Below are 112030 nucleotides of genomic sequence, written 5' to 3'. Positions count from 1 at the left end.
CAGGCCAGCGGCCTGTTGATGCTGGTGTCGATCCTGGGGCTGGTGTTCGCTCATCACGCCAACACCGGCGAGTATTCCTTCGAATACGCGACACTGATGCAGACGCCGCTGTCCGACAACGTGGCGATGTGGCTGATGCTGGGCTTCTTCGTCGCCTTCGCCGTCAAGCTGCCGGTGGTGCCGGTGCATGGCTGGCTGCCCGATGCCCACGCCCAGGCGCCCACCGCGGGCAGCGTCGATCTGGCGGGGATCCTGCTCAAGACCGCGGCCTACGGCATGCTGCGCTTCGCCCTGCCGCTGTTTCCCGAGGCATCCCAGGCGTTCGCCCCGGTGGCGATGACCCTGGGGTTGATCGGCATCTTCTACGGCGCGGTGCTGGCCTGCGGTCAGCAGGACGTCAAGCGGCTGATCGCCTATACCAGTATCGCCCACATGGGCTTCGTGCTGATCGGCATCTACGCCGGTACCGAACTGGCACTGCAGGGCGTGGTGCTGATGATGGTGGCGCACGCCTTCTCGGCGGCCGGGCTGTTCATTCTCAGCGGCCAGCTCTACGAGCGCCTGTTCACCCGCGACATGCGCGAGATGGGCGGCCTGTGGGGGCGCACGGGCAGCCTGCCCGGTTTCTCGCTGTGCTTCGTCGCCGCCTCGCTGGGCATGCCGGGCACCGCCAATTTCCTCGGCGAGTTCCTGATCCTGTTCGGCAGCTTCCCGGTGGCGCCCTGGACCGTGGCGATCGCCAGCTTCGGCTTCCTGCTGGCGGCGGTCTATGCCCTGCTGTTGATGCAGCGCGTGTATTTCGGCCCGCCGAAGGCAGAGGGGCTGTTCGCCGATCTCGACCGCCGCGAGTACCTGATGATGCTGTCGCTGCTGGGGCTGGTGCTGCTCTTCGGGCTCTATCCCCAGCCACTGCTGGATACCACCAGTGCGGCCATGGGTGAAGTCGAGCGTCTGTTCACGGCGGTATCACAGTCGTCCACTCTGCTGACGGGGGCACCATGACCTTGACCGCGACGCATTTGCTGGCGCTTGCGCCGCTGATTCTGGTCTGCGCCACGGCCATCGTGGTGATGCTGGGTATCGCCTGGCGGCGTCACCACACCGGAAGCGCCATCGTCACCGTGGTGGGGCTCAACCTGGCGTTGCTGTCGCTGTTCGGCGTGTGGCAACTGGCGCCGCTCGAGACGCCGATGCTGGCGATCGACGGTCTGGCGATCCTCGCCGCGGCGCTGATCCTGATCGCTGCGCTGGCCTGCGCGACACTGGCGCACGCCTACCTGGAGCAGTTCGACGACCAGCGCGAGGAGTTCTACCTGCTGCTGCTGTGTTCCACGGCGGGCGGCCTGGTGCTGTCGGCGAGCACCCATCTGGCGACGCTGTTCTTCGGTCTGGAGCTGGTCTCGATGCCGCTATACGGGATGCTCGCCTACACCTACCGGGCGCGCCGCTCGCTGGAGGCGGGGATCAAGTACCTGGTGCTGTCGGCGGCGGCGACCACCTTCCTGCTGTTCGGCATGGCGCTGCTCTACGCCGAGACCGGACACCTGGACATCGCCGGCCTGGCCGACAGCGCCGCCGGCGGTATCGGTGCCTGGGGCCTGGCGGGGGCGGCGATGGTGATCGTGGGGCTGGGCTTCAAGCTCTCGGTGGTGCCTTTCCACCTGTGGACGCCCGACGTCTACGAGGGCGGTCCCGGGCCGGCGACCACCTTCCTGGCCTCGGCCAGCAAGGTGGCGGTGTTCGCGGTACTGTTGCGTCTGGTGATGAGTGCGCCGGCCTTCCAGAGCGACTGGCTGCACGGCGTGCTGGCGGTGCTGGCGGTCGTCACCATGCTGGTCGGCAACCTGCTGGCGGTGACCCAGTCCAACCTCAAGCGTCTGCTGGGCTATTCATCGATCGCCCACTTCGGCTATCTGCTCACCGCGCTGGTGATCGGTGAAGGACTGTCCATCGAGGCGACCGGGGTCTACCTGGTGACCTACATGCTCACCACGCTGGGCGCCTTCGGGGTGGTCACGCTGATCTCGAGTCCCTACAGCGGTGAGGATGCTGCCGCGCTGCACCACTACCGTGGGCTGTTCTGGCGGCGCCCCTACCTGACGGCGGTGCTGACGATCACCATGCTGTCGATGGCGGGCATTCCCTTCACCGCCGGCTTCATCGGCAAGTTCTACATCATCGCCCTGGGCGTCGAGGCGGGGCGCTGGTGGCTGGTCGGCGCGGTGATCGTCGGCAGCGCCATCGGGCTCTACTACTATCTGCGCGTGATGGTCACCCTGTACCTGGCGGAAGCCGGCATGCAGCGCCGCGATGCGCCCGAAAACTGGGCGATCCAGGCCGGCGGCCTGATGGTGCTGGGCGCGGCGGTGCTGGTGATCCTGCTGGGGATCTACCCGGCGCCGATGATCGACTGGGTGCGCGTGATGAGTTCAGCGATGCTCGGGGTGGGCTGAGTATCGCCGGTGGTGTGGCAAGCGTGCCGCGAGAGATAGCCTGAACAAAACACCCCGCGTCCCATGGGCGCGGGGTGTTTTGTGGTTGCCGGTCAGTCCTGCGTGGTGTCGCCCTCGGGGTTGCGGGCGTTGTAGTAGGCCTGTTCGGAAATCGCGTGGTAGTTCTCCACCTTGTCCTGGAAGGTGCTGTAGGAGTCGTAGATCTTCTCGGCCATGGGATCGGAGGCGGCGAGTTCCGAGACCACCTGTGCCGAGAGTTCCTTGGCCTTGGCGAGCACGTCGTCCGGGAAACGCTTGAGCACCACGTCGTGCTCCTCGACCAGCGTCTTGAGCGCGTCGTTGTTGCGAGCGGTGTACTCGTCGAGCACCGACTGGTTGACGTCGGCGACGGCACTGCGCAGGATCGCCTGCAGGTCGGCGGGCAGTGATTCCATGGCCTGCTGATTGACGATCGCCTCGAACATCACCGTGGGCTCGTGCCAGCCCGGATAGTAGTAGTAATCCGCCGCCTGATAGAGGCCGAAGGCCAGGTCGTTGTAGGGCCCGATCCACTCGGTGGCATCGATGGCGCCGGATTGCAGGGAGGTGAAGATCTCGCCGCCGGGCATGTTGACGATCGCCACGCCCATGCGGTTCATCACCTCGCCGCCGAGCCCCGGCATGCGCATCTTGAGGCCCTCGAGGTCGGCGACCGAATTGATCTCCTTGTTGTACCAGCCGCCCATCTGCACGCCGGACGCGCCGGCGACCATGACCTCCACGCCGAACGGCTCGTAGACCTCGTTCCAGAGATCCATGCCGCCGCCGTACTGCAGCCAGGCGTTCATTTCCTGGGCGTTCATGCCGAACGGCACCGCGGCGAAGAACTGCGCCGCCGGCACCTTGCCTTTCCAGTAGTAGGAGGCCGAGTGGCCCATTTCGGCGGTACCCTCGGAAACCGCGTCGAAGACCTCGAAGCCCGGCACCAGCTGGCCGGCGCCGTAGACGTCGATGGTCAGGCGGCCGTCGGACATCTCGTCGACCAGCTTGGCGAGGCGCTCCGGCCCCTGCCCCACGCCGGGGAAGTTCTTGGGCCACGAGGTGACCATCTTCCAGTGATAGCTGTCCTGGGCCTGGGCGGTACCGGTGAGGCTCATCAGCCCGGTGACGGCCGACGCCAGGGCCACGGCGGAGACTAGCGCGTTACGTTGCATGGTGTCGTTCCCCTTTGTTGTTGCGTGCGCGCCGGGGGGCGCGCGGTTTGTGGCGGACGGGGGCCGCCCGTCCGGAAAACACCGATGAATCGTGACTCCTACTTGAACTGGTCGGGCAACCAGGTGGCCAGTTCGGGGATGAAGGACAGGGCGACGAGCATGGCGAGCTGCAGCACGATGAACGGCACCACTCCGCGATAGATGGCGGTGGTGGGCACCGACGCCGGCGCCACGCCGCGCAGGTAGAACAGGGCGAAGCCGAACGGCGGGGTCAGGAAGGAGGTCTGCAGGTTGATGGCGATCATGATCCCCAGCCACACCGGGTCGAGCCCCATGGCCAGCAGTACCGGCCCGACGATGGGCACCACCACGAAGGTGATCTCGATGAAGTCGAGGATGAAGCCCAGGAAGAAGATCACCAGCATGACGATGATCGTCGCGCCGACCACGCCGCCGGGCATGTGGTCGAACAGGTCCTTGACCAGCTCCTCGCCGCCGTAGGCGCGGAACACCAGCGAGAACAGCGCCGCACCGATCAGGATCAGGAACACCATGGTGGTGACGTGGGTGGTCGAGCGCACCACGTCGGTGAGGGTGGCGAGATCCAGCTTGCGGTAGGCGATGGCCAGCACCAGGGCGCCGAAGGCACCGACCGCCGAGGCCTCGGTGGGCGTGGCGAAGCCGCCGAGAATCGAACCGAGCACGGCGACGATCAGCGCCAGCGGGGGCACCAGCCCCTTGAGCAGCAGCGTGGTCAGCCCGCCCTGATGGCCGAGTTCGTCCATCAGTTCGCGGCGATCGGCCGGCGGCGCGGACTCGGGTTTCAGCCAGGCGATGAACGCCACGTAGGCGATGTACAGCACCACCAGGATCATCCCCGGCACCAGGGCGCCGATGAACAGATCGCCCACCGAGACGGTCTTGGGGCTCCAGATACCCATCGACAGCTGGGCCTGCTGGTAGGCCGAGGAAAGCACGTCGCCCAGCAGCACCAGGGCGATCGACGGCGGGATGATCTGGCCCAGGGTGCCGGTGGCGCAGATCGTGCCGGTGGCCAGCGACTGGCTGTAGCCGCGCTTGAGCATGGTCGGCAGCGACAACAGTCCCATGGTCACCACGGTGGCGCCGACGATGCCGGTCGAGGCGGCCAGCAGCATGCCGACGATGGTCACCGATATGCCCAGCCCGCCGCGCAGCGAGCCGAACAGCAGCGCCATGGCGTCGAGCAGGGTCTCGGCGACCTTGGACTTTTCCAGCAGCACGCCCATCAGCACGAACAGCGGTACCGCCAGCAGCGTCTGGTTGGTCATGATGCCGTAGAGGCGGTTGGGGAAGGCCGACAGGAAACTGGCATCGAAGTTGGCATCGATACCCAGCGACTCGAGGCCCATCCCGAGGCCGGCGAAGGCCAGCGAGGTACCGGCGAGCGTCAGCGCCACCGGATAGCCGAGCATCAGCACGGCGCAGATCAGTGCGAAGAGCACCAGCGGCATGAACTCCAGCATCAGACGCGCTCCTCGGTATGGTCGTGCTCGGGTTGCGGCGGGATGCGCCCGGCGATGACCAGCGCCTTGCGGATGATCTCGGCGATGCCCTGGACGATCATCAACCCGGCGAACAGCGGGATCAGCGTCTTGAGCAGGAAGACCGCGGGGATGCCGCCGGTGTCCGGCGAGCCCTCGAGGATCGACCAGGACTTGCCGACGTAACCCAGGCTGGTGAGGATCACGAAACTCATGAAGGGAATCAGCAGCAGCAGGGTGCCGAGCAGGTCGATCCAGGCCTGCTTTCGTGGCGAGAAGTTGCGATAGAAGATGTCCACGCGCACGTGGCCGTCATGCTTGAGCGTGAAGGACGCGGCGAGCATGAACACCACGGCGTGCATGTACATCACCGATTCCTGCACGGGGATGCTGTTGAAGTTGAAGACATAGCGCAGCACGACCACCAGGAACTGGATCAGCATCATCGCCATGACCAGCCAGGCGAGCGCCTTGCCCAGCCGTTCGGTGATGGCGTCGATCCAGGCCAGGGGGGCTGGCAGGTGCGAACCTCGATTCATGGAACCCTCGCTTTACGTGGCGTTGTTGCCGAGTTTTCTTCGTATCGTCACGGCGGCCGCCGGCTTTAACGGCGACGCGTGACGAAGCCACGCCGGAATGGCGTCAGGTTGCCGTGTGGCGGGGGCGACGACAATGGATCATTGGTCTGACAGGATCCCCATCGCCTGCCGGCAACGTGCCGGCGGATGGATGTCGACGGCCAGGGGGAGGTGATCGGAAAACAGCTGGTCGAGGACCTGCAGGTTGTCCGCCTTCAGGGACGACGACACGAGAATGTGATCCAGGGCCCGGCGTGGCTGCCAGGAAGGATAACTCAACAGCGGGCGTACCGGGTCGAGCGGCAACGAGGTTCGAAAGCGGGTGTGCCCGTGGAGCTGCTCCGGCGAGCAGTTGAGATCGCCCATCACCACCACGTGCTCGAGCGGCGCGATCAACTCGCTCAGGTAGTCGAGCTGACGGACGCGACCGCGATGACTGAGCGCCAGGTGGGCGATGAACACGTGCAGGGCTTCGGGGCCGTCGCCGTAGCGCACGTGAAGGGCGCCGCGGCCGGGCAGGGTACCCGGCAGGCGGTGCTCCTCGATGCGCGAGGGCGTGAAACGGGACAGCAGCCCGTTGCTGTGCTGGGCGACCCGGCCCAGGTTGCGGTTGAGCTGCTTGTAGTGATGGGGAAAGCCGGCGTGCTGGGCCAGGTAGGCGACCTGGTCGACGTTGCCCGAGCGGAAGCTGCCGCCATCGACCTCCTGGAGGCCGATGATGTCGTAGCCCTTGAGCACCTCGCCGATCAGGTCCAGGCGACGCTGGCGGCTGGGGTGCGGCAACAGGTGCTGCCAACTGCGGGTGAGATAGTGGTGATAGGCCGAGGTCTGGATACCGACCTGCAGGTTGAACGTCACCAGCCGCAGCCTGTCTGCGCGATCCGTACGGGCAGCGCGCGCCGACTCCATGCTTACTGCCCCCGTTCGTCGCGAACCTTGTCGATCAGCTCGCCGGCGATCTTGGGCATGTTCTCGAGGCTGCCGGCGGTCTGCGGGGTGACCACGTAGTGGCCGTCGACCACCAGCGCCGGGACCCCCATCAACTGGTAGGCCCGCATCTTGGCGTGGGCCTGGTTGATCTCGCTCTTCACGCCGAAGGACTCGATCGCGTCGAGGGCGGCCTGCTTGGTGACACCGTACTGGCTGAAGAACTCGGCGACATCGTCGGGATCGGTCAGGTGCTTGCCCTGCTGATGGATGGCGTCGAAGAAGTCCTCGTGGACCTTGTCGAGGATGCCCAACTGCTTGGCGGCATAGAAGGCGCGGGCATGGGCCGTCCAGGTATCGCCCATGGTCGCCGGGATGCGCTGGAAGGTGACGTCGTCGGGGAGCTGGGCGACCCAGTCGTTGAGCGGACCCTCGAGCTTGTAGCAGTGCGGGCAGCCGTACCAGAAGACCTCGTTGACCTCGATCTGGCCGGCGGGCACCGAGGTTTCCACCGGGGTGTCGAGTACCTTGTAGTCCTCGCCGGCGACCGGCGCCGCCATGACCAGGGTGGAAAAGCCGAGTCCGGCGATCGCCGCGATCCACTGTTTCAACATGCGCCCACTCTCCTTGCCAATCATCGTCTTGCCGTTAAAGGTAACAGATATCCGCGGCGAGCGTGATGCCGCCGCCACGCCTTTGAGTCGACGCCGGCGATGAGGTTCCCGGGCTCAGTGCAGCCCGGAGAGGTAGTCGGCGAGCGCCTCGATCTGGGCGTCGCTAAGGCGGGCGGCGATGTCGCGCATGATCGCGTTGGGGTCGTTGTCGCGGGTGCCGCTGGCGAAGGCCTCGAGCGTGGCGCGAGTATAAGGGGGGTGCTGCCCCGACAGTGCCGGGAAGCCGGCGGCGCCCAGCCCCTGCCCGGTCGGGGTGTGGCAGGCCGCGCACGCCGGCAGGCCGGCCTCGGGATCGCCGCCCTTGTAGAGGCGGCGTCCCCGTTCGGCGAGGGCCGGGTCGGCCTGGCCGAGATGGGATGGCAGGCTCGCGTAGTAGGCGGCCAGATCGGCGATGTCCCGGTCGTCGAGCCCGGCGACCACCCCCGCCATCTGCGGCACGGAACGCCGGCCGTCGCGGATGTCGGCCAGCTGCTTGGCCAGGTAGCTGGCCTGCTGTCCGGCGAGGTTGGGGAAGGCGGGCACCTGGCTGACGCCCTCGGCACCATGGCAGGCGCTGCAGATCTGGGCCTTGTCGCGGCCGGCCTCGGCCGAGCCGGGCGTCGCGATCGGTGTCTGGGCCCATGCGCCGCCGGCCCCGCCCAGTACGGTGACCAGTGCGGCGGCCAGGCCCATCAGAATCCGTTTCATCGCCTGCGTCATCCTGCCGGCCGTGTACATGAACACCCGCTGAGGGGCCGTGGCACGTGCGGCGAGGGTTCGCCGCCGTCGAGAGCGGGATGCTACACTAGCCCGCTTCGCGTCGTCCGCTGCTCGCGAGTATAGCCAATCGCCCTACCGGGGTGAACGTGACCGGCGGTCGCCCACGTCGCTTCCGGCCGGGCCGCCCGCCGGGCCCGTCGTCAACGTCAGAACGAGATCCATCGTGACCCGCTTCAACTATCACTCCGCGCGTTTCATGACCAGCGCGCCGACCCTGGCCCAATGCCCCGACGACAGGGGTCGCGAGGTCGCCTTCGCCGGGCGCTCCAACGCCGGCAAGTCGAGCGCGATCAATACCCTCTGCCAGCAGAAGGCGCTGGCCCGCACCTCCAAGACGCCGGGACGCACGCAACTGATCAACTTCTTCGGCCTGGGCAGCGATACGACCCGTCGCCTGGTGGACCTGCCCGGCTACGGCTACGCCAAGGTGCCCGAGTCGGTCAAGCTCGAGTGGCAGCGTCACCTGGCGGACTACCTGCAGCGCCGTCAGTCGCTGCAGGGGCTGGTGCTGCTGATGGACGTGCGCCACCCGCTCAGCGAATTCGACGAGATGATGCTGGGCTGGGCCGACGAGCAGGAGATGCCGGTACACATCCTGCTCACCAAGGCCGACAAGCTCAAGCCGGGGGCGGCGAAGAACATGCACCAGAAGGTCCGCAGCCAGCTCCGCGAATGGGAGGACCTGGTCAGCATCCAGCTGTTCTCGGCGCTCAAGCGCCAGGGGCTGGAGACGCTCACCGCGCGGCTCGACGGCTGGCTGGGCGACGCCGAGGCGTGACCGCGGTCACAACGACCAGGTCACGGGTCGCCCGCTCTCGGGGACCCGGTAGGGTGTGCCCGGGTAAGGCATGGAGCGGCTCCCGGGCTGGCTGACTGTTTCCTGACGGGCCGCCGGCGCGACCGCCTGGGGCGTGTCGTGCGTGGCCAGCGGCAGGGCGACGAGTGTGAGCAGCGGCACGGCCGCCACCACCAGCCAGGTGGTCAGTCGATCGCAGACGTGCATGGCGGCCTCCGCATTGTACAAATCCTGTACGCAGTATCGTTGCTGGTAACGGTTTGCACAAGCCGGGACGGCCGCTCGCTCAGCCCTTGGTCTCGAGGTGGCCCAGCAGCGCCGGCAGATCGCGTATGTGGGCCAGACGGTGGACGCCGTCGGGCAACGTCGCCGGTCGCGCGTCGTCCTTGTCGATCCACGCCACGCGCATCCCCAGCCGCAGCGCCGGCAGCACGTCCTCCCGCCAGGAATCGCCGACGTGCAGCGCCCGCGAGGGCGGCACCGGCCCGAGCCGCGCCAGCGCCGCCAGGAAGGCGCGCGCGTCGGGCTTGGGCGCCAGGCTCTCGCCGGCGTTGATGATCACCGGAAAGTGCTCGCCGATCGCCAGCCGCGTCAGGTCGACGTTGCCATTGGTGATCGCGGCGAGGCGGTAGCGGCCCGCCAGTGCGTCGAGCATCTCGGGCACTTCCTCGAATACCGTGATGTCATGGCGCAGCTCGAGCATGTGCTCGATCGTCGCCTCGGCCCAGCGGGCCGCCTCGTCGGCGCCCAGGCCGAACTCGAGGAGCATCTCGCGCAGCGTCTCGCGACGCACCCAGGTGAAGTCGCCGCGTCTGACCGGGTGGCGGGTGGCGAATTCGAGGCGCCGGCGCTGGTACTCCTCCAGCGGAAAGCGCTCGGCATGGCCGACGCGTTCGTGCAGCCAGTCGTAGTGGCCCGCTTCGGTACGGGCCATCACCGGCTGGTTGTCCCAGAAGGTGTCGTCGAGATCGAAGGTCAGTGCCTCGATGCGGGTGGGATGGGGAGCTGTCATGGGCTTACTCGTTGGCGTCGTCGGGATCGCGGCGGCGGGCCCGCGGGTGGGCGGCGTCGTAGGCGCCGGCCAGATGCTGCCAGTCCAGCCGGGTGTAGACCTGGGTCGTCGACAGCTGGGCGTGGCCGAGCAGTTCCTGGACGGCGCGCAGGTCCTGGCTGGATTCCAGCAGGTGGCTGGCGAAGGAGTGACGCAGGCGGTGCGGATGCAGATGCTCGGGCAGACCGCGCTCGATGGCGAGCCGCGACAGCCGCTGCTGAATGGCACGGTGGCCGAGCCGCGTGCCGCGTCGACCGACGAACAGTGCCGTTTCACCGGCCACGGCGATGCTCGGGCGGATCGCCAGCCAGGCGTCGAGCGCGGCTCGGGCGCGGCGTCCCACCGGCACCTGGCGGGGCTTGCTGCCCTTGCCGATCACCCGCACGCGACTGCCATCGAGCTGGGCGAGATCGAGTGCGGCGAGCTCCGCCAGACGCAGGCCGCTGGAATAGAGCAGCTCGCAGATCGCCTGGTCGCGAACCGCCAGCGGCGAGCCGTCGTGAGGGGTGTCGAGAAAGCGCGCCAGCTGGTCGACGTCCACCGGGTGGGGCAGGTGGCCCGGCAGGCGCGGCGCGCGCGACAGCCGCACCGGGTTGTGGGCGAGAATGCCGCACTCGACCAGATACTCGGCGAAGCTCGACACCGCGGCGCGGCGTCGGGCCAGGCTGCGCGGCGCCAGGCCGCGGGTCCGCTCGCCGCCCAGGAAGCGCCGCAGCCGGGCGGCGTCGAGAGCCGTCCAGTCCGTCAGGCCGGCATCTTGGGCGAAGCGCGTCAACGCCGTGAGGTCGCGGCGGTAGGCATCGACGGTCGCCGGGCTGGCGCGTCGGGCCAGCTCGGCGAGGAAGGCGTCGCGGCGCGCCTCGAGACGGTCAGCGGCGCTGGACATGCCCCACCATCAGGCGGGTGACCACCTCGCCCAGGTACTCGGTGAACAGGGTGTCGAGACTGGCACGGAAATGGTCGCTGTCGTGGCTGGCGAGAATCAGGTAGCCCTGGGGTTCGCCGAGCGTCAGCCGGGTCAGGGCGCAGGAACCGGCCTGCTTGGGTGGATCGAGGTGCGGCAGCAGGCGCTGCCAGTCCTTGCGCGACAGCCGCCGGCAGCGGCTGGTACGGCCGTCGAGCAGCGCGCCCAGCCGCGCGCCGCTGGCCTCGTCGAGGACGAAGCGCGGCGGCTGCGGCGGGCTGGGCTCGGCGTCGGTGAGCTGCGGCGCGCACCACAGCGCCACCGCGTGGGTCCGGAAACGCTCGGCCAGTTGGGTGGCCAGCGCCTCGCCCAGGGCGTCGTTGTCCTCGGCCTCGAGCAGCGCCAGGATCAACTCGCGGGTGCGGCGGTACTGGGACTCGTTGTGGCGCGCCGATTCCAGCAGCTGCTCCAGCCGCCACTCCGCGCTCTCGGCGCGTTCGCGCAGGTCGTGGACCAGTCGCTCGAGCAGCGACACGGCGCCGCGTGCCTCGGGGTGAGGGACCTTGAGCTGCTGCAGCAGGCCCTCGCGACCGATGAAGAAGTCGGGATGTCGGGCCAGCCACTGGGCGACCATCTCGGGGTCGAGTGTCTGGCGGGGCTCGGGCGCTTTCGCAGGGGGCATGTTGGCGTCCTCGTCGATTCGCTCAGCTCAGTTGAACCCGGCCGTCGAAGACCCGCACGGCGGGACCGGTCATGAACAGCGGGGCGTCGTCGCCGTCCCATTCGATGGTCAGGCGCCCGCCGGGCAGGTGGACGTCCACCGGGCTGTCGAGCAGGCCCTGGCGGATACCGCTGGCGACCGCGGCGCAGGCGCCGGTGCCGCAGGCCAGGGTCTCGCCGGCGCCGCGCTCGAAGACGCGCAGGCGGATCTCGTGGCGCGAGACGACCTGCATGAAGCCGGCATTGACCTGACGCGGGAAGCGCGGGTGGCGCTCGATCAGCGGCCCCAGCCGTGCCACCGGGGCGCTGGCGACGTCGACGACCTGCAGCACCGCGTGGGGGTTGCCCATCGACACCGCGCCGATCTCCAGGCGCTCGTCCTCGACCACGAGGACGTGCAGCGTGCGGTCCTCGTCGGCCTCGAAGGGCAGCGACGCGGGGGCGAAGCGCGGCGCGCCCATGTCGACGCGCACCCGTTCGTCGTCGTCGACGACCAGGGTCAGCGGCCCGCCCAGTGTCTCGACGTGGATCTCGCGCTTGTGGGTCAACTGCTGGTCGCGCACGAAGCGGGCGAAGCAGCGTGCGCCGTTGCCGCAGTTCTCGACCTCGCTGCCGTCGGCGTTGTAGATCCGGTAGCGGAAATCCATCTCCGGGTCGCGTGGCGGCTCGACCAGCAGCAACTGGTCGAAGCCGACCCCGAGGTGGCGGTCGGCGAGCTGACGGATCTGCTGGGTGTCGAAGCGCGCGCGCTGGGTGACCAGATCGACGACCATGAAGTCGTTGCCCAGCCCGTGCATCTTGGTGAAATAGACCCGCATCAGCGCTTCTCCGGCAGCAGCGCCTCGCCGGCCCACAGGTCCTCGAGGGGCTCGCGGCGCCGGACCAGGTGGGCCCGGTCGCCGTCGACCATCACTTCCGGCGGGCGCGGGCGGCTGTTGTAGTTCGAGGCCATGACGAAGCCGTAGGCGCCGGCGGAGCGCACCGCCAGCAGGTCGCCCTGGGCCACCGCCAGGTCGCGGTCCTTGCCCAGGAAGTCGCCGGTCTCGCAGACCGGGCCGACCACGTCGTAGATGGCCGTCTCGCGCGGCTGCCGGGTGTCCACCGGCAGGATCGCCTGCCAGGCCTGATAGAGCGACGGGCGGATCAGGTCGTTCATGCCGGCGTCGACGATCGCGAAGTGCTTGGTCTCGCCGGGCTTGAGGTATTCGATGCGGGTCAGCAGCACGCCGGCGTTGGCGGCGATCGAGCGACCGGGCTCGAACAGCAGCGTCAGTCCCTCGCCGCCGTCCCACTCGGCGAGCCGTTCGAGCAGCGCGCGGGCGTAGTCGAACGGGGCCGGCGGGCGCTCGTCCTGATAGGGCACGCCCAGGCCGCCGCCGAGATCGAGATGCTCGATGGCGATGCCGCGTGCCTTGAGCCGGTCGAGCAGCACCAGCAGCCGGTCGAGGGCGTCGAGGAAGGGTGCGGTGTCGGTGAGCTGCGAGCCGATGTGGCAATCGAGGCCGACGATCTCGATGTGGGGCAGGGCGGCGGCGCGCTCGTAGACGGCGAGCGCCTCGTCGACGGGGATGCCGAACTTGTTGGCCTTGAGCCCGGTGGAGATGTAGGGGTGGGTGCGGGCGTCGACATCGGGGTTGACGCGCAGCGACACCCGGGCGATCTCGCGGCATTCGCCGGCCACGTCGTCGAGGCGCTCCAGCTCGGGCAGCGACTCGACGTTGAAGCACTTGATGCCGACTTCCAGGGCGCGGGCCATCTCGTGGCGTTCCTTGGCGACGCCGGAGAACACCACCCGGGCGGGGTCGCCGCCGGCGGCCAGTACCCGCTCGAGCTCGCCCACCGAGACGATGTCGAAGCCGGCCCCCAGGCGTGCCAGCAGATTGAGCACCGCCAGGTTGGAGTTGGCCTTGACCGCGTAGCAGATCAGGTGCGGATGGCCGGCGAGCGCCTCGCTGTAGGCGCGGTAGTGGCGCTCCAGCGTGGCCCGCGAGTAGACGTAGCAGGGCGTGCCGTAGCGTGCGGCGATGGTCGCCAGCGAGACGTCCTCGCCGTGAAGTACCCCGTCGCGATAGTCGAAATGATCCATGCTTACTCCGTGCCCCCCGCGTCGGGCCGGCCGTCGTCGGCCGACTCGCTGGACGGCTGTGGGTCGTCGCCGGCCGCGCGGTCGTCGTCGTAGGCGCCGGCCGGATCGTATGCCTCGGCGGCCTGCTCGTCGCCGGGGTGGTAGAGCGGGCCCTTCTGGCCGCAGCCGCCGAGCCCGGTGCCGACCAGCAGCCCCAGGACGAGCAGTGCCGGTACGCGCCGATGGATCGTCCGGCTCATTCGACGACCTCCGTCAACGTGGCGAGGGCCTCGCGGGCCCGCTGGGCGGCGGCGCGGACCTGATCCGGCGCGGTGCCGCCGATGTGGTTGCGGGCGGCCACCGAGCCCTCGAGCGTGAGTACCTCGAAGACGTCGCTCTCGATGGTCGCGGAGAACTGACACAGCTCGTCGAGGGTCATCTCGGAGAGATCCTTGGCGTTGTCGAGGCCGTAGGCCACCGACTGGCCGACGATCTCGTGGGCATCGCGGAAGGCCACGCCCTTGCGCACCAGGTAGTCGGCGAGGTCGGTGGCGGTGGAGAAGCCCTTGCGCGCGGCCTCGTACATGTTGCCGGCCTTGGCCTCGATCGCCGGAATCATGTCGGCGAAGGCGCGCAGGCAGCCCTTGACGGTGTCGAGGGTATCGAACAGCGGCTCCTTGTCCTCCTGGTTGTCCTTGTTGTAGGCCAGCGGCTGGGACTTCATCAGCGTCAAAAGGCCCATCAGGTGGCCATAGACGCGCCCGGTCTTGCCGCGCACCAGCTCGGGCACGTCGGGGTTCTTCTTCTGCGGCATGATCGAGCTGCCGGTGCAGAAGCGATCGGGCAGGTCGATGAAGTCGAACTGGGCGCTGGTCCACAGCACCAGCTCCTCGCTCATCCGCGACAGGTGCATCAGCAGCAGGCTGGCCAGGGCGGTGAACTCGATGGCGAAGTCACGATCGCTGACCGCGTCCAGCGAGTTCTCGGCGGGGCGCTCGAAGCCCAGCAGTTCGGCGGTGACGTGGCGGTCGATGGGGTAGGTGGTGCCGGCCAGCGCGGCGGCGCCCAGCGGCATGACATTGACCCGCTTGCGGCAGTCGAGCAGGCGCTCGTGATCGCGGGCGAGCATCTCCTGCCAGGCCAGCAGGTGATGGCCGAAGGTCACCGGCTGGGCGGTCTGCAGGTGGGTGAAGCCGGGCATGATGGTGTCGGCCTCGCGCTCGGCGAGTTCGATCAGGCCCGTGCGCAGCCGCGCCAGTTCCGCCTCGACGACGTCGATCTCGTCGCGCAGGTAGAGGCGGATGTCGGTGGCGATCTGATCGTTGCGCGAGCGTCCGGTGTGCAGCTTCTTGCCGGTGATGCCGATCTTCTCGGTGAGCCGCGCCTCGATGTTCATGTGCACGTCCTCGAGGGCGACCGACCAGGGGAACTGCCCGGCCTCGATCTCGCGCTCGATCTCGCCGAGCCCGGCGATGATCGCGTCGCGTTCGTCGAGGGTCAGCACGTCGACCCGCGCGAGCATGGTGGCGTGGGCGATCGAGCCGCGAATGTCGTGATGGTAGAGGCGGCGATCGAAGTTCACCGAGGCGGTGAACTGCTCGACGAAGGCATCGGTGGGTTCGCTGAAGCGTCCCCCCCAGGATTGATTGGTCTGCTGGCTCATCGGGGATGCGGGTCCTGCCGGGTGATTTGGAAATCTGTCCCGAGTGTACCAGAGTCGGCGCGTCAGGCGAGCGGCCCGGCATGCCGGCCACGGGCGATTTTTCCTCGCCTCGCGACTGTTTTATCATGGTCGTCATTGCCGCCGTCGTCGTCACTGGCGACGGCCGATCGCCGCACCCGTGCCGCCCATCGAGATCGACGCTTTCAGGAGACCGCCGTGTCCGCCAATCAGACCCTCCGAATCGCCACGCGCAAGAGCCGCCTGGCCCTGTGGCAGGCCGAGCACGTGCGCGAGCGTCTCGAAGCGCTGCATCCCGGCCTGGCCGTGGAGCTGGTGGCGATGTCCACCAAGGGCGACAAGATCCTCGATGCGCCGCTGGCCAAGGTCGGTGGCAAGGGGCTGTTCGTCAAGGAACTGGAAGACGCCATGCTCGACGGCCGGGCCGACATCGCCGTGCACTCGATGAAGGACGTGCCCATGCACTTTCCCGAGGGGCTGGGGCTGTCGGTGATCCTCGAGGGCGCCGAGCCCACCGACGCCTTCGTTTCCAACCAGTACGCCGGGCCGGATGCGCTGCCCGAGGGCGCCCGGGTGGGCACCTCCAGCCTGCGCCGCGGCCTGCAGATCAGCGAGGCGCGGCCCGATCTCGAGGTGCTCAACCTGCGCGGCAGCGTCCAGACCCGGCTGGCCAAGCTGGATGACGGCGAGTTCGACGCGATCATCCTCGCCACTTCGGGGCTGCGCCGGCTGGGTCTCGGCGAGCGGGTCACCCGGGAACTGCCGCCCGAGGTCAGCCTGCCGGCCTGCGGCCAGGGCGCGCTGGGCATCGAGTGCCGGACCAACGATCCCGAACTGCTGGCGTTGCTCGCCCCCCTCGACCATGCCGAGACCGCCACCCGGGTGCGCGCCGAGCGGGCCATGAACACCCGGCTCGAAGGGGGCTGCCAGGTGCCCATCGCCGGCCACGCGGTGCTCGAGGAGGGCGGTCGCACGCTGTGGCTGCGCGCCCTGGTGGGTATGCCGGATGGCTCGCAGGTGCTGCGTGCCGAGGGGCGTGGATCGGCCAGCGAGCCCGAGACACTGGGTATTCGGGTCGCCGAGGACCTGCTCGACCAGGGTGCCGGGGAGATTCTCGCCCGGGTCTACGGCGAGGCCTGAGGGTGAGCCGGCCGCGGGTGCTGATCTCGCGTCCCGGCGAGCGTGCGCGGCCGCTTCGCGAGGCGCTGGCGGCCGGCGGCGCCGAGGTCGAGACGCTCGACGCGATGCGTCTCGAACCGCTGACCGAGACCCCGGCCGTGCGCCAGGCCTGGCTCGATTTCGACAACTTCCACCGGGTGGTGGTGGTCAGTCCCTTCGCCGCGCGCTGCCTGGCCGCCGGGGTCGACCGCTACTGGCCGCAATTGCCGCTGGGGCCGCGCTTCTACGCGGTGGGTGCGGCGACCGCCGAGACCCTGCATCGCGAGCTCGGTGTTCGGGTTCATCACCCACCGTTCGCGGCCGGTACCACCAGCGAAGCGCTGCTGGCCCTGCCGTCGTTGTGCCGGCTCGACGCACAGCGGGTGTTGCTGGCGGCCGGCGAGGGGGGGCGTGCCACCCTGGGCGAGACGCTCGCCGCACGTGGCGCGCGCATCACCCGGCTGGCGCTCTACCGCCGCGTTCTCCAGCCGCTGGATGAGGCGGCGACGGCCCGCCTGGCGAGTGGCGATTTCGCCGCACTGGTTGTGACCAGCGGCGAACTGCTCGAACATCTGGCAGGATGGTGTGGCAAGGCAGCGTTGAACCAACCGCTAATCGTTTCCAGTCGGCGCTTGGCTACACTGGCCCACACACTGGGTTTCCTGCGTCCCGTGACGGCGCAGGGCGCCTCGCCGGCCGCACTGGCAGCCGCCGTGGCCGAGGTTTGCGACCTGGATGGCGCCGATCATGAAGATCTCGAAAAGGGCTAGCGACAGATGAGCAAGCAAGAGCACGATCAGGACGACTCCCGGGCGCCGTCCGGCGCAGGCAAGGCCAAGGCGGGCGGTGACGCCAAGCCGGCCGGCGAGACCCCTGCGACGACGGCCGAGGACGGCTCTCGGCGGGCGTCGTCCGAGCGTGGTCGTGACAAGGCCGCCGCATCCGACGGCGAGAAGGCGGGCAGCCGCCCGCAAAAGACCGGGGGTGAGGCCGCCGCCAAGGCGGACGATGCCGCGAAGCGCGACAACCCCAAGGGCAGCGATGCCCAGGGTGGCAAGGCATCCCCGTCCGGTCAGTCCAACGCACAGTCGGGGGGCAATGCCGGCAGGTCGGGCGGCAAGCCCGCCGAGTCCCCACGCTCCGCGAGTGGCACCACGCCGCCGGCGGGGGGCAAGAGTGCGGCCTCCGGCGGCGATTCGCGGGGTGGCGGCGGCAAGCTCGGCGGTATCGCCCTGGTGCTGGTGATCCTGCTGGCGCTGGTCGTGGTGGCCGGCGGCTGGTGGGGCTGGCAGCGGCTCGAGTCCCAGCAGCAGCGGCTCGCTCAGAGCGAACAGAACGCCCAGGCCATCGATGAACTCAAGTCGCAGTTCGGTCAGCGTGACCAGCAGCGCGAGCAGGCGCTGCAGTCGATTCGCAGCGATTTCCAGCAGTATCGCCAGCAGATGAACGATACCCTCGACAAGGTGCTCGATCAGCTCGCCAGCAAGCAGCAGACCGATACCAGCGAGTGGCGCTATGCCGAGGTCGAGTATCTGTTGCGCCTGGCCAACCAGCGTCTGCAGCTCGAGCGCGACGTGAAGGGCGCGATCTCGCTGCTGCAGACCGCCGACAAGCGTCTGGCACAGATCGACAATCCGGCCCTGACGCCGGTGCGCCGCAGCATCCAGTCGGAGCTCGGCGAACTGCAGTCGGTGCCGCAGGTCGACCGCACCGGGCTGTATCTCGAACTGATGGCACAGCAGGAGCAACTGGCCAAGCTGCCGCTGCAGCAGGATATCCAGCAGCAGGCCGCCGAGGCCGGCGATACCTCGCCGGTGAGTGGCGGCTGGAAGCAGCAGCTGTCGCGCTTCGGCCAGGAACTCAAGGATCTGGTGGTAATCCGCAAGCACGACCAGGCGCTGGAGGCGCTGATCACCCCCGAACAGGAGTCCTACCTGCGTCAGAACGTGCGCCTGCAGCTCGAGCAGGCCCAGCTGGCGCTGCTGCAGAGCGATCCCAAGCTCTACCGGGCGAGCCTGGACAAGGCGCGTTCGCTGATTCAGGGCTACTACGACACCGACAGTCAGGGCGTGACGCGCTCGCTCGACACCCTGGCCTCGCTGAAGGGCAAGACCATCCGCCCCGAGCTGCCGGACATCAGCGATTCCCTGCAGCAACTGCGTGACTTCATGGAGCGTCGCCATGACGCCGGGAGCGGCGCGGCATGAGAAAGTTCATTCTCGTCGTCGTCTTCGGCCTGGCGATCGGCGCGCTGTTCGGCCAGTTGATGCAGTCGCTGCCCGGCTACTGGCTGGTGCGGGTCGGCGACACCTCCTTCCAGACCTCGTTCTGGTTCGGCCTGATCCTGCTGTTCGCGCTGTTCGTGGTCCTGCACTTCGTGCTGCGCCTGCTGACCCGGCTGCGCCGCCCGATGAGCCGCCTCAAGGTGTGGAACAGCCGCACCCGCCATCGCAACGCCATGCGGCGTACCGTGCGCGGCCTGGTGGCGCTGGCCGAAGGCCGCTGGAAGCGTGCCGAGAAGGCGCTGACCAGGGCCGCCGACGACTCCAGCACACCGCTGGTCAACTACCTCTCGGCGGCGCTGGCGGCCCATTACCAGGGGCGCTATGACCAGGCCGACACCCTGCTCAAGCGGGCCCACTACAGTACTGAGGGCTCGGAAGCGGCCGTGGGACTGGTGCAGGCGCAACTGATGCTCGATCGCCAGCAGTTCGAAGAGGCGCTGGCGACCCTGACCCGGCTCGAGAAGCAGTTGCCCGATCACCCCCAGGTTCTCAAGCTGCTCAAGCAGGCCTACCTGAGCGTCAACGACTGGGACGGCCTGCGCCGGCTGATGCCGCGCCTGGCGCGTCAGCAGTTGATCGGCGACGACGAGCGCCGCGAGATGGAACAGCGCGCCTATCGCGAGCTGATCGTCCAGGCAGCGCGCAACCCCGGCGACGTCGAACGGGTGCGCAACCTCTGGGCCGAAATGCCGGATTACCTGCGCGGTGACGTGGAGCTGGTCGGTTTGTATACCGAGGCGCTGGTGCGCGGCAAGGAAGAGGGCATCGCCGAGCGCCTGCTGCGCCACACACTCAAGGAGCACTGGGACAGCCGGCTGGTGCTGCGCTACGGTCTGCTCAACGTCGATGCCGGGCGTCAGCTCGCCTATGCCGAGAAGTGGCTGCAGGAGCGTCCCAACGACCCCGATCTGCTGCTGACCCTGGGCCGGCTGTCGCTGCGCAACGCCTTCTGGGGCAAGGCGCAGGAGTACTTCGAAGCCAGCCAGCGCCAGCGCCCCAGCGGGGTGGTGTGTGCCGAGCTGGCGAGGCTGTTCGCCAATCTCGGCGAACACAACAAGAGTCAGCTCTACTACCGTCAGAGTGTCGAACTGCTCGACAAGTCACTGCCTGCCCTGCCGCAGCCCAGCGACCAGAACCCCTGACGCCACGCGTTTGCTCTCCTGGGCGCCGATCGGCGCCCTTTTTTGTATCCGGGTCAGCGTGGCGGGCGATTGACCGCGGGTCGCGGTGTGGCGCTCATGGCGTCCGGGTCTCTCCGGCGATGGGCGAGGTATTCGGCGAAGGCTGTCGGCGAAGTGGCGGCCAGGCGGTCCGTCGGCTGAGCGATACCACCGAGCCGGCGTATGACCCCGCAACCCGGCAGGCGACGCACCGCAGCAGGCCGATGGTATCCGCCAGGTGTGGCATGGCAGCAGGCAGGCGTGATGCGCCCACGAAAAAGGGCTGCCCCCTGGGCAGCCCTTGACGTGGCTCGGCGCGCTCGCTCAACGCTCCTGCGGCGAGTCGACGTCGTCCTCGTCCGGCTTGCGGTGCGAGGGGTCGTTGACCTGATAGACCGGCGCCTCGTCGCTGTCGGCTGCCGGCTCGGTGCGGGTGGTATCCGCCGCTCGCCGACGCTCCTCGACCAGGCGGATGTTGGCCGCGGGGGCGCTGCCATCCTTGCCCTCGCCGAAGTAGAGCGTGGTGTGCGGGAAGGGGATCTCGATACCGGCGGCGTCGAAGCGCAGCTTGACCAGCCGGTTGTAGGCGCGGCCCACGCCCCACTGGTCGCCCGGCGTGGTCTTGATCACCACGCGGATGTTCACCGAGCTGTCGGCCAGGGCGGTCACGCCGGCCACGGTGAGCGGTGCCAGCAGCTTGTTGCCGTGCTCGCTCTCCTTGAGATCCTCGAAGGCCTGTTCCAGTTGGGCGATGGCCTCGTCGATGCTCTCGCGGTAGGCGATGCCGTACTCACCGACGTGGTTGCCGAACTCGCGCATGTAGTTGGAGACGGTGTCGACGCTGGAGAAGGGCACGATGTGATAGGTGCCCGCCAGGTCGCGGATGGCCACCGAGCGGATGCTCAGGCGTTCGGCGGTGCCGGTGACACCACCCACGGTGACCACGTCGCCGGTGTTCATGGCGTTCTCGACCTGGATGAAGACCCCGGTGATGATGTCCTGGACCAGCTTCTGCGCCCCGAAGCCGATCGCCAGGCCGATGACCCCGGCGCCGGCGATCAGCGGGCCGATGTTGATGCCGATCTCGGCGAGCACGATCATCGCGGTCATGGTGATCAGGGTGATCGCCAGGGCATTGCGGAACAGGCTGAGCAGGGTCCTGGCGCGTGCCGAGGGTTCGCCGCTGCCGGTTTCCGGGTTGAGGCGATGCTCGATCAGGCTGGCCAGGGCGATCCACAGCGCTGCTGCGACGACGAGGATGACGATCACGTCGATCAGCTTGCCGACCAGGCTGCGTCCGGCCTCGGTGGCGTACCAGGCGGCCAGGTCGAAGGCGCCCCAGGCGTTGAGCACCAGCATTACCACGACGACCAGGATGATCGTGCGGATCACCTTGAGGAAGGTGGGGATGTAGGCATTGAGACGCTTCTCGAGCTTGGGCAGCTTGCGCCGCAAGTCCTCGGAGAGCGTGATGCGCCGGCCGATCAGTTGCGTCAGTACGCTCGAGAGCAGCAGACCCAGGCCGATGACGATCAACGACTGCAGCGTCGCCGCGGCGACATCGGGCAGGGCGCGTTCCGGGCGCACGATGCTGACCAGCAGCACCATCAGGCAGTAGGCGATGGCCAGCAGGTGCCAGACCTTGCCGAGCAGGCGCAGACCCACCCGGGCGGGGCTCATGGTGGCCTGCTCGGCCTTGGCTTCCAGCCCGCGGCGTACCGTGAGACGGTTCTTGAGCACCATGGTGGTGGCGTAGATGAAGGCCAGCACCATGATCAGCAGGCCGATGCCCTGACCCAGCGCCGGCGACAGGTTGAAGCCGACAATCGGCACCACGACCAGCATGCCGTAACCGACGAAACCGGTCAGGGCGGCCAGCCAGCGGTTCCAGTGTGCCGCTGCGGCGGCGTCGACGGCGACCAGGCGCAGCCCTTCGTAGCGCGACGCGAGCAACATGCGCAGCGCGGCCTTGATCAGCTCGATGACCAGGAAGGCGTTGAGGAACAGCGAGGCCTGGGTCGTCAGGCTGCCGGTCTCGCCGATCGCGAAGGTGGCGATCAGGTTGCCGCCGACATAGGACAGCGCGATCACCACCACGTCGATCAGCGCGGCGATCGCCACGGCCACGATCAGGCGCAGCAGGGCGCTGCGCCCTTCGGCGTGCCGGGACCAATGGCTGATCCGCGTGAACAGCGGGTGCGCCACGCGGCGCAGCACGAAGAACACCACGAAGGTGGCGACGATCACCAGGGCCAGATTGATCGCGGCGTTGGTCAGGGCGGCGGTGTCGATGCCCGGCCCGGCGCTGGCCTGAGGCGCGAAGATACCGCCCAGCGCGGCGGTCAGGGCCTTGAACTGATGGCCGATGTCGCCGGCCACCTGGCTGGTCATCACCGCCAGACGCCGGGCCAGGCTGGCCTGTTCGGGCTTCTGGCCGCTGGGCGCGCTCTGCGCGGCGCTCTCCGCCGACGACGCCTCGGCCGGCGTGGATTGCTCGGCGTTCGTCGAGGCGGCCAGCGAGCGCAGCTCCTCGATCAGGCGCTGGCGCGAGGCGTCGTTTTCCAGCAGGTCGGCGAGCGTGGCGTAGCCCGGGTCCTGGGCCTGATCTGCCGAGGACTGCTCCGCTGAAGAAGAGGGGGGCGCACTATCGCCTTGTTGAGCCAGTGTCGGCAGCGCGAATAGCATCAAGGCCAGCCAGAGACAGCATCCCAGCCAGGATTGAGTACGTGTTTTCGGCACGTTGGACCTCCATGTGAGGCGGCATCGACCCGCCGTTTTTGGCTGTGAGTTTTTCGAGACGGTGATCGGCGATCATACCATCGGCGTGGGCCTATCCAGAATCGCCTGTGGGGCTCGGCCGAACTCTTCGAAGGCGCGTGCCTGCTCGCGAGGGAGTGATGGCGGCATCGCGGTCGCCAAGCCTTGTACAGGTATTGTATATGGTAGCCAATCAAGGCAGACTAGCCTACCGTGCAGTCGTGACGGCGCACGACAAAGACTCCTATAAAAGGGAAGGGATCCCCATGCTGAAGGTAACGCTGGAACTGAATTGCAACGTCTGCGGCGGCGAACGTTTCATGCTGCCGACACCCAGGGATACGGAGCAGGACATCCGGTGTGCCGAATGCCGTGCCTACAAGTGTCACAGTGACGACCTGGAGAAGGTCATGGCGATGACCGGCGGCCGTGATACACGTCGCCCGTTACCGGCCGGACAACTGGCCTCTTGAGTGTCTGACGAACCGCCGCCCGGCGGTTCGAGAGTCTGAAACGCCCCTGGCGCCCATCCTCCCGAGGGGTGTCCGGGCAGCGGTGGTCCTGACGGCTCGGTCAGCCATCGCCCGGGTCGGCGTCCTGCTTGCGACGGTTTTCGTCGAGCCCCTCCACGTCGGACCGGTTCATCGACTCGACCTCGTTCTCGGCGGCCTGCTGGGTGTCGAAAACGCCGATCACGCTGCCGGTATCGCTGTCATAGACTTCGTAGCGCCTCTGCGAGGCCTCGCTGGCCGGCACCGTCCGCCAGGTGATGGTCTTCTTGAGCATGCGTCGACTCCCTGTGGGCATGGGCTGGCAGTGTGGCACATCGGCGGGAGGGGGTTAAAACCCGTATCCACACCACGCCCCCGTTGCGTAACGTCATTCACTTGATTATTTTTTTGCGGCGCACATGACGGCGCTACCGCCTGCCCGGCTGAGAAGCATTAGCCACCGCGGCGGCAGGTTTTTCATCTCGACGCCTTGGCGAGTGCCTGACAAGCTTGAGCGTAACGAACCGTTTCCGCGGTTCGGGTCGGGGGACTTTCCAGGGGGGGGGAAGCGGTCATGTTCGAGACTCACCGGGCGCTGTATCTTTGCCGCCACTGTCAGACGCTGATCTACCGGACCAAGGCCGAGGCCGTTACCTCGCCGCCGTGTCCGCGTTGCCACTCCATCGATTTCGAGGGCGTCGTGGTGCCGCCGTTGATGCCCAGCCCCCTGGCCCTGGGGCAGATGCTGGCGCAGGGCTTGCCACGTTGAAACCGGCTTTGGCTTTGTACGAAAATTGCCTGCGCTCGCCGACTTTTCGTAGAAAACCTAGTATGTTGAATCCTGAATGAAACCGGGCTCGCCGCCCCGGCGGGCCCTTCGCTCAGGAGCCCTTCATGACCGCTCGTCCGGCCGCTCTGGTCACCGGCGGCGCCACTCGCGTCGGTCGCTTCTTCGCCAGTCATCTCGCCGCTCGCGGCTACGCTATCGCCCTGCACTACAACCGTTCCCGTGACGAGGCGGAGCGCGCCGCCGAGGCCATCCGCCAGGCCGGGGGCGCGTGCGAGTGCTTTGCCTGCGACTTTCACGGCGATGATGTCGAGGCGCTGATTCCGCGTGTCGTCGAACGCTTCCCGGGCCTGGCATTGCTGGTCAACAGTGCCTCGGCCTATGCGCCCGGCGAGCTGCGCGAAACGAGCCGCGAAACGCTCGAGGAACAGTTCTCGGTCAACCTGTTCGCGCCGTTTCTGCTCGGCAAGCGCTTTTCACTCGCCGTGGAGGCGGGGGCGATCGTCAACATCGTCGACAACAAGATCGCCTTCGCTCAGTACCCCTACGCCGCCTATCTGCTGGCCAAGAAGTCGCTCGACGAATTGACGCGGATGATGGCGCTCGAGCTGGCGCCGGCCATCCGCGTTAATGCGATCGCCCCCGGGGTGATTCTGCCGGCCCAAACGCGGACCGACGATTACCTGGCGTGGCGCCATGCCGGCATCCCGCTGGCCCGGCAGGGGGCGGTGGAAGAACTGGGCCAGGCGCTCGATTATCTGCTCGACAACCGCTTCGTGACCGGGCAGACGCTGTTCGTCGATGGCGGCGAATCGGTCAATCAGGTGGGCCGCCATTCGGAGAACTACCCCGGCGAAAAGCGCTGAGCCCGCCAACGAAACGGCCCGGCAGGCGTGGTGCCTGCCGGGCCGAAGCGCTGTCGGGAAAGACGCTCAGGGGCGTTTGACGCCTTCCTGTCGGGTCGCCTTGGAGCCCTTGGGGCGCACGTAGAGAACCAGGGCGTGATCGACGAGTTCGTAGCCGTGTTCCTCGGCGATCTCCTGTTGGCGCTGCTCGATGGCGTCGTCGAAGAATTCGACGATCTTGCCGCTTTCCAGGCAGACCATGTGGTCGTGGTGCTCGTCCTGAGAGACCTCGAACAGGGCATGCCCGCCGTCGAAGTGATGGCGGATCACCAAGCCGGCGGCCTCGAACTGGGTCAGTACGCGATAGACGGTAGCCAGACCAACGTCTTCTCCGGCGTCGAGCAGTGCCTTGTAGACGTCTTCGGCACTGAGGTGGGTCTCCATGTCCTTCGATTTTTCGAGAATCTGCAGGATCTTGACACGTGGCAAGGTGACCTTGAGCCCCGCCCGGCGCAATTCATGGTTCTGGTCGGCCATGGTTACTCTTCGCAGTATCGTGGTGGGTCGGTTATGATCGACCAAAGCAACGATAGTGAAGAACGGGCCCAAATGCAAAACCTGATCAAAACAGTCATCTTTTCACTCGCTCTCGGCCTGGTCGGCGGTTGCAGCTACTTCGGTGTCTACAAGCGCGACCTGCCCCAGGGCAACCTGATCACCCAGGACATGCTGGCCCAGCTTGAGCCGGGAATGACCCGCAAGCAGGTACAATATGTCATGGGGAGCCCGCTGCTCGAGGCACCCTTCGAGGCCAACCAGTGGGACTACGTCTTCATGCTCGACAAGGCCTATGGCGGGACGGTCTACAAGCGCCTGACCCTGACCTTCGCCAATGATCGGCTGGTCGACATGGAAACCGCCGGCGACATCGACAAGGATGTCGACCTGAAAGCCGAGAGCGGCCCGGGCCCGGCCGTCGAGAGCAACACCATGACCGGCAACCTGCTCGATACCACGCCGAACCGGGGGCCCCAGGGCGGTGAGCCGGCCACCCGCACCATCGAAGGCGATACCGCTCCGTAAGGCAGGGTCAGCGGTGTTCGTCGCCCCTGGCGGCCCGCTGACGGCGGGCCTGCTTGGGGTCGATGAGCAGTGGGCGGTAGACCTCGACGCGATCCCCGGCATGCAGCACGTGCCGCTCCGGGTCGCGCAACATCTTGCCGAAGATGCCCAGGTCGGCTTGCAGGAAGGTCGTGTGCGGCAGATCGGGGAAGTGACGTTCCAGGCATGCCTGACGCACCGCGTCGCGCGCCGTGGTGCCGGGCGGCACCGATAGCGACACGACGGCCTGCTGCTGGGGAAGGGCGAAGGCGACCTCGACGCTCAGCGTCGAGGTGTCAGTGGCGTCCATAGATATCGTCGGCGCGTCGGGTGAAGGCATCCACCAGCTGGCCGGCGACCTGGCTGAACAGCTTGCCGAAGGCGACGCCCAGCAGGCGGTTGGAAAACTCGAAGTTCATCTCCAGCGCCACCTTGCAGGCATCCTCGCCCATGGGGGTGAACAGCCACTGGCCCTGCAGACGCTTGAAAGGCCCGCTGACCAGCGACAGTTCGATGCGTTCCGGCGCGTAGAGGTCGTTGCGTGTGGTGAAGCTCTGCTCCACGCCGGCCTTGGCCAGGGTCAGTTCACCGATCAAGTGGTCGCTGTCGCTTTCCAGCAGACGAGCGCGCCGACAACCCGGCAGGAACTCGGGGTAGCTCTCGAAATCGTTGACCAGATCGAACATGGTCTGGGCGGAATGCCGCACCAGTGCGGACCGATTGACCGTGGGCATGCACCTCTCCGCTGACTTGACTGGGGCTTGGGCGTATCATGGTCGTTCTTTGCGCCAAGCCCTTGAATGGTAACACGCCTGTCCCCATCTTGGAGGGGTCAGCGACACCCGACATCGATACAGAGGTTCCATGGCCAAGAAGAAAGCCAACAAGGCGGGCAGCAATGTCATCGCCCTCAACAAGAAGGCACGCTTCGAGTATCACATCGAAGAGACCTTCGAGGCTGGCCTGTCGCTGGCGGGCTGGGAGGTCAAGAGCATGCGTGCCGGCAAGGCTCAGCTGACCGACACCTACATCCTGATCAAGGATGGCGAGGCGTGGCTGCTGGGTAGCCACATCACGCCGCTCAACACGGCCAGTACCCACGTGCTCGCCGACCCCACGCGGACTCGCAAGCTGTTGCTGCATCGCAAGGAGATCGCCAGGATCTTCTCGCGGACTCAGGACAAGGGCCATACCTGTGTGCCGCTCAAGCTGTACTGGAAGAAGAACCTGATCAAGTGCGAACTGGCCCTGGTGCAGGGCAAGAAGATGCACGACAAGCGTGCCACCGAGAAGCAGCGCGACTGGGACCGCCAGAAGGCGCGGATCATGCGCGAAAATAATTGATTTCGCTCCTTGATCTGGCCTCGCGGGATCCCCACCTGTTAGAATGACAGCGTTCCACGGGGGCGACATGGCTTCGACGCCGGTGACAACCCCTAAGGTGCATGCCGAGAGCGTAGCGTATCTCGTAAATCCAACGCTGCGAAAAAATAGTCGCAAACGACGACAACTACGCTCAGGGCGCTCTGGCAGCTTAAAACCTGCCGGTAGTTAGCCTGGCCCCAACGCGATGTGCCTGTTCATCGCCGAGGGGATACGAGCTAAAGCTAACAGGATCGCGGTTGGTGGCGTCTTCACGCCAACCGTTAAACTCTCTGAGGAATCGCGGTGATGGATCCTGTTCGTCGGAGCCATCATCGTTAAATCAAACGACGAAACTAAGCATGTAGAGCCGAAGGGCGAGTGCCGGCGGACGCGGGTTCGATTCCCGCCGCCTCCACCAACACCCATGAAAAAAGCGCCTCAGGGCGCTTTTTTCGTATCTGACGCATACCTCCGCCGCCAGGCCTTGTTCGCCGACGAGGCCCCGTGGTGAAGACCTCAGGTAGTGGCGTTTTCCGGAGCAGGCGAGAATTCCGACCCGGATTCACTCACGGTGGGGCCCCGGCGCGTGCCGGGGCAAGAGGCGTTGACGGGCAAGGCGCCCGCCCAAGGGCGGGCGTTCGAGTGCTGGCTTGCCGGATGCGATTCGTCAGGCGCTGGGATGGTGGCAGGCGGCCTGCGGCTCATCGTCGGTCGTGGAGGGCTGGCTGGCACCTTCGAGGCTTTCCACCGGGTCTTGCCAGTCGTCCGGGGTGGGCTGAGAAACCATGGTGGATGCCAGCGTCTCGCCGAGTTCGTTGTCGCCGCACAGGGTGAAGCGCGACAGGTGCTTGCGCGCCGCCTTCTGTACCTGGTGTTCGACGCGACCGTACAGCGGGGCGCTCTCGTCGACGTCGATGTGGCACACGCCACTGTCGGAATCGAACAGCACCTGCTTGAGGTGGGCGGCTGCACCCTGGGTGGCGACGTCCTGCACGAAGCGCAGCATCTCGCAGAGCTCATTGGCGCGGGCATGACGGCTGCAGATCGGCACGCCGAAAGCCCGCATTTCGCCGGGCTCCACCTGGTGTGCCTGGGGTTCGAAATAGCCGTTTTCTTCGCTCATCCTGATCTCCTTATCACTGGCGGAAAGCTCCTCGGCGCGCCATCCCCGGCCCGCCATTCCGGGAGCATCGCGGGCAGAATACGCCTCCCCGGTCAGCGGGTTCCTGAACCTGTGTTATGTGAGCCCGTCTGAAAATGCCTGTTTTCGGTAAGTGAATGCTGACACCGAGTGAGTCCGAGTGTCGGCTTGGTATCATCGGCGTTTCAGTAGCCGCCCCGCGCCGAGGGCATCATGCCCGATATCCCGTTCGATGTGTCGATAGAGACACTTGTCGCGCACGGTGAAGTGCACGATGTCGCCTCGTGCCCTGTCGGCTCAGGGCCGATAGGCGCACGGCGCCAGCCCCTGCACCCCGGGGCGGACGGCGAACAGCGCGCCGGCGAGTTGCTGATCGTCGCAGCCCACGGCGGCGGTGGTAATATACAGCGTGGCGAGGTCGTCGCCGCCAAAGGTACAGCAAGTGACCCGGGAGACGGGCAGGACGATCTCCCGGTCGCGGCGGCCGTCGGGCAGAAAGCGCGTGACGCGGCCGCCGTCCCAGTGCGCGACCCACAGTCCGCCTTCGGCATCGAGCGTCATGCCGTCGGGAAAGCCGTCCGCCTCGCCGAAGCGCAGGTGAACGCGCTTGTCGACGAGATCGCCTTCGGCATCGATGTCGAAGGCGTAGAGCGTGCGGGCCGGACTGTCGGTGTGATAGAGCGTGGTGCCGTCGGCGCTGATCGCCGGGCCGTTGGTCACGGTGTAGGGCGTGTCGACGCTGGCTAGGCCGCGTGCGTCGTAGCGCAGCAGGCAGCCGCTGGCCTCCTGCTCGCGCACGTCCATGATGCCGAACCACAGTCGCCCCCGCGGGTCGGCCTTGCCGTCGTTGAGCCGGTGACCCGGTGTCGCGGCGACCGGGGTGGCGAGCGTTTCCAGGATCCGCGGGCCCTGCGGCTCGAGTGTCAGGTGAACCAGTCGCGAGCGCAGGCCGGCGACGAAGCCGCCGTCGGCGTGGGGCACGAGCCAGCAGCAGGCCTCGTCGAGGTCCCAGGCCCGGGTCTCGCCCGTATCCGGATCGTGGCTCATCAGGCGGCTGCCGAGGATGTCGACGAACAGCAGGCAACGGAGCTCGGTGGACCACATTGGGCCTTCGCCGAGCCGGGCGCGACCTTGCCAGAGACATTGAGCGGGCTGTTGCGGGGAGCGATCCGGGGCAGACATGGCATCTCCTGGGAGTGTCGAGAGGGTGGCGGTTGTGCGTAGCGTGCCGCAATGCGCCGTCGATGAAAACGCCGCCAAATATGGCAGCATGAGGCCAACGTCACGCACGAGCCCGCCGTCCATGAACGGTGGAAGCCGAGTCAAACGAAAAGGAAGCGCCGTGAAGTTGTTGATTCTGGATGCCGGCCATTGCCTGAGTCTGGCGCTGGCCCGCGAGGCCAACCGGCGCGGGGATACCGAGCTGGTCATCGAGGAGGGGGTCGCGCTGGACCCCGAGCGGCTGGCCGACGTGGCTCCGGATGCCGTGTTGATTCCGCCGCTGGTGCGGCCGAGTCAGGTCGCGCCGGCCTCGGTGACGTCACATGCCGAGGCCGTCGAAGCGTGTCTGGAGTTCTGCCAGCAGGCCCGGGTGCCGCTGGTCTGGTGTGTCGCCGACGAACTCTACGAGGATGGCGCCGACGCGCCCATCGACGAGCCTGTGATCCCCGAGCCCCGCGATGAAAGCTTGCGTCGGCTGGTCAAGACCGGCGACCGGATTCGTGCCGGCCTGCCCCATTATCTGATCGTGCGTCTGGGGCCGTTGTTCGCCCTCGACGGGCGTGGCGCCTGGCTGACGGAGCTGATCGACACCCTGATGGCCGGCCAGGAGGTGCGGGCCGCCGAGGACGTCATCTTCTGTCCCACCTCGGCGGACGCCGCCGCGCTGGCGCTGATCGGCATGCTCCAGCAGCTCGACTGCGGCGCCGATGCCTGGGGCGCCTACCACCTGGCGGGGACCGAGCCGGTGAGCGCCTACACTTTCACCTCGGTGGTGCGCACCCAACTGGCGACGCGACTCGAGGGGCTGGGCCGCCCCGCCGAGCTCGGCACGCTCAAGGCGCTCAACCATCACCACGACCAGCCGCTGCGCCGGGTGCTCAACTGTCGGCGGGTGCTGGACGCCTTCGGCGTGCACCAGAAGCCCTGGCGGCTGGAGCTGGGACGCATGCTGGATTCCTGGTGTCAGGCCTACCAGGCCCAGGAGGCGTCATGAACGCCCTGCGCAGTGTCGTCTTCTATATCGGTTACTTCCTGGCGATCCTGGTCTTCGGCGTGATCGCGCTGCCCATCGCCCCGCTGCTGCCACTGGCGGGGCGCTATCGCTTTCTCAATCTCTACAATCATTTCATCGTCGTCTGGTTCGCCTGGACCTGCGGGGTGCGCTACACGGTGGAAGGGCGCGAGAACGTCCCGGAGGGGCCGGTGGTGGTCCTCGCCAACCATCAGTGCGAATGGGAGACCCTGTTCCTGCAGATTCTCAAGCCGCCGGTGTGCACCGTGCTCAAGCAGGAGCTGCTGCGCCTGCCGCTGTTCGGCTGGGCGCTGCGCCTGCTGCATCCCATCGCCCTGGACCGTTCGCGGCCGGCACGCGCCATGAAGCAGGTGCTGACGCAGGGGACGCAGCGCCTGCGCGACGGCTTGTCGGTGCTGATCTTCCCCGAGGGTACGCGGGTCGACCCCGGGCAGCGGCGGCGCTACAACAAGAGCGGGGCAGTGATCGCCTGCCGTGCCGGGGTGCCGGTGCTGCCGGTGGCGCACAATGCCGGCGAGCGCTGGCCGGGGCGCCACTGGGTCAAGAACCCGGGCCGGCTGTCGGTGATCGTGGGGCCGCCGATCGCCACCGAGGGCCGCACGCCCGAGGCGGTGCTCGTCGACGTCGAGCAGTGGATCGAGGCGCGGCTGGCCGAGATATCCGAGGTGCCGCGACCGGCCTCCGCCGCCGAGCAGAAGGCGGTGTCGGTGTGATCGACCGATGAGATTTTGGCGGATGCGTCGCTAATGACGCCGTCATCACAATGCAAAACACCCGGCTCTACGGCCGGGTGTTTCAGTCTGGCGGGTGTGTCGTCGCTCAGTCGCGATACTTCTGCAGCACCAGGCAGGCGTTGGTGCCGCCGAAGCCGAAGCTGTTGGACAGCACCCGCTCCAGGTTCACGCCGTCGCGACGCTGGGTGACGATGTCGAAGCCTTCCGCCTGATCGTCCAGCGCCTCGATATTGGCGGAGGCGGTGACGAAGCCGTTCTCCATCATCAGCAGCGAGTAGATCGCCTCCTGCACGCCGGTGGCGCCCAGCGAGTGGCCGGTGAGCGACTTGGTCGAGCTCATCGCCGGCGTGGCATCGCCGAACACCTCACGGATCGCCTTGAGCTCGGCGACGTCGCCGACCGGCGTCGACGTGCCGTGGGTGTTGATGTAGTCGATGTCGCCGTCGACGGTGGCCATGGCCTGACGCATGCAGCGCGCCGCGCCCTCGCCGGACGGGGCGACCATGTCGTATCCGTCCGAGGTCGCCCCGTAACCGACCACCTCGGCATAGATCCTCGCGCCACGCGCCTTGGCGTGCTCGAGTTCCTCGAGCACCACCATGCCGCCGCCGCCGGCGATGACGAAGCCGTCGCGGCCCTTGTCGTAGGGGCGCGAGGCCTTGTCGGGGGCCTCGTTGTAGCCGGTGGACAGCGCGCCCATGGCATCGAACAGGCACGACAGGGTCCAGTGCTCCTCTTCGCCACCACCGGCGAACACCACGTCCTGCTTGCCGAGCTGGATCTGCTCGACGGCGTTGCCGATACAGTGCGCCGAGGTCGCGCAGGCCGAGGAGATCGAGTAGTTGACGCCCTTGATCTTGAACGGCGTGGCCAGGCAGGCGGAGACGGTGCTGCCCATGGTGCGGGTGACGCGGTAGGGGCCGACGCGGCGCAGGCCCTTCTCGCGCAGGATGTCGGCGGCTTCCACCTGGTTGGCGCTGGAGGCGCCGCCGGAACCGGCGATCAGCCCGGTCCGTTCGTTGGAGACCTGGGCCGCTTCCAGGCCGGCATCGGCGATCGCCTGATCCATGGCCACGTAGGCGTAGGCCGCGGCGTCACCCATGAAACGGCGTTGCTTGCGATCGACCAGGGCGTCGAGGTCGATGTCGACCACGCCGGCCACGTGGCTGCGGAAACCGCGTTCGGCGTAGTCGTCCTTGAAGCGAATGCCGGAGCGTCCGGCCTTGAGCGCGTCCAGAACCTGGTGCTGGTCATTGCCCAGGCAGGAAACGATGCCCAGGCCGGTGACTACCACTCGTCTCATGGAAGCCTCCTGATCAGAAATTCGCGGTGGAGGTGAACAGACCGACACGCAGGTCGTTGGCCTGATAGATGTCGCGGCCATCGACCGACACGGTTCCGTCAGCGATACCCAGAATCAGCCGCCGGGTGATCACCCGCTTGATGTTGATGCGGTAGGTGACCTGGCCGGCGTCCGGCAGGATCTGGCCGGAGAACTTGACCTCGCCGCAGCCCAGTGCGCGTCCCCGCCCGGGATGGCCCAGCCAGCCCAGGTAGAAGCCGACCAGCTGCCACATGGCGTCGAGTCCCAGACAGCCGGGCATGACCGGGTCGCCGGGGAAGTGGCAGGCGAAGAACCACAGGTCCGGATGGATGTCGAGCTCGGCGATCAGCTCGCCCTTGCCGTGTTCGCCGCCGGTCTCCTGAATGTTGGCGATGCGATCGAGCATCAGCATGTTGGGAGCCGGTAGCTGGGCATTGCCCGGACCGAAGAGTTCACCGCGGCTGCACGCCAGCAGTTCTTCGTAGCTAAAGGAGTGTTGCTTGGTCACTGAGTCGTTCCGAGAGTCAGAATTGTTGTGTCCCGCAGCCTGCGCGACGCGCCTAGTCTACTGGCAGCGTGAAGTGAATGCACGCCGGGCCCCTAGGCTAGTGGGCGCGAAACCACGGCGCAACGCGCCTTTGGACGCGTCCGGCTTGCGCAGCGCTTCCCGGGCGGGGCATGATGCCTTTGGTTTTTCGCACGCGACTGTGAATCGAACATGACGAGACGACATGTGGCCCCCCTTTTCGCTTAACCGGCCGACGACGTGGATGGGACTGGCGGCGCTGGCGGCCATGCTCTGGCTGCCGCTGGCGTCGTTGCGCCTGGCGGCGCTGGCCGTCATCGTGGTCGCGCTGGTCGACGGCTGGCGCCAGATCAAGCGCGAGCATCGTCGCCGCCTGCTCAGCGAGGAGGCGCTCAAGCTCTCCGGCGACGGCGTGGTGATCTCCGATCGTCGCAACCGCATCGTCAGCGTCAACCCCGCCTTCACCCAGATCACCGGCTACACCCGCGAGGAGGTCCTCGGCCTCGATGCCTCGACACTGTCCTCCGGGCGTCACGACAAGGCCTTCTACGAGCGTTACTGGCAGACCCTGCAGGCCACCGGGCGCTGGGAAGGCGAGATCTGGAACCAGCGCAAGCACGGCGATCAATACCCCGAATGGCTGCGCGTCCAGGCCTGTCCCGACAGGAAGGGGCGCGTGGGTCACTACGTCGGCCTGTTCACCGACATCTCGCGTCACAAGGCCCGCGAGCAGGATCTGCGCCGGGTCGGTTTCGAGGACCCGCTGACCGGGCTGCCCAACCGCCGCCGGCTGCACGACCTGTTGACCTCGCGACTGAACCGCCTGCGTGCCGGCGAGGGGCTCGATCTGGCACTGGTCGACATCGACGGCTTCAAGTCGATCAACGATGCCCTCGGGGTCGACTGCGGCGACCGGCTGCTGGCACGTTTCGGCCAGCGGCTGGCGGCGTTCGTCGCCGGTGGCGTGGTCGGCCGGCTGGGCGGCGACGAGTTCATGGTCATCCGCACCACCACCTTCGACGATCACGAGGCGTGGATCGCCGGGTTGCGCGACCATCTCAGCGAGCCCTTCGAGATCAGCGACAATTCGCTGCGCCTGGGGCTGACCATCGGCAGTTGCCGGGCCCCCGACGACGGCAACGACTCGGGCGTGCTGTTCCAGCGCCTCGAGTCGGCGCTGTACTCCGCCAAGCGTCACGGCCGCAACCACGACCGGCGCTTTCGGCCGTCACTGGAAGTCGAGGGCGACCGACAACTGGCGCTGGTCAACGAACTGCGCCGCGCGCTGGCCCAGGGCGATCAGCTCGAGTTGCACTACCAGACCCAGCACCGCTTGAACGACGGCACGCTGGTCGGCATGGAAGCGCTGCTGCGCTGGCGCCACCCCGAACAGGGCATGATCTCGCCGGGCGATTTCATCCCGCTCGCCGAGCGTCACGGGCTGATGTCGGCGCTGGGCAACTGGGTCATCGAGCGCGCCGTGGCCCAGCTTGCCAGTTGGCGGGCCAACGGCATGCCCAGGGTCCCGGTGTGGGTCAACATCTCGGCACTGCAGTTGATCCAGGGGGATCTCGAATCGCGCCTGGCCGCGTCGCTGGCGCGTCATCGGGTGCCGGCACAGCAGCTGGGCCTCGAGCTCACCGAATCGGTGCTGCTCGACGAACGCGCCGGCGACGTCTCGCCGCGTCTCGAGGCGCTGCGCCGCCAGGGCCACGAGATCGCCATCGACGACTTCGGCACCGGCTATTCGTCGCTGGCCTATCTCAAGCGGCTGCCGGTGGACAAGCTCAAGCTCGACCGCGCCTTCATCCGCGCGCTGCCCGACGACGTCGCCGATGCGGCGATCGTCTCGGCGGTGCTGGCGATGGCGCGCGGCCTCAACCTCGATGTCGTCGCCGAGGGCGTCGAGACCATCGCACAGCGTGACTTCCTGCTCGAATACGGCTGCCCCTACACGCAAGGCTTCCTGTTCGCCCGACCCGAGCCGGTGGAGGCGATCGAAGCCCGTTACCTCAACGCCTCGCAGACCGTCTGACCCCCCCGCTTGCCGGCGCAACCCCGGCAGATCAGCCCCCAGACGATCGCCTCCGCGGGCAGCAGCCACGGCGCCAGCTCGACCCCCGCCAGGCGTGCGCCGCCCCAGTACGACAGGGCGCCGCCGCTCGCCCCGCAGGCCGTCGCCAGCCAGGGGTGCCGCCACAGCCAGGCCAGCGAATGGTTCACCAGGGTCGCGAACAGCGGCCACAGCAGCCATAGCCACAGCGGAATCGGCCACGCGGGGCCGGCGAAGACGAACCCGCCGGCCAGCGTCAGGCCGCCGTCGACGACCAGCCCCACAAGGGCGAAGCCGGCCAGCAGCCGCCACTCGCCGGGGCGTGCCAGCCAGCGCAGATGCCCGGCCAGCACGGCCGCCGTCACCGCCGCTCCCGCCAGGCTGCCGCCGAGCACACAGGTCAACCAGCCGAGCTGGAAGGCGGCGACGTTGCAGAGCGTTGCGGCGGGGGTCACGGGGCGCCGGTCAGTGGCGCGCGGCGCGCCCCGGGCTTGGCGAGCAGCATCTGGCAGGTGCCGATGGTGCGCTCGCGAAAGCCGCCCTCGCAGTAGCTCAGGTAGTAGCGCCACATGCGGATGAAGCGCTCGTCGTAGCCGAGCCGGCGGACGGTGTCGAGATTCGCCTCGAAGCGGCTGCGCCATTCGCGCAGAGTCCGGGCGTAGTGCGGGCCGATCTCCTCGAAGGCGAGCACGTTGAGCGAGGTGCGCCGGGTCAGGCCGGCGAGAATCGCCGTCGGCGATGGCAGGAAACCGCCGGGAAAGATATAGCGCTTGATGAAGTCGCGCTCGCGCTTGGCGGCCTCGAAGCGCTGGTCGCGGATGGTGATCGCCTGCAGCGCCGCCAGGCCGTCGTCGGTGAGCAGGCGGTCGAGGGTCGTCAGGTAGGCATCCAGGTACTGGTGTCCCACCGCCTCGATCATCTCCACCGAGACCAGGCGATCGAAGCGCCCGGCGAGTTCGCGATAGTCCTGCTTGAGCAGGGTGACGCGGTCCTCGAGACCGGCCTCGGCGATACGCGCGGCGACGAAGGTGTACTGTTCGGCGGAGATCGTCGTGGTGGTCACCCGGCAGCCGCGGGTGCGGGCGGCGTGCAACGCCAGCCCGCCCCAGCCGGTGCCGATCTCCAGCAGATGATTGTCGGGCCCCACGTCGAGCAGGTCGAGCAGACGCTCGATCTTGTGGGTCGAGGCGGTCTCCAGGCTGGCTTCGGGGTCGGGGAAGAGCGCGCTGGAATACATGCGATGCTCGCGATCGAGAAAGGTCGCGAACAGTGCGTTGCCGATGTCGTAGTGGGCGCTGACGTTGCGCCGCGCCCCGCCCAGGGTATTGCGCTGCAGGGCGTAGACGGCGCTCGCCAGCCAGAGGGCGAAACGCGCGCTGCCGCGCTCCACCTCGCCGTTGACCCGTTCGAGGTTGAGCGCGAACAGCCGGGTCAGCGTCACCAGGTCGTCGCTGTCCCAGTCGCCGTCCATGTAGGCCTCGGCGGCGCCCACGGTGCCGCCCAGGGCCAGCCGCCGCCAGGCACGTTCGCGGTGCAGCGTCACGCTGACCTCGAGGGTCCCGCCACGGCCCAGTCGGCGATACTCGCCGTTGTCGACGAGATGGATGAAGCCGCCCTCGAGGCGGTCGAGCTGGGCGATCAGGCGCGGCTTGAGCCAGCGCATCAGCCGGCCGCCGGTACACGGGCACCGCTGGGGTGCAAAACGAAGCGATGTCACGACGAGCTCTCCTCGGGGCGTTTCCCGGGCGGTTGGCGGCCCCCGGGATGGTCATGGATCGGCACGCGCTTGAGCCACAGGCGCAGCGCCTGCCAGTGGATGGCGGCGAGCGTGGCCAGGCTCTGCCAGGGCTGGCGGGCCAGGGCGGCGAGCAGCGCGCCGCGGGTCGCCGGCCGGGCGTCCAGCGTCAGGGTGGCGTCGAAGTGTCGCCGCTCGTCGCGCCAGGCCTCCATGTGCATCATCAGCCGCGCGTCCGGGGTGTTGAAGCGCCAGCGGTAGCGCATGTCCATGGGATTGAACGGCGAGACGTGCAGCGTCTTGTCGAAGCACGCCGCGTGCAGGTGGCGTTCGGGGGTCACGTCGCAGGCGTAGCTCTCGCGCTCGCCCCAGGGCGTGTTGGTGACCTCGCCGAGCAGGGCGCGCAGCCGGCCGGCGCGGTCGTAGGCGTAGTAGAGGGTGATCGGGTTGAAGCTCACGCCGCCGATCCTCAACTGGGTGAGCATGCAGATCCGGCCGTCGGCGCGGCTGGCCACCGTCTCGCCGAGCCGTTCGGCCAGCCGCCGGCGCACGGCCGTGGCCAGCGGCAGGTCGTGGGGCGCCAGGTAGTCCGCGCGGCGAAAGCGCGCCAGGGCGGGGCGTCGGGCGCTGTAACCGGGCACGCCGTCGAACAGCTCGGGCAGCTCGTCGAGGTCGAGCCAGGCCATCCACAGCCGGTAGCGGAAGGCGTGTGCCCGCGGCAGGAAACGGCGATGGCGCAGTTCGCCCCGGTAGATGCGGCTGTGCGGGGCGGCGATCATGCCGGTATCTCCGTGCGACCCGGCGCAGCATGGACGCGGTCGTCCTCGTCGCAGCCCAGGGCCCGGGCGACGCGCAGCGCGCTCCACACGCCATCCTCGTGGAAGCCGTAACGCCAGTAGGCGCCGCAGTAGTGGGTGCGCAGCGCCGGTGCCGAGATCATCGCGTGGCGCGCCTGGGCGGTCAGCCCGGCGAGGGTGAACTGCGGGTGGGCGTACCGATAGCGGCCGAGGACGCGCGCCGGGTCGATGGCGTCGTCGGCGTTGAGGGTCACGCACAAGGTCTCGGGCGCGTCGAGGCGCTGCAGCCGGTTCATGTCGTAGGTGACGGCGGCGCGGGCCTGGTCACCACGACCGTCGAGGCGATAGTTCCAGCTCGCCCAGGCGCGCCGCCGACGCGGCAGCAGCCGGGTGTCGGTGTGCAGGACGACGTCGTTGTCGCGGTAGGGCAGCGCGCCGAGGATCTCGCGCTCGGCGGGGCTCGAATCGGCGAGCAGCGCCAGCGCCTGATCAGCGTGGCAGGCCAGCACCACCTGATCGAAACGCGAGGCGCCCAGCGGCGTGGCGAGCGTCACGCCTTCCGGGTCGCGGCGCACGGCGGTGACCGGGCAGTCGAGGTGAATGCGCTCGCGGTAGGGCCGGGTCAGTGCCGGGATGTAGCGCCGCGAGCCGCCGCGCAGGGTATACCACTGCGGTCGGCGGCCGAGCGACAGCAGGCCGTGGTTGCGGAAGAAGCGCACGAAGAAGGTCAGCGGGAAGGCCGCCAGATCGGCGCTGCTCGCCGACCAGATCGCCGCGCCCATGGCCAGCAGGTACCGGTCGCGGAAGTCGTCGCCGTAGCCACCGCGGGCGAGATAGTCGCCGAGCGTGGTGGCGGCGTCGAGGCGGCCTTCTGCCAGGTCGCGCTGGGCCTGACGGTTGAAGCGCAGGATGTCGGCGAGCAGGCGATAGAAGCGCGGGCTCACCAGGTTGCGGCGCTGGGCGAACAGCGAGGCCAGGGTATGCCCGTTGTATTCGAAGTCACGGTCCGTCTCGTGGACCGAGAAGCTCATCTCGGTGGGTTGCGCCTCGACGTCGAGCGCGCCGAGCAGGCGCTGGAAATGGGGATAGGTCCAGTCGTTGAAGACGATGAAGCCGGTATCCACGGCGAACGGCCGGCCGCCGAGCTCGACGTCCACGGTCGCGGTATGCCCGCCGAGACGCGGGCCGGCCTCGAACAGCGAGACCCGGTGACGCTGCGACAGGTAGTGGGCGGCGGCCATGCCGCTGATGCCGCTGCCGATGACAGCGATGCGCTGCGCCGCACTCATCGAGACGCCTCCTGGCGGGAGTCGCCGGCGCGCGTCAGGCGCCGCCCCAGGCGAAAGCGCAGCGCCGGCGGCAGGATGCCGGCGAGCTTCACCAGGGCCGTGAAGCGCTTGGGAAAGTGGATGTCCCGGGAGCGGCGCTCGAGGCCGTCGAGAATCGCCCGGGCGGCGCTGACGGCGTCGATGCGCATCGGCATGGGAAAGTCGTTGCGCTCGGTCAGCGGTGTCGCGACGAAGCCGGGGTGGATGACGCTGACGTCGATCCCCTCGTCGGCGAGGTCGAGGCGCAGCGATTCCAGGAAGTGGCTGAGGGCCGACTTGGAGGCACCGTAGGCCTCGGCGCGGGGCAGCGGCAGGTAGGCCGCGGCGCTGGAGACCGCCGCCAGCAACGGCGGCTCGGCGTCCTTGTCGCGACCCCGGCGCAGCAGCGGCAGGGTGGCATCGATGGTGCGCAGGGCGCCGTTCAGGTTGACGTCGAGGACCCGCTCGACCAGGTCCAGGTCGAAACGACGGGCGTCGAGGTATTCACAGGTGCCGGCGACGTGCAGCAGCACGTCGAGGCCCCCGAAGGCCTCGTCGATGCCCTGTGCCGCCTGGCGCAGCGAATCGCGGTCGCTGATGTCGCAGGGCAGCACCAGGGCCCGGGCCTGGCCCTCGGCCAGCGCCTCCAACGGTTCGCGCCGGCGCGCACTCAGGGCCACCCGGTGCCCCTGCTCGAGCAGGCGTCGGGCCAGCGCTTCGCCGATTCCCGAGCTGGCGCCGGTCAGCCAGATGCGTCGTTGGCCGGAAAGTCCCTGCATGGTGTTTTTCCTCGTCGCCGTGAGTATCGCGGTGTCAGGCCAGGCGGCGCTTGATCTGGCGAATTGCGCCGCCGAGCAGCGGGACGTGTTCGTAGAGCAGTGCGCCGGCATCGAAGTAGTCGCGGTGCTCGCAGACCCGCTCGCCGTCGGCGGTCGCCCGGAAGCGCAATCGCGAACAGCCCTCCACCGTCACGGTACGACCGCGTTCCAGGGCCGGATGCACGAGATGCAGCGTCCAGGCGACGAAGGCCAGATCGCCATCGCGCAGTCGGTCACCGAACGTGAAACGGCATTCCTCGACCCGTTCGTAGAGGGCGGCGAAGTAGCGCTCCAGCGCATCGCGACCCCGGATGTGGTGTAGCGGATCACAAAAGTCCACGTCCTCAGTGTAGGCCCTGTACAAATATTTTGTATAGGATTTGTCGAGTTTTTCGAAAAAGGCGCAGAACGCCTCCAGCGCCGGGTCGTCGCGCATGATGGTCCTCCGGGGCGGGGCTGGGGTCAGTCGCGGCTGAGCGCCTTGAAGGCGTCCAGCGCGCGCGCGCGGGCGGCCTTGTGGTCGACGATGGGTGCCGGGTAGTCATGCCCGTTCAAGGCGTCCCGTGGCGGGGCATGGCGCGCCTTGGCCGGCAGGTCAGCGAGCTCGGGCAGGTAATCGGCGATGAATCGGCCGTCCGGATCGAAGCGCCTGGCCTGGGTGGTGGGATTGAAGATCCGGAAGTAGGGCGCGGCGTCGGTGCCGGTCGAGGCGGCCCACTGCCAGCCGCCGTTGTTGGCGGCGAACTCGCCGTCGACCAGATGGCGCAGGAAGAAGGCCTCGCCCTGGCGCCAGTCGATCAGCAGGTGCTTGGTCAAGAACATCGCCACCAGCATGCGCAGGCGGTTGTGCATCCAGCCGGTCTGCACCAGCTGGCGCATCGCGGCGTCGACCAGCGGGTAGCCGGTGCGCCCTTCGCACCAGGCGGCGAAGGCCGTCTCGTCGTCGCGCCAGGCGAGCTGCTCGGTGTGCTGCTGGAAGGGGCGGTGGCGGCACACGTCCGGGTAGCCGACGACGATGTGCCGGTAGAACTCGCGCCAGACGAGTTCGTTGACCCAGCTGGTCAGGCCGCGGTCGCCGTCGGCGAGGTGCCCGCCGTTCTCGGCCATCGCCGCCTGCAGGCACTGGCGATGCGAGATCATGCCCAGGGCCAGATAGGGCGAGAGTTCGCTGGTGCCGCGGGTTTCCGGAAAGTTGCGCTGTTCGTCGTAGTGGCGGACGCGGTAGCGCAGGAAGCGTTCGAGACGATCGGCGGCGGCCTCCTGGCCGGCCGGCCACAGCGTGGCGTCGACCGCGGTGTCGTCGCAGGCGGGGGCCTCGGGGAGCGGCTCGCGCTCGAGCGACAGGCGCGTCTGGGCATCGGGGGTGTCGCGCAGCGCCAGGCGCTGGGCATCGATCTGGCGATGCCAGGCCTTGGCGAACGGGGTGAACACGCTGTAGTAGTGGCCCTGGCCGGTGAGCAGCTCGCCGGGCTCGAAGGCCACGGCGTCGGTATAGCCGTGCACCGCGATATCGGCCTCGCCCAGGGTGCGCGCGACCGCCTCGTCGCGGTGGCGCTCGTCGAGCGGATACTCGCGATTGAAGTGGAGGGCGTCGATGTCGTGTTCGCGGGCCAGGGCGAGCAGGGTCTCGGGCGCGGCATCGAACCGCCCGATGTCACGCTGCAGCAGGGGAATGTCGAACCCGGCCAGCGCCTCGGCCAGCGCTTCGACGCCGCGGCGCAGGAAGTCGATCTTGTTGGCGCCGTGGCCATGTTCCCGCCACTGATCGCCGCAGTGCAGGAACACCGCGATCACCGGTCCGCGTCGGGCGGCGGCGGCCAGGGCGGTGTTGTCCAGGGTGCGCAGGTCGCTGCGGAACCACATCAGTTGCCGGGCCATGGCGGCGCTCCTTGCCGGCGAGAGGGACGGTGTCAGGTAACCAGGGGGCGCAACCGTTCGATCGCCACGGTCGGCAGCTCGCCGAGCGCCTCCAGGGCGCTCGATTCGACCTCGCTGGCGCGGATCCGCGTCACCGGCCCGACCAGACACACCGGCACCGAGAGCTGCTCGGCGAGGCGCGGCAACTGGCGCCGGATCAACTCGTTGCGCTCGGCCTGCCCACTGACCAGCACCAGCGCGCCGGCCTTGAGGCGTTCCACCGCCAGCGGCCACTCGCCGAGCGGCAGCGGTGTGTCGAAGAGCTGAACGCGAAAGCCGGCATCGGCGGCGAGCAGCGCGAACAGCAATGACCACAGGGCGCCGGGGTCGTCGGGCAGGCGCGAGACGAGCAGCACCGGCCCGGCGCTGGCGAGGTTGGCGTGATAGAGCCGGGTTCCGATCCGCGTACGCAGGAAACTTTCCAGGGTGCGGCGCTGCAGGGTGGCGCCGAGCTGGTCGCTCCAGTGTTCCTCGAGTTCGCCGATCGCCGGCTCCCAGAGCTCGGCCAGGCAGGTGGCGACGGGATAGAGCGCCAGGCTCTGGTTGTACAGGGCCTCGAGGCGTACCAGATCCAGGGCCTCGATACTCGCCATCAGTTGCCGACGCTGGGCTGCCCAGTCGCCACTGTCGTCGATGGGGGCCTCGGGCGCTTCGGGCTGTTCGAGCAGGTCCCGCACCTGGCTGACCGGCACGCCGCGATTGAGCCACTGCAGGATGCGTTCGACGCGCTGGATGTCGTTGCGCGCATAGAGGCGATGCCCCTTGGGAGTGCGCTGAGGGCGGATCAGACCGTAGCGTCGCTCCCAGGCCCGCAGGGTCACGGAATTGACGCCGGTCAGGCGTGACACCTCCCGGATCGGGTACAGCGGAGCGCCGCTCGGGTCCATCGGCTTGTCGGTCATGCGCACTCGGCCTCTTCAATAGCGTGACGCCGTCGCTCGCTCGGGGCGTCGGCAGCGGGAAAGCGTGCAGCACCCCGCTGGTTTCGATGATCAGGATGGGTCAGATGCCTGTACAAGGCAACCTCAATGTACAATTTTTGTCCAGTCAAAAGTCGTCCGTCTCCGTTGCGGCGCGTCCTTCGATGATCCCCGCCAGGGCATCGACGAAGGCCGGATGCTCGCCCACCGGCGCCAGCAGCTCCAGGGCCAGCGAGGGGTGCTGGCCGTGCAGTGCCGCGATCTGCCCGGGCACGTCCTCGCGCAGGTGGCGACCGGCGGCGAAGAACAGCGGCAGCACCTCGGCGCGTCGGCAGCCCGACGCGTCCAGCTCGGCGGCGACGCTTTCCAGCGAGGGCTCGCAGAGCTCCATGTAGGCCAGTCGCAGCGGGCGCTCGAGGTGTTCGGCCAGTGCCGCGGCCAGGTTGTCGAAGGGGGCCCGCCAGCGCGGGTCGCGGGACCCGTGGGCGAGCAGGATCAGGGCATCGTTCATGAGAGTCTCCTTGACGGCGTCTCGGGCCTTGTCGGTAGTAGGGCATCGGGACGCTGGGCAGGGCCGCATCGCTGCATCTAGACTATCAAAGACGTATAACGTCTGTATAACCCGGTAACGCAGCGAGCAGGGAGGTGGCATGCGCATTCTGATCACGGGCGGCAGCGGTTTCGTGGGGCGCCGGCTGTGCGCGAGGCTCGCTCGCCAGGGCCACGAGTTGCGGGTGGTATCGCGCCAGCCCGAGGCGGCGCGTCGCGTGCTGCCGGATACGGCCGAGGTGCGTCGCAACGTGCTCGACTTCGTCGACGCCGCTCCCGAGGCGATCGTCAACCTGGCCGGCGAGCCGATCGCCGCGCGGCGCTGGAGCGAGGCCCAGAAACGCCGGCTGGTCGACTCGCGGGTGGCCATTACCCGCGAGCTGGTCGACCTGTGCGGGCGCCTCGAGACACCGCCGCGGGTCATGGTCTCGGGCTCGGCGATGGGCTACTACGGCGACCAGGGCCAGCGGACGGTGGACGAGCAGACCTCGCCCAACGAAGAGTTCGCTCATCGCTTGTGTGCCGAGTGGGAGCGCCAGGCCCTCGAGGCCGAACCGCTGGGCGTGCGGGTGGCGTTGCTGCGTACCGGACTGGTGCTGGACGCCGAGGGTGGCACCCTGGCCAAGATGCTGCCGGCGTTCAAGCTGGGGCTGGGCGGGCGCCTCGGCAACGGCCGTCAGTTCATGCCCTGGATCCACCGCGAGGATCACGTACGCAGTATCGAGTTCCTGCTCGAACACGACACCCTGAGCGGGCCGTTCAACGCCTCGGCCCCGCAGCCGGTGACCAACGCCGAATTCACGCGCAGCCTGGCCCGGCATCTGCACCGGCCGGCGCTGATGACGGTGCCGGCGCCGCTGCTCGAGCTGGCGCTGGGCGAGATGTCGCGGCTGCTGCTCACCGGCGCCGACATGCGCCCGCGCCGGCTGCTCGACGCCGGCTTCCGCTTCGAGTACGAGACCCTCGATGCCGTGCTCGACGCGATCCTGTCGCGCGGCAAACGTCGCGAATAACTTCGCTCCCCCAGCAAGGCTCCCGAAAGCCTGAGCAGAATGACCGTGGGAGGGAACTTGTTCCCGACGTCGCCGGCACCGAGCCGTCAGCATCGCAAATGAATTCGCTTATATGGACCCGTCCCGTTGTGCAAGCCAGCAGCGACGAGACATGAGGTGAGACTGCACGCTTATATCCGGCCTCTTGTGGCGCCTGCGGCGCCGGGCCCTGATGGAATGCGCGCTCTCTGGCCTCTTATCTCCCACACGGCCTCCAACGGGCCTAGCGAATTATCAGTGTGCCAGAGAGCCGGTCTTGCCGACCATGTCATCGAGGCAACTTGCCCGCGCAACCTCGGAAAACGCTTTTCTGTATCCGCTTGCGCTTCTTGCCTTTCTTCCCGTCCGGCCCTCAGATCACCTGGCCCTGAGGCTGATAAGGCCGGCTATGAGCCAGCACGGACCAACAGATACGGGCCAGCTTGTTGGCCAGCGCCACGATCGCCTTGCGTTGGCCCACGCGTGCCGCCAGCTCACAGACCCAACGGGCCAGCCGGTCGGGAGCCGCCTGGCGCTGGAACTGGCGTAAGGCCGCCCGGGCCCCATGCACCAACTGGCGTCGCACCTCGCCGTTGCCCCGTTTGGTGATGCCCTTCAACCGCGCCTTGCCACCACTGGAGAACTGCCGCGGTACCAGACCGATCGAGGCACTGAACTGGCGGCCGTTGGGGAAGCGCCGGGGATCGCCCAGATGGCTCAGCAACAGCGTGGCATTGACCGGACCGATGCCGGGCACGCTCATCAGCCGTTCGGCATCCGACGAGGCCTTGGCCAGTGCCATCAGCTGCTTGTCATAACCCTTGAGCCGCTCGTCCACGTCACGCCATTGGGCGATCAGGTCTTCCAGCAGCAGGCACAGGGCGCTACCCAGTCGCTCGCGGTGTCGCTCGATCAACTCTCGGGCGACGCCCTGGCGAAGCACCGCGTGGCCCTGGGCCACCACGAGTCCGAACTCGCCCATCAGACCGCGCAACTCATTGCCGATCGCCGTGCGCTCGCGAACCAGACGTGTGCGTACCCGATGTATGGCCTGAAGCGCCTGTTGCGCCTCGGTCTTGATGGCCACGTGGGGCGTGGCGGGACGCGCCGCCGCCTCGGCGATCCCCGCCGCATCGCGGGCGTCGTTCTTGTGGCCCTGGACGAAGGGCTTCACGGCCTGGGGCGGCAACAGGAGCGCGTCATGCCCCATCGCGCGGATCTCACGCGCCCAATAATGGGCCGAACCACAGGCTTCCATCGCGACCCGGCACGGCGGCATCTGGCTCAGTGTCAGGCGCAGTTGCTGGCGGCTCACCGACTTGCCGAAGACCTTGCGGCCGTGTGCATCGATGGCGTGCAGTTGGAAGACGTGCTTGGCGAGATCGATACCCACAATGCTAATCTTGTTCATGAATGGACCCTCCTCTCGGGATGCCGTGGGTGCCCCATGCACCGATAGATGGCGTTACAAGCTCATCTTGGCACAAGGGGGGACGGGTCCATTCCATTTCCCACAGGAAGGTGCCCTCGAAGCCGCACAGGAGCGCCGTAGGAGGGAACTCGTTCCCGACGATGGCATCAGCGCGGCACCGAGCCGGCCGCATCGCGAATCAATTCGCTCCCCCGAGGCGATCGCTGCGTCGACTCGGGCCCGGTGTTCAGCGCCGGGTCTCCTTGTCGACGGTGACGATCACCCGCACCGCATCGAGCCGCAGGCGGGTGCCCTCGATCGCCGCATCCAGCGCCTGACGCTCGTCGCGCAGGGCCTGGAGTTCGTCGTCGCGCACCGAGGGGTTGTGCCGGGCGAGCGCCTGCAGCCGGGTGAGTTCGCCGTCGAGGGTGTCGCGCATGCGCCGCTGGGCGGCCTCGACGATGCTCGGCAGTTCGCGCTCGGCCTCGCCCTCGCCGCTGGTGAGCAGTTCGCGGAGCTGATCGTGGCGTGACTTGATCAGGTCGCGGGCCACTGCCTTCTTGACCTTCTGCAGGTTCTTGGCCAGCCCGGTGAACGAGACCTTGGCGGCGAGGTTGGCGCCCGACTCGTCGAGCAGCACGCGGACCGCGGTGGGCGGCAGGAAGCGATCGACATGCAGCCGCGCCGGCGCCGGACAGTGGGTGCAGAACACCAGTTCGGCCATCAGCCGTCCGGCGGGGATCGCCGGGTGATCGAGCAGCGCCAGCGCGGTGTTGCCCAGGGTGCCGGTGAGGATGCGCTCCATGATCTCGCGGGTCAGCGGGTGCTCCCAGGAGAGGTGCTGGACGTCGTCGCGGGCCAGGGCGCGCTCCCGCGAGCGGGTGGCGGTGAAGCCCTCCTCGCCCTTCACCAGCCCGGGCAGGCCGTCGAGCATCTGCGGGCCGGCGCGCAGGTGGACGAGTTCGCCGCCCAGGTCCTGGTTGTCGACGCCGAAGATGTCGAGTGCCTGATCGAGATAGCGGGGCAGGGCGCGATCCTCGTCGAGCTCGCGGATCGCCGTGGCCACCGTCTCGGCGCGCTCGCTCCGGCAGGCGTTGAGCTCGAGCAGGCGGTTGCGCCCGGCGTTGCGCTCGGCCAGCTTGGCGTCGAACAGCGCGCGGGTCTCGGTGACGACCTCGTCGAGGGCCTCGTCGTCGAGCAGCGCCTCGGCCAGCTCGTCGCCGAAGGCCGCGAAGAGTTCGCTGCCCACGCCGTGAGGGGCGCTGAAGGCGTCCATGCCGTCCCGGTACCAGCGCAGCAGGCGCTCGGCGGGGCTGTCGGCGAATACCGGCACGTGGATTTCGATGGCATGGCGCTGGCCGATGCGATCGAGCCGGCCGATGCGCTGTTCGAGCTGGTCGGGGTGCTGAGGCAGGTCGAACATCACCAGGTGACGGCAGAACTGGAAGTTGCGCCCCTCGGAACCGATTTCCGAGCAGATCATCACCTGGCTGCCGTCCTCCTCGTCGGCGAAGGCCGCCGCCGCGCGGTCGCGCTCGACCAGCGTCAGCCCTTCGTGGAACACCGGCGCGTGCATGCCGCCGAGCACGCGCAGCGCCTCGGCGAGATCGGTGGCGGTCTGGCGGTCGTGGGCGATCACCAGCGCCTTGTCACGGCCCATCTCGGTGAGGCGTTCGAGCAGCCAGGTGACGCGCGGATCGATCTGCCACCAGGGCTCACTGTTGAGCGGGTCGTCCTCCAGGGCGCGATAGGTGGCGTCGAGATAGAGCATCACGTCGGGGTGGTCGAGCCCGGTCTCGATCAGCAGCTCGTCGAGATAGTCCTCGTCGCGGGCGAGCTTGCGCAGCACGCGGCGGTAGGCCGAGGGCGGATCGAGTCGGGCGACGTGGAGGTGGCGTTCGGGGAAGCCGCCGACATGACGGCGGCTGTTGCGGAACATCACCCGGCCGGTGCCATGGCGGTCGAGCAACTGATCGCGCAACTGGGTCCGTGCGGCGTCGCGCTGGGCGCTGTCGCTCTCGGCATCGGCCAGGGTATCGAGCAGCGCCTGGCTGTCGGCGTCGTCGATGACCGCGGCGGCGGTGGCCAGTGCCTCGGCGTCGCCGGGCAGCGCGTCGAGGGCGTCGATCGCCGCGGCGACGCGGACATAGCCGGCCTCCTCGGCGCGGAAGCGCTCGAGGTCGTGGTAGCGGTCGGGGTCGAGCAGGCGCAGCCGGGCGAAATGGCTCTCCAGGCCCATCTGCTCGGGGGTGGCGGTGAGCAATAACAAGCCCGGTGCCACGGCGGCCAGGCGTTCGACGCAGGCGTAGCCGGGGCCGCTTTCCTGCGGCGTCCAGTCGAGGTGGTGGGCCTCGTCGACGATCAGCAGATCCCAGTCGCAGGCCTCGGCCTGATGCTGGCGGTGCGGGTTGGCGAACAGCCACTGCTGGCTGGCGAGAACCAGCTGGCCGGCCTCGAAGGGGTTGGTATCGCCGTGGGCCTGGCTCTGGGTCTCGTCGAGCAGCGTGACCTCGATGGCGAAGCGGCGCAGCAGCTCGACCAGCCACTGGTGGGTGAGGCTGTCGGGAACCAGGATCAGCGCCCGCTCGGCGCGGCCGGTGAGCAGCAGGCGGTGCAGGATCAGGCCCGCCTCGATGGTCTTGCCCAGTCCCACCTCGTCGGCGAGCAGCACGCGCGGCGCGTGGCGGCGCGAGACCTCGTCGGCGATGTAGAGCTGATGGTCGATCAGGTCGATCTTGGGGCCGGCCAGGCCCAGCGCCGGGTTCTGGCTGATGCGGTGGTAGTGGTGCAGGGTGCGGTAGCGCAGGTCGAACCAGTCGTTGCGGTCGACCTGGCCGGTGAGCAGGCGGTCGCGGGCCTGGTTGAACTGCATGCGGTCGGAGAGCTTGGTCTCGGAGAGTTCGTGCCACTCGCCGGCCGCGTCGACGCCGATATAGACCACCAGGCCGTCGAGCGTCTTGGTGTCGTCGACGGTCAGCACGTGCCCGTCGGCGGACTCGATGCGATCGCCGCTGCCGAACACCACGCGGGTCAGCGGTGCCTGGCGCACGCTGTAGGTGCGGGTTTCCTGGCTGGCAGGGAAGAGCACGGTGACGCTGCGAAAATCGACGTTGAGGATGGTGCCCAGGCCGAGTTCGGCCTCGCCGTCGCTGATCCAGCGCTGACCGGGAGAAAAGTCGCTCATGATGCCTCGAAAGCTCGTGGAAATCGGTGCCTGCCGCGGGGCGTTCCGGTACGGCGGCGTGCCGCATCGAACCGCCCCGAGAATCGGGGCGCCGTATATTACAGGAAAGCCGATGGCCGCTTAAGCCATTCCGATGAGGTTCAGGGCTATCGCAGTTGGGGTTATCGTTCGGAGCTGACCCGTCGACAGGTCTGCAAGGGGGCGCTGTAAACCCTTCCATGGGCGCTACCGACGCCATCCGTGGCGCCGGACCCCCTCTCCGACCTGTCCCCGGCTCCCTCGTAGACCCCGCTGCGATTGCCCTGGACGAGATTGCCGGTACGCTCGCTCCGGTGGATGCGCCGCCGATATCGCCTCAGCGCGCCAGCCAGGCCTCGAGCTGGCTGCGGCCGAGTTCGCCGACGTGGCGCTCGACGAGCCGGCCCTCGGCGTCGAAGACCAGGGTGGTGGGCAGGCCGGGCGTGGCGCTCAGCGCCAGCAGCTGCTGGTGCGGGTCGAGCAGCGCATGCTCGAAGTCCAGGCCCTGCTGGTCCAGGTAACGGGCCACGGCGAGCAGGCTCTCGCCCTGGTTGATCGGTACCACGGTGACGCCCGGCGTCGCGGCGGCGTCGGCGAGCAGCGGCATCTCGCGACGGCAGGGGCCGCACCAGGTCGCCCACAGGTTGACGATCAGCGGCTCGCCGTGGAGCTCGGCCAGTGCGACTGGATTCCCGCCGAGGTCCTCCAGCGTCAGCTCGGGCTGGCGCGACAGGCCGGACGTGCCGCCCAACGGATTCCAGGCCATCAGCGCCAGCCACAGTGCGGCGGCGCCGGCGAGCAGCGCCTCGGCGGCGACCAGCCGTGGCCAGCGGTCACGCAGCGACCAGGCGGTCCAGGCCGCCGCCGCGATGAGGCCGGCGACCGGCAGGTAGCCGGGCTGCCAGAGCTTGAAGGCATCCAGCGGGGCCTGGGCGTAGCTGTCGAGGTGGGCGAGTACGTCGCCCAGGCGAGCGCCGAGCAGGGCCGCCAGGAGGGCGCCGTTGAACCAGCGGGCGCGGCGCGCCACGGGCAGGCGCAGGGCCAGCATCCCGGCGAGCAGCAGGGCCAGCGCGGCGATTGCGGCATACAGGCGGGGCAGGGCGATGAGCAAGGGGCCGAGGGCGAGAGCGTCCATGGTGAGCGTAGTGGCGGGTGGATGGCGCCGGGCGTCGTCAGGGGTGGGCCGGCGGGCTACAATGGCCAGCCTACTGACCCCCCTCGTCACCCGCAATACGGCGCGCCGCGTCGCTGGAGTCTCCGATGGCAAAGCGAGTCGATACCCTGCGCGTCCTGGCGATCGCCAGCCAGGCCGTGGGCTTCATCCTGATCCTGACCCTCGAGACCGTGCTCGGCGATGCCGCGCGTCCCTGGCAGGGCGTCACCCTGGCGCTGATGCTGGCGGCGGCGCTGATCATCGCCGTGCTGCGCCAGTATCGCCGCAACCGGGCGCGCAAGGCAGCCGCCGAGCGCGAGATGGCCGACGACTGAAGGCGCCGCCGGGCTCCGCCTCCGACCCCTGTCACCCTCCCACGCCGCCGCAGGCTGTTACCTATCGTCCTGTCGACGCGCGGCGATCGAAGCGCGCGAAGAGCTGCCCCGCCTCGCCGGCCACCTCGTCCTGATAGTAGAGGCTGGCCAGCTCGAAGTCGGCGGGCTCGGGCAGCGCCTTGCCCGCCACCAGCCCCTGATAGCGTTCGCCGCCGATCAGGCGCAGGCGCAGGGTCAGAAACAGGCTGTCGACGATCGCCTCGCGCAGCATTACCCCGAACGACCAGGGGCCGGCCACCGAGTAGAGGCGCCGGTAGCCCAGCCGACCGAGGTGCCGCACCACCTCGCGACCGTCCAGCTCGCGCGGCGCGCTGTCGGCGTGGGGCTCCGCCTGCAGGGCGACGATCTCGCCGCCCTGGTCGGCGAGGCGCGCGCGGGCTTCGGGCGTGACCCGGCTCGCCGGGGCGAACAGCCATACACGCCGGCCCTGGGCACGCAGCGTTTCCGGCAGGGTGACATCGAGGGTGTTGCTGAGGATCGCCACGTCGGGCTGTGCGCGCATCCCCTGTTCGCGTCGCCAGGCGTGGAGATCGGCAAAGGCGGGGTCGTCGGCGAGCGGCAGTGGCGCCTGGGCGTGCCCCGCGGCGAGTTGACGGAAGTAGCGTCCGCCGATCAGCAGCACGTCGGCGCGGGCGGCGAGTTCCTGGTAGAGCCGCCAGTCGTCGGCATTGGCGACGGTCGCCGGCACCCGGTCGTGACCGGCGTCGTCTTCCACGGCCACCCGGCCGTCGAGGCTGGTGACGAAGTTGCTGTAGACGAAGGGCGTGTCGGACGCCGCGTCGCCCAGCGGGACGTCGAGATAGAGGCCCTGCAGGTCGTGGGCCGCGGCAGTCTGGGGGTAGAGCTGGAGCAGGGGCATGGTCGCGCCTCGATCGGCCTCGCGCCGGTCACGGTGGCAATGTCCGGCGTGTCACGGTTTTGCCCCCGCCTTCGGCGAGAGCGGCTATTCTGAGAGCAGCGTTTGTGAATAACGTGGCTTCAACGTTGTACGGCGGCAAGCGGCCGGTCGACGAGGCGAGCGTCGGCCGGCACCCGCTGCCGGCGATGGTCTGCCCCTTCCTCACCCGCTCGCCAGCGTGGCAGGCCCGATGGGCCGCCAGGGAGGCTGCCATGGGCCAGCGCAACATCTTCGTCGTCGGACTCAACGACTTCAACCGCCTGCGCCTGGAAAAGCTGCGCGGCGCGCAGGACTACCGCTTCCACGGGGTCATCGAGCCCGCCGAGGTCTACGATACCGAGGTCTTCCCCATCGAGGACATGCTGGCGCGTGCCGAGGCCGCGCTGCGCGACTTCGATGGCTCGGTCGATGCCATCGTCGGCTACATGGACTTCCCGGTGTCGACCATGCTGCCGCTGCTCTGCGGGCGATTCGGCACCCGCACGCCGAGCCTCGAGAGCCTGCTCAAGTGCGAGCACAAGTACTGGAGCCGGCTGGCCCAGCGCGAGGTGATCGGCAACTACATTCCACGCTTCACCGCCTTCGATCCCTTCGATGACGAGGCGCTGTCGAAGATCGGCCAGGCGGGGCTCTACTTCCCGTTCTTCGTCAAGCCGATCAAGTCGTCGGGGTCGCGGCTGGGCTTTCGCATCGACAGCCCCGAGGACTTCATCATGGCGACCGGACGCCTGCGCGACGAGATCGGGCTGATTTCCGAGCCCTTCAACTTCGTCCTCGATCAGGCCGACCTGCCCGAGGCGGTACGCGCCGTGGACGGCGGTCACTGCATGGCGGAGGAGATCATCGGCGGCTGGCAGTGCACCGTGGAGGGCTACGTCTTCGAGGGCGAGGTGGTGCCCTACGGCATCGTCGACTCGATCCGTTACCCGCAGGTGCTGAGCTTCTTCTACTACCGCTATCCCTCGCGGCTGCCGGCGCCCATCCAGGCCAGGATGGAGGCGCTGACGCGCACGGTCATGACCCACATCGGCTACGACAACGCCGCCTTCAACGTCGAGTTCTTCTGGGACGAGATCCAGAACCGGGTATGGTTGCTGGAGATCAATACGCGCATCTCGCAATCGCACTGCGACCTGTTCGAGAAGGTCGACGGTGTCAGCCACCAGCAGGTCACCGTCGATCTGGCGCTGGGCCAGCGCCCCGACATGCCCCACCGCCAGGGCGAGTACGCGGTGGCCGGCAAGTTCTTCTACCGGGTGTTCTTCGTCGACGCCACGGTGGTGCGCGTCCCCGATCCCGACGAGATCGCCGCCCTCGAGGCGCGCTTCCCCGGCACGCATATCGAGTTGCAGGTCACGCCGGGCATGCGCCTGTCGGACATGCCCGAGCAGGACAGCTACAGCTTCGCGCTGGCGCTGATCTGGATGGGCGCGGACAGCGACGAGGCGCTGGAAGCCAACTACACCCGGCTCGCCGAGGGGCTGGTCTTCGCGTTCGAGGAGATCATCGGCTGAGGCCCGAGACGGATGACAATGACACCACGCAGAGAAAGGGGTAGGCCATGCGCATCGTCGAGACGTTCCCGCGTCCGGTCCACGAGGAGGAGACCTGGATCACCCTGCAGGATGGTTGCCGGCTGGCGGTGCGTATCTGGCGACCGATGGACGCCGAGCGCCACCCGGTGCCGGCGATTCTCGAGTACCTGCCCTATCGCAAGCGCGACCTGACCGCGACCCGCGACGCCCAGACCCATCCTTACTGGGCGGGTCACGGCTACGCCGGGGTGCGGGTGGACATCCGCGGCAGCGGGGAGTCGGATGGCGTGCTCACCGACGAATACCTGCAGCAGGAGCTCGACGATGGCGTCGAGGTGCTGCGCTGGATCGGCGAGCAGCCGTGGTGCACGGGCGATATCGGCATGGTGGGCATCTCCTGGGGCGGCTTCAACGGCCTGCAGATCGCCGCCCTGCAGCCCCCCGAGCTCAAGGCGGTGATCACCCTGTGCTCGACCGACGACCGCTATGCCGACGATGTCCATCACATGGGCGGCTGTCTGCTCGGCGACAACCTGTCCTGGGCCTCGACGATGTTCGACGGCAACGCCTGTCCGCCGGATCCGGCGCTGGTCGGCGAGCGCTGGCGCGAGATGTGGCGGGAACGCCTCGAGGGCAGCGGGCTGTGGCTGGCCACCTGGCTGGCTCATCAGCGTCGCGACGACTACTGGAAGCATGGCTCGGTGTGCGAGGATTTCTCGCGCATCCAGTGCCCGGTCTACGCCATCAGCGGCTGGGCCGACGGTTACTGCAACGCGGTGTTCCGGCTGCTCGACGGCCTCTCGGTGCCGCGCAAGGGGCTGGTAGGGCCCTGGGCGCACAAGTACCCGCACCTCGGCGTGCCCGGGCCGGCGATCGGCTTCCTGCAGGAGGCGCTGCGCTGGTGGGATCACTGGCTGAAGGGCGAGGACACCGGGATCATGGACGAGCCGATGCTGCGCGTGTGGATGCAGGAGTCGGTACCGCCGTCGGCGCGCTACGACGTGCGCCCCGGGCGCTGGGTCAGCGAGCCCGTGTGGCCCTCGCCGCGCATCGTGCCGACGCCGTTTCGCCTGACCAGCGGCCACGACCTGGTGCCCGAGGTGGCGTGGATCGGCGCCGACAGCGCCCTCGGCGACGTGCCCTTGTCCATCCGCTCGCCGCTGTTCGTCGGCCTGTATGCCGGCAAGTGGTGCTCCTACAATGCGCCGCCCGACCTGCCCCATGACCAGCGCGACGAGGATGGCGGTGCCTTGATCTTCCAGACCGCGCCGCTCGAGAAACCGCTGGAGATCTGCGGCCAGCCGGTGGTGGAGCTCGACCTGGAGGCCGATCAGCCGGTGGCGATGGTCGCGCTGCGGCTGATCGACGTCGGCGAGGACGACAAGGCGACGCGGGTGTCCTACGGCCTGCTCAACCTGACGCACCGCGACAGCGACGAGTTCCCCGAGGCGCTGGAGCCGGGGCGGCGCTACCGGGTGCGCGTGCCGCTCAAGCACATCGCCCAGCAGTTCCCCGTGGGGCATGCGATCCGCCTGTCGCTGTCGACGAGTTACTGGCCGCTGGCCTGGCCGGCACCGACTCCGGCCAGGGTGACCCTGCATCCCGCCGAATGCCGGCTGGTTCTGCCGTGTCGCGAGCCGCAACCCGCGGAGGAGGCGGCTCTGCCCGCCTTCGCCGAGCCCGAGGGGGCGCCGCCGCTACCCCGCACGCTGATCCAGCCCAGCCAGGAAGCCTGGCGCGTGACCCGCGACCTGGGCAACGACCGCACCACCCTGGAAGTGGTCAACGACGAGGGCGTCTACCGGCTCGACGACATCGACCTCGAACTCGCGGTGCGCGTCACCGAGCGTTACAGCTACGCCTACGGCAACTACGACAGCCTCAGCGGCTGGACCGAGTGGCAGCGCAGCTTCGCGCGCGGCGACTGGCAGGTGAGGACCGTGGCCCGCACGCTGATGACCGCCGATCGCGACGGCTTTCGCCTGCGCGCCACCCTGGATGCCTACGAGGGCGAGAGCCGGGTGTTCGCCAAGACCTGGGACGAGACCATCCCGCGCGATCTGGTGTGAGCCTCAGGCGAGGGCGGTGCGTTGTGCGACACGGCGGCGCCACAGGGCGTCGACGAGGGCCATGATCACCAGCGAGGCGCCCACCAGCGGAAAGATCACGCCGCCGATCGCCAGCAGGACGAGCACGCCGCGCAGCCGGCGTGGGTCACGCGGTTCGGGGGGCACGCCGAGACGCCCGGTGGGGCGTCGCTTCCACCACATCACCGCCGACGACACGCAGAGCAGGACGATGCCGGCGCAGGCCAGCGCCAGGATCAGCTTGTTGGCCAGGCCGTATTGCTGGCCCAGGTGGACGTTGATGCCCCACTCCAGGCCGCGCCCCACCGGGCCGTAGTCGGCATAGCCCATGTCGAGCAGCGGTCGGCCGCTGTACTGGTCGAGATGCACCACGCGCTGGCGGCTGAGGTCGTCGGGATACGCCGAGCCGGTATACACGCCGCCGGACCCGTCGGGCAGGTTGACGGCGAAACCCGGCGCCAGGCCCCGCTCGCGGAAGGTCGCCACGGCGGCGTCGAGGCCGATCGGCGCTGCGCCGCGGGCGTCCCCCGCGGATTCCGGCAGGCGCGCCTGCTCCAGTGACCAGTTGGTGGTCTCGCGGTCGGCGAGACGCGCATCGGACATCGGTACGTCGACGCGCACACCATCGGGATAGCCGTAGTTGTGCCCGTTGGCGAGTTCGTTGACCTTGGTCCCCCAGAGCGTCGACCAGGGCATGCCGGTGATCGCCAGGAACAGGATGAACCCGCCGACGAAGAGCCCGGTGACGGCGTGCAGGTCGCGCCAGAAGACGCGCTTGGCCGGGCGGGCGCGCACCGTCACCACGCCGTCGCGCCGGCCGCGTGGCCACCATAGGTAGAGGCCGGTGAGCACCAGCAGGATCGCCCAGCCGGCGGCCAGCTCGATGAGCAGGCTGGCGGCGCTGCCGAAATAGCTGAGGCTGTGCAGGTGGCGGATGGTCCACATCAGGCTGCCGCGGTAGGGCAGGCTGCCGGTGACCTCGCCGCTGTACGGATCGACGTACACCGCGTGGCGGGTGCCGTCGGCGGCTCGCACGTCCACCTCGCTGGCCAGGTCCGAGCGCGGCGCGGGCACGAAGCGCAGCGCCTCGCCGGGCCGGCTGGCCAGTGCCGCCGCCACCTGGCGGTGCGGTGCCAGGGTCGGGCCGGACTGCGCGGTGACCGTGAGCGTATCGGCGTGCCACCAGCGGTCGATGTCGTCGTGGAACAGATACAGCGCGCCGGTGATGGCCAGCGAGATCAGCCAGGGAATGACCAGCAGGCCGGCGTAGAAATGCCAGCGCCAGACGGCGCGGTACCAGTCATTGGCCGCGCGGCGGGCGCGGGTGTTTGCACTCTCGGTCATGGGTGTCCTGAAAGGTCGAGCGATGGGGCGTGTCACACGTCATCGGCGCCACCGGTCCGCGGGTAGGCGGGCCGGGCGGCGTCGAGCGTGCGGCGATGCGGACGAGGGTCAGGCGAGAGCGATCGGTGGGGCACGGGGTGGCGCGTGAGCGGCAAGCGCGGGTGTGGCGTGGGCAACACGCGGTGCCCCGGCCGGCTGGTCGAGCGGCGCCAAGGACGCCGTGGCGGCGGGTGGCAGGGCGACATCGAGCACCGGGCAGTGCTGGAACAGCGTGCAGTAGCCGCACGCATCGTGCCAAGCGAACACGCCGGCCGGGTGGTCGGCGATCCGCGCTTCGTGGGCCGTGGCGATGCCTCTCGGCGCGTCCCCATGCGTGGCGTGGGCCGCGCCACTGAGCTGGCCGATCAAGGGCCCGAACACGACCAGCAGCATCGCCAGCAGCGCGCAGCTGGCGGCCTGGCGCAGGGCATGGGGCGGGCGGGATACAGCCATGGCGGCGCGGCTCTACGGGTTCGTGACGCGCCAAGCATGCCTGAACCGGCCCCGCTGGCCAGTGACGTCTTGTCGCAGCGACCCCGTGCGAGGCGAGGGCGTCACCGCGGCGGGTGATGGCGCCGCGATCGTCAGTGCAGTCGGTCGCACAGGGCGCGATTGGCCTGCAGGGCCTCCGGGTAGGTCGGATAGCGGTCGAGTTCCCGGACCTTGCCGCCGGTGGTTTCCAGCAGCAGCCAGTAGTCGGGTTGCTTGAGCTGCTTGCCCGGGCCGAGGTTGGCCGGAGCGATCTTGAAGCTGCGAAGCGCCATGACTGCCTCCATCGGTTACATAAAAACACAAAACAAGCATGGAAGAGTGACATGCCGCGGGAAACGCGGTTTTCGTCGTGAATTCGACCGTCAACCGCCTGAGGTGGATGCGCGAAGGCGGGGTGGGAACGCCATGCCGTGGGGTATGACGAATGTTCCTGGCGAGCGTCTCCCGACAGGGCGTGACGGGTTCGTCGGGTACCTCCTGCGAATGACGGGCGGGATAGATTGCCGTGACCCCGGGAGGATGGCATACAGACAGGACGGATCCGGAAAGGGAAGCGTCATGATCGAACGCTGGTTATGCCGCAGTCGCCTGATGATCCATGTCACCGTGGTGCTGGCCATGCTGGCGGCACTGATTCTCTATGTACTGGCCTGCCTTAGCCTGCTGCAGACCCTCTGGGCGTTGATCGCGGGGGGGCGCCTGGCAGGCCGAGGCGATCAAGGCCAGCGCGGTGGGATTGCTCAAGATGATGGATCTGCTGCTGATCGCGGCGAGCTTCCAGATCATGGCCCACGGCATGTACCGGCTGTTTCTGCGCACCGACTTCGAGAGCGAGGGCCCGCTGCAGGTGGCCAGTTTCAAGGAGCTCAAGCACTCGCTGGTCGCCGTCGCCGCCATCGTGCTGGTGATCCTGTTCGTCGAGAATGCCGTGAAACTGGGCCCGGGGCGGCCGATTCTGGAACTGGGCGCGGCCATCGCCCTGGTCATCGCCGCCGTGGGCTGGGCGTTTCGCGAGCGCCGTTAAGCCCGATGCGTGCTGATGGGAGAGGCGCCGGGTACTGCGGCGAAATACCGCGCCCCTGGCCGACGCCGGCCGCTTGTCCGGGCGCGCCGACCGACATAGGCTTTCGCCTCATGACGACCTCTCGTTCCTTCATGCTGATGCTCGGTATCCCGGTGGCCTTCCTGTCGGTCCTGGCCGCGGCAATTTTCGGTGGCCAGGTCATCGCCGACCACAACCGGGACAGCACGATCCAGCAGGCCATCGCCAGCCGGCTCGATACCGCGAGCCCGGTCGAGCTGCTGAAGCTACAGGAAGTGCAGTACGGCTATGGCGTCTGCGGCCTTTACCGCACGGCCGATGCGGACCAGGGTGTCGCGTCCTTCTTTTACAACACCGTCAACGACCGCCTCACGCTGGACGTCAAGTCGGACGACTTTCAGTCGTACTGCAATCTGGCCAATCTCTGCTCCTGATGACCGCCGCGGCGCGACTCGAGCCAATGGCCAGGCACCGAACGCCCGGGGCGTGAGTCCGTCGCATCTCGCGTGGAGAGTATCAGGATGCTGAATCGACATCATCGGGGGCGATCGCGACGCATCCCGCTTCGCCTGGCGTGGGGGCTGCTGGCCGTGTGGATCCTGGCGGGCATCGCCCAGGCCGACGACCTGACGGTCACCCAGGCCCGACTGAGCCTGCTGCCCGGCGACATGCCCGGGGCCGGTTACTTCGAGCTGCACAATGGCGGTGACGTGCCCGTGACGCTGGTGGGTGCCTCCAGCGATGCCTTCAAGAGTGTCGCGTTGCATCGCAGCATGAGCCGGGACGGCATGGCCAGCATGCACGCGGTGCCGCGTATCGAGATCGCGCCCGGCGAGACGCTCGAGTTCGCGCCCAAGGGCTACCATCTCATGTTCATGAAGCGTTCCCGGTCGCTCTCTGTGGGCGATAAAGTCGAGGTGACGCTCGAGTTTGCTGGAGAAAAGGCGCTTCCCGTCATGTTTGACGTGGTCTCACCCGTGTCGATGTAGCCAGACTTTCCGGAATCCTGTCATGTACAAGTGCTTTCTTCCACTGCTGGCCTCGCTGTGGCTGGCCGGATGCAGTGACACCAACTGGCGCACCACGGACGTTTCCGAGGTCATGCCGGAACTCGATTTCGACCTCGTCGACGAGAACGGCCACGAGGTGAGCGCCGAGGATTATCGCGGCAAGACCACGGTCCTCTACTTCGGCTACACCCACTGCCCCGATGTCTGCCCGATAACCCTGGCGGGACTCGCGGCGGCGCTCAGGAAATTCGATGAGCCACTGCGCGACGACATCCAGGTACTGTTCGTCTCGGTCGACCCGGCGCGCGACACCCCCGCCATCCTGAAGCGTTACACGGACGTCTTCGGTCCGCAGTTCATCGGCCTGACGGGCGACATCGCCCAGATCGATGCACTGACCAACCGCTACCGCATCGCCTACGAGTACGGCGACAAGGATTCGGCGGGCAACTACGACGTCAGCCATTCCAGCGCCGTCTTCGCCTTCGACCCGCGGGGCGAGGCGCGCCTGCTGATTCGCGACAGCGACCCCCAGGCCAATGTCGTCGCCGACCTACGCCGGCTGACCGAAAAGGGCTAAGCTCCAGGAACGTCCGGCGGCCATCGCGGCTCCGGACCCCGTTCTCGACGATCGCGTGATCGTCAGGCTTCAGGAGCGTTGGCATGTCCCACGACGAAAGCGCGGCCCGCGAGATTCTCGCCCCCGACGGCGTACTGCGCGCGGCGATCAATTACGGCAATCCCGTACTCGCCCAACGTGGCGACGACGGTCGTCCACAGGGGGTGTCGGCGGCATTGGCCGCCGCCCTGGCCGAACGGCTGGGCGTGCCGGTCGACTACGTCACCTTCGATGCCGCCGGCAAGGTGGTCGCCTCGGTCGACGACGCCCAGTGGTGCGTCGCCTTCCTGGCCCGCGACCCGCGGCGTGCCGAAGCGCTGCGTTTCACCGAGCCCTACGTGGTCATCGAGGGAACCTACCTGGTGCCCGAGGAATCGGCGTTCCACCATGTCGAGGAACTCGACCGCGACGGCGTGCGGATCGCCGTCGGCGAAGGCGCGGCCTACGATCTGTACCTGACGCGCACCCTGACGCATGCCGAATTGGTGCGCGCGCCGACCTCGGCCGACGCGATCGATGCCTTCGTCGAGCAGGGCCTGGCGGCCGCGGCGGGGGTACGGCAGCCCCTCGAGCGCTTCGCGGCGACGCACCCGGGATACCGCGTGCTGGCGGGGCGCTTCACGGCGATCGAGCAATGCATGGCGCTGCCCAAGCGCTGTGCCGGGGCCGGGCCTTACGTCGACGCCTTCATCCAGGAAATGATCGACGAGGGCTTCGTCGCGAGGCAACTGGATTGAGATAGATGCTTTGCCAGCCACCTCATGAGGATAAGGTGTGCAGCAATGATAAGGCCTGGGCTGCCGTGACGCGATGTTCCACGCGAGGCTGCCATCTTTTGGTATTGCGTTTGTCCCTCGCTTCTATGGGGGAATTCCTACATCTTTGCCAGTGATCTCTTACATTTCCCGACGTGTGTCTTGGATATAGTCTGGTGTACCGCAGCCTATGGGGCGAGCGCGGTCTCGCCACTGCATGGCAAGGGAAGCGGAATGTGTGCATCCGAACGGGATGCCAAACCACCCCGATCTTCTTTCAGTAGCGTTGTGTCCGGGACCCGAGAAAGTCGGCTCATCAAGCGGGAACTGGTCGTGCATGGTATCCGGCTTCAGGCGGGAGAGCAGGGCGTCGAGGCGTCAGATAGGACTGCCTTCGTCCAGATTTGACGATAACTCGAACGATATCGAGAGCGTTTATGTTCAAGACACTCCAGTCTCTATTCGGGCGATTTCAGAACCCGTTGAACGATATTTGCGATGCACCAAGCGGCCTTTCCGAAACCGACAGGGCGGCCCTCGTCGAGGACCTGGGTCATGCCAACTCGCTCGAGCCCGGGCTGGGCGATGATCTCGCGCGATATGTCGTCATCGGCGCTCCGGAAACGGCGCTTCTGCGCCTGACGGATCATGTGAAGGCCAACGCCAAAGCCGTCTCCGAGACGCTGCTGGTCAAGAACACACCAGCCATTCATTGGCAGGACACCGATGCCGCGAAACAAACGGCCCAGGAAGTCTGGAATCGGCGAGCCCCCTCTCGAGCCCATCTTCTCGTCCGCCTGGAAGGTTGGGATGCGCCTGCCGTGCAGCGCTTTGCGAGCGTGCTTGCTGTGATAGCACCTGTCTGCCGTTACCACTCCCATGGGGAGGACATCGAGAGCCTGCCAGGCTGGTTGAATGTCTACCTGCAGGAAGCCCGGCGTTTCATCCTCTCTAGACCGGTCCACGACATCCTGGGGTCGAGGCAGCGAGAGGTCTTTGCCCCTGCGGCCGAGGACTTTGCTGCGTCGACTCATTCCGTCGCGCGACTCCTGGCGCTCTTCGCGCTCGCCGACCTGCCGGAAGAGCTACTTTATCGGCTCATCTATCCGCATGGCGCGCGGCGAACCGAATGGCAATTCCTGACGGGGCTGGATGATTTCATGCGCGCCAAGCCGGAGCATTTCGCCGCGGCGATCGATTGCCTCGACGCCGATTCGCGCCAGGACATCCTCCGCTTGGCGCTCGAACGCGATCTCATGAGCGACGAGCGTGCCGGACCGGCCTATCAGGCGATTGCCTTGCGTGCCGCCGGCGACACCTCGGCCGGTGTGCGCAATGCCGCCATCGCTCTGTTCCGGGTAAGCGGTATCAAGCCGGCCCCCGATCTCATCGAAGCCACACTACGGAAGACGTCGGCGGGGGAGCGCAAGCCGGCGATCCTGGTTCTTGCCGCGCTGGGTGACCCGGCGTCGCTGCGCATGCTCGCCGAACATGCGCTACACGAGACGTCGCCGGCATTGAAGAGGGACATCGACGCGGCCTTGCTCGTTCGGGAGACACTCGACGCTACCGCGCCCGGCGCCTCCCGTGAAGGGCGCGCCGAGGACGGGCCGGATGGCTATCATACCCATGACGGACGCCTGATCGCTCCGCCGCCGCCACAGCCGCGGGATGCTACGCGGGTTGCCGACGATGTGCGTGACGAACTGACGGCCTTGATCGAGGCGGTGCGGGACCAGGCGAAAGCCGACCATGCGCAACGGGCCGAACTCAAAAAACGGCAGTCCAAGCCGTTCGACGAGCCTTTCGAGACTGATGCCGTCGATCTGATGGTCGCTCTCCTCCGCGATGAGCTTCGCGAGAAAAGTGATCGGCAAGAGGCGGGGCATTATTTCTTCGCGCCCTTGAGATTCGAATACGGAAAGGCTCGCGAGCTTTACCGGGCCCGAATGAAACGTATTCTGGCCCGACAGGATATCTCGCTAGAAGCCTTGACACGCATCGGCCTTGCGGCACGCGAGAGCCGACGTTTCTTTTCCGAATTCCTCGACTTGGCCTTTAACGACAGATACCACTCGGGCACTGTCGCCGATGCGCTTCTCGAGCGTTTGCGCAAGGGCGACGATCTACGTCGGGTGATCGCCGAGATCGAGCGCGCGGATATCGATTTTCGCGAGTACCTGGCAAACGCCATCGACAACGCCCACATCTCCGGTCGGGAGACGCCGGAACCGGTGAACGAGACCGTCTGGGCGGCGCTGCTTCCCTATCTCGACCTCCTCGACCAGCAGTTCCTGCGCAGGCACAACCAGAGCGACGACGAGCGCGCCCTGGGGCTTATGAGGCTCTTTCCCGAGTTGCCGGGGCGTTTCCTCGAAGCGGTTCTCTCGCGGGCCGGCGATTCCGACCCCGGTATCAAGACGAGTAGCCGGGCATTGCTTGCGCCAATCGGCGGTCTGACGCCGATCATCGCCCAGGGGCTGACGGACGGGAAGGCGAAGAGTCGCGCCGACGCTGCGCAATGGCTTGCCGAACGCGGCTACGAGGACGCGCTCCCGCCGCTCCTGGCAGCGGCGGAGAAGGAAAAGGACGTTGCCGCCAAGGCCGCGATACTGAAGGCACTGGTCCGGCTTGGCCACGATGTCTCGACCTTCTTCTCGCGCGAGGCGCTGCAGGAAGAAGCCGAGAAGGGGCTGGCCAAGACCCGGGTCGACTATTCCGAACTCTTCGATCCCGACGATCTGCCGGTCCTCCACTGGGCGGGCGGCGAGAGGGTCGATGCGACCCTGGTCAAGTGGTGGTTTGCCCGGGCCCACAAGCTCAAGGCACCGGGCGGCGACCCGTTGCTCAGGATGGCCCTGGAGCGGCTTGAGCGAACCGACGCCCAACGGCTGGGCCAGACGGTCTTCAACGCCTGGATCGCCTTTGACACCGTGCATCCGTCGAGCGAGGCGGCGGACGCCGAGGCCTCGGAGCAGGCGGCCGAGTACGCCGCCTGGCGGCAACGGTCAGATCCGACCTATACGGAGGCCATGGCCCATGCCGAGATCCGGCGGGAGGTCCTGGCGCGCATGCCCAACTCGGCGCATCCTCATCGCGGCCTCCTGGCGCTCTGCTGTCTCATGCCGGCGGCGGAGATGGCGCGGATCGGCCGCCGCTATCTCAAGAACCATGGCAAGCGCGCACCGCAGTGTCGGGCCATTCTCGAGGCCATGGCGGCCAATCCCGACCCGGTCGTCGTTCAGGCGCTCCTCGACGTCGCCAAACGCCACAAGCAACCGGGCGGGCGCAGGCTAGCGGGCGAGCTCGTCGACCGGATCGCCGAGGAGCAGGACTGGACGCGCGAGGAGATGGCCGATCGCGTCGTGCCGACGGCCGGGGTCGACGAATCCGGCGTTCTCGACCTGACGATCGGTGACAAGGCCTATGCCGCACGTCTCGTCGAGGATGACAAGCTGACACTGAAGCTCCAGATTCTCAACCCGCAGGGCAGGCCGGTCGGCTCACTCCCCACCATCAAGCCGGATCCCGACGCGCCGGCTCCCGTGGGCGGCGGCGAGGACGAAGCGACCCAGGCCAAATCCGCAAAGAAGCTGCTCTCGGACGCCCGCAAGGAACTTAAGCAGACGGTGGAGAACCAGAAGGCACGCCTGTTCGAGTCCATGTGTACCGAGCGGCGCTGGACGAAGGCGGATTTCGAGGCCTTCATCCTCGAGCATCCGATCATGAGCCGTCTCGCACAGCGCCTGGTCTTCGAGGGTCGCGACGCGCAGGGCGACATCCTCTGCCTCTTCCGCCCGATGGACGATGGCACGCTGACCGATGCCGAGGACGAGCCGGTCGATCTCGATACGCTCAGCCATGTCTCCATCGCGCACCGCATGACCGCAGGCGACGCGATGGCGGCCGCCTGGGATGCGCATCTCGACGACTACGAGGTCACCCCGCTCTTCGAGCAGTTCACGAGCCAGGTCGAGATCGACGACCCGAACGCGACCGAGATTCGGGATCGCGAAGGCTGGCTGATTTCACTCTCTGCCATGCGCTCGAACGCGGACAAGCTTGGCTGGCGGCGGGGCCCGGTGGAGGATGGTGGTGTCTTCTCCACCTATGAGCGGCATTTTCCGGGCGTTGCCCTCGCCGCCGTCATCACGTTCAAGGGTGATCTGGTCGGTGACGCCGTGACCTTGTCGAGCCTCACGGCACTCGAGAGTCTGTGTTTCGTGCGGATGCGTGGCAACGATGCGCTCGCCTATGCCAGGCCCCTCGCGCTGGTTGGCGTACCGGCGGTCATGCTCGCGGAGGCGCTTGGCGACTATCATGCCTTGGCAGCGGCGGGCATCGGCCATGATCCCGACTGGCAGAACAAGACCTGGTGCTGACGATGCGTGAGGAAGCTTGCAAGACCTATCTCCGCCGTCCCGCTGAAAGTCGCTACGAGGACGAGCTGCAGCGTCTTGCCGAGACCGACGAGGGGCCGCGGCCGCCGGGCTGGCGGTTGTCGCCAAAAGCGGTGCGTCGCTTCGTCCTTGGGGATGAAAAACGGGGGCTATCCCGCAAGTTCTATGGCGACGACGCGTTGGTGGAGCGGGCGATCGTCTCCTTGATGGGCGAGCAGGGCCTGATGCTGGTCGGCGAGCCGGGAACGGCGAAGTCCATGCTCGGCGAACTCTTTTCCGCCGCGATCTCGGGCGCCTCCGATCTGCTGATTCAGGGATCGGCCTCGACCTCGGAGGATGCGATCCGTTACGGCTGGAACTACGCGATGCTGATTGCCGAGGGGCCGAGCCGCCGGGCACTCGTCCCGTCGCCGGTCATGCAGGCGATGGAGGCCGGTCAGATCGTGCGGATGGAGGAGATCACACGCTGCCCGCCGGAAATCCAGGACAGCCTCATCTCCATTCTTTCCGAGAAGACGATCACCATCCCGGAACTCGGCCGCGCAACGGCGGTCCGCGCCGCTCCCGGCTTCAACGTCATCGGCACGGCCAATCTGCGCGATCGCGGAGTCAACGAGATGTCGAGCGCGATCAAGCGCCGCTTCAATTTCGAGACCGTGTCGCCGATCGCCGACCGAACCTTCGAGCGTGAATTGATCGAAGCGCGCGTCGCCTCGCGGCTGGCCGGCCAGACCATCGAACCCACGCTGCCCGCCGACGTTCTCGATGTTCTGGTGTCCGCCTTCTCGGATCTGCGATCGGGCAGGACCGCCGAGGGCGTCGCGCTGGACAAGCCGACGGCCGTCATGTCCACGGCCGAGGCCGTCAATGTCGCTCATTCGGCGAGTCTGGAGGCGGCCTACCTGGCCGACGGGGTGGTCACCGGCGCCCATATGGCACGGCAGATGGCCGGTGTCGTATTGAAGGATGACGAGGCCGATATTCGCAAGTTCCAGGCCTATGTGGATCACGTCGCCAAGGATCGGGCCCGGTCCAGCAAGGCATGGCGCGACTTTTACGATGTCGCCCGCAGTGTCGGACGACAGGGCGAAGGCCGGTGAGCCCGGCGCGGCAGAAGACGGGCGAGGACGGGCCGGAGAGCGGCGCCGCGCTGCGCGAGCGCTTGCGAGTCTATGGCGAACGGCTGGTCGGCGGTACCGACGGGGTATTCCACTTTCCCATTCGCCATCACAGCCCCGCCTGTGCATTGCATCTCAAGCGTGCACTGGCCGAGCTGAGGCCGGCGGCGATCGTCCTCGAGATGCCCGCCGACTTCGAGCCGCTGGTACCGCTACTCGCCCACCAAGAGACCGAGCCACCGATTGCGATCGTTTCGGTCATCGATCGTGACTCCCGGGACCGGTTTGCTCCAGCGGTCCTCGGCTATTGGCCGATCTCGGACAGCGCTCCGGAATGGGTGGCCCTGAAGGCGGCGGGCGCGATCGGTGCCTCGCTGCATTTCGCGGATCTGCCGAGCGGCGTGCGACTCTCCCTGCATGACGAGGGCGAGCAGGAGACGTCGGCGGCGCGCCTGACGCCGCAGGTACTCACCGACGAGGACGCGATCACCTATTCGAACTATGCACAGGCGCTCATCCGTCGGGTCGGTGCGCGGGATTTCAACGAGGTCTGGGATCGGCTCTTCGAGTCACGGGTGGGCGACAGTGATTGGCGTCAGTTCTTCGCCGATGTCGGGCGCGACTGCCTCCTCTGCCGCGAGACGACGAGCGAGCGCCAGATGGCCGAGGATGGCATGCTTGCCCGTGAGGCCATGATGCGTGACGTACTGGCAGAGGCCAAGGCGGCCGCCGGCGGGCGCCCCGTCGCCGCGATCTTCGGCGGCATCCACACGCCCGCCTTGCTCGATCCGCCAAGCGACCCGCAAAGGCGGCCTGAGAACGGTCAGGTGGCCCCGTCCCACGCCGCCGACCGCGCCTATCTGGTGCGCTACACCGAAGCCGATCTCGACCTGCTGAACGGCTATGCCAGCGGCATGCCGAGCCCGCGTCACTATGCTCGGCTCCTGGCGATGGCCGAGACGGGAGATCACGCCGCCTCGCGCCTGGCGACCGAGACCTTCCTCGACCTGGCGGAGGCCTTGCGCCGGCGAGAGGGTAGCCTGCCGCCGGCCCTGCCCACGCTTACGGAGGCGGTGCGTCATGCCGAGGCCTTGGCCCGGCTCCGTGAGTTGCCGGGGCCGGGGCGTTCGGAGATCCTCGATGCGGCCCGCTCCTGTCTCCTGAAGGACGAAGATCTGTTCTACGGTTCGGACATCCTCGAGACGTTGCACGAATTGATGACCGGCGCCGGGATTGGAAAAGTGCCGAAGGAAGCCGGCACCCCGCCGCTTCTCGATGCCGCGCGCCGCCGGGCCGAGGCGCTGCGTTTCTCGATCGACGAGCCGTCGGTGAAGACGCGTCAACTCGATATTCATCGCAAGGCGCGGCATCGGGCGGCGAGCCGCTTCGCTCATGCGATGGCGCTGCTTGAGACGGACTTTGCCACGCTGAAGCGTGGGCCGAACCTGGCTACTGCCAAAGGGATGAAGCCCGTCCTTTTCGAGGTCTGGACCTATGCCTGGCTCCCCTCGGTAGAGGCGCGGCTGACAGCCCTGGCTGCGACCGGAGACACGCTGGAAGCGGCTTGTGTCTTCGTTCTGCGCGAAGCGATCGTCGCGCTGGAGAACGCCGGGCGCAGCGATGATTCCGAGGCCGCCGTCGCCCTGCTCGGCGACGCGGCCAAGGCCGGCGTGCTTGCTCATGCCCACGACATCTTCCCGCATCTTGACCAGGCGCTGGCGGCCGACGCGGATTTCTCCCGGCTGGTCCGGGCGCTGGCGCGTCTCGAGGGCCTCTGGCGCGGTCGCCGTGTGCTCGGGTTGTCGCGGACGGCGGCGCTCGCGCCGCTTGTCGAAACCGCTTATCGGCGCACGCTCGATCTCATTCCCACCTTGATTGACGCGCCCGCGGCGGCGATGCCCGCTGACGCACGCGCGCTCGCCGATCTCTATCATCTGACCCAGCGGCTCACGACGATGGGGGGAGCCGACGAGACGGTTCCAGTCCAGGGGCAAGAGGGGGCTGCGCCGGCTTCTGCCCCGCGCGTCGATCGGGCCGTCTTCGAGGACCGGCTGCGCGGTCTGATAGCCGCGATGCCGCAAGGCGCCCTGGCGGGCGTCCTGGCAACCATCGGCTTTCTCTCCGGTTGGCGGTCCGAGGGTGATGTCGCCCAGGTGGTGCGTAGTGGCCTGGAAGCGGCCAGCCTGTCTCCGCAGGAACGTTGCGGCCCGCTCGACGGTGCACTTGCCGTTTCCGCCGTACTGCTGCGAAGGTCCGAGGAGGTGCTGGGCGTGGTCGATGCCTTTCTCGCGCGTATCGACGAGGACAGCTTCCTCTCCCTTCTCCCGGCCTTGCGCAAGACCTTGAGTGTCCTCGACCCGGACGAGGTGGACGCGCTCGCCGCACGGATCGGCTCGTTGCAGTCGCTCCCCGCGCCGCTCGATCTCGACATGCCCCATGTTGGCGAGAGCGAGGTACGCGACAATCTCGCGCGTTCGCGTGCCCTCACCGGCCTCATCGAGGCCCGTGGTCTCGACCACTGGCTACGTGACGAGCGGGAAGAGGAGGCGCAGCGATGAGCGAGACATCGGAAGCCGCGCAGGAGAGTGTACGTCGTTGGCGCCTCGCCCTCGGCCGCTTCGCGGAAAGTCAATTGAGTGCCAGCATGGGAGGCGGACCCTGCCTGTCGGGGCTCGACGCGCGCAGGGATCATGCCCTCGACCATGTCTATGGCCGCGCTTATCGCCGGCGTGGTCTGACGCTCGACCTCGAAGCGGGGCGTCGGCGTGGCCAGAAGCGCTCCGCCGGCCTCGATCCGACGCAGATGACCCTTCCCGACTGGCTCGGCGAGATGCGCGAGCTTTTTCCGAAATCCGTCCGCGAGGACGTCCAGGGGCACGCTCTCACCGATTTCGGCATGACCGATATCCTCTCCGACCCCACCGCCCTCGAGGAGATCGAGCCACGTCCCGACCTTCTGGCGGCAATGCTCTCCTTGAGGCACCGTGCCGATCCGGCGGTGGCGTCACTGCTGAGAGCGATCGCCCAGCGCGTGGTCGAGGAGTTGCTCGAGCGCTTGAAGACGCAAACGCTTCCGGTGCTGACCGGCGCGCGAATGCGGGCAGCAACGACGGAGCGCAAGGGCTCGGCGCGCGATATCGCCTGGGACCGGACGATTCGGGCCAATCTCAGGAATTACGACCCTGAGCGGGGCAAGCTGATCGTCGACAAGGTGCGATTTTACGAGCGTCGGCGTCGGGGCATTCCCTGGGAGGTGGTCCTGTGTGTCGACCAGTCGGGGTCGATGGCACCCTCGCTGATCCATGCGGCCGTCATGGGGGCGATCTTTGCCCGTCTGCCCGGTCTCAGCGTGCGTTTCGTCGCCTTCGATACGTCGGTCGTCGATCTGTCTGACCATGTCGGCGATCCGGTCGAGCTACTCCTGTCCGTTCAACTGGGTGGCGGCACGAATATTGGCAAAGCGATCGCCTATTGCGAGAACCGGCTGATCAGGAATCCAGCACGCACCCTCTTCATTCTGGTCAGTGACTTCCACGAAGGCGCCTCGCCGGGCCCGCTCATCGCCGCGATTCGTCGGATGGCCAGCGCGCGGATACGCCTTCTCGGCGTTGCCGCACTCGATGAGAGCGGGCGTGCCGATTTCGATCGGGCAATGGCCGGGCGGCTCGCCGATGCCGGCATGCCCGTCTCGGCACTGACCCCCGACCGGCTGGCCGAATGGGTGGCCGAGCAGATCCGATGACGCCGACCTCACCTTCCCTGCCGTCCCTGCGCGAACGGCTCCTGCTTTTCGACGACGCGGCTCTCGAGGCGGTCGGTTCGCGAGGACTCTTGCGCCGGGCCGAACGAGACGTCAGGAGAGGGAAAGCGGTGATCGACGAGGAAAACGGCGAAGAAATAGTACTGATCGTCGATGGCGAGCGCGTCCGCTTCGAGGCTGCTCGCATCACGGCCCAGGGGCTGAGCGGCGCCGATTGCACGTGCAGTGCGACAGGTATCTGCCGGCACATCCTCGCGGGCATTCTTCGCCTCCGGGCCTCGGAATTGGCACCGTGCGACACGGCCAAGACCGATGAAGCCACGCCGGCGCACGACGCGGGACCGGGCAGTGCGGCGGCGGGCGCCGAAGACGTTGGGTCGCCCAATGGGATCACCCCGGACGGCGCCGGGGCTTCGGCAATCGCGACCGAGGTCGGGACGCTCCAACCCTGCCGATTGGCCAGGATCTTCGGGCGTGCCGTACTGCGCGATGCCGAAGCCCTGCTAACCGGTCTCATCGAGACGGGCCGGCCACCCGCCATCCGCTTCGAGGGTCACAAGGCGTTAATCGATCTGCCGGGTGAGCCCACCGTGCATTACCTCGCAGGCGGCGGGCCGCAGGCGATGATCTCGAAGGGGGATCCGGCGGCGCGGCCCACGAAGGTTCGCCATGCCGCGGCGCTTCTGGCGCTGCGACGCCAGACGGGCATCGAAGAGGCAACGGATCCTCCATCGGCCCGAAGCGAGATCGCTTCCGGCATTCGGAGCGACTTTCTGGATCCGGTTCTCGAGGCGTTGGAAGATGCCGCCCGTTACGGCCTGGCGACCCCATCCGAAGCATTGACAGACCGGCTCTTCGATCTGGCCCTCTCGTCGCGCGCCGATGCCATGCCGCGGCTTTCCCGTGCGCTGCTTCAGGTCGCCGGCACCATCCGTCGCAAGGCGGCGCGGGAGGCGTCCGATACGCAGCCATCGAGGACACTGGAGGAGACGGCCGAGGCCTATGCGATCGCTGCCGCCCTCAAGGCCCATCCCCACGACGCCCGGTTGCGCGGAGAGGTGCGTGCCACGGCCGAACCGCTGGGCGACCTGATCCTCGTCGGCCACGGGCTATCGGTCTGGCACACGCCAGCCGGCGCGCGTGGTGTGACCGCCTATTTTAGAACGCTGCCTGACGACCGCTCCACGCCGTCGGCTGTCTACCATGCGACGCTCGCCCGCGCCGGCGGCCAGGACCCCGGTTTCGAACCGGCTGAGGCGTCACGGAGCGAGCCGGTCTTCGGGCTTTCTCTGATGGAGCTTGCCACCTCGGTCTTTCGGCTCACCGGGGCACGATGCGGACCGGAAGGTCGGCTTTCCCTCGGCAAGCACGGCCGGGCTGAACGGCTCGACCAGAGCCTTGCCGATATACTCGTCGATCACCGTGATGGCGAGTCGGCGGACGAGAGCGAGGCCGTCACGGCCGCCAGATGCCTTCACGATGTCATGGGGCTTGCCACATGCATTCGCGCGGCGGCTCTCGCCGATGGACGTCGACCCGTTCCCGCCTATCTCGGTGTTCAGGTATTCGGCAGACCCTGGTTCGATCCTCTTGCGCAGGCATTGGCGATCCCCGTCCGTGATCGGCACGGACAATGGATCGAGCTGAATGCGTCGGGATCGGAGGATGCAATGCTGCGCGTTCTCGACCATGTGCAGCGACTGCGCGCGGAAGCGGGACATTGTGTCATCGCGCTATCTGCGAGTCGCGTCGCGGGCAATGTACGACTGACACCGCTCGGCATCATGGCCCGGTCCCGGCACGCTGGGGCGGATGCGGGCCCTCGCGCTGGGGGCTACCGCCGCCTTCTCGACGGCACCGACCGGACGACGCAGACGGCCGAGCCGCTTGTCCTCGACGAACTCGTCCTTCTCGATGACTTGCCGCGCAAGCCCGGACTGGTCAAGAGTGAGGACCAACGCGGATCCGTTTGCCAACGGTTGCCGGAGGGGCTGACAAGGGAAGAGCGGTGCTTGGACTTCTCCCGACGGAGCGGCGAGACGAGCATCACCGATCAGTGGATTGCGGCAGCGCGCGACGAGGCGTTGGCGCTCGCGGAACTCGGCGGACGCATGGCCGATGAGCGTCGTCTCAGCCGTCTTGCCGGGATCGCGACGCGGCTCGAAACGGCCGGGCTAGCCCCGCTTGCCTACGCCATTCACGGCCTCGCAGGGGCTCCCGAGGATCAACGTCCCGCCGCTCTTTTGCGTGTCGTCTACCTGATAGACACGCTGCAAAACCTCACTCCTCGGTTGCCACTGCTGGTGCCTCTCGCCTGACCACCCCATCGGGCGCCCCCGGGGCTCGCACAGTCTATGCCGACACGGTGGCATCCCGGCCCTGCACCGGCTGGTCGCTGATCGGCCAGTGCAGGGCCATGGCCACCAGGCTCAGTGCCACGGCGGTCCACCACACGCCGTCATAGCTGCCCGTCGTCTCGTAGAGCCAGCCCCCCAGCCAGACACCGCTGAAACTGCCCAGCTGGTGCCCGAGGAAGACCACGCCATAGAGGGTCGCCATGTAGCGGGTGCCGAACATCGCCGCTACCAGCCCGGTGGTCGGCGGCACGGTGGCCAGCCACAGCAAGCCCATCACGGCACTGAACCCCAGCACCGAGGGTAGACTCAGCGGCAGCAGCAGGAACAGCGTGGTCGCCACCGCGCGGGCGCCGTAGATCGCGATCAGCACCCCGCGCATGGAAAAGCGCCCGGAACAGACTCCCGACAGCAGCGCGCCGGCCACGTTGCACAGGCCGATCAGGCTGATCGACCAGGCGGCGACGGCCGGATCGAAACCGGCATCGTCCAGGAAGGGTGGCAGATGCACGGTGATGAAGCCGATATGAAAGCCGCAGACGAAGAAGCCCAGTGTCAGCAACCAGTAGGAGGCATGGCCGCGCGCCAGGCTCAGGGTCGCGCGAAAATCGTGCGCGCTCTGGGGCGATGTCAATTCGCCGTGTTCCGCTGGCATGCCGTGGCGAGCCGCCAGCGGCATGGCCAGCACGGCCATGCCCAGCGCCATCAGGGCCATCACGTGCAGGGCGCCGCTCCAGCCGAGGCCATCGATCAGCCGCTGGATGACGGGTACCAGCAGGCACTGGCCCATGGACCCCGCCGCCGTGCCCACACCGAGTACCCACTGCCGCTGTGACGGTGCCACGGCGCCTGCCATGGCCGGCAGCACGATGCCGAAGGCGGTGCCGGCCACGCCCGCGCCAACCAGGAAGCCCGTGCCCCCGTTCAGTACCCAGATCGCCGCCACGTCGGCGGTCATCCAGATGCCCAGGGCATACAGGGCGGCACCCGCGATCAGCACCTTGGCGTGGCCGAAACGGTCGGCCAGCCCGCCGGCCAGCACGGCGACCACCCCCCAGGCGAGATTCTGGATCGCCAGCGCCAGCCCGATGATGTCGCGTCCCCAGCCGGTGAATGCCTGAATCGGCTCAACGAACAGGCCGAAGCTCGAGCGCAGGCCGAACGACAGCATCAGCAGCAGGCAGCCGCTGACGATCAACCAGAGGCTGCCGGTGGGCAGGCGAGTGATGGACATGGCGACGCTCCGGATGATGGCGAACGAAGCGCTATCATCGGCGGTGCGTCACGCGCTTAACAAGCTAGAAATCTTGCGCACATGAGTGAGAATATCTAGGTCATGAGCCAGCCCCCGCTAAAGGCGATCCAGTGTTTCTGCCTCGCCGCCCGGCATCTCAGCTTCAAGCAGGCCGCGACGGAACTCAGCGTGACCGCCGCCGCCGTCAGCCAGCAGGTCAAGCTGCTGGAGCACTGGCTGGGCTTTGCCCTGTTCCGGCGACGCGCCCGCTCGATCGCCCTGACCGAGGCGGGCAACGCCTATTACCATCGGGTGGTGCCCTTGATGGAAGAGTTGGTCGGCGTCAGTCAGACCATCCAACGGGTGGATCGCGCCCGGGTGGTGGGGCTGGCGGTGCCGCCGGGGTTCGCGGCGCTGGTTCTGGGATCGGCGCTGCCCGCGTTCCGTGACCGCTTTCCCGATATCGAGCTGCATCTCCATGCCTCTTCCCTGCTGCACGAGCTGCAGGCGAGCGGCAGCGACCTGGCCCTGCGTTACCTGACCCGCCCCGACGACACCCTGGACTGCACCCGACTGGTGATGCTGGACGTCTTTCCCGTGTGCAGCCCTCGTTATCTCGAGACGTTCCCGGCCTTGGCGGCGGGCCGGCTCGATGGCACCACGCTGCTGCACGACAGTCTCCACGCGGACTGGCAGCGACTGATGCACGCGCACGGGTTACCGGCACGGTCGGTGAGCCACCTGCATTGCGACCTCGCGATGCTGGCCCTGCAGTCCGCCGAGCAGGGGCTGGGGGTGGCGCTGGCGGATAACCTGCTTGGCCGTGACGCCCTGGCGTCGGGGCGCCTCGTCGTGCCCTTCAGCGCCTCCCTGCCGGCGCGACGCCACCTCTACCTCGTGCATCGACGCGCACCGGAACCGACACCCGACGCCGAGCGGGTCAAGCAGTGGTTGATCGCCAGATGGCGGGAGCGGGATGACGCCAGCCCGACGCCGTCCCCGGGGCTCCCATAGGTTCACGCCGGTTCCGAGATCCGCAGGCTGCCGCCGCGCTTGATCAAAAACGCCAGATAGATAAGACCGTTACCGGTCCATGCCAGCCACTGGGCGAAGTGGTTCATGTCGAGTCGCCCATGACCGAGAATCGCCAGGCTGATGGGCGGGCAGACCTTGTGGCCAGGTGAGGACGTGGTCGTCACCTGGCCTCTCTCATGCGAAAGCCTGCCTTGTATGGGCAGGCTTTCTTGTTTCATGGCGTTACAATAGAGGGCCGGGAGTTTGAGAGGACCGGGAGTTTGGTCCCGTGGAGTAATGGATGTCAGTGGAGGTGGCGTGATTCGTATCATATTGCTGTGTTGCCTGGTTCTTTTCTCTGCCACGGCATGGGCGGAGGAAAGGGGGCGTAGCGAGGTCATTGAAGTTCCCAGAAACGACGTCGAGATGAACAAGGCCATACAGAAGGCCAGAGAGAGTCTTGATGTCTTCGTCGAGCGCTTGAAGTCGCCGCAGGATGGCGACTCCAATTTTACGCTCAAGGTGGCGGTAACCGATGAGCAGGGCACCGAGCACTTTTGGGTGTCCGATATCTCGCTGACGTCGTCAGGCTTTGAAGGGGTCATCGCCAATGAGGCAGAGGTCGTGAAGGCTGTCAGTCTCGGTCAGAAGGTGAGTTTTGACGCTGATGTGGTGAGCGACTGGTCCTTCGAGCACAACGGCGTCAAGCAGGGCGCCTTTACACTCCGGGTCCTGCTCGAAAGAATGCCGGAAGAGCAAGCAGAATATTACAAGCAGGTCGTTGGCTGGGATTGATGAATCACTGGTCGAGTCGTACAAGCGGGCCAGCATCCGAGGCGATGTGCCGCCGACATTGGCCGTGATATGAAACGCTACGAAAGCCCGATTCCGGCCGAGAAGGGATCTGGCTGATGCCCGCGACGAAAAACGGCCACCGCTCCGAGGAGCTAAGTGGCCGTTTTTACGGGATTCCTTGGTCGGAGTAGCAGGATTCGAACCTACGACCTCTGCCTCCCGAAGGCAGCGCTCTACCAAGCTGAGCTATACTCCGACGCCGTTGGGGCTGTGCCTCAACGGGGCTGCATTATACGCACTGCGGCGTACTTGGCAAGCCCGATTTCATGCCTGGCGATCGACGGCCAGGCGGGCCAGCTCGGCCATGGTGTCGCGGTAGCGGCTGGGCGGCAGGAAATTCAACTGGGCCAGGGCGCGGTCGGCCATCTCCTCGGCGCGCCGCCGGGTGTAGTCCAGCGCGCCGGTCTCGTTGACGATCGCCAGTACCTCGTCGAGCGAGTCGAGCCCGCCCCGGCGAATCGCCTTGCGGATCAGGGCGGCCTGCTCGGGCGTGCCGTCGCGCATGGCCTGGATCAGCGGCAGGGTCGGCTTGCCCTCGGCGAGGTCGTCGCCGACATTCTTGCCCATGGTGCCGGCATCGCCCTGATAATCGAGCAGGTCGTCGATCAACTGGAATGCCAGCCCCAGATGGCGGCCGTAGAGGCGCAGGGCCTCCTGCTGTTCGGGCTCGCCTCCGGCGAGTATCGCGCCGCTGTGCGAGGCGGCCTCGAAGAGCATCGCCGTCTTGCCCATGATGGTCTCGAAGTAGGCGGCCTCGTCGACGTCGGGGTTGCCGACGTTGGTCAGTTGCAGCACTTCGCCCTCGGCGATGGTGCAGGTCGCCGCCGAGAGGATCTCCATCACCGGCATCGAGCCCACCTCGACCATCATCTGGAAGGCGCGGGAATAGAGGAAGTCGCCGACCAGCACCGAGGGGGCGTTGCCCCACTGCTCGTTGGCGGTGGTCCGGCCGCGGCGCAGGCTCGACTCGTCGACCACGTCGTCGTGGAGCAGCGTCGAGGTGTGCATGAATTCGATCAGGGTGGCGAGGGTGATGTGCTTGTCGCCGGCGTAGTCGAGCGCGCGCGCGGCGAGCAGGACCAGCAGCGGGCGCAGGCGCTTGCCGCCGCCCTCGATGATGTGGCGGCCGATGGTCTCGACGAGCGGGACCCGGGAGCTCAACTGGTCGATGACCGTGCGATCGACGGCGGCGAAATCCTCGGCCACCGCGGCATGTAAGGGCGATGCGTTGGGTTGCATGATATGGGCGTCTGTCATGGAGTTGAGGCATCCCGAGGCGCCGCCAGGCTTTAGGCTCTGTACGAACACTGCCTGCGCTCGGCAATACGGTGTCAGGAATCGGCCCGGTCGGCTTTTCGTCCGGTGTCGCCTTGGCGATGCCCATCGGTCGCGACATCGCTCGCCGGGGCGTCGTGAACGGCCCGACGCGCGTCGGCGAAGCGTGTGACAGTCGAGCCCGAGTCCGGTCAAGGCGTGTGGCTATGCTATGAGGGGGGGTAGGGGGCGTCAAGGCGGCATGTCACGCGGGGTGACGCATGTCGAGCGCTCTTGTCGCGGGGCGTCTCGGCGGTTATAATCCGCGACCCTACTCATCACGCTCCCTGTCAGATGGCTGCCGGAAGGGGCGCCACTCGCCGCAGGTCGATGAAGAGCCCACCCCGATGAGTGTCTGGAGAGAAGCATGTACGCAGTTATCAAGAGTGGCGGTAAGCAATACCGCGTCCAGGAAGGCCAGACCCTGAAGCTCGAGAAGCTTGAAGTGGCCACCGGCGACAGCCTCGATTTCGACCAGGTGCTGCTGGTCGCCGACGGTGACGACGTCAAGGTCGGCGCGCCGCTGGTCGACGGTGCCAAGGTGAGCGCCGAAGTGGTGTCTCATGGTCGTGGCGAGAAGGTTCGCATCATCAAGTTCCGTCGCCGCAAGCACTCCATGCGTCGTCAGGGCCACCGTCAGTGGTACACCGAAGTCAAGATCACCGGGATCTCCGCGTAAGCGGCAACTCCCCCGAACGAGCGAGGTATTTGCAATGGCTCACAAGAAGGCAGCCGGTAGTACGCGCAACGGCCGCGATTCCGAATCCAAGCGCCTTGGCGTCAAGCTGTTCGGCGGCCAGGCAGCGGCCCCGGGCAACATCATCGTCCGCCAGCGCGGCACGCGGTTCCACGCCGGGACCGGTGTCGGCATCGGCAAGGACCACACCCTGTTCGCCCTGGACGAAGGCGTGGTCAAGTTCGAGACCAAGGGTCCGAAGAACCGCAAGTTCGTGAGCGTCGTCTCCGCCTGAGACCGCCGCGAACCCTGACGAGAAGGCCCCGCCATGGCGGGGCCTTCTTGTATCATGGCGGCATGTGCCGTCGGGAGAGTGACAATGCAATTCGTCGACGAAGCATCGATCGTTGCCGAGGCCGGTAATGGCGGCAAGGGTTGCCTGAGCTTTCGCCGCGAGAAGTTCGTGCCCAAGGGCGGTCCCGACGGCGGTGACGGTGGCCATGGCGGCAGCGTCTACCTGATCGGCGACGATGCGCTCAATACCCTGATCGACTTCAAGTACCAGCGCTTCTACAAGGCCCAGAACGGCCAGCCGGGCCAGGGTCGCCAGATGAGCGGCAAAGCCGGCGATGATCTGCACGTCAAGGTGCCGGTGGGCACCACGGTGATCGACGAGGACACCCTCGAGGTGATCGCCGACGTGACCGAGGCGGGCCAGGTGGTGATGGTCGCCCAGGGTGGGCGCCGGGGCCTTGGCAACATCCACTTCAAGTCGTCGACCAACCGCGCGCCGCGGCGCACCACGCCGGGTACGCCCGGCGAGCGTCGCAACCTGCGCCTGGAAATGAAGGTGATGGCCGATGTCGGCCTGCTGGGCATGCCCAACGCCGGCAAGTCGACGCTGATCCGTGCCGTCTCGGCCGCCAAGCCCAAGGTCGCCAATTACCCGTTCACCACGCTGGTGCCCAATCTCGGCGTGGTCAAGCTGGGCATGCACGAGCACTTCGTGATGGCCGACGTGCCGGGGCTGATCGAAGGCGCCTCGGAAGGTGCCGGGCTGGGCCTGCGCTTTCTCAAGCACCTGACCCGCACGCGGCTGCTGCTGCACGTGGTGGACGTGGCGCCCTTCGACGAGTCGGACCCGGTCGACTCCGCCCGGGCGATCGCCCGCGAGCTCGAGCAGTTCTCGCCGGCGCTGGCCGAGCGCCCGCGCTGGCTGGTGCTCAACAAGCTCGACCTGCTCCCCGAGGAAGAGCGCGAGGCGCGCGCCGCGGCGATCGTCGCCGCGCTCGACTGGCAGGGGCCGGTGTATCGCATCTCGGCGATCGCCAGTCAGGGCACCGATGCGCTGGTTCAGGCGGTGTACCGCTGGCTGACCGAGCAGCGCATTCTCGAGGTCGAGGACGAGACGGTCGCCGAGCACGAGCGCGAGATGCGCGAGCGGATGGACGCCGAGGCGGTGGCGCGTGCCGAGTCGCGGCTGAGCCGCAAGCGCAAGCCGGCCGGCGACGACGAGCTGGACGATGATGACGACGACGAGGACCATGACGTCGAGGTCGAGTACGTTCCCTGAGCGTAATCGGCGACGGGTGAGGGCGATATGCACGACGACGAGCAGGCGCCGGGCCGCGAGGCGCTGACCGGCGCGCGGCGGGTGGTGGTGAAGATCGGCAGCGCGCTGCTGACCAACGACGGGCGCGGCCTCGACGAGGCGGCGATCGGTGGCTGGGTCGACCAGATCGCCGCCCTGCATGCGCGGGGGATCGAGGTGGTGCTGGTGTCCTCCGGCGCCGTGGCCGCGGGCATGGCGCGGCTCGGCTGGAACGTGCGCCCGGCGGCGGTCCACGAGCTGCAGGCCGCCGCGGCGGTGGGGCAGACCAGCCTGGCGCAGTGCTACGAGGGCCATTTCGCCCGCCACGAACTGCGCAGTGCCCAGATCCTGCTCACCCACGACGACCTTTCCAATCGCAAGCGCTATCTCAATGCCCGCTCGGCGTTGCGCACCCTGGTCGATCTGCGCGTGGTGCCGGTGGTCAACGAGAACGACACCGTGGTCACCGACGAGATCCGCTTCGGCGACAACGATACCCTGGGGGCGCTGGTCGCCAACCTGCTCGAGGCCGAGGCGCTGGTGATCCTCACCGATCAGGAAGGGCTCTATGACGCCGACCCGCGCCACGATCCGGCGGCCCGGCTGATTCCCGAGGGGCGCGCCGACGACCCCCGGCTGGCGGCGGTGGCCGGCGGTGGCGGCGTTCTGGGGCGCGGCGGCATGACCACCAAGATTCGTGCCGCGCGGCTGGCGGCGCGCTCCGGCACGGTGACGGCGATCGCCAGCGGGCGCCAGGCGGATGTGCTGACCCGGCTGATCGACGGCGAGCGGCTGGGTACCCTGCTGCGCCCCGAGCACGCCCCGCTGGCGGCGCGCAAGCGCTGGCTGGCCGGTCAGTTGCAGGTGCGCGGCACGCTCACTCTCGATGCCGGCGCGGTCAGCGTGCTGCGCGCGCGGGGGTCGAGCCTGCTGCCGGTCGGGGTCAAGTCGCTCGTCGGTCGTTTCGTGCGCGGCGACATGGTGGTCTGCGTCGACGAACAGGGCGAGCGGGTGGCCAAGGGCCTGGTCAACTACGGCAGCGACGAGGCGGCACGCATCCTCGGCCAGCCGAGTCATCAGATCGAGGCGATCCTCGGCTACATGGAAGCGCCGGAACTGATCCATCGCGACAACCTGGTGGTGCTGTAGCCGAGCGCAGGCACTGCGCGGGCTGTGGCAAGCCGCGGGGCAGCGTGCTAGAATGCCGCATCCTCTCAGACATGGCCCGTGGTTACTGAACGGCCAAACCGCTTCGGCGAATCCGAAGAGTCGAAGCTGGTCAAAGACTTACTACCGAATTTAGCGATTCTCCAAGGAGATTACGGTGGCGAATACCAAGCAAGCCAAGAAACGCGCACGCCAGGCGGAACAGCGTCGCAAGCACAACGCCAGTCAGCGCAGCATGGTGCGGACCTACGTCAAGCGCGTGCTCAAGGCGGTCCAGGCCGGCGATCACGCCCAGGCCATGGATGCTTTCAAGCAGGCACAGCCGGTCATCGACCGCATCGCCGACAAGGACGCGCTGTCCAAGAAGAAGGCGGCCCGCATCAAGAGCCGCCTCAACAAGCGGATCAAGGCGCTGGCTGCGTAAGCCGGAGCCACTGAGGCAGCGAGTGCCGCTTCCATCGGCGCTCGTGATGCACTTGGGAAAAAACCGGCTGCGGCCGGTTTTTTTGTGCGTGCGGATTGGTGCGTGCTGACAGCGTGCCGAGCGAAAGAGGGGAGCGGCTGGTGGCATCCGATCGGGACACATCGCGCGAGGACCATCGCCTGATCAGCGAAGAGGACGTCTCGGTGGACGCTCCCGCCGCGGGCGATGCCGTGCCCAGCGAGGCGGACGCGGGACAGACCGCCGGAGGCGCTGCGGCCGGCGGCGGTCTGCTGCGCTCGGGGATGGTGGTCAGCGCCATGACCATGCTCTCGCGGGTGATGGGGCTGGTGCGCGACGTGACCATCGCGGCGCTGTTCGGTGCCGGCAGTGGCGCGGATGCGTTCTTCGTGGCCTTCAAGATCCCCAACTTCATGCGCCGCCTGTTCGCCGAGGGGGCCTTCAACCAGGCCTTCGTGCCGGTACTCTCCGAGTACGCCACCCGGCGTACCCGCGAGGAGGTCCGCGAACTGCTGGACGCCGTATCGGGGAGCCTGGCGGTGGTGCTGGCGCTGCTCACGGCGCTGGCGATGCTGACGGCGCCATGGCTGGCCTGGCTGTTCGCGCCGGGCTTCGGCCGCGACCCCGAGAAGCTCGCCCTGACCGCCGACATGCTGCGGCTGACGTTCCCCTATCTGCTGCTGATCTCGATGACGGCGTTCTCGGGCAGCGTACTCAATACCTGGAACCGTTTCGCGGTGCCGGCCTTCACCCCGGTGCTGCTCAACCTGGCGTTGATCGGTGCCGCGGTCTGGTTGACGCCCTGGATGACGGTGCCGTCGATGGCGCTGGCCTGGGGCGTGCTGATCGCCGGGGCCGTCCAGTTGGCCTTCCAGGTGCCGTTCCTGGCCCGGCTCGGGCTGTTGCCGACCCCGTGGCCGGCGTTCCGCCATCCGGGGGTGCGGCGCATCCTGTGGCTGATGACGCCGGCGCTGTTCGGCGTCTCGGTGTCGCAGATCAATCTGCTGCTGGACACCGTGCTGGCCTCGTTTCTGGCCTCGGGCAGCGTGTCCTGGCTGTACTATTCGGATCGCCTGGTCGAGCTGCCGCTGGGGGTGTTCGGCATCGCCATCGGCACGGTGATCCTGCCGGCGCTCTCCAAGCGCCATGCCGAGCAGTCGCGGGAGCACTTCGCCCGGATGCTCGACTGGTCGCTGCGCGCCGTGCTGCTGCTGGGCCTGCCCGCGGCGCTGGCGCTGGCGGTGCTCGCCGAGCCGCTGCTGGTCAGCCTGTTCCACTACGGGGCGATGACCGACCACGACATCGTCATGGCATCGATGAGCCTGCGCGCCTACGCCGTGGGGCTGGTGGCCTTCATGCTGATCAAGGTGCTGGCGCCGGGCTACTTCGCCCGCCAGGATACCGCCACGCCGGTCAAGATCGGCATCGTCGCCATGGTCGCCAACATGGGCTTCAATCTGGCGCTGATCCTGCCGCTGGCCCACGCCGGCCTGGCGCTGGCCACCTCGGCGTCGGCCTTCGTCAACGCCGGCCTGCTGGCCCGGGGACTGCGCCGCCGTGGGGTGCTGGTCTTCCAGCCCGGCTGGGGGCGCTACGCCCTGCAGTTGCTGGGCGGCTGCGGCCTGATGGCGACGGGATTGTGGTGGTTCTCGCCGGACTGGCACGTCTGGCTGGAGTGGGGCGTGACCCGGCGCGCGGCGACCCTCGGGGCGCTGGTCATCGGCGGTGCGCTGACCTATTTCGCCTGGCTGGCGGCCACCGGGATGCGCCTGCGCGACTTCCGGCTGCACGGATGAGGGCGGGCGGCGGCTGTCAAGCCCCACCCCCTTCGTTATAATTGCTCCCTTTATCGACGCGTGAGCGACGCCATGGAACTGATTCGCGGATTGCACAACCTGCAAGAACGACACCGGGGGTGCGTGGCGACCATCGGCAACTTCGACGGGGTGCATCGCGGTCACCAGGCGATTCTCGGCCAGTTGCGCCAGCGCGCGCAGGCGCTCGGCCTGCCGGTCACGGTGGTGATCTTCGAGCCCCAGCCGCGGGAATACTTCGCCGGCGATCAGGCGCCGCCGCGTCTCACCCGGCTGCGCGACAAGGCGCGTCTGCTCGCCGAGCACGGCGCCGAGCGCATCGTCTGCCTGCCGTTCAACGAGGCGCTGCGCAGCCTGACCGCCAACGAATTCATCGATCGCGTGCTGGTCGACGGCCTGGGCGTGCGTCATCTGGTGGTCGGCGACGACTTTCGCTTCGGCTGCGACCGCCGCGGCGACTTCGCTTTGCTGCGCGAGGCCGGCGAGCACAAGGGCTTCGCCGTGGAGCACACCCATACCTTCGTGCTCGACGACGAGCGGGTGTCGAGCTCCCGGGTGCGCACGCTGCTGGCCAGCGGCAACTTCTTCCAGGCGGCGCGCATGCTGGGGCGCCCCTACCGGATGGGCGGCCGGGTGGTCGCCGATCAGCGCCTGGGCCGCACCATCGGCACGCCCACCGCCAACGTACCGCTGCTGCCCGGGCCGATGCCGCTGCGCGGGGTCTATGCGGTGGTCACCCGGCTCGCCGACGGGCGCTGCCTGCCGGGGGTGGCGAACATCGGCTGGCGGCCCACGGTGGGCAGCCGACGGCCGGTTCTCGAGGTTCACCTGTTCGACGTCGAGGTGGATCTCTACGGTCAGTGCATCGACGTCCTGCCCTGCGCGCGACTGCGTGGCGAGGTGACCTTCGACGGGCTCGAGGCGCTCAAGCGCCAGATTCGTGCCGACCAGGCCTGCGCGCGCGACTATTTCCGGGCGCATCCCGTCGCCTCGTGCGACGACACCTGCGTCGCCGACCTGGCATCGGCACCGCTGGCACCGGCATCCACGACTTCCGACTTCTCGGCGGACGCTTCCGCCGACCATGACGACGGCTGACACCAAGGCTATGAGCGACTACAAGCACACCCTGAACCTGCCCGAAACCGACTTCCCGATGCGCGGTAACCTGCCCAAGCGGGAGCCGGCACGCATCGAGCGCTGGCAGGAACTCGATCTCTACCACCGCCTGCGCGAGGAGCGCCGGGGCAGGGAACTCTTCGTGCTTCACGACGGCCCTCCCTATGCCAACGGCAGCATTCACCTGGGGCATGCGCTCAACAAGATCCTCAAGGACATCATCGTCAAGGCCAAGGGCCTGGCCGGCTTCGACGCGCCCTACGTGCCGGGCTGGGACTGCCACGGCCTGCCCATCGAGCACAAGATCGAGACGCTCCACGGCAAGCATCTGCCGCCGCAGGAAGCGCGCGCCCTGTGCCGCGAGTACGCCAGCGAGCAGATCGACGGTCAGCGCGAGGACTTCGTGCGCCTGGGCGTGGTCGGCGACTGGGCGCATCCGTACCGCACCATGGACTTCGCCAACGAGGCGGGCGAGGTGCGGGCGCTGGCCGAGATGGTGCGTCACGGCTACGTGTTCAAGGGCCTGAAGCCGGTCAACTGGTGCTTCGACTGCGGCTCGGCACTGGCCGAGGCCGAGGTCGAGTACGCCGACAAGCAGTCCGACGCCATCGATGTGGCCTTCCTCGCCGAGGACCCCGCCGCGCTGGCCGAGGCCTTCGGCCTGGACGGCCTGGACAAGCCGGCGGCGGTGGCGATCTGGACCACCACGCCCTGGACCATCCCCGCCAACCAGGCGCTCAACGTCCATCCCGAGGTGGACTACGCGCTGGTGGATACCGGCGAGCGGCTGCTGGTGCTGGCCGAGGACCTGGTCGAGAGCAGCCTCGAGCGCTTCGGGCTGCGTGGCGAGACGCTGGCCACCACGACCGGCGCGCGCCTGGAGAACCTGCAGTTCCGTCACCCGTTCTACGACCGCCTGTCGCCGGTGTATCTGGGCGACTACGTGGCCACCGACGCGGGGACCGGCATCGTCCACTCGGCGCCGGCCTACGGCGAGGATGACTTCGTCACCTGCCGCGCCTATGGCATGGACTTCGACGAGATCAAGAACCCGGTCCAGAGCGACGGCGTCTATGTCGACGACCTGGCGTTCTTCGGCGGTCAGTTGATCTGGAAGGCCAACCCGCAGATCGTCGCCAAGCTCGAAGAGGTCGGCGCGCTGCTCGCCCACGAGACGATCACCCACAGCTACATGCACTGCTGGCGCCACAAGACGCCGGTGATCTACCGCGCCACCGCGCAGTGGTTCGTGGGCATGGACATCCGCGGCGAGGACGGCAAGACGCTGCGCGAGCGTGCCCTGGAAGGCGTCGAGGCCACTCAGTTCACGCCGGCCTGGGGCAAGGCGCGATTGCACAGCATGATCGCCAACCGGCCCGACTGGTGCATCTCGCGCCAGCGCAACTGGGGCGTACCGATCCCGTTCTTCCTGCACAAGGCCACCGGCGAGCTGCACCCGCGCACGCTGGAGCTGATGGAAGCCGTGGCGCAGCGTATCGAGGCCGAAGGCATCGATGCCTGGTTCCGGCTGGATGCCGCCGAATTGCTCGGCGACGAGGCGGCCGACTACGAGAAGACCACCGATACCCTCGACGTGTGGTTCGATTCCGGCACCACTCACTGGCATGTGCTGCGCGGCTCGCACGACCTCGGCCATGCCCGGGGGCCGCGTGCCGATCTCTACCTCGAGGGGTCCGATCAGCATCGTGGCTGGTTCCACTCCTCGCTGCTCACCGGCTGCGCCATCGACGGCCACGCCCCCTATCGGCAGCTGCTGACCCACGGCTTCACCGTGGACGAGAAGGGGCGCAAGCAGTCCAAGTCGCTGGGCAACGTGGTGTCGCCGCAGACGGTGATGGACAAGCTGGGCGCCGACATCCTGCGCCTGTGGGTGGCCTCCACCGACTACTCCGGCGAGATGGCGGTCTCCGACGAGATCCTCAAGCGCACCGCCGATGTCTACCGGCGTATCCGCAACACGGCGCGCTTCCTGCTTGCCAACCTCAACGGCTTCGATCCCGAGCGTGACGCGGTGGCCTTCGATGACATGCTGGCGCTGGATCAGTGGGTGGTCGATCGTGCCGCGCAACTGCAGGCACGCATCGAGACGGCCTACACCGAGTACCGCTTCCTCGAGGTCTACCAGCAGGTGCACACCTTCTGTTCGCGGGAGCTGGGCGGCTTCTACCTCGACGTGATCAAGGACCGCCAGTACACCACCCAGGCCGACTCGCTGGCGCGCCGCAGCTGCCAGACCGCGCTCTACCATGTGGTCGAGGCGCTGTCGCGCTGGGTGGCGCCGATCCTCAGCTTCACCGGCGAGGAGATCTACGAGCACATCCCCGGCAAGCGTCGCGAGAGCGTGCTGCTGGACACCTTCTACCCCGGCCTGGCGACCCTCGGCGACGACGCCGCCTTCGGCCGCGAGTTCTGGGAGCGGGTGCTGCAGGTCAAGCAGGCGGTCAACAAGTGCCTGGAGGACGCGCGCAACGCCAAGCGCATCAAGAGCGGGCTCTCCGCCGAGGTCACCCTCTACGCCGACGACGCCCTGCGCGAGACCCTGGGCCGGTTGGGCGACGAACTGCGCTTCGTGCTGCTGACCAGCGAGGTACACCTGGTCTCGCGGGATAGCGCCGACGACGCGGCCGAGGCCACCGAACTCGAGGGCCTGGCGGTGGCGGTGGCGGTCAGCCCGCATGCCAAGTGCGAGCGCTGCTGGCATCATCGCCCCGACGTCGGCGAGCATGCCGACTATCCGGACCTGTGCGGGCGTTGCATCAGCAACCTGCCGGACGGGCCGGGCGAGACGCGCCATTATGCCTGAGGTCGACGGCCCCGAGGCCAACGAGGAAGCCGCCATGAAGGAGCGTGCCGTGGAGCGACAAGGCGAGGCGACGCCCATGCGCCGGCCTCTGCGCTGGCTGTGGCTGTCGGTGCTGGTGATCGCCCTCGATCTGGGCGCCAAGGCGCTGGCCAGCCAGCTGCTGGCCTATGGCGAGCCGCTGCGGCTGCTGCCGGTGTTCAACCTCACCCTGTTGCACAACCCCGGCGCGGCGTTCAGCTTCCTGGCGGGGCACGACGGCTGGCAGCGCTGGTTGTTCGCGCTGATCGCCGTCGGCGCCAGCGTCGGCCTGACGATCTGGCTGAGCCGCCTCAAGCGCGGCGAGACCTGGCTCGCCGCCTCGCTCGCGCTGATCATCGGCGGCGCGCTGGGCAATCTCTACGACCGGCTGATGCACGGCTATGTGGTGGACTTCCTGTCCTTCCACTGGGGCAGCTACTACTTCCCCGCCTTCAATCTGGCCGACACCGCGATTACGCTGGGGGCCCTGGGGCTGATCGTCGAATCCCTGCGCGACGCCCGGCGCGCCCGGTCGTGACCCAACAGCTATACGAGCCATCTATCATGAGCGAATACCGCATCGGCGAGGGGATGGAAGTCACCCTGCACTTCACCCTCAAACTCGAGGACGGCACGGTGGTCGATTCCACGCGCGACAAGCAGCCGGCGACCTTCCAGGTCGGCGACGGCAACCTGCCGCCCGGTTTCGAGCAGCCCATCGAGGGGCTGACGGCCGGCGACACGGGCAGCTACACCGTCACCCCCGAGCACGCCTTCGGTCAGCACAACCCGCAGAACGTGCAGTCGATCCCGCGTGACAGCTTCGAGAATATCGACGAGCTGGAGGAGGGGCTGGTGATGTCGTTCGCTGATGCGGCCGGCGGCGAGCTGCCGGGCGTGATCGCCGAGATCGGCGACAAGCGCGTCGAGGTCGACTTCAATCATCCGCTGGCGGGGCGTACCCTGACCTTCGAGGTGGAAGTGATCGACGTGCGTCCCGCGACCACGCACTGATTCATTCGCGCTGTTTCATTTCTTCACGATACACCGCGTATCAAGCGAGGCCTTTCATGCAGATCAAGCTGGCCAACCCCCGTGGCTTCTGCGCCGGCGTCGATCGCGCCATCGACATCGTCAACCGGGCGCTCGACGTGCTCGGGCCGCCCATCTACGTGCGTCACGAGGTGGTCCACAACCGTTACGTGGTCGAGACCCTGCGGGAGCGCGGCGCGATCTTCGTCGACGAGCTCCACGAGGTGCCCGACGATGCCACGGTGATCTTCTCCGCCCATGGCGTCTCGCGGGCCGTGCAGCAGGAGGCCGAGCGGCGCGGGCTCAAGGTGTTCGACGCCACCTGTCCGCTGGTCACCAAGGTGCACATGGAAGTGCTGCGTTATGCCAAGCGTGGCCAGGAGTGCATCCTGATCGGCCACGCCGGCCATCCCGAGGTGGAAGGCACCATGGGGCGTTACGACACCTCCCACGGCGGTGCCATCTATCTGGTCGAGGACGCCGACGACGTGGCCTCGCTGGAGGTCAAGGATCCCGAACGACTGGCCTTCGTCACCCAGACCACGCTGTCGATGGACGATACGGCACGGGTGATCGATGCCCTGCGCGCCAAGTTTCCCGCCATCGACGGGCCGCGCAAGGACGACATCTGCTACGCCACCCAGAACCGTCAGGACGCCGTGCGCGAACTGGCCGCCGCGTCCGATCTGGTGCTGGTGGTGGGCAGCGTCAACAGCTCCAACTCCAACCGCCTGCGCGAACTCGCCGAGCGCATGGGTACCCCGGCGCGGCTGATCGACGATGCCGGCCTGATCGACGAGGCCTGGCTCGACGGCATCGGGACCGTGGGTATCACCGCCGGCGCCAGCGCCCCCGAGGTACTGGTGGAAGGCGTGATCGCCCGGTTGCGCGAGCTGGGCGCCGAGGCGCCCGAGGAACTCGTCGGTCAGGAAGAGACGATCACCTTTTCCATGCCGCGGGAGCTGAGAGAACAGGTCATCGTCAGCGGGTAGGTTTCAACGCGGGATCGTTCTAGAGTCGGGCTTCGGCCCGACTTTTTTGTGAGACTTTCTCGCCGTTCTGTATCATAGTGTTTCAGGGGGACTGTTCCATGGTCGTGCCTATACGCCGCTTCAAGCCCCGCCCTCTGAATATCGAGGGAGGCTTCACACTGATCGAGCTGCTCGTGACGATAGCTCTGATCGCTATCGTATCTGGCATCGCCGTGCCGAGTTTTTCGGGCTTGATACGTGAGAACCGCCTGTCGACCTCGACTGTCAATCTCAATACAGCCCTGCGCTTGGCCCGTAGCGAAGCGATCAAGAGAAACCAGCAGATAGTGCTGTGCGGAATCGATAAATGTGATGGTGATTTCAGTGCTGGCTGGCAGCTCACCACGGCAATCGCTAACGGCTCTACCCTGCATCAGTACCGTTTCGGCAGTGGCTCCGTCAGTGCCACGGGCGATGGCCCTATCATGTTCAATCCTCTTGGAGAGCTAGCGTCCGGTAGTGCGCAATGCATTGCAGTCAGTGGTAGTGGAATCAGTCAAGCGATTCAGGCCTTGCCCAGTGGCGGTATCCGATCAATAGGGGCCTGCCCATGAATGCTTCTCGCCAAGCGGGCGTATCGCTACTTGAGGTGCTGGTAGCGCTCCTTGTGTTGTCAATCGGTGTCCTGGGTGTCGTAGCCCTACAGACCAAGTCCATGGCCCTGGTACAAGAGGCATATTGGCGAGGGCAGGCTGTTGCCCTCGCCTACGACCTAGGGGACCGGCTACGTGCCAATCCGGATCAGATCGCAAGTTATGCGATCGGCATGGATGCAGGTGCTCCAGAAGGTGGAAGCTTGGCCAAGAGAGATCTTGCAGGTTGGCTTGATGACTTGGATACAGCGCTACCCAATGGGGATGGTAGTGTAGTCATTAAAAACGAGCAGGTGACAATTACGGTTCAATGGAACACTTCGCCACGGCTTAATGGCAATTTACAGTCTTTTGTGACGGAGGTGTATCCATGAGTTCGCTTCCATCAGCACCGCCAGAACGGCAACGGGGAGTGACCCTCGTCGAGCTGATGATTGCCTTGGTTTTGGGGCTTTTGATTACTGCGGGCATATATCAGTTGTTCAGTGCTTCACAAAGAACGCACCGTCTTGAGCAAGCAGTAGCCAGTGTGCAGGAAAATGGACGCTTTCTACTGAATGTGTTTCAGCGTGAACTTCGCCATGCCGGTTTTCCTCCTGCCTGCCAGGGCGAGGCTGGGGCAGAGGGGTCGTTGATTATCAATATGAGCTCTAGCCTAAAGAAAGATCTCTTCCCCAACGATCGCTTTGATTCCGTAATGGGCTGGCAAGACCGCTCTTCAAGCGGTGGTTATACTCAGCGTATCAGCCCCGGGGATTATCAGGCGGGAAATATCTTGTTGATCCACCATGCTGCGGATCCAGCCAATATCGCCTTGAGTGCTTCCATTGTGGCGGGGAAGCGTGATGTCGCGGTTGCGGGTGGAGAAAACTTAAGTAGTGGGGATCTTTTGGCTTTCGTCTTTCAAAATCGCTGCGAGGTGGCGGAAACGACGGAAGACGGCCGTTTCCGTGCGCCGCAAGGTTTTTCGTTTAGTTTTCCGCAGGATGCCACGTGGATCGGTGAACCAGTCGGCGACCTCTACTATGTTGGTTGGGATTCTCCCCGGCAGGAGCCTGCGTTACGCCGGTTGGATTTAGTCTCGGGAAAAAGCGAAACGCTGGTCAGTCCAGTCGTCGATATGCAGCTGCGCTATCTTGTGGATGGTCAGTATCAATCGACGCTCGGTGCGAGCCGCTGGGATGATGTCGCGGCGGTCAGGATCAGTCTGCTTGTGCGGTCGTCCGCTGGTCGTGTATTGGAAAGCCCGGCCCACGTCCAGGTAGGCGATATCGACTTTACGGCTCCACCTGGCGACCTGAGGCTTTATCGGGGTTTCACCTCGACGGTGGCTTTGCGCAACCGGTTGGTGGGGGAGCGATAATGCCAGTGCGTGTAATGGTGTTTTCAGCGAAGCGGTCTCAGCAAGGTATTGTGCTCATCGTCTCGCTAATTTTCTTGTTGATTTTGAGCCTTTTGGGGCTGTCGTCTATACAAAGTGCAACGTTGCAAGAAAATATGGTCGGCAACCAGCGTGATCACGACATGGCCTTCCAGGCGGCAGAAGCGGCCTTGCGTTGGGCTGAAGGGCAGGCAAAGAAAGGTAACGGCATTCACGATGAAGCGTGGGCTCCAGGTAGCAAGGTCAATACCTATGCTTTAGGCGATAGCCGGTTGAGTAGCAATCCTCAGTACCATATTTGGCATCCGAGTGGCCTCGAAGGGCAAGCAGGGGAAGGCGATGATGATACTAATCCAAAGCCTATTTATCAGATTACTGCGATAGGCTATGGTGGCTCACCTAACAGTCAGGTTATTTTGCAAAGTTGGTATGTTCCTGATGAGTGAGATGTCGTTCATGAGTAAGGGGTAGCTAGTCATGCGCTTTCTGATAAGATTTTTTTTGTTATTGGGTTTTTCTTTAAATGCTGGCGCTACTGATTTGGCTACGACCCCGCTGTCTGTAGGCGTTCGTGTCGATCCTAACTTGATGTTCGTTATCGATGATTCAGGCTCAATGCGGTTTGAGGTGATGCCTGAGTCACATATAGTCGGTGATGCACGATTTATCTATCCGCGGCCGAGGGGGGTCTATGAATCAGGTCTTGGCGCGGGAGAATACTCGAATAACGTTCCCACCTTTGATGTGGACAATGTTTATAATTCATACAGTCGTTCTCCTCAGGCAAATGCCCTGTACTATAATCCGTCCGTTACTTACTTGCCCTGGGTCAAGGCAGATGGCAGCAGAATGGCGCCTGCGAATCCCAACAATGCCCCTCATAACCCTAGACGGGTCACTTTGGGGGGGCGAGACTTGACTGCGTGGACAACGCAGACGGCAGACCGTTGGCTAGCGTGTGACTCGGCAACCGCTGATGGCCCTTCTCAATGCTACTATCAGGTAGAGTGTGCTTTCTTGTTTTGTTCATATAGAACACATGAGTCCTTCTTTCCAGCGGTATACTATACTTACCTAGAGGGAGGGTACGGTGATACAAGAAATTATCGGCGCGTAGAAATTCGCCCGGCCAATGCACCTTTTAAAGGAGAGGGTCGTGCGAATCGTAGTGACTGTAGCAATGCTGGTGCCACTGAGCCAAGTTGCAGTTATTCAGAAGAGATCCAAAACTTTGCCAATTGGTATACGTACTACCGGTCACGGACATTAGCTGCTCGTGCAGGAATCGGTGAAGCCTTTTCGCAACTGGGTGAGTCAGTTCGAGTAGGTTTCGATACTCTCAATAGCAACGAGGATGTAAGCGAAGGAGAGGTGGTAGCCGGGGTCAGGGCGTTCAGTGGTGAAGGGCGGGAAAAATTCTTTGAACGACTCTATACACATGATGTGCCTGCGGATGGCACCCCTCTGCGCTTAGGCTTGCAGCGTAGTGGGAATTACTTTGCAAAGCAGAGTGAACCCTGGCGTGATGACCCCAGCTCCAAGCAGTCTACTGATTTCCAGTCATGTCGCGCCAATTATGCGCTACTAATGACCGATGGTTATTGGAGTGGTGGCAATCCTGACGAGATCGATAACTCAGATGGAGAGTCCGGCCCTGCAATAGAAGGACCCGGCGGGCAAGGCTATCGCTATCCAGCCAATGCACCCTATAGCGATGATGTCAGTGCTACCCTGGCTGATGTTGCCATGTATTATTGGAAACACGATCTACGGGAAAAGCTGGCCAACAACGTGCCTGTCAATGGCCAGGATCCGGCCTTTTGGCAGCACATGAGTACATTCGGCATCGGCTTCGGCGTGGAGGGCAATATCAACCCCGAAAGCGCTTGGCAGGCGGTGGCCTCGGGGCAGGAAGTCAATTGGCCCAGCGCAGCCGATTTTAATAGTGGTGATACGAAAAGAGCTGATCGGGCACGCTTGGATGACCTCTTGCATGCCTCGGTTAACGGTCATGGTGGCTTTTTTAATGCTGGAGATCCCCAGTCCTTTGTTAAAGGACTGGATGATGTGCTCGGCACTATCGTTGCGCAAGATGAAGCTTCGGTGGTACCGGTTGCGGTCAATGGAGACTCCATTGATGAAAATAGTCGAATGTTTACTGCTGGGTTTCGTAGTACTGATTGGTCAGGGCGGTTTCAAGGGTATCAATTACTCCCTGGTGGTAAAAAAAAGCTATTATGGGATGCGGAGGCAATGTTGCGTAAGCAGTCGCCAAAAGAACGATTGCTGCTTACCTCGCAAGCGGGAGCGGGGGCGAAGTTGACTACCCAGAGTAGCGATTTGGATATCAATCAGATACGTTGGTTGAAGGGTGTGAACGTAGAGGGTCTGCGTGACCGAACCCCCGAGGGTCAAAAAGTTCCTAATCTACTCGGGGATATCGTTAATAGTGCTCCCTTCTTGCTTTCTCCGCCCCAAAATGATAGCCGGCCCGGCATGGTGTTTGTAGGCGCCAATGACGGGATGCTACATGGCTTTTCTGCGGATACTGGTAAAGAGCTATTTGCTTATCTTCCGAGTGAACTTGTGACCGCTCCTCCCGGTCAAGCTCCACCCATCGCATCGTTGATGCGGCCCAGTTATGTTCATCGATACTTCGTCGATGGGTCGGCTGTGGCACGTAACGTGAAGATAGGTGGTGGGCCACAGGCCGTGGTGGTCGGGACCATGGGAGGCGGGGGGCGAAGTGTTTTTGCGATCGATGTCAGTAATCCGGGTGATATTGGGCCAGAGGCTGTGCTTTGGGAGTTCTCTAGCCCTCATCTAGGCGAGGGCGTCACTCGCCCTGCCATCTCCCGGATCACTTATCAGGGGGAGCCGCGCTGGGTTGCACTGTTTGGGAATGGCTACAATAGCGTTTCCGGGCGGGCAAGCCTTTTCGTGGTAGACCTGCTAAGCGGAGATCTCATCAAACGCTTCGATACCAAAGCCGACAGGCCTCAGGATCCTAATGGCTTGGCACCACCTAGCGCGACCCGCTGGCCTGATTACAAGGAAGTCAGCACCTTTGCCTATGCCGGAGACCAACAGGGGAGCATGTGGCGTTTCGATCTGAATGATTTGCACAGCAAGCCTGTAAAATTGCTCCAAGGAAACCCCTCTCAGCCTATTACCGCGCCCCCCCAGCTGGAATTCAAGCCCGGCAACCCCAGTATTCTCATGGTGCTTTTTGGAACCGGGAGTTTTCAGTTTGTCGGCGACCGTAGTGACCGGAGTATACAGCGTCTTTATGGATTAGAAGATCGAGTAAGTGCAGGCTCGGAGCCAGTGGATGCTGCCAGTCCTAATCTGCTCAAGCAGTCCGTTACGATTAATACTACCTTGAATGACCAAGCGGTTCGTGGCGTTTCCAATTATCCTGTAGCTGCCACTCAACGGGGCTGGTATCTGGAATTGCCTGAGGGAGAGCGCATGGTCTCTATGCCGTCTCTGCCTACGGGTATTTACCATCAGCGTGCTTTGTTTTCGACACTGGTGCCACTCTTTGGGCAATGTTCTGCGGGTGTCAATGGCTATGTCTACAGCCTGCGTATTGATACCGGTGGCAGTGGGACACGAGCCTTTTTCGATGTCAATGGCGATGAAGAGATTGATACTGGTGACAATATCACGGATCAGGCCGGTAATGTTCAGGTGGTTGCGGGGTTGCAGCTCGGCAGCGGAGAGTCGCAGGTGACGGTTAATGATCCACAAAACGGTGAGGACGTGTTGGCCGGTACTGTTGGTGCTAATGGTGGTGGTACGCATACCAAGGCTTCGCCGGGTGCAACCGGGCGCCAGTCTTGGCGACAGATATTCAACTAATAGAAGAGGCCGCGTGAACAGGATGAGTCAGTCTGACAGTGCTAGGCAACAAGGTTTTTCTCTAATAGAGTTGATGATCGTGGTTGCAATAGTCGCGATTCTGGCGGCGATCGCTTATCCTAGCTATCAAAGGCACGTCACAGATACGTGGCGGGGGCGTGCCGTGGCCTGCCTGGCGGAATTGGCCCAGGGGATGGAGCGTCGTTATACCTCGAACATGTCTTATTTGGTGTCAGGCAACAAGCAGCCTCTGCCGTCCAATCAGTGTGTTTCCGAGCTGGCCAATGAAAACCGCTATGATGTGAAGTTTGCTGATAAGCAGCCGCAGTCTCAGACGTTTATTATTGAAGCAATACCCAAGGGGGCTCAGGCACCAGATAAGGAGTGTGGCAAGTTGTCGATCGACCAAACTGGGCAGCGGTACATCGCGGGTACCGGCAATGTCGATGACTGTTTCTAGTTGTCACATTGCGCGCTGCCGCCCAAGCGAAGCCTACCGGTGTTGCTCATGACCAAGGCGGCTGATTCGCCGCTTTTATCGCAAAGATTGAATGTGCCATTGTATCCTCTTGGCCACCCCGAGGCGGCTATGCGGAGCCAGCGGTAATTGTTTCTGAATTTCACATTCGATACGGCTCCTTCCGGCATGACCTTTAAAATCTTGGTGCTTGCGGAAATATGGTCGCCATCGAACGGGCCTTGTATGACGAGTAACGGAGCAGACCAGTTCCCGGTGCATCTCTTCTGGTCTGGACTTGGGCACAAGGAAATGGTGGTTTCTCGGGTGACGGCTGTATTCCGGGCCAAGGCCACTGCTGTTCTGAGCCGAGCAATATCCGAGGCAATCGCATTTCGGGCAACTAGCCTTTCAAAGGCAGGAACTGCCCAGCTCAGTGTTATAAGCAATACCGCCAATGTAACAATGAGTTCTATCAGTGTGAAGCCAGGTTGTTGGTTGACTCTCATGTCGCCCTGCCTTCGTGTGCGTTGGGGCTAAGTCAACTATGACAATATCTATTGTTTTCTAAATTTCTGTAAGAAAAAGCGGATATTCACGTGAGAGATTTCCTCATCATCGGCGGCGGCGTCATCGGCATGATGACGGCGCTGCAACTGGCCGATGCCGGCCATGACGTGACCGTGCTCGAACGTGGCCAGTGCGGCGGCGAGGCTTCCTGGGCCGGCGGCGGTATCGTCTCGCCGCTCTACCCGTGGCGCTACAGCCGGCCGATCTCGGCGCTGTCGCGCTACTCGGAGGGCTTCTATCCCGAACTGGCCCTGCGCCTGCTGGAGGAGACCGGCATCGATCCGGAGTATCGCCAGAAGGGGCTGCTCTACCTGCGCGTCGACGACGAGGCGCGGGCGATCGCCTGGGCGCGCGAGATGGGCAAGCCGCTCGAGCGAGTGAACGGCGAGTTCATCTATCGCAAGGAGCCGCAGGCGGCGCCGGGCTTCGAACAGGCACTGTGGATGCCGACCCTGGGCAGTATCCGCAATCCGCGCCTGGTCAAGGCGCTGCGTGCCCGATTGGCGGCGATGCCGCGGGTCTCGCTGGAAGAGGGCGCGGGGGTCGAGCGGCTGTTGATCGAGCGGGAGCGTGTCGTGGGCGCGCAGACCGCGCGTGGGCGTTTTCACGCCGAGCGGGTGATCGTCTGCGGGGGGGCCTGGAGTGCCGGTCTGCTGAGGTCGGTGGGCGTCGCGCTGCCGGTACGCCCGGTGAAGGGGCAGATGATCCTGTTCAAGGCGCCGGCGGGGCTGGTCGAGCGGGTGGTGCTGCTCGACGGGCGCTACGTGATTCCGCGCGGCGACGGCCGGGTCCTGGCCGGCTCGACGCTGGAAGAGGTCGAGTTCGACAAGACCCCGACCCGTGAGGCGCGCGAATCGTTGTGGGAGAGTGCCACGCGGATCTTGCCGGGGCTCACCGACTGCCCGGTGGAGCACCACTGGGCGGGGCTGCGTCCCGGCTCGCCGGACGGTGTGCCGCGGATCGGTGCGGTGCCGGGCATCGAGGGGCTCCACGTCAACGCCGGTCATTACCGCAACGGCCTGGTGCTGGCGCCGGCGTCGACCCGTCTGCTGGTGGACGAGCTGCTGGGCAGGGAGCCGATCGTCGACCCGGCTCCCTACGCCTTGCCGGGCGTCGACGGCGAAGGGTGATCGCCCGTCCGGGGAGGGGCGATCGGGCCGGGCCGGAGGCGGCTCAGCCCTTGGGCTGCTGCTCCTCGAGGAAGCGCGAGTGATGGCCCTCGCAGCAGAACCACAGGGCGTCGCGGCGTACGGCGTCCTGTTCGGGCAGGTGCACCCGGCAGTAGGCGCAGCGCACCATGCGGCCATCGTCGATGGCCTCGGGGCGCGAGTCGTTGTCCTGGGCGAGCTTCCATTCCCGGTACATCCGGTAGAGCTTGAGGCCGGCCCAGAACAGTACCGCGAAGATGATCAGGCGTATGAGCAAGAGGTTCATCCCGAGTGGTCTCCCCTACTGGATGGGCCGGCGCTTTGCAGGCGGCGATCCATGCGGGACAATGAGGTGATGGGGGTAGTGTAAAGGCAGCGCGTTGCCTCGCCAATCGAGCCCCGTGATTTCCGGACCCAGGCCGCGCCGGGAAGGCAGTCAGGCTGCCGGGGCGGCCGCAGACAATTCGAGGAACGACCCAGCCATGCAAGACCTGACCCTGGTAATGGCCCAACTCGACCCGCTGGTGGGCGACATTCCCGGCAACGCGGATCGCGCCATCGAGGCGGTGCGCGAGGCGCGCATCGAGCACAAGGCGGATGTCGTCGTCTTTCCCGAGCTGTTTTTGACCGGCTACCCGCCCGAGGATCTGCTGTTCCGCGAGTCGATGGAGCTGCGCCTCGAGGTGGCCCGCACGCGCATGGCCGAGAAGGTGGCGCGCGACGTGATGGTGATCATCGGTTACCCGGGGCATCGCGAGGGCGGTCACTTCAACCTTGCCGGGGTGCTCTACAACGGCGAATGGCTGGGTGAATACGCCAAGCAGGCGCTGCCCAACTACCTGGTCTTCGACGAACGCCGCTACTTCACCCCCGGCGATACCCCGCTGGTGATCGAGCATCGTGGCCTCAAGCTGGGTGTGCTGGTCTGCGAGGACCTGTGGGACGGCGCGCCGGTCATCCAGGCCCGCGATGCCGGCGCCGACGTGCTGGTCACCCTCAACGCCTCGCCCTACCACCAGAACAAGCCCGCCGAGCGGCTCGAGCTGTTCGCCCGGCGGGCCCGCGAGGCCCGGCGTCCGGTGGTCTACGTCAACCAGATCGGAGGGCAGGACGAACTGGTCTTCGACGGCGGCTCGCTGGTGGTGGATGGCGACGGCGAGCTGCAGGTCCGCGCCCCGCACTGGCAGGCCGGGCTGATGCCGGTGCGCTTTCTGGCCGACGGGCCGCACTGGGTGCCCGAGCGCGGCGAGATCGAACCGCTCCCCGAGGTCGAGGACAGCCTCTACTGTGCCCTGGTCAGCGGGCTGCGCGATTACGTCAACAAGAGTGGCTTCCAGGGCGTGGTGCTGGGGCTCTCGGGTGGGATCGACTCGGCGCTGTCGCTGGCGATCGCCGTCGATGCCCTGGGCCCCGACCGCGTCCAGGCGGTGATGATGCCCTATCACTATACCGCCGAGATCTCCCGCGAGGATGCTGCCGAACAGGCGCGCCTGCTCGGCGTGCATTACGAGGTGCTGCCCATCGTGTCGATGGTCGAGGCGGCCAACGAGACCCTGGCGCAGAGTTTTGCCGGTGCCCCGCAGGACACCACCGAGGAGAACCTGCAGTCGCGCTGTCGCGGCGTGCTGCTGATGGCGATCTCCAACAAGAAGGGACTGATGGTTCTGACCACCGGCAACAAGAGCGAGATGGCGGTGGGCTACGCCACGCTCTACGGCGACATGGTCGGTGGCTACAACGCCCTCAAGGACGTCTACAAGACCTGGGTCTATCGCCTCGCCCGGTGGCGTAACGCCCAGGGGCCGGTGATCCCCGAGCGGGTGATCACTCGGCCGCCCTCCGCCGAGCTGGCGCCGGACCAGCAGGACAGCGATTCGCTGCCCGGCTACGACGTGCTGGATGCGATCCTCGAGCGCTATATCGAGGGCGACATGAGCGCCGAGTCGATCATCGACGCCGGCTTCTCCCGCGAGGACGTCTACAAGGTGGTCAAGCTGGTCGACCGCAACGAATACAAGCGTCGCCAGGCCCCGGTCGGGGTGCGCGTGACCTCGCGGGGCTTCGGTCGCGACCGGCGTTACCCGATCGTCAACGGCTGGCAGCCCGGGGAATGACCCCGGCTTCGCCGGGGCCATAAGCTGTAAGAGCGGCGCTACGCGCCTGGAAGCTGGAAGAATCGCCATCTGCCAAGACAGCGCGGTGGTTGGTGTTTCTTCCAGCTCATCGCTTATCGCTTACGGCCCCCCGAAGGGGCATTACAGCGTCAGTGGCTTGGCGTCGACGTACCGGGGCTCGAAGGTCTTGCCGTCGAGACGGGCGTTGTCGGGATCGTTCTCGACCAGCGTCTCGAGCACCTCATGGGCCCGGTCGCGCATGTTCAGGCCCAGGTACCCCTCGACCATCACCGCCAGGGCATCGCGGGTCGCCTGGGCGCGCGGGTAGTGCTCGAGAACCCACTTGCCGCGATCGACGGCGGCGACGTAGGCCCCCTTGCGCAGGTAGAAGTCGGCGACCTGCAGTTCGTGGCGGGCCAGCACGTTGCGCAGGTAGATGACCCGCTGGCGGGCGTCCGCGGCGTAGGGGCTCCCGGGGAAGCGGCGGGCGAGCTCGCTGAAATCGACGTAGGCGTCGCGCGAGGCGCCCAGGTCGCGCTTGGAGATGTCGATCAGCTCGAGTCCCTCGAGACTGAAACGACCGGCCTCGTAGGCGGCCAGGCCGCGCAGGTAGTAGGCATAGTCGACCTGCGGATGATCGGGATGCAGGCGGATGAAGCGGCTGGCGGCGGCGCGCGCGGCTTCCCAGTTCTCGGTCTTGTAGTAAGCGTAGATCAGCTCGAGCTGGGCCTGCTCGGCGTAGCGGCCGAACGGGTAGCGAGTGTCCAGCGCCTCGAGCTGCTTGATGGCGGCGTTGTAGCGTCCGGCATCGAGCGATGATTGGGCCTGCTGGTAGAGTTGCTGCTCCTGAAGGTCGGGTGCCACCTCGTTGCTGGCACAGCCGGCCAGCAGGGTGGCGGCCAGGGCCAGGGCGGCAAGGGTGGAAACGCGCATCATCGTCCTCGTGTCGGGCAATCGTCTAAGGCCGTGGTAGAATCGGCCCAAATCGGGGCGCAAGTAAAGGGCTCCACTATAAAGCACACCCGACCGGCGGGGACAGGCCCCGGGGTCAAAACCCCCCTCCGTATCCAACAGGCACTTCGCACGCTATGTCAGAGACGCTGCACCGTGACGCGCGTATTCCCGAGACGATGGCCGGGTTGCGCCTCGATCAGGCCGCCGCCGAGTTGCTGGCGGATTACTCCCGGGAACGACTCAAGACCTGGATCAAGGACGGCGCGCTGACCGTCGACGGGGCCCGGGCCAAGCCCAAGGACAAGGTGTTCGGCGGCGAACGCCTGGTACTCGACGCGGTGCTGGAAGACGAGGTGCGCTGGACGCCGCAGGCCATCGAGCTCGACATCGTCCACGAGGACGACGCCGTGCTGGTCCTCGACAAGCCGGCCGGGCTGGTGGTGCACCCTGCCGCCGGCAATCCCGACGGCACGCTGCTCAATGCCCTGCTGCATCACTGCCCCGGACTGGCGGCGATTCCCCGGGCGGGGATCGTTCACCGTCTCGACAAGGACACCACCGGGCTGATGGTGGTGGCCAAGACCCTGGCGGCGCAGACCGCGCTGGTCGAGCAGTTGCAGGCGCGCACGGTGTCGCGGGAGTACGACGCGGTGGTGACCGGCGTGCCGATCGCCGGTGGCACCGTCGACGAGCCCATCGGCCGTCACCCACGGGATCGCAAGCGCCAGGCGGTGAACGCCTCGGGCAAGCCCGCCGTCACCCATTATCGGGTGGTCGAGCGTTTCCGGGGGCATGCCCATGTCCGTTGCCGCCTGGAAACCGGGCGCACCCACCAGATCCGCGTCCACATGGCCTATCGGCGTTATCCGCTGATCGGCGACGCGCTCTATGGCGGGCGGCTCAAGCTGCCGGCCGGTGCCGGCGATGACCTCAAGGATCTGCTGCGCCACTTCCCGCGCCAGGCGCTGCACGCCCGCAAGCTGGCCTTCGTCCATCCCGTCAGCGGCGAGACGCTGACCCTGCGCGCGCCGTTGCCGGATGACATGATGGTGCTGCTGGACGGCCTGCGCGCCGACAACGAGGAGCGCACATGAGCGAACAGCCCACGTTGCTGCTGCCGGACTGGCCGGCACCGCCCACCGTCGGCGCCTTCGTCACCACCCGCGAGACCGGCCCCAGCCAGGGGGCCTACGCCGCCTTCAACCCGGCGTTGCACGTCGGTGACGATCCCGCCACGGTGCGTCGCTGCCGGGCGCTGCTCGCCGAGCAGGTCGGCGATGCCCGGCCGCTGCTGTGGCTCGAACAGATCCATGGGGCCACGGTGATCCAGGCGTTTCGGGAGACCTATCTCGACACGCCGCCGCAGGCGGATGCCGCCATTGCCACGGACATGGGCCACGCCTGCGTGATCCTCACCGCCGACTGCCTGCCGGTGTTCTTCTGTGATCGTCGTGGAACCCGGGTGGGGCTGGCGCATGCCGGCTGGCGCAGTCTCGCCGGCGGCGTGCTCGAAGCCAGCGTGGCGGCGCTCAATACCCCGCCCTCGGAACTCATGGCCTGGCTGGGGCCGGCGATCTCCAATGCCCAGTTCGAGGTCGGTCGCGAGGTCTACGAGGCCTTCGTCGCCTTCCAGTCCGAGGCCGACAGTGCCTTCGAGCCCAGCCCTTATCGCCTCGGCCACTACATGGCCGATCTCTACAAGCTCGCCCGGCTGCGTCTCGAGCGCCTGGGAGTCTCGCATGTCAGTGGTGGCCATTTCTGCACCGCCTGCGAAGGACGTTTCTATTCGCACCGCCGCGACGACGGCGTGACCGGCCGCATGGCCAGCATGATCTGGCTGCGCTGAGTGCTTGCCTTGGCCGCGTCGCGAGACGGGGCGTCACGTGCCGAACTTGAGAAACAGCATGAGTCCCAGCGTCAGGGCGGCGCCAGCGAGTTGTGTCACCATCAGCGGTTTGTCCAGCGGCTTGATCACTGGCGCGAGCAATGCCGGATCAAACAGGTATTCCCGGCGCTTGAGTCGCTCGAACCAGTGCGGCGTTAATACCGCGTGCATGTAAAGCCATATGCGCCCGCCCAAGAGGTCGAAAGCCGCGGGCGGTACTCCAGCCCTCGTCAGTTGCCGGTCATAACGGCGCACGGTGTAAATTCGATAGACCAGATGAAGCACGGCGATCAGTAGCCAGTTGCCGCCTATCACCAGAGCCAGTATCACTTGCTGTTGAGTCATCAGTGCCATCCGGGGTCTTGGTGCCCTTGGCGGTATTGATACCGCAGTACCGCCGCGGTATCAGCATGCTCTCCGGGTCAGCCCTTTTCATGAATGGAATTTGTCTGCGGCAGTCTGTCGCAGCGAATTTTTCATGCGAAACGCTTGAAAAGGGCAAGCATACCTCCATTGATAGTGTCAACGTGAATCACGGGAAACATGGCGCGTCCGATCGCGTCACACCCCAATGGAGGATTTCGATGCGTATCGATCGCATGACCAGCAAGCTGCAGAACGCCCTGGCCGAGGCGCAATCCCTGGCCGTGGGCCGCAGTCACAATCAACTCGACCCCGGCCATGTGCTGACTGCGCTGCTCGATGCCCGCGACAGCGGCATCAAGGGCCTGGTGCAGAAGGCCGGCGGCGACGTCGCCAAGCTGCGCGACGGATTGAGCCAGTACCTCGACGGCCTGCCCAGCGTCGGCCAGTTCGACGGCAACGTGAGCATGAGCCAGGATCTGGCACGGCTGTTCAACCTCGCCGATCGCGAGGCCCAGGCGCGTGGCGATCAGTACATCGCCAGCGAGCTGGTGCTGCTCGCCGCGCTGGAGATGAACCAGGCGATCACCAAGGTGTTGACCCAGGCCGGGCTCGACCGCAAGTCGCTGGTCGCGGCCATCGACAGTCTGCGCGGCGGTCAGGCGGTGGATGACGCCGGCGCCGAGGAGAACCGCGAGGCGCTCGACAAGTACACGCTCGATCTCACCGCGCGCGCCACCGAGGGCAAGCTCGACCCGGTGATCGGCCGCGACGACGAGATCCGCCGCACCATCCAGGTGCTGCAGCGGCGCACCAAGAACAACCCGGTGCTGATCGGCGAACCCGGGGTGGGCAAGACGGCGATCGTCGAGGGCCTGGCCCAGCGGATCATCAACGGCGAGGTGCCGGAAGGGCTCAAGGACAAGCGCGTGCTGTCGCTCGACATGGGCGCGCTGCTCGCCGGCGCCAAGTTCCGCGGTGAGTTCGAGGAGCGCTTGAAGGCGGTGCTCAACGAACTGGCCAAGGAAGAGGGCCGGGTGATCCTGTTCATCGACGAGCTGCACACCATGGTCGGCGCCGGCAAGGCCGAGGGCTCCATGGACGCCGGCAACATGCTCAAGCCCGCCCTGGCGCGCGGCGAGCTGCACTGCGTGGGGGCGACGACCCTCGACGAGTACCGCAAGTACATCGAGAAGGACGCCGCGCTCGAGCGGCGCTTCCAGAAGGTGCTGGTCGACGAGCCCAGCGAGGAGGACACCGTCGCCATCCTGCGCGGGCTCAAGGAGCGCTACGAGGTCCACCACGGCGTCGACATCACCGATGGCGCGATCATCGCCGCGGCCAAGCTCTCGCAGCGTTACATCACCGACCGTCAGCTGCCCGACAAGGCGATCGACCTGATCGACGAGGCGGCGTCGCGGATCCGCATGGAGCTCGACTCCAAGCCCGAGGAGATGGACCGTCTCGATCGCCGCCTGATCCAGCTCAAGATGGAGCGCGAGGCGCTCAAGAAGGAGACCGACGAGGCCTCCCACAAGCGGCTCGAGAACCTCGAGGCGCAGATCGACGAGCTCGAGCGCGAATACGCCGATCTCGACGAGGTGTGGAAGGCCGAGAAGGCCAGCATCCAGGGCGCGGCGCAGTTCAAGGCCGAGCTCGAGCAGGCGCGTATCGACCTCGAGGCGGCACGCCGCCAGGGCGACCTGGGACGCATGTCCGAGCTGCAGTACGGGGTCATCCCGTCGCTGGAGAAGAAGATCGCCGAATCCAGCGAGGCCGAGGGCGATACCTCGAGTCACCAGTTGCTGCGCTCCAACGTCACCGAGGAGGAGATCGCCGAGGTGGTGTCACGCTGGACCGGCATCCCGGTCTCGAAGATGCTCGAGGGTGAGCGCGACAAGCTGCTGCGCATGGAAGAGGCGCTCCACGAGCGGGTGATCGGCCAGGACGAGGCGGTCAAGGCGGTCGCCGATGCCGTGCGCCGTTCGCGGGCCGGGCTCGCCGATCCCAACCGGCCCAACGGCTCCTTCCTGTTCCTCGGCCCGACCGGGGTGGGCAAGACCGAGCTGTGCAAGTCGCTGGCCAATTTCCTCTTCGACACCGAGGAGGCGATGGTGCGCATCGACATGTCCGAGTTCATGGAGAAGCACTCCGTGGCCCGGCTGATCGGCGCGCCTCCCGGCTACGTCGGCTACGAGGAGGGCGGCTACCTGACCGAAGCGGTGCGTCGCCGGCCCTATTCGGTGCTGCTGCTCGACGAGGTGGAGAAGGCCCATCCGGATGTCTTCAACATCCTGCTGCAGGTGCTCGAGGACGGGCGGCTGACCGATGGTCAGGGGCGCACCGTGGACTTCCGCAACACGGTCATCGTGATGACCTCCAACATGGGCTCCGACCTGATCCAGCGTCTGGCCGGCGAGGGCGAGGAGGCCTATGCGCGGATGAAGGACGCGGTCATGGAGGTCGTCGGCCAGCAGTTCCGTCCGGAACTGATCAACCGCATCGACGAGGTGGTGGTCTTCCATCCGCTCGACCAGGAGCAGATCCAGCAGATTGCGGCCATTCAGCTCCAGCGGTTGCGTCAGCGGCTGGCCGAGCGCGACATGGCCCTGGAGGTCTCCGACGATGCCATGGCCCAACTGGCGGTGGTCGGCTTCGACCCGGTGTTCGGCGCTCGCCCCCTCAAGCGGGCGATCCAGAGCCGGCTCGAGAACCCGCTGGCCCAGGAGCTGCTGTCGGGGCGCTTCGCCCCCGGCGACACCATCCGGGTCACCGCCGAAGACGGCCACCTGGCGTTCGCCAAGCAGTAAGCCGATTCGTCGGCCTCCGGGACCGATGCTGTAAAAGACGAGCCCGCCTCCCTGGAGGCGGGCTCTTTGCATGCCGAAAGCCGCGGGTCAGGATCTCGCGGCCCCGGCCGGGCGGACGCTGTCGCCGTGTGACGCCGCCGTGGTACGAGTCAGGCGACGTTGCAGCGCTTCCAGCGAGACGCCCTTGGTCTCGGGCATCAGGAACACCACGAACAGCACCTGCAGGACCATCATCACCGCGAAGAAGGCGAACACCGGCCCACCGCTGAAGTGGCCCAGCACCGTGGGCATCAGCAGGGTGATGGTCGCCGCGCAGATCCAGTGCACCGAGCTGCCGAAGGACTGGCCGCGGGCGCGCACGTGGTTGGGGAAGATCTCCGAGATGAAGACCCAGATGATCGCGCCCTGGCTGATGGCGTGGGCGGCGATGAACAGGCACAGCAGCAACGGCACGTCGAGCCCGCCCAGGTCATTGACGAAGAAGGCGCGCGAGATCAAAACCAGCGAGACGATGTAGCCCACCGAGCCGATGTAGAGCAGGGTGCGCCGACCCAGGCGGTCGATCAGCGCCATGCCGAGCATGGTGAACAGCAGGTTGATCACGCCGATGCCCACGGTCGACAGCAGGGCGACGCTGCTGCCCAGTTGGGCTTCCTCGAGCACGCGAGGGGCGTAGTAGATGATGAAGTTGATCCCCGAGAGCTGATTGAAGAAGGCGATCAAGAAGGCCAGCAGGATCGGCAGGCGGTAGCGCGCGGAGAAGAAGGGCGCATGGGCCTGCTGCTCGCTGTCCTCGGCGGCGCGGATCTCGGCGATCTGGGCGTCGACGTCGGCGCGCGGGTCGAGCTGGCGCAGGACCGCGGCGGCGCCCTGCACGTCGCCGCGCTTGAGGATCAGCCAGCGCGGGCTCTTCGGCACGCGGAACACCATCAGGGTGTAGAGCAGGGCGGGGACCGCCTCGACACCGAGCATCCAGCGCCAGGCCTGGGCGTCGACCAGCACGCCGATCGCGTAGTTGGAGACGAACGCCATCAGGATGCCGAACACCACGTTGAACTGATACAGGCCCACCAGCAGGCCGCGACGTTCGCTCGGCGCGATCTCGGCGATGTAGGTGGGGGCCGCCACCGAGGAGACGCCGACGCCGATGCCGCCGATCAGGCGGAAGAACGAGAACCAGTAAGGGTCGGTGGCCAGCGCCGATCCCACCGCCGAGACCAGATAGAGGGCCCCGATCAGCAACAGGGTGGCACGCCGGCCCAGCCGGTCGGTAGGCCAGTTGCCGCCGATGGCGCCGATCACCGTGCCCCACAGGGCCATCGACATGATCAGCAGGCCGTGCTGCAGGTCGCTCAGCCCCCACAGGGTCTGAATGGGCTTGTCGGCGCCGGAAATGACCGCGGTGTCGAAGCCGAACAGAAAGCCGGCCAGCGCCACCGTGACCGACCACTGGACGATACGGGACATTGTTGTATTCCTCCTTCGGGCCAGTGCCAAGGGACGGGCTCCGCTAAAGTGAATCGATTCAGCCTGGAGAGAAGATGCCCACCGGCATCTTCGCTGGCTGTCGGAGTTGAACGGGCTGGGTGAATCGTGTCAGCCGGCCCATTACAGCAAGCAACGGCGGGATACGCGAATTTTCGTCGTTAGACTTTGGTCTCCCTGGGGCCGGTACGACACGGTCTCCCGCCCGATCGTGGGGCGGGCCGATACGCTTCATGACGGTCGGCGCGGTTGACACACTTACCCGGCTATTGGAATCTTGACCGTTCCTGATTGTGGGCGTGGCTCCCGCGGGCAATCCCCCATCGCCGCGCGAAGGGTAGGCGTCATCGCCTCTACCCGCCCGTAAGGACTTCCGGGCACAGGCTAACCGCCTGGCCTGGCCCAACCCCCGACGCGGCGATCCGTCGCGATGTAGAGTGCAGGCCCCATCCGGGCCGAAGAACGCCAGGGTTTGGCATCAGGTGCCGGCAGCGGCCGGCAGCGGCATACCGCCGCACTCGATTTTCGCGACCCTTGCCAGGGTGGCGAGATGGCACTCGAGACCTCTAGGGGAGAAACACAGTGGAATTGCTTTCCGGCGCCGATATGATCGCCCGCTTCCTGCAGGATGAGGGCGTCGAATACATCTATGGCTACCCGGGTGGCGCAGCGCTGCACATCTACGATGCGCTGTTCCGCCAGGATGCCGTCAAACACATCCTCGTTCGCCACGAACAGGCCGCGACCCACGCCGCCGACGGTTATGCGCGCGCTTCCGGCAAGCCCGGCACGGTATTGGTGACCTCGGGCCCCGGCGCCACCAACACCGTCACCGGCATCGCCACCGCCTACATGGATTCGATTCCCATGGTGGTGCTGTGCGGTCAGGTCGCCAGTCACCTGATCGGCGAGGATGCCTTCCAGGAAACCGACATCGTCGGCGTGACCCGGCCGGTCGTGAAGCACAGCTTCTCGATCCGTCACCCGTCGGAGATTCCGACGGTCCTCAAGAAGGCCTACTACCTGGCGTCCACCGGACGACCGGGCCCGGTGGTGGTGGACATTCCCAAGGACATGACCTCGCCCACCGAACGCTACGAGTACGTCTATCCGAAGAAGGTCAAGCTGCGCTCCTACAATCCGGTGACGCGCGGCCATACCGGGCAGATCAAGAAGGCCGTGGAGCTGATGCTGAAAGCGCGGCGCCCGGTGTTCTACACCGGTGGCGGGGTGGTCACCGGCGATGCCAGCGAGGCGCTGACCGACCTGGTGCGGCGCTTGGGTTATCCGATCACCACCACCTTGATGGGGATCGGCGCCTACCCGCAGAGCGACCGCCAGTCGCTGGGCTGGCTGGGCATGCACGGCAGCTACGAGTCGAACATGGCCATGCACCATGCCGACCTGATCATCGCCATCGGTGCGCGTTTCGACGACCGGGTGACCAACAACACCTCGAAGTTCTGCCCCACGGCGAAGATCGTCCACGTCGACATCGATCCCAGCTCGATCTCCAAGACCGTGCGTGCCGACATCCCCATCGTCGGCCCCGCGGCGAGCGTGATCAGCGAGATGATCAGCCTGGTGCAGGGCCGCGAGCCGGCCAACCCCGAGGCGCTCGACGAGTGGTGGCAGCGCATCGACGGCTGGCGCGGGGAGCGCCACGGCAAGCTCTACGAGCGAGCCGCGCCGGGCGAGCTGCTCAAGCCCCAGCAGGTGATCGAGTCGATCTGCGAGTTCACCCGCGGCGAGGCGTTCATCACCACCGACGTCGGCCAGCACCAGATGTTCGCCGCGCAGTACTACAAGTTCGACAAGCCCAACCGCTTCATCACCTCGGGCGGGCTCGGGACCATGGGCTTCGGCTTTCCGGCGGCGATGGGCATCAAGCAGAGCTACCCGGACGACGACGTGGTCTGCATCACCGGCGAGGGCAGCTTCCAGATGATGATGCAGGAACTGTCCACCTGTAAGCAGTACGGGATCGGCGTGAAGATCGTCAATCTCAACAACCAGTCGCTGGGCATGGTGCGCCAGTGGCAGGATCTCAACTACAAGTCGCGCCATGCGCACTCCTACATGGAGTCGCTACCCGACTTCCAGCAGCTGATCGGCGCCTACGGCTTCACCGCGATCCGCGTGGAACGCGAGGAAGACCTGGTACCGGCGCTCGAGCGGGCGTTCGCCGACAAGGATGAACTGGTGTTCCTGGACATCTACGTCGACCCGCGCGAGCACGTCTATCCGATGCATGTGCCCCTGGGCTCCATGCGTGACATGCTGCTTTCGAAGACGGAGCGGACCTGATGCGCCATATCATCTCGATCCTCATGGAAAACGAACCCGGCGCCCTGTCCCGCGTGGTGGGGCTGTTCTCGCAACGCAACTTCAACATCGAGTCGTTGAACGTGGCGCCGACCGAGGATGCCACCCTGTCGCGGTTGACCGTGACCACGGTGGGCGACGACCGGGTCATCGAGCAGATCACCAAGCACCTCAACAAGCTGGTCGACGTGGTCAAGCTGGTCGATCTGACCGAGGGCAACCACATCGAGCGCGAGCTGATGCTGGTCAAGGTCAAGGCCCTGGGCGCGCAGCGCGACGAGGTCAAGCGCACCGCGGACATCTTCCGCGCGCAGGTCGTCGACGTCACGCCGAGCGTCTACACCGTGCAGATCACCGGCGATGCCGGCAAGCTGGATGCCTTCCTGCAGGCGATGGCGCCGATCGGCATTCTCGAGGTCGCGCGAACCGGCGTCTCGGGGATCTCCCGCGGCGACAAGATTCTCAGCCTTTGAGCGTCAGTGTTCGCTGTTCTCGAGCCGCCCTTCGGGGCGGCTTTTTCGTGCCGGCTCGTCGGGAACCTGGGCCCAGAGTGCGCGAACCAGCGGGTTGCGCAGCTTCTTGTCGAGCACGCACAGGCCGACGTCGTAGGGGGCCAGTCGCGGCGTCACCTCGAGGATGCGCACGCGGTCGGCCAGCGGGCTGTTGTCGAGGACGATGCGGGGCACCACGCCGACGCCGAAGCCCAGCCCCACCATGCTGACGATCGCTTCGTTGCCGGCGACCTGGGCGTAGATGGTCGGCTTGAGCCCGAAGCGGCGAAACCAGGCGTCGGTGCGTTCGCGGGCCAGGCCCGATTCGGACAGGATCATCGGCGTGCGTGCCCACGTCTCGCGGTCCGGCGGGTCGCCGACCGCGGGCAGCCAACCGGCGGCCTCGCTGGGAGCAATGAACACCAGCGGCGAGGTGGCGATCGGCTTGAAGGCCAACTGGGCGGGCAGCGCCTCGGGGCGGGCGGTGATCGCCATGTCCTCGTCGCCGCCCAGCACCCGGGCGATGGCGTCGGCCGGATCGCCGGTATGCAGCTTGATCTCGATGCGCGGATGGCGAAGACGAAACTCGCTGAGCAGCTCGTAGAGGAAGCTGTAGCTGGCGGTCACCGAGCAGTAGATGCTGAGCTCGCCGGTCAACTCGCCGCTCTCCTCCATCAGGGTCTGGCGCAACAGCGCCCACTGCTCGAGCGTGTCGCGCGCGTAGCGCTGAAACAACCGGCCGGCATGCGTGAGTGCTACGCTGCGGTTGTCGCGTTCGAACAGCGCCACGCCCAGGCTCGCCTCCAGTTGCTGGATGGTTCGGCTGAGCGTCGACGGGCTGACATGACAGGCATCGCTGGCGCGGCCGAAATGCAGGGTCTCGGCGAGGGCCAGGAAATGGTGTAGCGGTCGCAGGTCCATGAGCGCATTGCAGTAAGTGAATTGAAACGTTGCAAATATAGCGTTTTACGCAATGCATTGCCTGTCGTATCGTGAGCGCCAGACACGACACAGGATGTCGCCGCGCTCGGGCCCCGTGGGGCAAGCCGCGGCGCTCCGACCACGCCGCGCTAGACGGCGGGCCATCAACGCTGACGCATTCATCCTCGAGACACGATCATCACGGAGTTCACCATGCGCGTTTATTACGACAAGGATTGCGACCTTTCGCTGATCCAGGCCAAGAAGGTTGCCATCGTCGGCTACGGCTCTCAGGGCCATGCCCATGCCAACAACCTCAAGGAATCCGGCGTCGAGGTCACCGTCGCGCTGCGTGCCGGTTCGTCGTCGGCCAAAAAGGCAGAAGAGGCCGGCCTCAAGGTCGCCAGCGTCGCCGATGCCAGCCGCGAAGCCGACGTCGTCATGGTCCTCGCCCCCGACGAGAACCAGAAGGCCATCTACGAAAGCGAGATCGCGCCCAACCTCAAGCAGGGAGCGACACTGGCCTTCGCGCACGGCTTCAACATCCACTACAACCAGATCGTGCCGCGCAGTGATCTCGACGTGATCATGATCGCGCCCAAGGCGCCGGGCCACACCGTGCGCTCCGAGTTCACGCGCGGTGGCGGCATCCCCGACCTGATCGCCGTCGAACAGAACGCCTCCGGCCAGGCCAAGGAGATCGCCCTGTCCTACGCGGCGGCGATCGGCGGTGGCCGTACCGGCATCATCGAGACCACCTTCCGCGACGAGACCGAAACCGACCTGTTCGGTGAGCAGACCGTGCTCTGCGGTGGTGCCGTCGAGCTGGTCAAGGCCGGTTTCGAGACGCTGACCGAAGCGGGTTACGCCCCGGAAATGGCCTACTTCGAGTGCCTGCACGAGCTCAAGCTGATCGTCGACCTGATGTATGAAGGCGGCATCGCCAACATGAACTACTCGATCTCCAACAACGCCGAGTATGGCGAGTACGTCACCGGCCCCGAGGTGATCAACGACGAATCCCGGGCGGCGATGCGCAATGCCCTCAAGCGCATCCAGACCGGCGAATACGCCAAGATGTTCATCCAGGAAGGCAATACCAACTACCCGTCGATGCATGCCAAGCGTCGCCTCAATGCCGAGCATCCCATCGAGCAGGTCGGCGAGAAGCTGCGCGCGATGATGCCGTGGATCGCCGCCAATCAGTTGGTCGACAAGAGCAAGAACTGACGCGTCGAGGACGTTTCAGCGACAGCCGAGGGCGCGGAGGGATCCGCGCCCTCGGTGTTTTTTGGGTGGCGTACCGGTGCGGTCGCCGCCTATCGTTACTGACAGCAGGGTGTAGAATGCGCTCTCATGCCTGAATCCGGCAATGGAACGAGATTTATGACCCAAGACCCTCATCGGGAACCCGCCGAGCATTCCACGACCTCCGAATTCAGCGAATTCGCCCGCGACACCGATGTCGTCGAGGAAACCGTCGAGAACGGCAAGAAGGTCCGTCGACGTGGCATCTACCTGTTGCCCAACCTGTTCACCACCTCGGCCCTGTTCTCGGGCTTCTTCGCCGTGGTCGCGGCGATCAACGGCGACTTTGCCGCGGCGGCCATCGCTGTCTTCGTGTCGATGGTGCTCGATGGCCTGGACGGTCGCGTGGCACGACTGACCAACACCCAGAGTGCCTTCGGTGCCGAGTACGATAGCCTCGCCGACATGCTCTCGTTCGGGGTGGCGCCGGCGGTGGTCGCCTTTACCTGGATCCTCCAGGATGTCGGCAAGATCGGCTGGATCGCCGCCTTCGTCTACGTCGCCTGCGCCGCGTTGCGCCTGGCGCGCTTCAACGTGCAGCTGGGCTCCACCGACAAGAATTGGTTCATCGGTCTGCCCAGCCCGTCGGCAGCGGCGCTGGTGGCCGGCTGTGTCTGGGTCTTCCACAACTTCAGCATCGAGGCCTACGCCTTCAAGTTGCTGATGACCTTCGTCGTGGCCGCCGCCGGGGTGCTGATGGTCAGCAACATCCGCTATTACAGCTTCAAGGAGATCGATCTCAAGGGACCCGTGCCTTTCGTCGCCCTGCTGGCGATCGTGCTGGGCTTCGTGGTGATCTCGCTGGAACCCTCGGTGATGCTGCTCACGCTGTTCGGCTGCTACGTGGCGTCGGGGCCGATCATGGGGGCCAAGCGCAAGCTCAAGGGGCAGCCGGCGCCCGACAAGGCCTCGGAGCAGGATGCTGCTGCGAGCGACGAGGATCCCGCCTGATCCGTCGCGGCAATGACTTCAAGTGATTCATGCCACGCCCGCCTCGCGCGGGCGTCTTGTTATCCACAAGGGGTTGGCGGGCGGCGGGCGTGACCGGGTGTGGATAAGCCGTCTCGGGCGGTCGTGAACTTTTTCTCGAACGAGGGCTTGTCAGGGCCGAATGTGAGGCGTAAAGTACGCATCCGCTGCCGACGACGGGACACGTCACCGGCGGTGACGGGAGAAGCAAGTGGCTGTTTCTTCGAGGGTTTTGGAAAACGGCGGTGAACAAATCGCTTGCCGGATC

At 66.6% G+C, this 112030-nt stretch carries 105 protein-coding genes, 1 tRNA gene and 1 other RNA gene (1 of these 107 cut by a window edge); 58 read left to right on the top strand and 49 right to left on the bottom strand.

The features are described from left to right. Positions 1-1002 carry the 3' portion of an NADH-quinone oxidoreductase subunit M gene (gene nuoM / locus KGR00_RS11145; protein ID WP_129141046.1) on the top strand. 543 nt of this gene lie to the left of the window's left edge, so only the last 1002 of its 1545 coding nucleotides appear in the window; its start codon lies beyond the left edge, outside the window; the stop codon is at positions 1000-1002. Further along, positions 999-2453, top strand: a complete 1455-nt coding sequence (nuoN, locus tag KGR00_RS11140; protein ID WP_224418607.1) for an NADH-quinone oxidoreductase subunit NuoN — start codon at positions 999-1001, stop codon at positions 2451-2453. Before nuoM ends, nuoN begins: the two co-directional genes overlap by 4 nt. Before the next feature lie 92 nt (positions 2454-2545). On the opposite strand, the gene KGR00_RS11135 is transcribed toward nuoN, so the two are convergent. From KGR00_RS11135 to KGR00_RS11110, 6 genes are all read right to left on the bottom strand, one after another. Further along, complete coding sequence (locus KGR00_RS11135; protein ID WP_224418608.1) at positions 2546-3646, bottom strand: TRAP transporter substrate-binding protein; 1101 nt, start codon at positions 3644-3646, stop codon at positions 2546-2548. Between the two features lie 98 nt (positions 3647-3744). Next, the gene (locus KGR00_RS11130; protein ID WP_129141049.1) at positions 3745-5151 is read right to left on the bottom strand and encodes a TRAP transporter large permease subunit; all 1407 of its coding nucleotides are present in this window, start codon (positions 5149-5151) and stop codon (positions 3745-3747) included. Continuing rightward, positions 5151-5708, bottom strand: a complete 558-nt coding sequence (locus KGR00_RS11125; RefSeq protein ID WP_224418609.1) for a TRAP transporter small permease subunit — start codon at positions 5706-5708, stop codon at positions 5151-5153. Before KGR00_RS11125 ends, KGR00_RS11130 begins: the two co-directional genes overlap by 1 nt. Before the next feature lie 138 nt (positions 5709-5846). After that, the gene (locus KGR00_RS11120; protein WP_224418610.1) at positions 5847-6656 is read right to left on the bottom strand and encodes an endonuclease/exonuclease/phosphatase family protein; all 810 of its coding nucleotides are present in this window, start codon (positions 6654-6656) and stop codon (positions 5847-5849) included. Between the two features lie 2 nt (positions 6657-6658). Further along, the gene (locus KGR00_RS11115; protein WP_129141052.1) at positions 6659-7288 is read right to left on the bottom strand and encodes a thiol:disulfide interchange protein DsbA/DsbL; all 630 of its coding nucleotides are present in this window, start codon (positions 7286-7288) and stop codon (positions 6659-6661) included. A 114-nt stretch (positions 7289-7402) separates the two neighbouring features. Beyond that, complete coding sequence (locus KGR00_RS11110; protein ID WP_224418611.1) at positions 7403-8035, bottom strand: c-type cytochrome; 633 nt, start codon at positions 8033-8035, stop codon at positions 7403-7405. Between the two features lie 268 nt (positions 8036-8303). Between KGR00_RS11110 and yihA the strand changes: the two genes are divergently transcribed. Next, on the top strand, positions 8304-8885 hold the full coding sequence (yihA, locus tag KGR00_RS11105; protein WP_224419845.1) for a ribosome biogenesis GTP-binding protein YihA/YsxC: 582 nt from the start codon (positions 8304-8306) through the stop codon (positions 8883-8885). Between the two features lie 6 nt (positions 8886-8891). On the opposite strand, the gene KGR00_RS11100 is transcribed toward yihA, so the two are convergent. The 8 genes from KGR00_RS11100 to argH all read right to left on the bottom strand — a co-directional run bounded on the left by KGR00_RS11100 (position 8892) and on the right by argH (position 15306). Continuing rightward, positions 8892-9110, bottom strand: a complete 219-nt coding sequence (locus tag KGR00_RS11100; RefSeq protein ID WP_224418612.1) for a hypothetical protein — start codon at positions 9108-9110, stop codon at positions 8892-8894. Between the two features lie 79 nt (positions 9111-9189). Next, complete coding sequence (locus KGR00_RS11095; protein ID WP_224418613.1) at positions 9190-9915, bottom strand: HAD-IA family hydrolase; 726 nt, start codon at positions 9913-9915, stop codon at positions 9190-9192. 4 nt (positions 9916-9919) lie between these two features. Then, the gene (locus tag KGR00_RS11090) at positions 9920-10840 is read right to left on the bottom strand and encodes a tyrosine recombinase XerC (RefSeq protein WP_224418614.1); all 921 of its coding nucleotides are present in this window, start codon (positions 10838-10840) and stop codon (positions 9920-9922) included. Further along, positions 10824-11540, bottom strand: coding sequence for a DUF484 family protein (locus tag KGR00_RS11085; protein ID WP_129141058.1), 717 nt, complete (start codon positions 11538-11540; stop codon positions 10824-10826). Before KGR00_RS11085 ends, KGR00_RS11090 begins: the two co-directional genes overlap by 17 nt. A 22-nt stretch (positions 11541-11562) precedes the next feature. Next, complete coding sequence (dapF, locus tag KGR00_RS11080) at positions 11563-12396, bottom strand: diaminopimelate epimerase (protein WP_224418615.1); 834 nt, start codon at positions 12394-12396, stop codon at positions 11563-11565. Then, positions 12396-13664, bottom strand: coding sequence for a diaminopimelate decarboxylase (gene lysA / locus KGR00_RS11075; RefSeq protein ID WP_224418616.1), 1269 nt, complete (start codon positions 13662-13664; stop codon positions 12396-12398). Before lysA ends, dapF begins: the two co-directional genes overlap by 1 nt. 2 nt (positions 13665-13666) lie before the next feature. Further along, a complete protein-coding gene (locus KGR00_RS11070; protein WP_224418617.1) occupies positions 13667-13903 on the bottom strand; it encodes a lipoprotein in 237 nt (78 codons plus the stop codon). Continuing rightward, positions 13900-15306: an argininosuccinate lyase gene (argH, locus tag KGR00_RS11065; protein WP_224418618.1), complete on the bottom strand. Its 1407-nt coding sequence runs from the start codon at positions 15304-15306 to the stop codon at positions 13900-13902. The genes KGR00_RS11070 and argH overlap by 4 nt, the downstream gene beginning before the upstream one ends. A gap of 216 nt (positions 15307-15522) precedes the next feature. Between argH and hemC the strand changes: the two genes are divergently transcribed. From hemC to KGR00_RS11045, 4 genes are read left to right on the top strand one after another with little or no spacing between them, the layout of a single operon-like run. After that, positions 15523-16464: a hydroxymethylbilane synthase gene (hemC, locus tag KGR00_RS11060; protein WP_129141063.1), complete on the top strand. Its 942-nt coding sequence runs from the start codon at positions 15523-15525 to the stop codon at positions 16462-16464. Between the two features lie 2 nt (positions 16465-16466). Next, positions 16467-17252, top strand: a complete 786-nt coding sequence (locus KGR00_RS11055) for a uroporphyrinogen-III synthase (RefSeq protein ID WP_129141064.1) — start codon at positions 16467-16469, stop codon at positions 17250-17252. Positions 17253-17258: 6 nt separating this feature from the next. Continuing rightward, entirely contained in the window at positions 17259-18689 is a 1431-nt protein-coding gene (locus KGR00_RS11050; protein ID WP_224418619.1) for a uroporphyrinogen-III C-methyltransferase, read from the top strand. Beyond that, a complete protein-coding gene (locus KGR00_RS11045) occupies positions 18686-19909 on the top strand; it encodes a heme biosynthesis HemY N-terminal domain-containing protein (protein WP_129141066.1) in 1224 nt (407 codons plus the stop codon). The genes KGR00_RS11050 and KGR00_RS11045 overlap by 4 nt, the downstream gene beginning before the upstream one ends. A gap of 342 nt (positions 19910-20251) precedes the next feature. Here KGR00_RS11045 and ybiO read toward each other — a convergent pair whose 3' ends face one another. Then, entirely contained in the window at positions 20252-22612 is a 2361-nt protein-coding gene (gene ybiO / locus KGR00_RS11040; RefSeq protein ID WP_224419846.1) for a mechanosensitive channel protein, read from the bottom strand. A 338-nt stretch (positions 22613-22950) separates the two neighbouring features. Between ybiO and KGR00_RS11035 the strand changes: the two genes are divergently transcribed. Beyond that, entirely contained in the window at positions 22951-23157 is a 207-nt protein-coding gene (locus KGR00_RS11035; RefSeq protein WP_129141067.1) for a hypothetical protein, read from the top strand. Positions 23158-23257: 100 nt separating this feature from the next. Here KGR00_RS11035 and KGR00_RS11030 read toward each other — a convergent pair whose 3' ends face one another. Continuing rightward, positions 23258-23470, bottom strand: coding sequence for a hypothetical protein (locus tag KGR00_RS11030; protein WP_129141068.1), 213 nt, complete (start codon positions 23468-23470; stop codon positions 23258-23260). Positions 23471-23749: 279 nt separating this feature from the next. Here KGR00_RS11030 and KGR00_RS11025 point away from each other — a divergent pair, with 279 nt between their 5' ends. Both KGR00_RS11025 and KGR00_RS11020 read left to right on the top strand, forming a co-directional pair. Next, positions 23750-23944, top strand: coding sequence for a hypothetical protein (locus KGR00_RS11025; RefSeq protein ID WP_129141069.1), 195 nt, complete (start codon positions 23750-23752; stop codon positions 23942-23944). Between the two features lie 125 nt (positions 23945-24069). Next, on the top strand, positions 24070-24828 hold the full coding sequence (locus KGR00_RS11020; protein WP_224418620.1) for an SDR family oxidoreductase: 759 nt from the start codon (positions 24070-24072) through the stop codon (positions 24826-24828). 66 nt (positions 24829-24894) lie between these two features. On the opposite strand, the gene fur is transcribed toward KGR00_RS11020, so the two are convergent. Next, positions 24895-25344: a ferric iron uptake transcriptional regulator gene (gene fur / locus KGR00_RS11015; RefSeq protein WP_129140860.1), complete on the bottom strand. Its 450-nt coding sequence runs from the start codon at positions 25342-25344 to the stop codon at positions 24895-24897. Positions 25345-25416: 72 nt separating this feature from the next. Here fur and KGR00_RS11010 point away from each other — a divergent pair, with 72 nt between their 5' ends. Next, entirely contained in the window at positions 25417-25890 is a 474-nt protein-coding gene (locus KGR00_RS11010; protein ID WP_224418621.1) for an outer membrane protein assembly factor BamE, read from the top strand. Positions 25891-25897: 7 nt separating this feature from the next. Here KGR00_RS11010 and KGR00_RS11005 read toward each other — a convergent pair whose 3' ends face one another. Together KGR00_RS11005 and KGR00_RS11000 are read right to left on the bottom strand one after the other, a co-directional pair. Then, positions 25898-26218, bottom strand: a complete 321-nt coding sequence (locus tag KGR00_RS11005; protein WP_224418622.1) for an RnfH family protein — start codon at positions 26216-26218, stop codon at positions 25898-25900. Next, positions 26205-26642, bottom strand: coding sequence for a type II toxin-antitoxin system RatA family toxin (locus tag KGR00_RS11000; RefSeq protein ID WP_224418623.1), 438 nt, complete (start codon positions 26640-26642; stop codon positions 26205-26207). Before KGR00_RS11000 ends, KGR00_RS11005 begins: the two co-directional genes overlap by 14 nt. Before the next feature lie 130 nt (positions 26643-26772). Here KGR00_RS11000 and smpB point away from each other — a divergent pair, with 130 nt between their 5' ends. Further along, entirely contained in the window at positions 26773-27252 is a 480-nt protein-coding gene (gene smpB / locus KGR00_RS10995; RefSeq protein ID WP_129140864.1) for an SsrA-binding protein SmpB, read from the top strand. A 58-nt stretch (positions 27253-27310) separates the two neighbouring features. Beyond that, positions 27311-27691, top strand: a transfer-messenger RNA (tmRNA) gene (gene ssrA, locus KGR00_RS10990). Between the two features lie 249 nt (positions 27692-27940). On the opposite strand, the gene KGR00_RS10985 is transcribed toward ssrA, so the two are convergent. Continuing rightward, positions 27941-28396 carry a hypothetical protein gene (locus KGR00_RS10985; RefSeq protein WP_224418624.1) on the bottom strand — a complete coding sequence of 152 codons (456 nt, stop codon included), beginning with the start codon at positions 28394-28396 and terminating at the stop codon, positions 27941-27943. A 315-nt stretch (positions 28397-28711) separates the two neighbouring features. Continuing rightward, entirely contained in the window at positions 28712-29596 is an 885-nt protein-coding gene (locus tag KGR00_RS10980) for an SMP-30/gluconolactonase/LRE family protein (RefSeq protein ID WP_224418625.1), read from the bottom strand. 160 nt (positions 29597-29756) lie between these two features. Here KGR00_RS10980 and KGR00_RS10975 point away from each other — a divergent pair, with 160 nt between their 5' ends. Together KGR00_RS10975 and KGR00_RS10970 are read left to right on the top strand one after the other, a co-directional pair. Continuing rightward, positions 29757-30629 (top strand): sugar nucleotide-binding protein, encoded by an 873-nt coding sequence (locus KGR00_RS10975; protein WP_129140867.1) that lies wholly within the window; start codon positions 29757-29759, stop codon positions 30627-30629. Next, complete coding sequence (locus KGR00_RS10970) at positions 30626-31381, top strand: lysophospholipid acyltransferase family protein (protein ID WP_129140868.1); 756 nt, start codon at positions 30626-30628, stop codon at positions 31379-31381. The genes KGR00_RS10975 and KGR00_RS10970 overlap by 4 nt, the downstream gene beginning before the upstream one ends. Positions 31382-31487: 106 nt before the next feature. On the opposite strand, the gene fabB is transcribed toward KGR00_RS10970, so the two are convergent. Both fabB and fabA read right to left on the bottom strand, forming a co-directional pair. Continuing rightward, positions 31488-32705 carry a beta-ketoacyl-ACP synthase I gene (fabB, locus tag KGR00_RS10965; RefSeq protein ID WP_129140869.1) on the bottom strand — a complete coding sequence of 406 codons (1218 nt, stop codon included), beginning with the start codon at positions 32703-32705 and terminating at the stop codon, positions 31488-31490. Between the two features lie 13 nt (positions 32706-32718). Further along, complete coding sequence (gene fabA, locus KGR00_RS10960) at positions 32719-33234, bottom strand: 3-hydroxyacyl-[acyl-carrier-protein] dehydratase FabA (protein ID WP_129140870.1); 516 nt, start codon at positions 33232-33234, stop codon at positions 32719-32721. Between the two features lie 223 nt (positions 33235-33457). On the opposite strand from fabA, the gene KGR00_RS10955 reads away from it, so the two are divergent. Then, positions 33458-35287 carry a GGDEF domain-containing phosphodiesterase gene (locus tag KGR00_RS10955; protein WP_129140871.1) on the top strand — a complete coding sequence of 610 codons (1830 nt, stop codon included), beginning with the start codon at positions 33458-33460 and terminating at the stop codon, positions 35285-35287. Here KGR00_RS10955 and KGR00_RS10950 read toward each other — a convergent pair. The 9 genes from KGR00_RS10950 to KGR00_RS10910 all read right to left on the bottom strand — a co-directional run bounded on the left by KGR00_RS10950 (position 35260) and on the right by KGR00_RS10910 (position 43379). Further along, on the bottom strand, positions 35260-35760 hold the full coding sequence (locus KGR00_RS10950) for a DUF2878 domain-containing protein (RefSeq protein ID WP_224418626.1): 501 nt from the start codon (positions 35758-35760) through the stop codon (positions 35260-35262). The two genes, KGR00_RS10955 and KGR00_RS10950, sit on opposite strands and share 28 nt — an antisense overlap. Further along, complete coding sequence (locus KGR00_RS10945) at positions 35757-36968, bottom strand: cyclopropane-fatty-acyl-phospholipid synthase family protein (RefSeq protein ID WP_224419847.1); 1212 nt, start codon at positions 36966-36968, stop codon at positions 35757-35759. The genes KGR00_RS10950 and KGR00_RS10945 overlap by 4 nt, the downstream gene beginning before the upstream one ends. 50 nt (positions 36969-37018) lie before the next feature. Beyond that, entirely contained in the window at positions 37019-37819 is an 801-nt protein-coding gene (locus KGR00_RS10940; RefSeq protein ID WP_129140873.1) for a DUF1365 domain-containing protein, read from the bottom strand. After that, positions 37816-39126: an FAD-dependent oxidoreductase gene (locus tag KGR00_RS10935; protein ID WP_224418627.1), complete on the bottom strand. Its 1311-nt coding sequence runs from the start codon at positions 39124-39126 to the stop codon at positions 37816-37818. The genes KGR00_RS10940 and KGR00_RS10935 overlap by 4 nt, the downstream gene beginning before the upstream one ends. After that, a complete protein-coding gene (locus KGR00_RS10930) occupies positions 39123-39923 on the bottom strand; it encodes an SDR family NAD(P)-dependent oxidoreductase (protein ID WP_224418628.1) in 801 nt (266 codons plus the stop codon). The genes KGR00_RS10935 and KGR00_RS10930 overlap by 4 nt, the downstream gene beginning before the upstream one ends. 34 nt (positions 39924-39957) lie before the next feature. Continuing rightward, positions 39958-40398, bottom strand: coding sequence for a nuclear transport factor 2 family protein (locus KGR00_RS10925; protein WP_224418629.1), 441 nt, complete (start codon positions 40396-40398; stop codon positions 39958-39960). A 26-nt stretch (positions 40399-40424) separates the two neighbouring features. Beyond that, positions 40425-41840: a deoxyribodipyrimidine photo-lyase gene (gene phrB, locus KGR00_RS10920; protein ID WP_224418630.1), complete on the bottom strand. Its 1416-nt coding sequence runs from the start codon at positions 41838-41840 to the stop codon at positions 40425-40427. A 32-nt stretch (positions 41841-41872) separates the two neighbouring features. Then, the gene (locus KGR00_RS10915; protein ID WP_129140878.1) at positions 41873-42781 is read right to left on the bottom strand and encodes a MerR family transcriptional regulator; all 909 of its coding nucleotides are present in this window, start codon (positions 42779-42781) and stop codon (positions 41873-41875) included. A gap of 145 nt (positions 42782-42926) precedes the next feature. Further along, the gene (locus KGR00_RS10910) at positions 42927-43379 is read right to left on the bottom strand and encodes a CbiX/SirB N-terminal domain-containing protein (protein ID WP_224418631.1); all 453 of its coding nucleotides are present in this window, start codon (positions 43377-43379) and stop codon (positions 42927-42929) included. 70 nt (positions 43380-43449) lie between these two features. On the opposite strand from KGR00_RS10910, the gene KGR00_RS10905 reads away from it, so the two are divergent. Further along, positions 43450-44361: a TIGR01777 family oxidoreductase gene (locus tag KGR00_RS10905; protein WP_224418632.1), complete on the top strand. Its 912-nt coding sequence runs from the start codon at positions 43450-43452 to the stop codon at positions 44359-44361. Between the two features lie 391 nt (positions 44362-44752). Here KGR00_RS10905 and KGR00_RS10900 read toward each other — a convergent pair whose 3' ends face one another. From KGR00_RS10900 to KGR00_RS10890, 3 genes are all read right to left on the bottom strand, one after another. Continuing rightward, positions 44753-45790: an IS110 family transposase gene (locus KGR00_RS10900; RefSeq protein ID WP_224424105.1), complete on the bottom strand. Its 1038-nt coding sequence runs from the start codon at positions 45788-45790 to the stop codon at positions 44753-44755. A gap of 247 nt (positions 45791-46037) precedes the next feature. Next, positions 46038-48974, bottom strand: coding sequence for an RNA polymerase-associated protein RapA (gene rapA, locus KGR00_RS10895; protein ID WP_224418633.1), 2937 nt, complete (start codon positions 48972-48974; stop codon positions 46038-46040). Between the two features lie 355 nt (positions 48975-49329). After that, the gene (locus tag KGR00_RS10890) at positions 49330-50127 is read right to left on the bottom strand and encodes a TlpA disulfide reductase family protein (RefSeq protein WP_224418634.1); all 798 of its coding nucleotides are present in this window, start codon (positions 50125-50127) and stop codon (positions 49330-49332) included. A gap of 125 nt (positions 50128-50252) precedes the next feature. On the opposite strand from KGR00_RS10890, the gene KGR00_RS10885 reads away from it, so the two are divergent. Continuing rightward, entirely contained in the window at positions 50253-50480 is a 228-nt protein-coding gene (locus KGR00_RS10885) for a hypothetical protein (protein ID WP_129140883.1), read from the top strand. A 61-nt stretch (positions 50481-50541) separates the two neighbouring features. On the opposite strand, the gene KGR00_RS10880 is transcribed toward KGR00_RS10885, so the two are convergent. After that, complete coding sequence (locus KGR00_RS10880; RefSeq protein WP_224418635.1) at positions 50542-51399, bottom strand: dihydrofolate reductase family protein; 858 nt, start codon at positions 51397-51399, stop codon at positions 50542-50544. Positions 51400-51650: 251 nt separating this feature from the next. On the opposite strand from KGR00_RS10880, the gene KGR00_RS10875 reads away from it, so the two are divergent. Both KGR00_RS10875 and KGR00_RS10870 read left to right on the top strand, forming a co-directional pair. Continuing rightward, a complete protein-coding gene (locus KGR00_RS10875; RefSeq protein ID WP_224419848.1) occupies positions 51651-52952 on the top strand; it encodes an ATP-grasp domain-containing protein in 1302 nt (433 codons plus the stop codon). Between the two features lie 47 nt (positions 52953-52999). Then, entirely contained in the window at positions 53000-55042 is a 2043-nt protein-coding gene (locus KGR00_RS10870) for a CocE/NonD family hydrolase (RefSeq protein ID WP_224418636.1), read from the top strand. Positions 55043-55045: 3 nt separating this feature from the next. Here the strand turns inward: KGR00_RS10870 and KGR00_RS10865 are convergent, their stop codons facing one another. The 3 genes from KGR00_RS10865 to KGR00_RS10855 form a co-directional block, all read right to left on the bottom strand. Beyond that, a complete protein-coding gene (locus KGR00_RS10865) occupies positions 55046-56404 on the bottom strand; it encodes a PepSY domain-containing protein (RefSeq protein WP_224418637.1) in 1359 nt (452 codons plus the stop codon). 108 nt (positions 56405-56512) lie between these two features. Beyond that, entirely contained in the window at positions 56513-56896 is a 384-nt protein-coding gene (locus tag KGR00_RS10860; protein WP_129140888.1) for a DUF2946 family protein, read from the bottom strand. A gap of 131 nt (positions 56897-57027) precedes the next feature. Continuing rightward, a complete protein-coding gene (locus KGR00_RS10855) occupies positions 57028-57207 on the bottom strand; it encodes a hypothetical protein (RefSeq protein WP_129140889.1) in 180 nt (59 codons plus the stop codon). 458 nt (positions 57208-57665) lie between these two features. Between KGR00_RS10855 and KGR00_RS10850 the strand changes: the two genes are divergently transcribed. From KGR00_RS10850 to KGR00_RS10805, 10 genes are all read left to right on the top strand, one after another. Beyond that, positions 57666-57959, top strand: coding sequence for a YqhA family protein (locus tag KGR00_RS10850; RefSeq protein WP_224418638.1), 294 nt, complete (start codon positions 57666-57668; stop codon positions 57957-57959). Between the two features lie 131 nt (positions 57960-58090). Then, positions 58091-58411: a hypothetical protein gene (locus KGR00_RS10845; RefSeq protein WP_224424417.1), complete on the top strand. Its 321-nt coding sequence runs from the start codon at positions 58091-58093 to the stop codon at positions 58409-58411. A gap of 87 nt (positions 58412-58498) precedes the next feature. Further along, on the top strand, positions 58499-58966 hold the full coding sequence (locus KGR00_RS10840; RefSeq protein WP_224418639.1) for a copper chaperone PCu(A)C: 468 nt from the start codon (positions 58499-58501) through the stop codon (positions 58964-58966). Positions 58967-58988: 22 nt separating this feature from the next. Further along, positions 58989-59567 (top strand): SCO family protein, encoded by a 579-nt coding sequence (locus KGR00_RS10835; RefSeq protein ID WP_129140894.1) that lies wholly within the window; start codon positions 58989-58991, stop codon positions 59565-59567. A gap of 83 nt (positions 59568-59650) precedes the next feature. Next, positions 59651-60343 (top strand): transporter substrate-binding domain-containing protein, encoded by a 693-nt coding sequence (locus tag KGR00_RS10830; protein WP_129140895.1) that lies wholly within the window; start codon positions 59651-59653, stop codon positions 60341-60343. A gap of 455 nt (positions 60344-60798) precedes the next feature. Then, positions 60799-64743, top strand: coding sequence for a DUF4132 domain-containing protein (locus KGR00_RS10825; RefSeq protein ID WP_224418640.1), 3945 nt, complete (start codon positions 60799-60801; stop codon positions 64741-64743). 2 nt (positions 64744-64745) lie between these two features. Next, on the top strand, positions 64746-65861 hold the full coding sequence (locus KGR00_RS10820) for an AAA family ATPase (protein ID WP_224418641.1): 1116 nt from the start codon (positions 64746-64748) through the stop codon (positions 65859-65861). Beyond that, the gene (locus KGR00_RS10815) at positions 65858-68437 is read left to right on the top strand and encodes a DUF5682 family protein (RefSeq protein ID WP_224418642.1); all 2580 of its coding nucleotides are present in this window, start codon (positions 65858-65860) and stop codon (positions 68435-68437) included. The genes KGR00_RS10820 and KGR00_RS10815 overlap by 4 nt, the downstream gene beginning before the upstream one ends. Beyond that, the gene (locus KGR00_RS10810; protein WP_224418643.1) at positions 68434-69621 is read left to right on the top strand and encodes a VWA domain-containing protein; all 1188 of its coding nucleotides are present in this window, start codon (positions 68434-68436) and stop codon (positions 69619-69621) included. The genes KGR00_RS10815 and KGR00_RS10810 overlap by 4 nt, the downstream gene beginning before the upstream one ends. Beyond that, complete coding sequence (locus tag KGR00_RS10805; RefSeq protein WP_224418644.1) at positions 69618-71957, top strand: hypothetical protein; 2340 nt, start codon at positions 69618-69620, stop codon at positions 71955-71957. The genes KGR00_RS10810 and KGR00_RS10805 overlap by 4 nt, the downstream gene beginning before the upstream one ends. 34 nt (positions 71958-71991) lie before the next feature. On the opposite strand, the gene KGR00_RS10800 is transcribed toward KGR00_RS10805, so the two are convergent. Continuing rightward, a complete protein-coding gene (locus KGR00_RS10800) occupies positions 71992-73227 on the bottom strand; it encodes an MFS transporter (protein WP_224418645.1) in 1236 nt (411 codons plus the stop codon). Positions 73228-73329: 102 nt separating this feature from the next. Between KGR00_RS10800 and KGR00_RS10795 the strand changes: the two genes are divergently transcribed. Then, positions 73330-74241 (top strand): LysR substrate-binding domain-containing protein, encoded by a 912-nt coding sequence (locus KGR00_RS10795; RefSeq protein WP_224418646.1) that lies wholly within the window; start codon positions 73330-73332, stop codon positions 74239-74241. 2 nt (positions 74242-74243) lie between these two features. Here KGR00_RS10795 and KGR00_RS10790 read toward each other — a convergent pair whose 3' ends face one another. Next, positions 74244-74426, bottom strand: a complete 183-nt coding sequence (locus KGR00_RS10790; protein WP_224418647.1) for a hypothetical protein — start codon at positions 74424-74426, stop codon at positions 74244-74246. 133 nt (positions 74427-74559) lie between these two features. On the opposite strand from KGR00_RS10790, the gene KGR00_RS10785 reads away from it, so the two are divergent. Further along, entirely contained in the window at positions 74560-75036 is a 477-nt protein-coding gene (locus tag KGR00_RS10785) for a DUF2314 domain-containing protein (protein ID WP_224418648.1), read from the top strand. A 179-nt stretch (positions 75037-75215) separates the two neighbouring features. Here the strand turns inward: KGR00_RS10785 and KGR00_RS10780 are convergent. Further along, positions 75216-75292: transfer RNA gene (locus tag KGR00_RS10780), tRNA-Pro, on the bottom strand. Between the two features lie 68 nt (positions 75293-75360). Next, a complete protein-coding gene (gene ispB, locus KGR00_RS10775; protein ID WP_203234876.1) occupies positions 75361-76353 on the bottom strand; it encodes an octaprenyl diphosphate synthase in 993 nt (330 codons plus the stop codon). A 424-nt stretch (positions 76354-76777) separates the two neighbouring features. Between ispB and rplU the strand changes: the two genes are divergently transcribed. From rplU to KGR00_RS10685, 17 genes are all read left to right on the top strand, one after another. Continuing rightward, positions 76778-77089 carry a 50S ribosomal protein L21 gene (gene rplU / locus KGR00_RS10770; RefSeq protein WP_092849665.1) on the top strand — a complete coding sequence of 104 codons (312 nt, stop codon included), beginning with the start codon at positions 76778-76780 and terminating at the stop codon, positions 77087-77089. 34 nt (positions 77090-77123) lie between these two features. After that, on the top strand, positions 77124-77381 hold the full coding sequence (gene rpmA, locus KGR00_RS10765) for a 50S ribosomal protein L27 (protein WP_129140904.1): 258 nt from the start codon (positions 77124-77126) through the stop codon (positions 77379-77381). Positions 77382-77465: 84 nt separating this feature from the next. Next, positions 77466-78659: an Obg family GTPase CgtA gene (cgtA, locus tag KGR00_RS10760; protein ID WP_224418649.1), complete on the top strand. Its 1194-nt coding sequence runs from the start codon at positions 77466-77468 to the stop codon at positions 78657-78659. 27 nt (positions 78660-78686) lie between these two features. Next, positions 78687-79826 carry a glutamate 5-kinase gene (proB, locus tag KGR00_RS10755; protein WP_129140906.1) on the top strand — a complete coding sequence of 380 codons (1140 nt, stop codon included), beginning with the start codon at positions 78687-78689 and terminating at the stop codon, positions 79824-79826. 175 nt (positions 79827-80001) lie between these two features. Next, a complete protein-coding gene (gene rpsT / locus KGR00_RS10750) occupies positions 80002-80268 on the top strand; it encodes a 30S ribosomal protein S20 (protein WP_129140907.1) in 267 nt (88 codons plus the stop codon). Between the two features lie 230 nt (positions 80269-80498). Continuing rightward, positions 80499-82082, top strand: a complete 1584-nt coding sequence (gene murJ, locus KGR00_RS10745) for a murein biosynthesis integral membrane protein MurJ (RefSeq protein ID WP_267899215.1) — start codon at positions 80499-80501, stop codon at positions 82080-82082. Between the two features lie 72 nt (positions 82083-82154). Beyond that, complete coding sequence (ribF, locus tag KGR00_RS10740; protein ID WP_129140908.1) at positions 82155-83198, top strand: bifunctional riboflavin kinase/FAD synthetase; 1044 nt, start codon at positions 82155-82157, stop codon at positions 83196-83198. Between the two features lie 10 nt (positions 83199-83208). Further along, positions 83209-86043 (top strand): isoleucine--tRNA ligase, encoded by a 2835-nt coding sequence (ileS, locus tag KGR00_RS10735; RefSeq protein WP_224419849.1) that lies wholly within the window; start codon positions 83209-83211, stop codon positions 86041-86043. A gap of 34 nt (positions 86044-86077) precedes the next feature. Continuing rightward, entirely contained in the window at positions 86078-86599 is a 522-nt protein-coding gene (lspA, locus tag KGR00_RS10730; protein WP_224419850.1) for a signal peptidase II, read from the top strand. Between the two features lie 26 nt (positions 86600-86625). After that, positions 86626-87075 carry an FKBP-type peptidyl-prolyl cis-trans isomerase gene (gene fkpB / locus KGR00_RS10725; RefSeq protein WP_129140911.1) on the top strand — a complete coding sequence of 150 codons (450 nt, stop codon included), beginning with the start codon at positions 86626-86628 and terminating at the stop codon, positions 87073-87075. A 56-nt stretch (positions 87076-87131) separates the two neighbouring features. Continuing rightward, positions 87132-88085 (top strand): 4-hydroxy-3-methylbut-2-enyl diphosphate reductase, encoded by a 954-nt coding sequence (gene ispH / locus KGR00_RS10720; RefSeq protein WP_129140912.1) that lies wholly within the window; start codon positions 87132-87134, stop codon positions 88083-88085. A 98-nt stretch (positions 88086-88183) separates the two neighbouring features. After that, on the top strand, positions 88184-88678 hold the full coding sequence (locus KGR00_RS10715; protein ID WP_224418650.1) for a GspH/FimT family pseudopilin: 495 nt from the start codon (positions 88184-88186) through the stop codon (positions 88676-88678). Next, entirely contained in the window at positions 88675-89091 is a 417-nt protein-coding gene (pilV, locus tag KGR00_RS10710; protein WP_129140914.1) for a type IV pilus modification protein PilV, read from the top strand. Before KGR00_RS10715 ends, pilV begins: the two co-directional genes overlap by 4 nt. After that, complete coding sequence (locus tag KGR00_RS10705; RefSeq protein WP_224418651.1) at positions 89088-90080, top strand: PilW family protein; 993 nt, start codon at positions 89088-89090, stop codon at positions 90078-90080. Before pilV ends, KGR00_RS10705 begins: the two co-directional genes overlap by 4 nt. Further along, positions 90080-90544: a pilus assembly protein gene (locus tag KGR00_RS10700; protein WP_224418652.1), complete on the top strand. Its 465-nt coding sequence runs from the start codon at positions 90080-90082 to the stop codon at positions 90542-90544. The genes KGR00_RS10705 and KGR00_RS10700 overlap by 1 nt, the downstream gene beginning before the upstream one ends. A gap of 31 nt (positions 90545-90575) precedes the next feature. Next, positions 90576-93962 (top strand): PilC/PilY family type IV pilus protein, encoded by a 3387-nt coding sequence (locus KGR00_RS10695; RefSeq protein ID WP_224418653.1) that lies wholly within the window; start codon positions 90576-90578, stop codon positions 93960-93962. Positions 93963-93984: 22 nt separating this feature from the next. Next, the gene (locus KGR00_RS10685; protein WP_275423132.1) at positions 93985-94422 is read left to right on the top strand and encodes a type IV pilin protein; all 438 of its coding nucleotides are present in this window, start codon (positions 93985-93987) and stop codon (positions 94420-94422) included. Here the strand turns inward: KGR00_RS10685 and KGR00_RS10680 are convergent. Beyond that, on the bottom strand, positions 94419-94928 hold the full coding sequence (locus KGR00_RS10680; RefSeq protein ID WP_129140917.1) for a GspH/FimT family pseudopilin: 510 nt from the start codon (positions 94926-94928) through the stop codon (positions 94419-94421). The genes KGR00_RS10685 and KGR00_RS10680 overlap by 4 nt on opposite strands. A 90-nt stretch (positions 94929-95018) precedes the next feature. Between KGR00_RS10680 and thiO the strand changes: the two genes are divergently transcribed. Further along, entirely contained in the window at positions 95019-96119 is a 1101-nt protein-coding gene (gene thiO, locus KGR00_RS10675) for a glycine oxidase ThiO (protein ID WP_224418654.1), read from the top strand. A 43-nt stretch (positions 96120-96162) separates the two neighbouring features. Here thiO and KGR00_RS10670 read toward each other — a convergent pair whose 3' ends face one another. Continuing rightward, positions 96163-96423 (bottom strand): PP0621 family protein, encoded by a 261-nt coding sequence (locus KGR00_RS10670; RefSeq protein WP_129140919.1) that lies wholly within the window; start codon positions 96421-96423, stop codon positions 96163-96165. Between the two features lie 196 nt (positions 96424-96619). Between KGR00_RS10670 and KGR00_RS10665 the strand changes: the two genes are divergently transcribed. Next, positions 96620-98251: an NAD+ synthase gene (locus KGR00_RS10665; protein ID WP_224418655.1), complete on the top strand. Its 1632-nt coding sequence runs from the start codon at positions 96620-96622 to the stop codon at positions 98249-98251. Between the two features lie 141 nt (positions 98252-98392). Here KGR00_RS10665 and KGR00_RS10660 read toward each other — a convergent pair whose 3' ends face one another. Further along, positions 98393-99184 carry an outer membrane protein assembly factor BamD gene (locus KGR00_RS10660; RefSeq protein ID WP_129140921.1) on the bottom strand — a complete coding sequence of 264 codons (792 nt, stop codon included), beginning with the start codon at positions 99182-99184 and terminating at the stop codon, positions 98393-98395. 155 nt (positions 99185-99339) lie between these two features. On the opposite strand from KGR00_RS10660, the gene rluD reads away from it, so the two are divergent. Together rluD and pgeF are read left to right on the top strand one after the other, a co-directional pair. After that, complete coding sequence (gene rluD, locus KGR00_RS10655; RefSeq protein WP_224418656.1) at positions 99340-100299, top strand: 23S rRNA pseudouridine(1911/1915/1917) synthase RluD; 960 nt, start codon at positions 99340-99342, stop codon at positions 100297-100299. Then, the gene (gene pgeF, locus KGR00_RS10650) at positions 100296-101051 is read left to right on the top strand and encodes a peptidoglycan editing factor PgeF (protein WP_224418657.1); all 756 of its coding nucleotides are present in this window, start codon (positions 100296-100298) and stop codon (positions 101049-101051) included. The genes rluD and pgeF overlap by 4 nt, the downstream gene beginning before the upstream one ends. 33 nt (positions 101052-101084) lie before the next feature. Here the strand turns inward: pgeF and KGR00_RS10645 are convergent, their stop codons facing one another. After that, on the bottom strand, positions 101085-101435 hold the full coding sequence (locus KGR00_RS10645) for a hypothetical protein (RefSeq protein ID WP_224418658.1): 351 nt from the start codon (positions 101433-101435) through the stop codon (positions 101085-101087). Positions 101436-101674: 239 nt separating this feature from the next. Between KGR00_RS10645 and clpB the strand changes: the two genes are divergently transcribed. Next, complete coding sequence (clpB, locus tag KGR00_RS10640) at positions 101675-104263, top strand: ATP-dependent chaperone ClpB (protein WP_224418659.1); 2589 nt, start codon at positions 101675-101677, stop codon at positions 104261-104263. An 87-nt stretch (positions 104264-104350) separates the two neighbouring features. Here clpB and KGR00_RS10635 read toward each other — a convergent pair whose 3' ends face one another. Further along, on the bottom strand, positions 104351-105730 hold the full coding sequence (locus KGR00_RS10635; protein WP_224418660.1) for a sugar porter family MFS transporter: 1380 nt from the start codon (positions 105728-105730) through the stop codon (positions 104351-104353). Positions 105731-106330: 600 nt separating this feature from the next. On the opposite strand from KGR00_RS10635, the gene KGR00_RS10630 reads away from it, so the two are divergent. Together KGR00_RS10630 and ilvN are read left to right on the top strand one after the other, a co-directional pair. Further along, positions 106331-108055 (top strand): acetolactate synthase 3 large subunit, encoded by a 1725-nt coding sequence (locus KGR00_RS10630; RefSeq protein WP_129140926.1) that lies wholly within the window; start codon positions 106331-106333, stop codon positions 108053-108055. Further along, entirely contained in the window at positions 108055-108546 is a 492-nt protein-coding gene (gene ilvN, locus KGR00_RS10625) for an acetolactate synthase small subunit (RefSeq protein WP_129140927.1), read from the top strand. Before KGR00_RS10630 ends, ilvN begins: the two co-directional genes overlap by 1 nt. A 3-nt stretch (positions 108547-108549) precedes the next feature. On the opposite strand, the gene ilvY is transcribed toward ilvN, so the two are convergent. Beyond that, a complete protein-coding gene (gene ilvY, locus KGR00_RS10620) occupies positions 108550-109485 on the bottom strand; it encodes an HTH-type transcriptional activator IlvY (RefSeq protein WP_129140928.1) in 936 nt (311 codons plus the stop codon). Between the two features lie 213 nt (positions 109486-109698). On the opposite strand from ilvY, the gene ilvC reads away from it, so the two are divergent. Both ilvC and pssA read left to right on the top strand, forming a co-directional pair. Beyond that, positions 109699-110715: a ketol-acid reductoisomerase gene (gene ilvC, locus KGR00_RS10615; protein ID WP_129140929.1), complete on the top strand. Its 1017-nt coding sequence runs from the start codon at positions 109699-109701 to the stop codon at positions 110713-110715. A gap of 156 nt (positions 110716-110871) precedes the next feature. Further along, on the top strand, positions 110872-111744 hold the full coding sequence (gene pssA / locus KGR00_RS10610) for a CDP-diacylglycerol--serine O-phosphatidyltransferase (protein ID WP_129140930.1): 873 nt from the start codon (positions 110872-110874) through the stop codon (positions 111742-111744). The last annotated feature ends 286 nt before the right edge of the window (positions 111745-112030 follow it).

This window comes from Modicisalibacter sp. MOD 31.J (assembly GCF_020147985.1).
GTDB classification, from domain to species: Bacteria; Pseudomonadota; Gammaproteobacteria; order Pseudomonadales; family Halomonadaceae; genus Modicisalibacter; species Modicisalibacter coralii.
Note: the sequence above shows the minus strand (reverse complement) of the source record. Positions and strands in the feature narration are given on the sequence as shown.

What these genes read in the sequence shown, in the direction of transcription:
- KGR00_RS11125 (WP_224418609.1), bottom strand. Translation starts at nt 5,708, where the DNA reads ATGAATCGAGGTTCGCACCTGCCAGCCCCCCTGGCCTGGATCGACGCC.
- smpB (WP_129140864.1), top strand. Translation starts at nt 26,773, where the DNA reads ATGGCCAAGAAGAAAGCCAACAAGGCGGGCAGCAATGTCATCGCCCTC.
- KGR00_RS10830 (WP_129140895.1), top strand. Translation starts at nt 59,651, where the DNA reads ATGTCCCACGACGAAAGCGCGGCCCGCGAGATTCTCGCCCCCGACGGC.
- KGR00_RS10695 (WP_224418653.1), top strand. Translation starts at nt 90,576, where the DNA reads ATGCGCTTTCTGATAAGATTTTTTTTGTTATTGGGTTTTTCTTTAAAT.
- KGR00_RS10905 (WP_224418632.1), top strand. Translation starts at nt 43,450, where the DNA reads ATGCGCATTCTGATCACGGGCGGCAGCGGTTTCGTGGGGCGCCGGCTG.
- KGR00_RS10955 (WP_129140871.1), top strand. Translation starts at nt 33,458, where the DNA reads ATGTGGCCCCCCTTTTCGCTTAACCGGCCGACGACGTGGATGGGACTG.
- KGR00_RS11090 (WP_224418614.1), bottom strand. Translation starts at nt 10,840, where the DNA reads ATGTCCAGCGCCGCTGACCGTCTCGAGGCGCGCCGCGACGCCTTCCTC.
- KGR00_RS10715 (WP_224418650.1), top strand. Translation starts at nt 88,184, where the DNA reads ATGGTCGTGCCTATACGCCGCTTCAAGCCCCGCCCTCTGAATATCGAG.
- KGR00_RS11135 (WP_224418608.1), bottom strand. Translation starts at nt 3,646, where the DNA reads ATGCAACGTAACGCGCTAGTCTCCGCCGTGGCCCTGGCGTCGGCCGTC.
- KGR00_RS10925 (WP_224418629.1), bottom strand. Translation starts at nt 40,398, where the DNA reads ATGCGCGACGACCCGGCGCTGGAGGCGTTCTGCGCCTTTTTCGAAAAA.
- KGR00_RS10845 (WP_224424417.1), top strand. Translation starts at nt 58,091, where the DNA reads ATGCTGATGCTCGGTATCCCGGTGGCCTTCCTGTCGGTCCTGGCCGCG.
- KGR00_RS11100 (WP_224418612.1), bottom strand. Translation starts at nt 9,110, where the DNA reads ATGCACGTCTGCGATCGACTGACCACCTGGCTGGTGGTGGCGGCCGTG.
- KGR00_RS10870 (WP_224418636.1), top strand. Translation starts at nt 53,000, where the DNA reads ATGCGCATCGTCGAGACGTTCCCGCGTCCGGTCCACGAGGAGGAGACC.
- KGR00_RS10880 (WP_224418635.1), bottom strand. Translation starts at nt 51,399, where the DNA reads ATGCCCCTGCTCCAGCTCTACCCCCAGACTGCCGCGGCCCACGACCTG.
- cgtA (WP_224418649.1), top strand. Translation starts at nt 77,466, where the DNA reads ATGCAATTCGTCGACGAAGCATCGATCGTTGCCGAGGCCGGTAATGGC.
- rapA (WP_224418633.1), bottom strand. Translation starts at nt 48,974, where the DNA reads ATGAGCGACTTTTCTCCCGGTCAGCGCTGGATCAGCGACGGCGAGGCC.
- KGR00_RS10820 (WP_224418641.1), top strand. Translation starts at nt 64,746, where the DNA reads ATGCGTGAGGAAGCTTGCAAGACCTATCTCCGCCGTCCCGCTGAAAGT.
- KGR00_RS11020 (WP_224418620.1), top strand. Translation starts at nt 24,070, where the DNA reads ATGACCGCTCGTCCGGCCGCTCTGGTCACCGGCGGCGCCACTCGCGTC.
- KGR00_RS10805 (WP_224418644.1), top strand. Translation starts at nt 69,618, where the DNA reads ATGACGCCGACCTCACCTTCCCTGCCGTCCCTGCGCGAACGGCTCCTG.
- KGR00_RS10860 (WP_129140888.1), bottom strand. Translation starts at nt 56,896, where the DNA reads ATGGCTGTATCCCGCCCGCCCCATGCCCTGCGCCAGGCCGCCAGCTGC.
- KGR00_RS10700 (WP_224418652.1), top strand. Translation starts at nt 90,080, where the DNA reads ATGCCAGTGCGTGTAATGGTGTTTTCAGCGAAGCGGTCTCAGCAAGGT.
- KGR00_RS10680 (WP_129140917.1), bottom strand. Translation starts at nt 94,928, where the DNA reads ATGAGAGTCAACCAACAACCTGGCTTCACACTGATAGAACTCATTGTT.
- KGR00_RS11045 (WP_129141066.1), top strand. Translation starts at nt 18,686, where the DNA reads ATGAGAAAGTTCATTCTCGTCGTCGTCTTCGGCCTGGCGATCGGCGCG.
- KGR00_RS10890 (WP_224418634.1), bottom strand. Translation starts at nt 50,127, where the DNA reads ATGGACGCTCTCGCCCTCGGCCCCTTGCTCATCGCCCTGCCCCGCCTG.
- KGR00_RS10945 (WP_224419847.1), bottom strand. Translation starts at nt 36,968, where the DNA reads ATGCGCTGGCTCAAGCCGCGCCTGATCGCCCAGCTCGACCGCCTCGAG.
- KGR00_RS11010 (WP_224418621.1), top strand. Translation starts at nt 25,417, where the DNA reads ATGCAAAACCTGATCAAAACAGTCATCTTTTCACTCGCTCTCGGCCTG.
- KGR00_RS11085 (WP_129141058.1), bottom strand. Translation starts at nt 11,540, where the DNA reads ATGCCCCCTGCGAAAGCGCCCGAGCCCCGCCAGACACTCGACCCCGAG.
- KGR00_RS10800 (WP_224418645.1), bottom strand. Translation starts at nt 73,227, where the DNA reads ATGTCCATCACTCGCCTGCCCACCGGCAGCCTCTGGTTGATCGTCAGC.
- KGR00_RS11120 (WP_224418610.1), bottom strand. Translation starts at nt 6,656, where the DNA reads ATGGAGTCGGCGCGCGCTGCCCGTACGGATCGCGCAGACAGGCTGCGG.
- fabB (WP_129140869.1), bottom strand. Translation starts at nt 32,705, where the DNA reads ATGAGACGAGTGGTAGTCACCGGCCTGGGCATCGTTTCCTGCCTGGGC.
- KGR00_RS10835 (WP_129140894.1), top strand. Translation starts at nt 58,989, where the DNA reads ATGTACAAGTGCTTTCTTCCACTGCTGGCCTCGCTGTGGCTGGCCGGA.
- KGR00_RS10900 (WP_224424105.1), bottom strand. Translation starts at nt 45,790, where the DNA reads ATGAACAAGATTAGCATTGTGGGTATCGATCTCGCCAAGCACGTCTTC.
- ilvY (WP_129140928.1), bottom strand. Translation starts at nt 109,485, where the DNA reads ATGGACCTGCGACCGCTACACCATTTCCTGGCCCTCGCCGAGACCCTG.
- KGR00_RS11115 (WP_129141052.1), bottom strand. Translation starts at nt 7,288, where the DNA reads ATGTTGAAACAGTGGATCGCGGCGATCGCCGGACTCGGCTTTTCCACC.
- KGR00_RS10935 (WP_224418627.1), bottom strand. Translation starts at nt 39,126, where the DNA reads ATGAGTGCGGCGCAGCGCATCGCTGTCATCGGCAGCGGCATCAGCGGC.
- KGR00_RS11050 (WP_224418619.1), top strand. Translation starts at nt 17,259, where the DNA reads ATGAGCAAGCAAGAGCACGATCAGGACGACTCCCGGGCGCCGTCCGGC.
- KGR00_RS11000 (WP_224418623.1), bottom strand. Translation starts at nt 26,642, where the DNA reads ATGCCCACGGTCAATCGGTCCGCACTGGTGCGGCATTCCGCCCAGACC.
- KGR00_RS10685 (WP_275423132.1), top strand. Translation starts at nt 93,985, where the DNA reads ATGAGTCAGTCTGACAGTGCTAGGCAACAAGGTTTTTCTCTAATAGAG.
- phrB (WP_224418630.1), bottom strand. Translation starts at nt 41,840, where the DNA reads ATGGCCCGGCAACTGATGTGGTTCCGCAGCGACCTGCGCACCCTGGAC.
- rplU (WP_092849665.1), top strand. Translation starts at nt 76,778, where the DNA reads ATGTACGCAGTTATCAAGAGTGGCGGTAAGCAATACCGCGTCCAGGAA.
- KGR00_RS11110 (WP_224418611.1), bottom strand. Translation starts at nt 8,035, where the DNA reads ATGAAACGGATTCTGATGGGCCTGGCCGCCGCACTGGTCACCGTACTG.
- KGR00_RS10670 (WP_129140919.1), bottom strand. Translation starts at nt 96,423, where the DNA reads ATGAACCTCTTGCTCATACGCCTGATCATCTTCGCGGTACTGTTCTGG.
- KGR00_RS10885 (WP_129140883.1), top strand. Translation starts at nt 50,253, where the DNA reads ATGGCAAAGCGAGTCGATACCCTGCGCGTCCTGGCGATCGCCAGCCAG.
- ilvC (WP_129140929.1), top strand. Translation starts at nt 109,699, where the DNA reads ATGCGCGTTTATTACGACAAGGATTGCGACCTTTCGCTGATCCAGGCC.
- KGR00_RS10855 (WP_129140889.1), bottom strand. Translation starts at nt 57,207, where the DNA reads ATGGCGCTTCGCAGCTTCAAGATCGCTCCGGCCAACCTCGGCCCGGGC.
- nuoN (WP_224418607.1), top strand. Translation starts at nt 999, where the DNA reads ATGACCTTGACCGCGACGCATTTGCTGGCGCTTGCGCCGCTGATTCTG.
- KGR00_RS11025 (WP_129141069.1), top strand. Translation starts at nt 23,750, where the DNA reads ATGTTCGAGACTCACCGGGCGCTGTATCTTTGCCGCCACTGTCAGACG.
- KGR00_RS10795 (WP_224418646.1), top strand. Translation starts at nt 73,330, where the DNA reads ATGAGCCAGCCCCCGCTAAAGGCGATCCAGTGTTTCTGCCTCGCCGCC.
- pilV (WP_129140914.1), top strand. Translation starts at nt 88,675, where the DNA reads ATGAATGCTTCTCGCCAAGCGGGCGTATCGCTACTTGAGGTGCTGGTA.
- KGR00_RS10940 (WP_129140873.1), bottom strand. Translation starts at nt 37,819, where the DNA reads ATGATCGCCGCCCCGCACAGCCGCATCTACCGGGGCGAACTGCGCCAT.
- fur (WP_129140860.1), bottom strand. Translation starts at nt 25,344, where the DNA reads ATGGCCGACCAGAACCATGAATTGCGCCGGGCGGGGCTCAAGGTCACC.
- KGR00_RS10840 (WP_224418639.1), top strand. Translation starts at nt 58,499, where the DNA reads ATGCTGAATCGACATCATCGGGGGCGATCGCGACGCATCCCGCTTCGC.
- proB (WP_129140906.1), top strand. Translation starts at nt 78,687, where the DNA reads ATGCACGACGACGAGCAGGCGCCGGGCCGCGAGGCGCTGACCGGCGCG.
- KGR00_RS10865 (WP_224418637.1), bottom strand. Translation starts at nt 56,404, where the DNA reads ATGACCGAGAGTGCAAACACCCGCGCCCGCCGCGCGGCCAATGACTGG.
- KGR00_RS11030 (WP_129141068.1), bottom strand. Translation starts at nt 23,470, where the DNA reads ATGCTCAAGAAGACCATCACCTGGCGGACGGTGCCGGCCAGCGAGGCC.
- ispB (WP_203234876.1), bottom strand. Translation starts at nt 76,353, where the DNA reads ATGACAGACGCCCATATCATGCAACCCAACGCATCGCCCTTACATGCC.
- lspA (WP_224419850.1), top strand. Translation starts at nt 86,078, where the DNA reads ATGAAGGAGCGTGCCGTGGAGCGACAAGGCGAGGCGACGCCCATGCGC.
- KGR00_RS10875 (WP_224419848.1), top strand. Translation starts at nt 51,651, where the DNA reads ATGGGCCAGCGCAACATCTTCGTCGTCGGACTCAACGACTTCAACCGC.
- KGR00_RS10910 (WP_224418631.1), bottom strand. Translation starts at nt 43,379, where the DNA reads ATGCGGCCCTGCCCAGCGTCCCGATGCCCTACTACCGACAAGGCCCGA.
- KGR00_RS11095 (WP_224418613.1), bottom strand. Translation starts at nt 9,915, where the DNA reads ATGACAGCTCCCCATCCCACCCGCATCGAGGCACTGACCTTCGATCTC.
- KGR00_RS10980 (WP_224418625.1), bottom strand. Translation starts at nt 29,596, where the DNA reads ATGTCTGCCCCGGATCGCTCCCCGCAACAGCCCGCTCAATGTCTCTGG.
- KGR00_RS11035 (WP_129141067.1), top strand. Translation starts at nt 22,951, where the DNA reads ATGCTGAAGGTAACGCTGGAACTGAATTGCAACGTCTGCGGCGGCGAA.
- ispH (WP_129140912.1), top strand. Translation starts at nt 87,132, where the DNA reads ATGCAGATCAAGCTGGCCAACCCCCGTGGCTTCTGCGCCGGCGTCGAT.
- KGR00_RS11005 (WP_224418622.1), bottom strand. Translation starts at nt 26,218, where the DNA reads ATGGACGCCACTGACACCTCGACGCTGAGCGTCGAGGTCGCCTTCGCC.
- argH (WP_224418618.1), bottom strand. Translation starts at nt 15,306, where the DNA reads ATGAGCCAGCAGACCAATCAATCCTGGGGGGGACGCTTCAGCGAACCC.
- ilvN (WP_129140927.1), top strand. Translation starts at nt 108,055, where the DNA reads ATGCGCCATATCATCTCGATCCTCATGGAAAACGAACCCGGCGCCCTG.
- KGR00_RS10915 (WP_129140878.1), bottom strand. Translation starts at nt 42,781, where the DNA reads ATGACCGACAAGCCGATGGACCCGAGCGGCGCTCCGCTGTACCCGATC.
- KGR00_RS10970 (WP_129140868.1), top strand. Translation starts at nt 30,626, where the DNA reads ATGAACGCCCTGCGCAGTGTCGTCTTCTATATCGGTTACTTCCTGGCG.
- KGR00_RS10825 (WP_224418640.1), top strand. Translation starts at nt 60,799, where the DNA reads ATGTTCAAGACACTCCAGTCTCTATTCGGGCGATTTCAGAACCCGTTG.
- ileS (WP_224419849.1), top strand. Translation starts at nt 83,209, where the DNA reads ATGAGCGACTACAAGCACACCCTGAACCTGCCCGAAACCGACTTCCCG.
- KGR00_RS10705 (WP_224418651.1), top strand. Translation starts at nt 89,088, where the DNA reads ATGAGTTCGCTTCCATCAGCACCGCCAGAACGGCAACGGGGAGTGACC.
- rpmA (WP_129140904.1), top strand. Translation starts at nt 77,124, where the DNA reads ATGGCTCACAAGAAGGCAGCCGGTAGTACGCGCAACGGCCGCGATTCC.
- KGR00_RS11070 (WP_224418617.1), bottom strand. Translation starts at nt 13,903, where the DNA reads ATGAGCCGGACGATCCATCGGCGCGTACCGGCACTGCTCGTCCTGGGG.
- fkpB (WP_129140911.1), top strand. Translation starts at nt 86,626, where the DNA reads ATGAGCGAATACCGCATCGGCGAGGGGATGGAAGTCACCCTGCACTTC.
- yihA (WP_224419845.1), top strand. Translation starts at nt 8,304, where the DNA reads ATGACCAGCGCGCCGACCCTGGCCCAATGCCCCGACGACAGGGGTCGC.
- pgeF (WP_224418657.1), top strand. Translation starts at nt 100,296, where the DNA reads ATGAGCGAACAGCCCACGTTGCTGCTGCCGGACTGGCCGGCACCGCCC.
- KGR00_RS10660 (WP_129140921.1), bottom strand. Translation starts at nt 99,184, where the DNA reads ATGCGCGTTTCCACCCTTGCCGCCCTGGCCCTGGCCGCCACCCTGCTG.
- dapF (WP_224418615.1), bottom strand. Translation starts at nt 12,396, where the DNA reads ATGCGGGTCTATTTCACCAAGATGCACGGGCTGGGCAACGACTTCATG.
- KGR00_RS10985 (WP_224418624.1), bottom strand. Translation starts at nt 28,396, where the DNA reads ATGAGCGAAGAAAACGGCTATTTCGAACCCCAGGCACACCAGGTGGAG.
- ybiO (WP_224419846.1), bottom strand. Translation starts at nt 22,612, where the DNA reads ATGCTATTCGCGCTGCCGACACTGGCTCAACAAGGCGATAGTGCGCCC.
- KGR00_RS10810 (WP_224418643.1), top strand. Translation starts at nt 68,434, where the DNA reads ATGAGCGAGACATCGGAAGCCGCGCAGGAGAGTGTACGTCGTTGGCGC.
- KGR00_RS10645 (WP_224418658.1), bottom strand. Translation starts at nt 101,435, where the DNA reads ATGACTCAACAGCAAGTGATACTGGCTCTGGTGATAGGCGGCAACTGG.
- KGR00_RS10665 (WP_224418655.1), top strand. Translation starts at nt 96,620, where the DNA reads ATGCAAGACCTGACCCTGGTAATGGCCCAACTCGACCCGCTGGTGGGC.
- KGR00_RS11130 (WP_129141049.1), bottom strand. Translation starts at nt 5,151, where the DNA reads ATGCTGGAGTTCATGCCGCTGGTGCTCTTCGCACTGATCTGCGCCGTG.
- ribF (WP_129140908.1), top strand. Translation starts at nt 82,155, where the DNA reads ATGGAACTGATTCGCGGATTGCACAACCTGCAAGAACGACACCGGGGG.
- pssA (WP_129140930.1), top strand. Translation starts at nt 110,872, where the DNA reads ATGACCCAAGACCCTCATCGGGAACCCGCCGAGCATTCCACGACCTCC.
- clpB (WP_224418659.1), top strand. Translation starts at nt 101,675, where the DNA reads ATGCGTATCGATCGCATGACCAGCAAGCTGCAGAACGCCCTGGCCGAG.
- lysA (WP_224418616.1), bottom strand. Translation starts at nt 13,664, where the DNA reads ATGGATCATTTCGACTATCGCGACGGGGTACTTCACGGCGAGGACGTC.
- rluD (WP_224418656.1), top strand. Translation starts at nt 99,340, where the DNA reads ATGTCAGAGACGCTGCACCGTGACGCGCGTATTCCCGAGACGATGGCC.
- KGR00_RS10635 (WP_224418660.1), bottom strand. Translation starts at nt 105,730, where the DNA reads ATGTCCCGTATCGTCCAGTGGTCGGTCACGGTGGCGCTGGCCGGCTTT.
- KGR00_RS10930 (WP_224418628.1), bottom strand. Translation starts at nt 39,923, where the DNA reads ATGCAGGGACTTTCCGGCCAACGACGCATCTGGCTGACCGGCGCCAGC.